The sequence below is a fragment of the Methylobacterium sp. E-046 genome (assembly GCF_022829625.1).
Lineage (GTDB): Bacteria > Pseudomonadota > Alphaproteobacteria > Rhizobiales > Beijerinckiaceae > Methylobacterium > Methylobacterium longum.
In genome coordinates this window covers 1-112,051 of the sequence record NZ_JAKSYP010000252.1, presented here as the reverse complement: position 1 = coordinate 112,051, position 112,051 = coordinate 1, and the positions used below count along the sequence as shown (strand labels likewise).

100 protein-coding genes and 1 pseudogene (1 of these 101 cut by a window edge) are annotated in these 112,051 nt (G+C 72.1%); 51 read left to right on the top strand and 50 right to left on the bottom strand.

Annotated features, from left to right (window positions below):
- A protein-coding gene (locus tag MKK82_RS27755; protein WP_238286172.1) for an acyl-CoA dehydrogenase family protein crosses the window boundary here: on the top strand, nt 1-364 show its 3' end. 833 nt of this gene lie to the left of the window's left edge; 364 of the gene's 1,197 nt are visible here — the last part of the coding sequence; its start codon lies beyond the left edge, outside the window; the stop codon is at nt 362-364.
- A gap of 190 nt (nt 365-554) precedes the next feature.
- The gene (locus MKK82_RS27750; protein ID WP_238286173.1) at nt 555-1,709 is read left to right on the top strand and encodes an acyl-CoA dehydrogenase family protein; all 1,155 of its coding nucleotides are present in this window, start codon (nt 555-557) and stop codon (nt 1,707-1,709) included.
- A 192-nt stretch (nt 1,710-1,901) separates the two neighbouring features.
- Here MKK82_RS27750 and MKK82_RS27745 read toward each other — a convergent pair whose 3' ends face one another.
- The 4 genes from MKK82_RS27745 to MKK82_RS27730 form a co-directional block, all read right to left on the bottom strand.
- Nucleotides 1,902-2,774: a tetratricopeptide repeat protein gene (locus tag MKK82_RS27745; RefSeq protein ID WP_238286174.1), complete on the bottom strand. Its 873-nt coding sequence runs from the start codon at nt 2,772-2,774 to the stop codon at nt 1,902-1,904.
- Between the two features lie 341 nt (nt 2,775-3,115).
- Nucleotides 3,116-4,213, bottom strand: a complete 1,098-nt coding sequence (locus tag MKK82_RS27740) for a 5-(carboxyamino)imidazole ribonucleotide synthase (RefSeq protein ID WP_243987492.1) — start codon at nt 4,211-4,213, stop codon at nt 3,116-3,118.
- A 16-nt stretch (nt 4,214-4,229) separates the two neighbouring features.
- Entirely contained in the window at nt 4,230-4,727 is a 498-nt protein-coding gene (purE, locus tag MKK82_RS27735; RefSeq protein WP_238286176.1) for a 5-(carboxyamino)imidazole ribonucleotide mutase, read from the bottom strand.
- Between the two features lie 78 nt (nt 4,728-4,805).
- Complete coding sequence (locus MKK82_RS27730) at nt 4,806-5,066, bottom strand: YdcH family protein (protein WP_238286177.1); 261 nt, start codon at nt 5,064-5,066, stop codon at nt 4,806-4,808.
- A gap of 131 nt (nt 5,067-5,197) precedes the next feature.
- On the opposite strand from MKK82_RS27730, the gene MKK82_RS27725 reads away from it, so the two are divergent.
- From MKK82_RS27725 to MKK82_RS27710, 4 genes are all read left to right on the top strand, one after another.
- The gene (locus MKK82_RS27725) at nt 5,198-5,380 is read left to right on the top strand and encodes a YdcH family protein (RefSeq protein ID WP_238286178.1); all 183 of its coding nucleotides are present in this window, start codon (nt 5,198-5,200) and stop codon (nt 5,378-5,380) included.
- A gap of 370 nt (nt 5,381-5,750) precedes the next feature.
- The gene (locus tag MKK82_RS27720) at nt 5,751-7,676 is read left to right on the top strand and encodes a propionyl-CoA synthetase (RefSeq protein ID WP_238286180.1); all 1,926 of its coding nucleotides are present in this window, start codon (nt 5,751-5,753) and stop codon (nt 7,674-7,676) included.
- 515 nt (nt 7,677-8,191) lie between these two features.
- On the top strand, nt 8,192-8,611 hold the full coding sequence (locus MKK82_RS27715) for a CopG family transcriptional regulator (protein WP_238286181.1): 420 nt from the start codon (nt 8,192-8,194) through the stop codon (nt 8,609-8,611).
- A gap of 49 nt (nt 8,612-8,660) precedes the next feature.
- On the top strand, nt 8,661-9,929 hold the full coding sequence (locus MKK82_RS27710; protein WP_238286182.1) for an alpha/beta hydrolase family esterase: 1,269 nt from the start codon (nt 8,661-8,663) through the stop codon (nt 9,927-9,929).
- A gap of 47 nt (nt 9,930-9,976) precedes the next feature.
- Here the strand turns inward: MKK82_RS27710 and MKK82_RS27705 are convergent, their stop codons facing one another.
- Nucleotides 9,977-10,444 (bottom strand): hypothetical protein, encoded by a 468-nt coding sequence (locus tag MKK82_RS27705; RefSeq protein ID WP_238286183.1) that lies wholly within the window; start codon nt 10,442-10,444, stop codon nt 9,977-9,979.
- 189 nt (nt 10,445-10,633) lie between these two features.
- On the opposite strand from MKK82_RS27705, the gene MKK82_RS27700 reads away from it, so the two are divergent.
- Complete coding sequence (locus MKK82_RS27700; protein WP_238286184.1) at nt 10,634-11,764, top strand: NADH:flavin oxidoreductase/NADH oxidase; 1,131 nt, start codon at nt 10,634-10,636, stop codon at nt 11,762-11,764.
- Between the two features lie 155 nt (nt 11,765-11,919).
- On the opposite strand, the gene MKK82_RS27695 is transcribed toward MKK82_RS27700, so the two are convergent.
- Entirely contained in the window at nt 11,920-12,690 is a 771-nt protein-coding gene (locus MKK82_RS27695; RefSeq protein WP_238286185.1) for a phosphodiester glycosidase family protein, read from the bottom strand.
- A 200-nt stretch (nt 12,691-12,890) separates the two neighbouring features.
- Between MKK82_RS27695 and MKK82_RS27690 the strand changes: the two genes are divergently transcribed.
- From MKK82_RS27690 to MKK82_RS27680, 3 genes are all read left to right on the top strand, one after another.
- Nucleotides 12,891-13,391, top strand: a complete 501-nt coding sequence (locus tag MKK82_RS27690; protein WP_238286292.1) for a hypothetical protein — start codon at nt 12,891-12,893, stop codon at nt 13,389-13,391.
- A gap of 129 nt (nt 13,392-13,520) precedes the next feature.
- The gene (locus MKK82_RS27685) at nt 13,521-14,825 is read left to right on the top strand and encodes an MFS transporter (RefSeq protein ID WP_238286186.1); all 1,305 of its coding nucleotides are present in this window, start codon (nt 13,521-13,523) and stop codon (nt 14,823-14,825) included.
- A 2-nt stretch (nt 14,826-14,827) separates the two neighbouring features.
- Nucleotides 14,828-15,706 (top strand): amidohydrolase family protein, encoded by an 879-nt coding sequence (locus tag MKK82_RS27680; protein WP_238286188.1) that lies wholly within the window; start codon nt 14,828-14,830, stop codon nt 15,704-15,706.
- Nucleotides 15,707-15,918: 212 nt separating this feature from the next.
- Here the strand turns inward: MKK82_RS27680 and MKK82_RS27675 are convergent, their stop codons facing one another.
- The 5 genes from MKK82_RS27675 to MKK82_RS27655 form a co-directional block, all read right to left on the bottom strand.
- Complete coding sequence (locus MKK82_RS27675) at nt 15,919-16,965, bottom strand: sulfate/molybdate ABC transporter ATP-binding protein (protein ID WP_279603312.1); 1,047 nt, start codon at nt 16,963-16,965, stop codon at nt 15,919-15,921.
- A 7-nt stretch (nt 16,966-16,972) separates the two neighbouring features.
- Nucleotides 16,973-17,854 carry a sulfate ABC transporter permease subunit CysW gene (gene cysW / locus MKK82_RS27670; RefSeq protein ID WP_238286189.1) on the bottom strand — a complete coding sequence of 294 codons (882 nt, stop codon included), beginning with the start codon at nt 17,852-17,854 and terminating at the stop codon, nt 16,973-16,975.
- A complete protein-coding gene (cysT, locus tag MKK82_RS27665; protein ID WP_238286190.1) occupies nt 17,847-18,701 on the bottom strand; it encodes a sulfate ABC transporter permease subunit CysT in 855 nt (284 codons plus the stop codon). Before cysT ends, cysW begins: the two co-directional genes overlap by 8 nt.
- 10 nt (nt 18,702-18,711) lie before the next feature.
- Complete coding sequence (locus MKK82_RS27660) at nt 18,712-19,749, bottom strand: sulfate ABC transporter substrate-binding protein (protein ID WP_238286191.1); 1,038 nt, start codon at nt 19,747-19,749, stop codon at nt 18,712-18,714.
- Between the two features lie 602 nt (nt 19,750-20,351).
- Nucleotides 20,352-20,537, bottom strand: a complete 186-nt coding sequence (locus MKK82_RS27655) for a hypothetical protein (RefSeq protein WP_238286192.1) — start codon at nt 20,535-20,537, stop codon at nt 20,352-20,354.
- A gap of 149 nt (nt 20,538-20,686) precedes the next feature.
- Between MKK82_RS27655 and MKK82_RS27650 the strand changes: the two genes are divergently transcribed.
- The 5 genes from MKK82_RS27650 to fdhE all read left to right on the top strand — a co-directional run bounded on the left by MKK82_RS27650 (nt 20,687) and on the right by fdhE (nt 27,257).
- Complete coding sequence (locus MKK82_RS27650; RefSeq protein ID WP_243987490.1) at nt 20,687-21,028, top strand: hypothetical protein; 342 nt, start codon at nt 20,687-20,689, stop codon at nt 21,026-21,028.
- A gap of 153 nt (nt 21,029-21,181) precedes the next feature.
- Complete coding sequence (gene fdnG, locus MKK82_RS27645; protein ID WP_238286194.1) at nt 21,182-24,262, top strand: formate dehydrogenase-N subunit alpha; 3,081 nt, start codon at nt 21,182-21,184, stop codon at nt 24,260-24,262.
- Nucleotides 24,263-24,277: 15 nt separating this feature from the next.
- On the top strand, nt 24,278-25,210 hold the full coding sequence (gene fdxH / locus MKK82_RS27640) for a formate dehydrogenase subunit beta (RefSeq protein ID WP_238286196.1): 933 nt from the start codon (nt 24,278-24,280) through the stop codon (nt 25,208-25,210).
- A 324-nt stretch (nt 25,211-25,534) separates the two neighbouring features.
- Nucleotides 25,535-26,257 carry a formate dehydrogenase subunit gamma gene (locus tag MKK82_RS27635; protein ID WP_238286197.1) on the top strand — a complete coding sequence of 241 codons (723 nt, stop codon included), beginning with the start codon at nt 25,535-25,537 and terminating at the stop codon, nt 26,255-26,257.
- Nucleotides 26,258-26,261: 4 nt separating this feature from the next.
- Nucleotides 26,262-27,257, top strand: coding sequence for a formate dehydrogenase accessory protein FdhE (gene fdhE, locus MKK82_RS27630; protein ID WP_238286198.1), 996 nt, complete (start codon nt 26,262-26,264; stop codon nt 27,255-27,257).
- Between the two features lie 111 nt (nt 27,258-27,368).
- On the opposite strand, the gene MKK82_RS27625 is transcribed toward fdhE, so the two are convergent.
- The gene (locus MKK82_RS27625) at nt 27,369-27,929 is read right to left on the bottom strand and encodes a cupin domain-containing protein (protein WP_238286199.1); all 561 of its coding nucleotides are present in this window, start codon (nt 27,927-27,929) and stop codon (nt 27,369-27,371) included.
- Between the two features lie 167 nt (nt 27,930-28,096).
- Here MKK82_RS27625 and MKK82_RS27620 point away from each other — a divergent pair, with 167 nt between their 5' ends.
- Together MKK82_RS27620 and MKK82_RS27615 are read left to right on the top strand one after the other, a co-directional pair.
- Nucleotides 28,097-29,431: an aspartate aminotransferase family protein gene (locus tag MKK82_RS27620; protein WP_238286200.1), complete on the top strand. Its 1,335-nt coding sequence runs from the start codon at nt 28,097-28,099 to the stop codon at nt 29,429-29,431.
- A 118-nt stretch (nt 29,432-29,549) separates the two neighbouring features.
- On the top strand, nt 29,550-30,611 hold the full coding sequence (locus MKK82_RS27615; protein ID WP_238286201.1) for an SDR family oxidoreductase: 1,062 nt from the start codon (nt 29,550-29,552) through the stop codon (nt 30,609-30,611).
- 108 nt (nt 30,612-30,719) lie between these two features.
- On the opposite strand, the gene MKK82_RS27610 is transcribed toward MKK82_RS27615, so the two are convergent.
- Nucleotides 30,720-32,012, bottom strand: a complete 1,293-nt coding sequence (locus tag MKK82_RS27610; protein WP_238286202.1) for an ArgE/DapE family deacylase — start codon at nt 32,010-32,012, stop codon at nt 30,720-30,722.
- 104 nt (nt 32,013-32,116) lie between these two features.
- Nucleotides 32,117-33,001 (bottom strand): LysR family transcriptional regulator, encoded by an 885-nt coding sequence (locus MKK82_RS27605; RefSeq protein WP_238286203.1) that lies wholly within the window; start codon nt 32,999-33,001, stop codon nt 32,117-32,119.
- A gap of 117 nt (nt 33,002-33,118) precedes the next feature.
- On the opposite strand from MKK82_RS27605, the gene MKK82_RS27600 reads away from it, so the two are divergent.
- The 8 genes from MKK82_RS27600 to MKK82_RS27565 all read left to right on the top strand — a co-directional run bounded on the left by MKK82_RS27600 (nt 33,119) and on the right by MKK82_RS27565 (nt 39,404).
- On the top strand, nt 33,119-34,102 hold the full coding sequence (locus tag MKK82_RS27600) for an NAD(P)H-dependent flavin oxidoreductase (RefSeq protein ID WP_243987488.1): 984 nt from the start codon (nt 33,119-33,121) through the stop codon (nt 34,100-34,102).
- A gap of 109 nt (nt 34,103-34,211) precedes the next feature.
- A complete protein-coding gene (locus MKK82_RS27595; RefSeq protein WP_243987487.1) occupies nt 34,212-34,850 on the top strand; it encodes a L,D-transpeptidase in 639 nt (212 codons plus the stop codon).
- A 165-nt stretch (nt 34,851-35,015) separates the two neighbouring features.
- Nucleotides 35,016-35,501: an SRPBCC family protein gene (locus MKK82_RS27590; RefSeq protein WP_238286218.1), complete on the top strand. Its 486-nt coding sequence runs from the start codon at nt 35,016-35,018 to the stop codon at nt 35,499-35,501.
- A 230-nt stretch (nt 35,502-35,731) separates the two neighbouring features.
- Nucleotides 35,732-36,046: a hypothetical protein gene (locus MKK82_RS27585; RefSeq protein ID WP_238286294.1), complete on the top strand. Its 315-nt coding sequence runs from the start codon at nt 35,732-35,734 to the stop codon at nt 36,044-36,046.
- A gap of 315 nt (nt 36,047-36,361) precedes the next feature.
- Nucleotides 36,362-37,681: an MFS transporter gene (locus MKK82_RS27580; RefSeq protein WP_238286220.1), complete on the top strand. Its 1,320-nt coding sequence runs from the start codon at nt 36,362-36,364 to the stop codon at nt 37,679-37,681.
- A 62-nt stretch (nt 37,682-37,743) separates the two neighbouring features.
- A complete protein-coding gene (locus MKK82_RS27575; RefSeq protein ID WP_238286222.1) occupies nt 37,744-37,941 on the top strand; it encodes a hypothetical protein in 198 nt (65 codons plus the stop codon).
- 138 nt (nt 37,942-38,079) lie between these two features.
- Complete coding sequence (locus tag MKK82_RS27570; protein ID WP_238286224.1) at nt 38,080-39,126, top strand: cysteine synthase A; 1,047 nt, start codon at nt 38,080-38,082, stop codon at nt 39,124-39,126.
- A gap of 122 nt (nt 39,127-39,248) precedes the next feature.
- Nucleotides 39,249-39,404 (top strand): DUF3309 domain-containing protein, encoded by a 156-nt coding sequence (locus MKK82_RS27565; RefSeq protein ID WP_091716874.1) that lies wholly within the window; start codon nt 39,249-39,251, stop codon nt 39,402-39,404.
- A 320-nt stretch (nt 39,405-39,724) separates the two neighbouring features.
- On the opposite strand, the gene MKK82_RS27560 is transcribed toward MKK82_RS27565, so the two are convergent.
- Nucleotides 39,725-41,263, bottom strand: coding sequence for a serine protease (locus tag MKK82_RS27560; RefSeq protein WP_238286295.1), 1,539 nt, complete (start codon nt 41,261-41,263; stop codon nt 39,725-39,727).
- A gap of 100 nt (nt 41,264-41,363) precedes the next feature.
- Between MKK82_RS27560 and MKK82_RS27555 the strand changes: the two genes are divergently transcribed.
- Entirely contained in the window at nt 41,364-41,642 is a 279-nt protein-coding gene (locus MKK82_RS27555) for a hypothetical protein (protein ID WP_238286225.1), read from the top strand.
- 25 nt (nt 41,643-41,667) lie between these two features.
- Here the strand turns inward: MKK82_RS27555 and MKK82_RS27550 are convergent, their stop codons facing one another.
- Together MKK82_RS27550 and ccrA are read right to left on the bottom strand one after the other, a co-directional pair.
- A complete protein-coding gene (locus MKK82_RS27550) occupies nt 41,668-41,967 on the bottom strand; it encodes an alkylphosphonate utilization protein (protein WP_238286296.1) in 300 nt (99 codons plus the stop codon).
- Between the two features lie 165 nt (nt 41,968-42,132).
- A complete protein-coding gene (gene ccrA, locus MKK82_RS27545) occupies nt 42,133-43,419 on the bottom strand; it encodes a crotonyl-CoA carboxylase/reductase (RefSeq protein WP_238286226.1) in 1,287 nt (428 codons plus the stop codon).
- Nucleotides 43,420-43,873: 454 nt separating this feature from the next.
- Here ccrA and MKK82_RS27540 point away from each other — a divergent pair, with 454 nt between their 5' ends.
- Genes MKK82_RS27540 through MKK82_RS27530 form a run of 3 tightly spaced genes read left to right on the top strand, consistent with a single transcriptional unit; the run spans nt 43,874 to nt 47,923 of the window.
- Entirely contained in the window at nt 43,874-45,916 is a 2,043-nt protein-coding gene (locus MKK82_RS27540; RefSeq protein ID WP_238286227.1) for a protein meaA, read from the top strand.
- Nucleotides 45,917-45,968: 52 nt separating this feature from the next.
- Nucleotides 45,969-47,006, top strand: coding sequence for an MraY family glycosyltransferase (locus tag MKK82_RS27535; protein WP_238286228.1), 1,038 nt, complete (start codon nt 45,969-45,971; stop codon nt 47,004-47,006).
- Nucleotides 47,003-47,923, top strand: a complete 921-nt coding sequence (locus tag MKK82_RS27530; protein WP_238286229.1) for an NAD-dependent epimerase/dehydratase family protein — start codon at nt 47,003-47,005, stop codon at nt 47,921-47,923. Before MKK82_RS27535 ends, MKK82_RS27530 begins: the two co-directional genes overlap by 4 nt.
- 189 nt (nt 47,924-48,112) lie before the next feature.
- Here MKK82_RS27530 and MKK82_RS27525 read toward each other — a convergent pair whose 3' ends face one another.
- The 7 genes from MKK82_RS27525 to MKK82_RS27495 all read right to left on the bottom strand — a co-directional run bounded on the left by MKK82_RS27525 (nt 48,113) and on the right by MKK82_RS27495 (nt 54,149).
- Nucleotides 48,113-50,107, bottom strand: coding sequence for an SDR family NAD(P)-dependent oxidoreductase (locus tag MKK82_RS27525; protein WP_243987486.1), 1,995 nt, complete (start codon nt 50,105-50,107; stop codon nt 48,113-48,115).
- Between the two features lie 113 nt (nt 50,108-50,220).
- Nucleotides 50,221-50,379 (bottom strand): hypothetical protein, encoded by a 159-nt coding sequence (locus MKK82_RS27520; RefSeq protein WP_238286231.1) that lies wholly within the window; start codon nt 50,377-50,379, stop codon nt 50,221-50,223.
- A 106-nt stretch (nt 50,380-50,485) separates the two neighbouring features.
- Entirely contained in the window at nt 50,486-51,337 is an 852-nt protein-coding gene (locus MKK82_RS27515; RefSeq protein WP_238286232.1) for a DUF1206 domain-containing protein, read from the bottom strand.
- 132 nt (nt 51,338-51,469) lie between these two features.
- Nucleotides 51,470-51,811 carry a hypothetical protein gene (locus MKK82_RS27510; RefSeq protein WP_238286234.1) on the bottom strand — a complete coding sequence of 114 codons (342 nt, stop codon included), beginning with the start codon at nt 51,809-51,811 and terminating at the stop codon, nt 51,470-51,472.
- A 47-nt stretch (nt 51,812-51,858) separates the two neighbouring features.
- Complete coding sequence (locus MKK82_RS27505; RefSeq protein ID WP_238286236.1) at nt 51,859-52,356, bottom strand: Uma2 family endonuclease; 498 nt, start codon at nt 52,354-52,356, stop codon at nt 51,859-51,861.
- A 57-nt stretch (nt 52,357-52,413) separates the two neighbouring features.
- Nucleotides 52,414-53,598, bottom strand: a complete 1,185-nt coding sequence (locus tag MKK82_RS27500) for a M23 family metallopeptidase (protein ID WP_238286237.1) — start codon at nt 53,596-53,598, stop codon at nt 52,414-52,416.
- 83 nt (nt 53,599-53,681) lie between these two features.
- Nucleotides 53,682-54,149: a peroxiredoxin gene (locus MKK82_RS27495; protein WP_238286238.1), complete on the bottom strand. Its 468-nt coding sequence runs from the start codon at nt 54,147-54,149 to the stop codon at nt 53,682-53,684.
- A gap of 183 nt (nt 54,150-54,332) precedes the next feature.
- Between MKK82_RS27495 and MKK82_RS27490 the strand changes: the two genes are divergently transcribed.
- The gene (locus MKK82_RS27490; RefSeq protein ID WP_279603310.1) at nt 54,333-57,782 is read left to right on the top strand and encodes an AsmA-like C-terminal region-containing protein; all 3,450 of its coding nucleotides are present in this window, start codon (nt 54,333-54,335) and stop codon (nt 57,780-57,782) included.
- A gap of 229 nt (nt 57,783-58,011) precedes the next feature.
- On the opposite strand, the gene MKK82_RS27485 is transcribed toward MKK82_RS27490, so the two are convergent.
- The 7 genes from MKK82_RS27485 to ileS form a co-directional block, all read right to left on the bottom strand.
- Complete coding sequence (locus MKK82_RS27485; RefSeq protein WP_238286240.1) at nt 58,012-58,785, bottom strand: ferredoxin--NADP reductase; 774 nt, start codon at nt 58,783-58,785, stop codon at nt 58,012-58,014.
- A gap of 309 nt (nt 58,786-59,094) precedes the next feature.
- Nucleotides 59,095-60,045, bottom strand: a complete 951-nt coding sequence (locus MKK82_RS27480; protein WP_238286241.1) for a ring-cleaving dioxygenase — start codon at nt 60,043-60,045, stop codon at nt 59,095-59,097.
- A gap of 405 nt (nt 60,046-60,450) precedes the next feature.
- A complete protein-coding gene (locus tag MKK82_RS27475; protein WP_238286242.1) occupies nt 60,451-61,746 on the bottom strand; it encodes a M16 family metallopeptidase in 1,296 nt (431 codons plus the stop codon).
- Nucleotides 61,747-61,852: 106 nt separating this feature from the next.
- Nucleotides 61,853-63,262 carry a M16 family metallopeptidase gene (locus MKK82_RS27470; RefSeq protein ID WP_238286243.1) on the bottom strand — a complete coding sequence of 470 codons (1,410 nt, stop codon included), beginning with the start codon at nt 63,260-63,262 and terminating at the stop codon, nt 61,853-61,855.
- 157 nt (nt 63,263-63,419) lie between these two features.
- Nucleotides 63,420-64,082 carry a hypothetical protein gene (locus MKK82_RS27465; RefSeq protein WP_238286244.1) on the bottom strand — a complete coding sequence of 221 codons (663 nt, stop codon included), beginning with the start codon at nt 64,080-64,082 and terminating at the stop codon, nt 63,420-63,422.
- Nucleotides 64,083-64,274: 192 nt separating this feature from the next.
- Entirely contained in the window at nt 64,275-64,766 is a 492-nt protein-coding gene (lspA, locus tag MKK82_RS27460; protein ID WP_238286245.1) for a signal peptidase II, read from the bottom strand.
- Nucleotides 64,767-64,980: 214 nt separating this feature from the next.
- Nucleotides 64,981-67,947, bottom strand: a complete 2,967-nt coding sequence (ileS, locus tag MKK82_RS27455) for an isoleucine--tRNA ligase (RefSeq protein ID WP_238286247.1) — start codon at nt 67,945-67,947, stop codon at nt 64,981-64,983.
- Between the two features lie 333 nt (nt 67,948-68,280).
- On the opposite strand from ileS, the gene MKK82_RS27450 reads away from it, so the two are divergent.
- The gene (locus MKK82_RS27450) at nt 68,281-68,550 is read left to right on the top strand and encodes a hypothetical protein (protein ID WP_238286249.1); all 270 of its coding nucleotides are present in this window, start codon (nt 68,281-68,283) and stop codon (nt 68,548-68,550) included.
- A gap of 19 nt (nt 68,551-68,569) precedes the next feature.
- Here MKK82_RS27450 and MKK82_RS27445 read toward each other — a convergent pair whose 3' ends face one another.
- The 4 genes from MKK82_RS27445 to MKK82_RS27430 all read right to left on the bottom strand — a co-directional run bounded on the left by MKK82_RS27445 (nt 68,570) and on the right by MKK82_RS27430 (nt 72,539).
- A complete protein-coding gene (locus MKK82_RS27445; protein ID WP_238286250.1) occupies nt 68,570-69,523 on the bottom strand; it encodes a DMT family transporter in 954 nt (317 codons plus the stop codon).
- A gap of 115 nt (nt 69,524-69,638) precedes the next feature.
- On the bottom strand, nt 69,639-70,025 hold the full coding sequence (locus MKK82_RS27440) for a hypothetical protein (RefSeq protein WP_238286297.1): 387 nt from the start codon (nt 70,023-70,025) through the stop codon (nt 69,639-69,641).
- A 441-nt stretch (nt 70,026-70,466) separates the two neighbouring features.
- Nucleotides 70,467-71,309 carry an NAD(P)-dependent oxidoreductase gene (locus MKK82_RS27435; protein ID WP_238286251.1) on the bottom strand — a complete coding sequence of 281 codons (843 nt, stop codon included), beginning with the start codon at nt 71,307-71,309 and terminating at the stop codon, nt 70,467-70,469.
- 27 nt (nt 71,310-71,336) lie between these two features.
- Nucleotides 71,337-72,539, bottom strand: coding sequence for a pyridoxal phosphate-dependent aminotransferase (locus MKK82_RS27430; protein ID WP_238286252.1), 1,203 nt, complete (start codon nt 72,537-72,539; stop codon nt 71,337-71,339).
- Between the two features lie 189 nt (nt 72,540-72,728).
- Between MKK82_RS27430 and MKK82_RS27425 the strand changes: the two genes are divergently transcribed.
- Both MKK82_RS27425 and MKK82_RS27420 read left to right on the top strand, forming a co-directional pair.
- Nucleotides 72,729-73,751 (top strand): LLM class flavin-dependent oxidoreductase, encoded by a 1,023-nt coding sequence (locus MKK82_RS27425; protein WP_238286253.1) that lies wholly within the window; start codon nt 72,729-72,731, stop codon nt 73,749-73,751.
- 106 nt (nt 73,752-73,857) lie between these two features.
- A complete protein-coding gene (locus tag MKK82_RS27420) occupies nt 73,858-74,889 on the top strand; it encodes a fumarylacetoacetate hydrolase family protein (RefSeq protein ID WP_243987485.1) in 1,032 nt (343 codons plus the stop codon).
- A gap of 119 nt (nt 74,890-75,008) precedes the next feature.
- Here MKK82_RS27420 and cysN read toward each other — a convergent pair whose 3' ends face one another.
- Genes cysN through MKK82_RS27405 form a run of 3 tightly spaced genes read right to left on the bottom strand, consistent with a single transcriptional unit; the run spans nt 75,009 to nt 78,204 of the window.
- Nucleotides 75,009-76,424, bottom strand: coding sequence for a sulfate adenylyltransferase subunit CysN (cysN, locus tag MKK82_RS27415; protein WP_238286255.1), 1,416 nt, complete (start codon nt 76,422-76,424; stop codon nt 75,009-75,011).
- Nucleotides 76,424-77,386 carry a sulfate adenylyltransferase subunit CysD gene (cysD, locus tag MKK82_RS27410; protein ID WP_279603308.1) on the bottom strand — a complete coding sequence of 321 codons (963 nt, stop codon included), beginning with the start codon at nt 77,384-77,386 and terminating at the stop codon, nt 76,424-76,426. Before cysD ends, cysN begins: the two co-directional genes overlap by 1 nt.
- Nucleotides 77,383-78,204 (bottom strand): phosphoadenylyl-sulfate reductase, encoded by an 822-nt coding sequence (locus MKK82_RS27405; RefSeq protein ID WP_238286256.1) that lies wholly within the window; start codon nt 78,202-78,204, stop codon nt 77,383-77,385. The genes cysD and MKK82_RS27405 overlap by 4 nt, the downstream gene beginning before the upstream one ends.
- Nucleotides 78,205-78,471: 267 nt before the next feature.
- Between MKK82_RS27405 and MKK82_RS27400 the strand changes: the two genes are divergently transcribed.
- The 6 genes from MKK82_RS27400 to MKK82_RS27375 all read left to right on the top strand — a co-directional run bounded on the left by MKK82_RS27400 (nt 78,472) and on the right by MKK82_RS27375 (nt 86,722).
- On the top strand, nt 78,472-78,987 hold the full coding sequence (locus tag MKK82_RS27400) for an Lrp/AsnC family transcriptional regulator (protein WP_091716811.1): 516 nt from the start codon (nt 78,472-78,474) through the stop codon (nt 78,985-78,987).
- A gap of 111 nt (nt 78,988-79,098) precedes the next feature.
- A complete protein-coding gene (locus MKK82_RS27395; protein ID WP_238286257.1) occupies nt 79,099-80,880 on the top strand; it encodes a sulfite reductase flavoprotein subunit alpha in 1,782 nt (593 codons plus the stop codon).
- A gap of 165 nt (nt 80,881-81,045) precedes the next feature.
- Nucleotides 81,046-82,893, top strand: coding sequence for an NADPH-dependent assimilatory sulfite reductase hemoprotein subunit (locus MKK82_RS27390; protein ID WP_238286259.1), 1,848 nt, complete (start codon nt 81,046-81,048; stop codon nt 82,891-82,893).
- A 289-nt stretch (nt 82,894-83,182) separates the two neighbouring features.
- Entirely contained in the window at nt 83,183-83,482 is a 300-nt protein-coding gene (locus MKK82_RS27385; RefSeq protein WP_238286260.1) for a hypothetical protein, read from the top strand.
- Entirely contained in the window at nt 83,479-84,117 is a 639-nt protein-coding gene (locus MKK82_RS27380; protein WP_238286261.1) for a TetR/AcrR family transcriptional regulator, read from the top strand. The genes MKK82_RS27385 and MKK82_RS27380 overlap by 4 nt, the downstream gene beginning before the upstream one ends.
- 421 nt (nt 84,118-84,538) lie before the next feature.
- On the top strand, nt 84,539-86,722 hold the full coding sequence (locus MKK82_RS27375; protein ID WP_238286262.1) for a TonB-dependent siderophore receptor: 2,184 nt from the start codon (nt 84,539-84,541) through the stop codon (nt 86,720-86,722).
- A gap of 57 nt (nt 86,723-86,779) precedes the next feature.
- Here the strand turns inward: MKK82_RS27375 and MKK82_RS27370 are convergent, their stop codons facing one another.
- The 5 genes from MKK82_RS27370 to MKK82_RS27350 all read right to left on the bottom strand — a co-directional run bounded on the left by MKK82_RS27370 (nt 86,780) and on the right by MKK82_RS27350 (nt 93,453).
- Nucleotides 86,780-87,991: a PepSY-associated TM helix domain-containing protein gene (locus MKK82_RS27370; protein ID WP_238286263.1), complete on the bottom strand. Its 1,212-nt coding sequence runs from the start codon at nt 87,989-87,991 to the stop codon at nt 86,780-86,782.
- Between the two features lie 483 nt (nt 87,992-88,474).
- Nucleotides 88,475-90,055 (bottom strand): galactarate dehydratase, encoded by a 1,581-nt coding sequence (garD, locus tag MKK82_RS27365; protein ID WP_238286264.1) that lies wholly within the window; start codon nt 90,053-90,055, stop codon nt 88,475-88,477.
- A 26-nt stretch (nt 90,056-90,081) separates the two neighbouring features.
- Nucleotides 90,082-90,846 (bottom strand): HpcH/HpaI aldolase family protein, encoded by a 765-nt coding sequence (locus tag MKK82_RS27360; protein ID WP_238286265.1) that lies wholly within the window; start codon nt 90,844-90,846, stop codon nt 90,082-90,084.
- A gap of 98 nt (nt 90,847-90,944) precedes the next feature.
- The gene (locus MKK82_RS27355) at nt 90,945-91,835 is read right to left on the bottom strand and encodes a LysR family transcriptional regulator (RefSeq protein WP_238286266.1); all 891 of its coding nucleotides are present in this window, start codon (nt 91,833-91,835) and stop codon (nt 90,945-90,947) included.
- A gap of 253 nt (nt 91,836-92,088) precedes the next feature.
- A complete protein-coding gene (locus MKK82_RS27350; protein WP_238286267.1) occupies nt 92,089-93,453 on the bottom strand; it encodes a hypothetical protein in 1,365 nt (454 codons plus the stop codon).
- 722 nt (nt 93,454-94,175) lie between these two features.
- On the opposite strand from MKK82_RS27350, the gene katG reads away from it, so the two are divergent.
- The 7 genes and pseudogenes from katG to MKK82_RS27320 all read left to right on the top strand — a co-directional run bounded on the left by katG (nt 94,176) and on the right by MKK82_RS27320 (nt 100,084).
- Entirely contained in the window at nt 94,176-96,497 is a 2,322-nt protein-coding gene (gene katG / locus MKK82_RS27345; RefSeq protein WP_238286268.1) for a catalase/peroxidase HPI, read from the top strand.
- 367 nt (nt 96,498-96,864) lie between these two features.
- Nucleotides 96,865-97,176: a hypothetical protein gene (locus tag MKK82_RS27340; RefSeq protein ID WP_243987484.1), complete on the top strand. Its 312-nt coding sequence runs from the start codon at nt 96,865-96,867 to the stop codon at nt 97,174-97,176.
- 601 nt (nt 97,177-97,777) lie between these two features.
- Entirely contained in the window at nt 97,778-98,122 is a 345-nt protein-coding gene (locus MKK82_RS27335; protein ID WP_238286270.1) for a hypothetical protein, read from the top strand.
- An 88-nt stretch (nt 98,123-98,210) separates the two neighbouring features.
- Nucleotides 98,211-98,372 (top strand): YqaE/Pmp3 family membrane protein, encoded by a 162-nt coding sequence (locus MKK82_RS27330; protein ID WP_238286271.1) that lies wholly within the window; start codon nt 98,211-98,213, stop codon nt 98,370-98,372.
- A gap of 32 nt (nt 98,373-98,404) precedes the next feature.
- Nucleotides 98,405-98,692: a hypothetical protein gene (locus MKK82_RS27325; protein WP_238286272.1), complete on the top strand. Its 288-nt coding sequence runs from the start codon at nt 98,405-98,407 to the stop codon at nt 98,690-98,692.
- Between the two features lie 98 nt (nt 98,693-98,790).
- Nucleotides 98,791-99,276, top strand: a pseudogene (locus MKK82_RS34485) (protein-L-isoaspartate O-methyltransferase family protein); the annotation flags it as partial.
- Between the two features lie 55 nt (nt 99,277-99,331).
- The gene (locus MKK82_RS27320; RefSeq protein ID WP_243987483.1) at nt 99,332-100,084 is read left to right on the top strand and encodes a hypothetical protein; all 753 of its coding nucleotides are present in this window, start codon (nt 99,332-99,334) and stop codon (nt 100,082-100,084) included.
- 217 nt (nt 100,085-100,301) lie between these two features.
- Here MKK82_RS27320 and MKK82_RS27315 read toward each other — a convergent pair whose 3' ends face one another.
- Nucleotides 100,302-100,997, bottom strand: a complete 696-nt coding sequence (locus MKK82_RS27315; RefSeq protein WP_243987481.1) for a hypothetical protein — start codon at nt 100,995-100,997, stop codon at nt 100,302-100,304.
- 686 nt (nt 100,998-101,683) lie between these two features.
- Entirely contained in the window at nt 101,684-101,974 is a 291-nt protein-coding gene (locus MKK82_RS27310; RefSeq protein WP_238286274.1) for a hypothetical protein, read from the bottom strand.
- A 338-nt stretch (nt 101,975-102,312) separates the two neighbouring features.
- Here MKK82_RS27310 and MKK82_RS27305 point away from each other — a divergent pair, with 338 nt between their 5' ends.
- Nucleotides 102,313-102,576, top strand: coding sequence for a hypothetical protein (locus MKK82_RS27305; protein WP_238286275.1), 264 nt, complete (start codon nt 102,313-102,315; stop codon nt 102,574-102,576).
- Here the strand turns inward: MKK82_RS27305 and MKK82_RS27300 are convergent.
- Nucleotides 102,573-102,800, bottom strand: coding sequence for a hypothetical protein (locus tag MKK82_RS27300; RefSeq protein WP_243987479.1), 228 nt, complete (start codon nt 102,798-102,800; stop codon nt 102,573-102,575). The genes MKK82_RS27305 and MKK82_RS27300 overlap by 4 nt on opposite strands.
- Before the next feature lie 228 nt (nt 102,801-103,028).
- Between MKK82_RS27300 and MKK82_RS27295 the strand changes: the two genes are divergently transcribed.
- Complete coding sequence (locus tag MKK82_RS27295; RefSeq protein WP_243987508.1) at nt 103,029-104,567, top strand: sensor domain-containing diguanylate cyclase; 1,539 nt, start codon at nt 103,029-103,031, stop codon at nt 104,565-104,567.
- 350 nt (nt 104,568-104,917) lie between these two features.
- On the opposite strand, the gene MKK82_RS27290 is transcribed toward MKK82_RS27295, so the two are convergent.
- Nucleotides 104,918-107,614, bottom strand: coding sequence for an ATP-binding protein (locus tag MKK82_RS27290; RefSeq protein WP_238286278.1), 2,697 nt, complete (start codon nt 107,612-107,614; stop codon nt 104,918-104,920).
- A 62-nt stretch (nt 107,615-107,676) separates the two neighbouring features.
- Nucleotides 107,677-108,714 (bottom strand): HD-GYP domain-containing protein, encoded by a 1,038-nt coding sequence (locus MKK82_RS27285; protein WP_243987477.1) that lies wholly within the window; start codon nt 108,712-108,714, stop codon nt 107,677-107,679.
- Between the two features lie 689 nt (nt 108,715-109,403).
- Here MKK82_RS27285 and MKK82_RS27280 point away from each other — a divergent pair.
- Both MKK82_RS27280 and MKK82_RS27275 read left to right on the top strand, forming a co-directional pair.
- Nucleotides 109,404-109,994, top strand: a complete 591-nt coding sequence (locus MKK82_RS27280; RefSeq protein WP_238286281.1) for a TadE/TadG family type IV pilus assembly protein — start codon at nt 109,404-109,406, stop codon at nt 109,992-109,994.
- Nucleotides 109,988-110,575, top strand: a complete 588-nt coding sequence (locus MKK82_RS27275) for a TadE/TadG family type IV pilus assembly protein (RefSeq protein WP_238286282.1) — start codon at nt 109,988-109,990, stop codon at nt 110,573-110,575. The genes MKK82_RS27280 and MKK82_RS27275 overlap by 7 nt, the downstream gene beginning before the upstream one ends.
- Nucleotides 110,576-110,611: 36 nt before the next feature.
- On the opposite strand, the gene MKK82_RS27270 is transcribed toward MKK82_RS27275, so the two are convergent.
- On the bottom strand, nt 110,612-110,944 hold the full coding sequence (locus MKK82_RS27270) for a hypothetical protein (RefSeq protein ID WP_238286283.1): 333 nt from the start codon (nt 110,942-110,944) through the stop codon (nt 110,612-110,614).
- Nucleotides 110,945-111,011: 67 nt separating this feature from the next.
- Between MKK82_RS27270 and MKK82_RS27265 the strand changes: the two genes are divergently transcribed.
- Nucleotides 111,012-111,353, top strand: a complete 342-nt coding sequence (locus tag MKK82_RS27265) for a hypothetical protein (RefSeq protein WP_238286284.1) — start codon at nt 111,012-111,014, stop codon at nt 111,351-111,353.
- Nucleotides 111,354-111,374: 21 nt separating this feature from the next.
- Here the strand turns inward: MKK82_RS27265 and MKK82_RS27260 are convergent, their stop codons facing one another.
- On the bottom strand, nt 111,375-111,692 hold the full coding sequence (locus MKK82_RS27260; RefSeq protein ID WP_238286285.1) for a GCG_CRPN prefix-to-repeats domain-containing protein: 318 nt from the start codon (nt 111,690-111,692) through the stop codon (nt 111,375-111,377).
- Between the last annotated feature and the right edge of the window lie 359 nt (nt 111,693-112,051).

The window sequence follows — 112,051 nt, the reverse complement described above, 5'->3', positions numbered from 1 at the left end:
CCCGGCCTTCCGCGGCCGCGTCGCCGAGGTGGAGGTCGAGCTGAAGGCGCTGGAGATCACCCAGATGCGGGTGGCCGCCAAGCAGGGCCGGGCGGATTCGGTGGAACCGGATCCGGCCTCCTCGCTCCTCAAGATCCGCGGCTCGCAGCTCCAGCAGGCGGCGACGGAACTGCTGGTGGAGCTCGCCGGGCCCTTCGCGCTGGCGGCGCCCGCGCGCGGGGCAGGGGCCAACAACCTGCCCGGGGGCTTCGACTGGGTCGACGCCGCCGCGCCCAGCTACTTCAACAACCGCAAGGTCTCGATCTACGGCGGCTCGAACGAGATCCAGCACAACGTCATCGCCAAGGGCATTCTGGGGTTGTGAGCGACCGCCTCGTCCCGACCACGTCCTCATCCTGAGGTGCTGCGCAGCAGCCTCGACGGAGGGCTCCCGAGACCGCGGCGAGGTCTGAAAGCCTCCTTCGAGGCCTCCGCCGCGCTCCGGCACTCAGGATGAGGGATCTGGTGGGAGGGCCGGTGCCGGGCGCCCCCGACGATATCCGCGAGGGAACACCATGGATTTCGACCTGAACGAGGACCAGTCGCTCCTGCGCGACAGCGTCGAGCGGCTGGCCGCCGACCTCTACCCGTCCCTGGAGAGCCGGCAGGCGCGGCTCAAGGCGCCCCTGGGCTTCCCCGCGGAGGGCTGGGCGGCCTTCGCCGAACTCGGCGTCGCCGGCCTGCCCTTCTCCGAGGAGGAGGGCGGCCTCGGCGGCGGCCCAGTCGAGACCATGCTGGTCATGGAGGCGGTGGGCCGCAACCTCGTGGTCGAGCCGCTTCTAGCGAGCCTCGTACTGGGCTCGACGGCCCTGCGGCTCGGCGGCAGCGCGGCGCAGAAGGCGCGCTTGGTCCCGGACCTCGTCGCCGGCACCCTGCGCCTGACCCTGGCCCACACCGAGCGCCAGTCCCGCTACGACCTCGCGGACGTGGCCACGACGGCCCGGCGCTCGGGCGACGGCTTCGTGCTCAGCGGCGCCAAGAGCGTCGTGCCCAACGCCGACGCGGCCGGCCTGATGGTGGTCTCCGCCCGGGTGTCCGGGGAGCGGCGCGACGCGCACGGCATCGGCCTGTTCCTGGTCCCCGCCGACGCCGCGGGGGTCGCGGTTGAGGCCTACCCAACCCAGGATGGCGGCCGGGCCGCGGAGGTGTCGTTCTCGGACGTGCAGCTCCCCGGCGACGCGGCCCTCGGCGATCCCGAGGGTGGCCTGCCGCTCCTGGAGCGGGTGGTCGAGCACGGGATCGCGGCGCTGGCCGCCGAGGCGGTCGGCTCCATGGACGCGCTCCACAAGCTGACCGTGGAATACCTCAAGACCCGCAAGCAGTTCGGCGTCAGCGTCGGCTCATTCCAGGCGCTGCAGCACCGGGCGGTGGACATGCTGATCCAGCTGGAGCAGGCCCGCTCGATGGCGCTCTACGCCGCCATGATGGTCGATGCGCCGGATGCGCCGGCCCGGGCCGCGGCCCTCTCGGCCGTGAAGGTTCAGATCAACAAGGCCTGCCGCTACGTCGGCCAGGAGGCCGTCCAGCTCCATGGCGGGATCGGCATGACGCTGGAATATATTGGCGCTCACCACTTCAAGCGGCTCGCCATGATCGAGTACCAGCTCGGCGACACGGCCCACCACCTGCGCCGGATCACGCAGGACGATAACGGGCTGCTGGCGGCCTGAGGGGCCGTCCCACCCGCGGACCCCGTCCTGGGGTGCCGGAGCGCGGTGGGGGCCCGCGAAGGGGACCCCGGAGTCAGCGTCGGAGGCAGCCCCGAGGCGGCGTCCGGACAGCGTCGTGATCACCGGCCGCCCCCCTGCGAGGCCCGCTGCCGCGGGCACCTCAGGATGGGCGCGTGGGAGGGGTGGCCGGGCTCAGTTGAACAGCGAGCCCACCCCGCCCTGCACCCGGCCGAGACCGGCGCGGGCGACGGAGTTGTTGGGATCGATTACGGAGGCGCGCTGGTAGTTCTCCAGCGCCTCCTTGCGCTGGCCCGACTTCTCGTAGGCGAGGCCGCGGTACGCCCAGGAGGTCGCGTCCTTGTTGTTGACGTTGAGGGCCGCGTTGTAGTCCTCGATCGCCTTCGAGTACTGGTTCGTGGCGATCAGGCTCTGGCCGCGGGCCGCGTAGGGTGCGGACTTGAAGGGGTCACGGTCGATGGCGGCGTCGAAATCGGCGATCGCCTGGGTGTCCTGGCTCTGCTTCTGCCGCACGAGGCCGCGGGCATGGTAGGCCTCGGCCGATTCCGGCATCAGCCGGATTGCGACGTTGAGGTCGTTCAGCGCCTGATCGAGGTTACCCTGCGCGCGCTCGACATTGGCGCGGCCGATATACGCGGGGCCGTAATTCGGATCGATGCCGATCGCCTTGGTGAAGTCCTGCAGCGCGGGGCCGTCGCGGCCGACCTGGCGGCTGGCGAGCGCCCGGTTGTTGAACGCCGAAGCCGAGTTCGCGTCGATCTGGATCGCCTTGGTGAAATCCGCGATGGCGTCGTTGAATTGGCCGGCGCGGGCATAGGCGGCGCCGCGGGTGTTGTAGGCCGCCGCATCGTTCGGGTTGCGCTGCACGACCTCGGTCAGCGAGGCGATGTTGACGTTGGTGGCGCCGGTGGTGTCCGTCTCAAGCACCGCGTATTGCCGCGGGCCGGCGGCGCTGCCGACGGTCTCGCAGCCGGCCAGGGCCGCGGCCGAGAGCGCCGCCGCGCCGATCAGTGCAGACTTCCGTGCCAGCCCTTTGCGTACGATCATCGCCCCACTCTCCCCGAGGCGCGGCGCGCCCCGCGCCCACCCCGCCCCCGAATTCCAGTCGCCCACTGCGCGCCGGGCACGCCCGATCCGGGGCACCGTCGCTCATCACAGTGAAGGCCGGCTTAAGAAGCGCCGCGTCGTGAGCCAGCCCGTCCCTCGTCCCGGCAGGACGCCGGCGACGGGGCGAATCGACCGGACGCATTCGGCACCGACCAGGGTCCGGTGGAAGCGGCGGGATGTGGCGAAGGTATGGCCCGCCCGCGTCCCGGCGCCGGGTTCAGGCCTCCGACCCCCGCGCAGCAGCGCGGGTGTGTTCTCCGAGCCGCAGAAACGGGACTCGGTCAGACCCCCAGCCGGGTGACGTGCCCCATCTTGCGCCCGGGCCGGGCCTCGCCCTTGCCGTAGAGGTGCAGATGGGCGCCGGGCTCGGCCAGCAGCGCGGGCCAGTCCTCCACCTGAGCGCCGATTAGGTTGCGCATCTCCACCGGCAGGCCTCCGGTCCGGGCCGGGTCGCCCAGTGGCCAGCCGCAGACGGCGCGCACGTGCTGGGCGAACTGCGAGGTCAGCGCCCCCTCGATGGTCCAGTGGCCGGAATTGTGGACCCGGGGCGCGATCTCGTTGACCACGAGGTGCTCCGCCCCGTCCGTGCGCACCAGGAACATCTCGACGGCGAGCACGCCGACATAGTCCAGCGCGTCGGCGATGCGCTTGGCGATATCGAGGGCGGCGCGGCCGGTCTCCGGGCTCAGGCCCGGCGCCGGCACCCGGGTCAACGCCAGGATGTGGTCGCGGTGTTCGTTCTCGCACAGGTCGAAGGCCGCGAAGCTGCCGTCGCGCGCGCGCGCGCCCACCACCGAGACCTCGCGCTCGAAGGGCACGAAGCCCTCCAGGATCAGCGGCGCGCCGCCGAACTCGGCGAACAGCGCGTTGCGGTCGCCCTCTTCCCGCGCGCGCAGGATGCGCTGGCCCTTGCCGTCGTAGCCGAAGCGGCGGGTCTTGAGCACCGCCGGCAGGCCGATCACCTCGATCGCGCGGTCGAGGTCGTCGGGCGTGTCCACCGCCCGGAACGGCGCCGTGGGGATGCCGAGGCCGTTGATGAAGTCCTTCTCCGACAGGCGGTCCTGCGTGGTGGAGAGCGCCCGCGCGTTCGGGTGCAGGGGGGCGTGGCGCGCCAGGATGTCGGCGGTGGCGTGCGGGATGTTCTCGAACTCGTAGGTGACGACGTCGACGCTGCGGGCGAAGGCCGCGAGCGCCTCGGCATCGTCGTAGGCCGCGCAGGTGGTGCGGGCGGCGACGTCGAAGGCGGGGCTGTCCCGATCGGGCGCGTAGACATGCACCTTGAGCCCGTAATTGGCCGCCGCCAGGGCGATCATGCGCCCGAGCTGCCCGCCGCCGACGATGCCGAGGGTGGAGCTGGGGCCGAGGATCCTGTCCGTCACGCGAGAAACTCGTCCGTCACGATGATGCGTCCGACTCCGGCCGCTCGGCCACCGACGCGGTCTGGGCCGCGCGCCACGCATCGAGGCGTGCGGCGAGGTGCGGGTCGGAGAGCGCCAGCACCGACGCGGCGAGCAGCGCCGCGTTCACCGCCCCGGCCCGGCCGATCGCCAGCGTTCCCACCGGAATGCCGGCCGGCATCTGGACGATGGAGAGCAGGCTGTCCTGGCCCGACAGGGCCTTCGACTCCACCGGCACCCCGAAGACCGGCAGCCGGGTCATCGCGGCCGCCATGCCGGGCAGGTGCGCGGCGCCGCCCGCGCCCGCGATCACGACCTTGAGACCGGCCGCGACCGCGCCCTTGGCGAAGGCCACCAGACGGTCGGGCGTGCGGTGGGCCGACACGATCCGCGCGTCGTAGGGCACGCCGAGCGCGTCCAGCGTCTCGGCGGCGTGCCGCATGGTCGCCCAGTCGGACTGGCTGCCCATGATGATCGCGACCGGAGGCGACGCCATCGTTGATCCCGGCAAAAGAGGGCGCTTACAGGCGGTGCGGGCCGGGGGCAAGGCGGGTTCCGGCGGCGTCCACCGGCATCAGGCGATGATGTCGGGGGTGAGCGCGTCCTCGATGTGGAAGATTCGGTCGCGCAGGGTCAGCTTGCGCTTCTTCAGCCGCTGGATCTGCAGCTGGTCGCCGGCGACGCTGTGCTCCAGCGCCTCGATGGCGCTGTCGAGGTCCCGATGTTCCTCGCGCAGACGGGTAAGCTCACCGTGGAGGTCCGCCTGCGCATTCTCGCCCGACTCGTCCGCCATCGTCACCCGCGGGACCAAGGATCGCTCATCGCCGGAGAGCATGCGTCACGCCCTCCCGCGGGACAAGCCGGCCCGACAAGCATTCACCAAGCTTGACCGGAGAAAAGGCTTCAACTGGTGTGGCATCCTGTGTCAGTCTCAGCGTGTCGAAACGATGACAGGAGATACGACTCATGTCGCTGCAGACGCATCTGAGCCAACTCGCCCGGAAGCATGAAGCCCTCGAGCGCGAGATTCAGGACGCGATCCACAGGCCTTCGGCGAACGACCTCCACATCGCCGAACTGAAGCGACGGAAGCTGCTCCTCAAGGACGAGATCAAGCGGCTGCAGGCCGGCAACAACACGCTGCACTGAGCCCTGGCACGACCGCACGGTTGACATAGTCATGAACACGCCGCCGCATCGGAGACCCCGGTGCGGCGGTTTTGCGTTCGCCCCGGGTCGACGGGAACCGCCTTCGCGGCGCGCCACGTGCCGGGTCCCGGATCCGCTTCCCCCACGGCCTGCCCCCGGCGGGACGGTGGCGCCGCGCCCTGAACCGTCCGGACCCCGGCCGGGGGAACGAGCGCGGCACCCTCAGTCCACGCGATCACTCCACGCGATCGCCGCCGCCACGCGGACGCGTTTGAGCGCCCTCGGGCACAAGACCCGTCTCGCCTGCGCGGAGGAATGCGGTAATCTGGCGGTGCCGCCGGAGAGCGGTCCGCGAGGAAACGCCGAGCCGATGACGACCGTCAGCCTTCCGGGCCGCTACCCCGAGACCTACGAGACGGCCCGCCGCGACCCGGAGACCTTCTGGCTCGACGCGGCCCGGGCGATCGACTGGGCGCAGGCCCCGCGGCGCGCCTTCGCGCCGGAGGCCGGTCCCTATGGCCGCTGGTTCCCGGACGGCACGCTGAACGCCTGCCACAACGCGGTCGACCGCCATGCCGACGGGGCGCGGGCCGAGCAGGTCGCGATCCGCTACGATTCGCCCGTCACCGGCACGAAGCGCGCGATCACCTATCGGGAGTTGCGCGACGAGGTGGCGGTGCTGGCAGCCGTGCTGGCCAACCTCGGTGTCGGCCAGGGCGACCGCGTGATCCTCTACATGCCCATGGTGCCCGAGGCCCTGTTCGGCATGCTGGCCTGCGCCCGGCTCGGCGCGGTCCATTCCGTGGTGTTCGGGGGCTTCGCGGCCAACGAACTCGCCGTGCGGATCGAGGATGCGGCCCCGAAGGTGGTGCTCGCCGCCTCCTGCGGCATCGAACCGAACCGCGTGGTCGCCTACAAGCCGCTCCTCGACGCGGCCATCGCCGCCTCGCGCCACAAGCCCGATGCGTGCCTGATCCTGCAGCGCCCGCAAGGCGCCGCGACCCTCGCGCCGGAGCGGGATCGCGACTGGGCCGAGACCGTGGCGGCGACCCGGTCGGCGGGCCGGCGCGCGGCCTGCGTCCCGGTCGCCGCCACCGACCCGCTCTACGTCCTGTACACCTCGGGCACGACGGGCAAGCCGAAGGGCGTGGTCCGGGACACGGGCGGCTACCTCGTCGCCCTCGCGTGGTCGATGCCGAACCTCTACGGCGTGCAGCCGGGTGAGACCTACTTCTGCGCCTCCGACATCGGCTGGGTGGTGGGCCATTCCTACATCGTCTACGCGCCCCTCCTGCACGGCTGCACCACGGTGCTCTACGAGGGCAAGCCGGTGGGCACGCCCGATGCCGGCGCCTTCTGGCGGGTCGCCGCCGAGTACGGGGTGGCGTGCCTGTTCACCGCGCCGACGGCGCTGCGCGCCATCAAGAAGGAGGATTCCGCGGGCGCCCGGATCGCCGATCACGACCTCTCGGCCTTCCGCAGCCTGTTCCTGGCCGGGGAGCGCGCCGATCCCGACTCCGTCGCCTGGGCCGAGCGGGTGCTGGACCGGCCGGTCATCGACCATTGGTGGCAGACCGAGACCGGCTGGCCGATCGCCGGCAACCCCCTGGGACTCGGCGCCCTGCCGGTCAAGCACGGGAGCACCTGCGTGCCGATGCCGGGCTACCGGGTCGAGGTGCTGGACGAGGGCGGCAAGCCGGTCCCGGCCGGAACGATGGGCACCATCGCGATCCGCCTGCCCCTGCCCCCCGGCTGCCTGCCGACCCTCTGGGGTTCGGACGACCGGATGCGGTCGAGCTACCTCGCCACCTTCCCGGGCTACTACGACACCTCGGATGCCGGGGTGATCGACGCGGACGGCTACATCACGGTCCTGGGGCGGACCGACGACATCATCAACGTCGCGGGCCACCGCCTGTCCACGGGCGGCATGGAGGCGGTGCTGGCGAGCCACCCGGACGTGGCCGAATGCGCGGTGATCGGCATCCGCGACGCGCTGAAGGGGGAGGTGCCCTGCGGCTTCGTGGTGCTCAAGGCCGGCGTGGCCCGGCCGGTCGAGGCGATCGAGCGGGAACTCGTCGCCAAGGTGCGCGACGAGATCGGGCCGGTGGCGGCGTTCAAGCTGGCGCTCACCGTGCCGCGGCTGCCCAAGACCCGCTCGGGCAAGATCCTGCGGGCGACGATGAAGCGCATCGCCGACGACGAGCCCTGGACGATGCCGGCGACGATCGACGACGCCGCGGCCCTCGACGAGATCGGCGAGAGCCTCAAGGGTCGGGGCATCGGCGCCGGCTGACGTCCGGTCCGCCGATGCGGGCTCCGGCGACGGGTCTCCGGGGCCCAGGACCACGGCGCCACGCCCCGTTCACAAGAGCCTTCGACGGGTCTTCCTGAAAGGAGAGGCCTCCCCGCGGGCTTAGGTCGAACGTCTCGGCTCCACGAACGGCGAGAGGCTGGATCGCGACCTGAAGACCGGAGTGGCCCACGCGCCACGTGGTGGGTCGGACGGCGGGTTGGATGGCGTGTCCGGCCCCCTGGTTCCGGCGGGCCGCTTCCGGTCCGGGTCTCCCTCGCCGCCGGGCCATGACGGGGGCGCCCCTCACATCGTGTTCGCCCCCTCGGACGCCGGGACGTCCTTCCTGTATCGCCCGTGGCCGCACCGGGTCGAGGGCGCGAAATGCCCGAGCCGGTCCGCCCGGGAGCCGGGTGCGGCCGCGCGATCATCGATCATCCGACGACCGCCCTCTTGCGTCACAACATCCCAATACCATCTTCAGACCATCCAACCGGATGGCCTGGAGCATCTGACCGATGACCGACAACGTCCACGATCTCCGGCCGAAGGTGCCGGACAGCGAAAAGATCACGGTCAATCTCGGCTTCGTCGATCTCGGGCGGGTCGACCTGATGGTTCGCGACGGCTTCTACGCCAACCGGGCCGACTTCATCCGCACGGCGGTACGCAACCAGCTCGACCGTCAGGACGAGGCGGTTCGGCAGTCGGTGGCGCGGCGCCAGCTCCGCCTGGGCCTCTCGCACTATTCGCGGGCCGCGTTGGAGGCGGCCCGGGATGCGGGGACGCCGCTCACCATCCAGGTCCTCGGGCTCGCAACGATCGCTGCCGACGTCACGCCCGAGCTGGCCAGGGCCGCCATCGCCTCCGTGGAGGTGCTGGGCGCCTTCCAGGCCAGTCCCGCCGTGAAGGCGGCGCTCGCCGACCGGACCACCTGACCGCCCGCACGCCCCTCCGCCCGCCCAACGCCGCACAAGGATCGTCCCCATGTTCCGCTTCCCCAAACTCGACCCGTCCAAACTCGACCTCTCCGCGTTCGGGGTGCCGAAATTCGACCCCCGCGCCTTCGAGGCCGCGGCCGCGCGGACGTCCAAGGCCCGCGGGGCAGGGGACCGGGCGGCCCGGATGCAGGACGCGATGGCGCGGTTCCGCCGCGTCCAGGAGGCCGCCGCCGCGCAGTGGGCTGAGGCACGCCGCACCATGATCGACCGGCCCGACGCCGCCGGCCATCACGGGCCGACCCTCGACATGGAGGCGCCGACGGCGGCCGGCGGTGCCTGGACGGCGCCGGACCGGGCCGGTGGCTCGGAGCCGGGTCCGGACCTGTCGGCGATGATGCGCGCGCTGCGGGATCACCTGCCGAAGGCCCCTCCGGCAGGCCGCGGTCCCGCCGTCGACGTCCCGCCCGGCGCGCGGTTCGAGGAGCGCGTGTTCGCCGAGGCCGCCGGAAGCCGGCGCTACAAGGTCTACGTCCCGAGCGGCTACAGCGGTCAGGCCCTCCCGGTCGTCGTGATGCTGCACGGCTGCACCCAGAATCCCGACGATTTCGCCGCCGGGACCCGGATGAACGCGCTCGCCGAGGAACAGACCTTCCTGGTCGCCTATCCGGAGCAGCCGCAATCGGCGAATCTCCAGCGCTGCTGGAACTGGTTCACGGCGGGCGATCAGGTCCGCGAGGGCGGCGAGCCGGCGCTGATCGCCGGCATCGCGCGGGCGGTCGTGGCGGAATTCTCGGCCGATCCCGGTCTGGTCTACGCGGCTGGACTCTCGGCCGGCGGCGCGGCGGCGGCGATCCTGGCCGCCACCTATCCGGACCTGTTCGCCGCCGTCGGCGTCCATTCCGGGCTCGCCTGCGGAGCGGCCCGCGACATGCCGGGCGCCTTCGCGGCCATGAAGGGGCAGGGCGCGGCGCCGGGGCGCAACCGGCGGACGGTACCCACCATCGTGTTCCACGGTGACGGCGACCGGACCGTGCACCCCGTCAACGGCGATCAGGTGGCCGAGCAGGCTGCACCGGCCCCGGGCCTCGCCGAGGCCGTCACCCGCGGCACGAGCCCGGGCGGCACGGCCTACACCCGGACGGTCCGCAGCGACGCGTCAGGTCGACCACTGCTGGAGCAGTGGGTTCTGCACGGGACCGGCCACGCTTGGTCGGGCGGCAGCCCGGAGGGATCCTACACCGATCCCCGCGGCCCGGATGCCAGCCGCGAGATGATCCGGTTCTTCCTGGCACAGGCTCCGGCGCGCGGCGCCTGACCGCGGCGCGTCCGCCGGCGCGGCGGACGCGCCGCGCCGACACCCCGTCAGTCGGCGTCCGGCGCGTCGCCCTCGTCGTCCAGGCCGGCGGAGGCTGTCGGGTCCGGCGCCGTCAGGTCGGCACCCAGGGCCGGACTGGTCGTGACCGACGCGGGCATGCTCCGCGGAGCGGGCTCGGACGGGATCAGCGTCGCGGTGGCCGCGACGAGGCCGGCGAGCGAGCGCAGGTTCTGGGACTGGCGCGGATCGCGGGAGATCAGCGCGGCGTCCCGCTGGAGGCGGAGGTTGCAGGCCGGCGAGGGTAGGCCGCCCTCCGGCGTGCAGGCGTCGTGGCGGGCACAGGCCGCGTCGAGGGCGTCGATGGGCGGCAGCGGGGCGTTGTTGCCCGGTCCGCAATAGTTGCCGTGGATGAGCACCTTGGGCCCGCCGAACGCGGCCGGCTGAGCGTAGGATGGTGCGGCGAGGGCGGCGCACCCCGCGGCCAGGAGGAACGGGGCGGCAAGTCTCTGGAACATGATGGTGATCTCCGGCGAATTCGCCCCCTCAGGCGGTTCGCAGCGGCTACCGCAATGCGGCAACAGCGCGAAAAACGGTGGGTCGCCGCCGCAAGTTCCCGCGCCCCGCCCGCAGGGCTGACCTGCCGCACCACGCTGGCGGTCGCGACGATCCTGCGCCAGATTGGTCTCAGAGCGCCGGAGCCATCCATGACATCGCCGAAGACCGCCCGCCTGTTCGAGCCGCTGACCCTCGATGGTCTCACCCTCGAGAACCGCATCCTGATCGCGCCGATGTGCCAGTATTCGGCCCGGGACGGCGAGGCCACCGACTGGCACATGATGCATCTCGGCCAGCTCGCCATGTCGGGAGCCGGCCTGCTGACCCTGGAGGCCACCGCGGTCTCCCCGGAGGCGCGGATCACCGCCTGGGATCTCGGCCTCTACAACGACGGCTGCGAGCGGGCGCTCGGCCGCGTGCTCGATGCCGTGCGCGAGTACGCACCGGTGCCGATCTGCATCCAGATCGCCCATGCCGGCCGCAAGGCGTCGAGCGAGGCGCCCTGGGCGGGCGGGCACCAGATCCCGCCGGAGCAGGCCTACGGCTGGCGCACGGAGGCGCCCTCGGCGGTGGCGCACGGGGAGGGCGAGGTCCCGCCCCACGCCCTCGACGCCGCCGACCTGAAGCGCGTCCGCGACCAGTTCGTCGCCACCGCCAAGCGCGCCGTGCGCCTCGGGATCGAGGCCGTGGAGCTGCACGGCGCCCACGGCTACCTGCTCCACCAGTTCCTGTCGCCGATCGCCAACAAGCGGACCGATGCTTACGGGGGCAGCCTCGAGAACCGCATGCGCTTCCCGCTGGAGATCTACGACGCGGTGCGCGACGTCGTGCCGGCGGGCAGCCCCGTGTGGCTGCGCGTCTCGGCCACCGACTGGGTCGAGGACGGCTGGGACCTCGACGAGACCGTCGCGCTGGCCCAGGCCCTCAAGCGCGCGGGCTCGCCCGCGCTCCACGTCTCCACGGGCGGCGTCTCGCCCAAGCAGGCGATCACCCTGGGGCCCGGCTATCAGGTGCCCTACGCCGAGCGGATCAAGGCCGAGACCGGGCTGACCACCATCGCGGTCGGGCTGATCACGGAGGCGCAGCAGGCGGAGACGATCCTGCAGGAGGGCAAGGCCGACGCGATCTCCCTGGCCCGCGCGATGCTGTACGATCCGCGCTGGCCCTGGCACGCGGCGGCCGAACTCGGCGCCGCGGTCCGGGCACCCAAGCAGTACTGGCGCTCGCAGCCGCGCGAGTTCAAGGCGCTGTTCAAGGATACGGCGTTCGGCCAGCGGTGAGGGCTGGTTCGGGCGCGTGCGGGGTCCCCGTCCGACGGCGGCGTTCCATGCGCGCCCTCATCCTGACGCGGCGCAGGGCGGCGGACGCCGCCTTGGAGGCGGCTTCGCGCGCATCTCAGGATGAGGCCGGGATCCGGGGCCGGGCCGGCTGAAGCTCAGCGCGGCAGCACCCCGACGAGCGGCCCGAGCGGCCGGCTGATGTCCGAGCGCTTGAGACCCGGCGCGTAGAGGCTCGACACCGAGCCGTCGAGGAACAGGGCGTTGCGGCAGCCGAGATCGTCCCGGAACAGCCGCGCGAAGGCGCCGAAGGTCACCGGGCGCTCGGAGATCGCGAAGATCGCCACGTGCCCGTCCGCCGGCACGCCGACGCCGTTGCGGATCTTCTGGCTCGGCCCATCCGTCGAGATCTTCGGATGGATCTGGCCGTCGATCACCAGCATCGGGCCGGATTGCGTGGCGTAGTCCGGCCGGATTTTCGCCCGCAGGTAGCGGGCGGTGTCGAGCACCCCCGCCGTCTCGCCCTTCACCCAGAAGACGCCGTTGGGCTTGAGGTGGAAGTTGCCGGGCCCGTCGGCGGTCGAGGCGCGCTTCAATTCGCGGCCATCCTCGACGTAGAGGCCCACCGGCGCCTGGTCCTTGTCGTACATGCCGGCATTCATCGCGAAGCTCAGGCGCCCCCCCTGCGTCTCCGCGAGGGTCCCGAGGGAGCCGTAGGGCCGCCCGTCCGCCTGGAGCCAGAACAGCCGCAGCCGCTGCCGCCGCAGATCGACCGCGCAGACCGTGAAGGTCTCGCCCTGCGCCTCGACGGCCCGGCAGGTCTCCGGAGCGGCCGGCGCGGCGGCCGCGCGGCCCGGCAGGGGCGGCGCGAGGAGCGCGAGGAGCGCGAGGAGCGCGATCAACAGGGCGTGAACGGGACGCATCGTCATCACTCGTTTCGTGCTGCGCGGATCCGCCGGGAAGCGGTCGCCGTGCCGCGTCTCCCTCCGGAAAACGGCGATTTTCGTGTCCGAGGCCGTGCCGGGGCTTGCGGGCCGCGTCAGCGGCGGCGCGCCGCGGCGGCAGGCTGGACCGTTTTGGCCGCTGGCGCGTTTTCTATTCAAGAGGGCGGTATTCCACGGAGACGATGATGAAGGGTGCAGTGCTCGGCTCGGCCCTGCTGGCGGCGGGTGCCCTGGTTCTGGCGCCGGCCAGCGCGGACGCGCGCGGCTTCGGCGGCGGCGGCTTCCACGGCGGCGGTTTCCATGGGGGCGGCTTCGGCGGGTTCCGGGGCGGCGGCTTCGGCGGCTTCCGCGGCGGCGGGTTCGGCGGCGGCTTCCGCGGCGCCGGCTTCCGGCCCGGCGGCTTCGGTTACGGCCGCGGCTTCTACGGTCGCGGCTACGGCTACCGCGGCGGTTACGGTTACGGCCTCGGCGGCCTGGGCCTCGGCGTCGGCCTGGGTCTCGCGGCCGGCGGCCTCTACGGCGGCTACGGCTATCCAGGCTACGGTTACGGCTACGGCGGCGGCTACGCCCCCGTCGGCTACGGCTACGGCGCCGATTACGGCTACGGCGGCGGCTGCTACACGGTCCCGCGGGTGCGCTGGACCCCCTACGGCTACCGCCGCGTGTTGGTCGAGCGCTGCTACTGAGCCGCGACGGCGCAACGAAAAGATCGGGACAGGCCGCCTTCGGGCGGCCTTTTCCTTGCCTGCGTTCCCGCAGCGTCCGATAGCACTGTCTAGGACGCTGATACCGGTATCGAACGGCGGGAGACGGCTATGAGTACGGCAACCGGGCAGGGGACCCCTGGTGTGGAGGCGGTCGAGATCCGCGACGCCAGCCTCGCGGCGTTCTACCGCTCCATGACGCCGCCGGAGCGGCACACCTTCTGGGCCTGCGCCGCCGGCTGGTGCCTCGACGGCATGGACTTCATGATCTACCCGCTGGTGATCGGGACGATCATGGCCCTCTGGCACGTGGATTCCGGCACGGCCGGGCTCGCCGCCACGGTGACGCTGCTGGCCTCCGCGCTCGGCGGCTGGCTCGCGGGCTTCATCGCCGACCGCATCGGCCGGGTGCTGACCCTGCAGATCACCATCCTGTGGTTCTCAGTGTTCTCCCTGCTCTGCGCCTTCGTGCAGAATTTCGAGCAGCTCCTCGTCGCGCGGGCGATCCTGGGCCTCGGCTTCGGCGGCGAGTGGGCGGCCGGCGCCGTGCTGATCGGCGAGACCATCCGGGCGGAGTATCGCGGCCGGGCGGTCGGCTCCGTCCAGTCCGGCTGGGCGATCGGCTGGGGGCTCGCGGTCCTGTCGCAGGCGGTGCTGTTCTCGATCCTGCCGCCCGAGACGGCGTGGCGCTGGATGTTCGCGGTGGGCGCGCTCCCGGCCCTGCTGATCTTCTACCTGCGCCGCTACGTCGAGGAGCCGCAGGTCGCCGCCGAGACCCGGGCGCGCGCCGCCGCCACGGGCGACCGGCCGCAGATCTGGGAGATCTTCTCCGGGCCGATCCTGAAGACCACGCTGCTGGCCTCCCTGGCGGCGGCGGGCTGCCAGGGCGGCTACTACGCGATCACCACCTGGGTGCCCCGCTTCCTCACCACCGAGCGCCACCTGTCGATCGTCTCCTCGACCGGCTACCTCGCGGCGCTGATCGTCGGCTCGTTCGCCGGCTACCTCGTGGGCGCCTGGCTCGCCGATCGCCTCGGGCGGCGGCCGCTGTTCCTGATCTTCTCGCTGGGCGCCATCGCGGTGGTCATCGCCTACACGCAGATCCCGCTCTCGAACGGCGTGCTGTGGGTGCTGGGCTTCCCGCTCGGCTTCTTCGCCTCCGGCTATTTCTCCGGGATGGGCGCGTTCCTGACTGAACTGTACCCAACGCGCCTGCGCGGCTCGGGGCAGGGATTCTGCTACAATTTCGGCCGCGGCATCGGCGCCCTGTTCCCCGCCCTGGTCGGCTACCTCGCGGAGCGCGCCGGCCTCGCCTCGGCCATCGCGATCTTCGCGGCCCTCGCCTACGGGATCTTCTTCGTGGCGGCCTTCGCGCTGCCGGAGACCCGCGGCCGGGTCCTGCACGCGGACACCTGATCATGCCCGAGATCCGCGACTGCCCCGCCCCGGACCCACATCCGGGCGGCCCGACCCGCTACGCCGTACCGGCCGGCGCGGTCGACACCCACGCCCACGTGATCGGCCTGCCGCCCGACTACCCGCTGGTGCCGGACCGCAGCTACACGCCCCCGGCGGCCCCGGCCGAGCGCTATCTCGCGATGCTCGACGGGACCGGCATGGCCAACGGCGTGCTGGTCCAGGTCAGCGTCCACGGCACCGACAACCGGCTGATGGTGGAGACCTTGCGCGCCAACCGGCAGCGCCTGCGCGGCATCGCGGTGATCCCGCTGGGCCTGCCCGACGCGGAGCTCGCCGCCCTCAAGGAGGCCGGGGTGGTCGGCCTGCGCCTCAACGTGCTGTTCGGCGGCGGGGTCGGGCTGGATGCGGTCGAGGCCTACGGGGCGCTCGCCCGCGAGATGGGCTGGCACCTCCAGTTCCTGCTCGACGCCCGGGATCTGCCGCCCATCGCCGGCCGCCTCGCGCGGCTGCCGGTGCCGCTGGTCTTCGACCATATGGGCCACATGCCGACCTCCGCGGGCGTCGACCACCCGGGTTTCCAGGCGCTCCTCGGCCTCGTCGCCGACGGCAACTGGGTGAAGCTGTCCGGCGCCTTCCGGGACTCGGTGACCGGACCGCCTTACGCCGACACGATTCCCTTCGCCCGCGCCCTCAACGACGCCGCGCCCGAGCGCTGCCTCTGGGGCTCGGACTGGCCGCACGTGGCCGCCTGGGACGGGCCGCCCCGGACCACGATGCTCCTCGACCTGATGGCCGATTGGGTGCCGGACGCGGACCGGCGCAGGTTGGTCTTCGTCGACAACCCGCGGCGGCTCTACGGATTCGGGGCTGGTGCGTGAAGGCGTACGGGCATGGCGACTGATCGTCCCGACAGGTCGACGAAGTCGGGGATCGATCCCGCCGTCTTTCCGACGCTCCCACGGTGCTCTCGACATCGCAATTCAACTTGCATTTGATCGAGGCCGATTTCCAAGTGAAGCCGCCGCTGCCCCGATTTGGCGGCCGGGGCAGGCCGCAGAGCCGGAAGCGTCTCCTGCACTGCGGACGTGCCTCACCCGAACACGTGGCCGCCGTTGATCCGCAGGCCGACCGGGTGACCCGCGGCGTAGCGGACGCCATCGAAATTTTCCACGGCAAGCACCCGCCCCTCGGCGTCCACCACCTCGATCCGCTGGCGTCCCTGCGTCCGGTAGGAGCTGCGCACGGTGCCGGAGAGATGCGCGGCGTCCGGCTCGGCGAGCTGCAGCTGCCACGGCCGGACGTAGAGCTTGACCGGGCCGATCACCCCGGGCGGCGCCGCCACCGGTGTCTCCCGGCCGCGCACCCGCACCCGGCCGCCCTCGGCGATCGCCTCGACCTCGACGGAATCGCCCAGGAACTTCATCACCGTGGCGGAGGCCGGGTTCTCCTGCACCTCGTCGGGGGTGCCGACCTGCTCCAGCCGGCCCCGGTCGAGGACGGCGACGCGGTCCGACAGCTCCAGAGCCTCGTCCTGGTCGTGGGTCACGAAGATCGTGGTCTGCCCGGTGCGGTCGTGGATCTCCCGCAGCCAGCGGCGCAGGTCCTTGCGCACCTGGGCGTCGAGGGCGCCGAAGGGCTCGTCGAGCAGCAGCACCCGCGGCTCGACGGCGAGCGCCCGGGCGAGTGCCACCCGCTGGCGCTGGCCGCCCGAGAGCTGTGACGGGTAGCGGTCGCCGAAGCCCGAGAGGCGGATCAGGTCGAGCAGGTCGCCGACCCGGCGCTTGACCTCGGCCTTGGCCGGGCGGTCGGCCCGGCGACGCGCGCTCAGCCCGTACGCGATGTTGTCGGCCACGCTCATGTGCTTGAACAGGGCGTAGTGCTGGAACACGAAGCCCACCGCCCGCTCCTGGACGGGCAGGCCGGTGGCGTCGTCGCCGCCGAACAGGATGCGGCCCCGGTCCGGCGCGTCGAGCCCGGCGATGATCCGGAGCAGCGTCGTCTTGCCCGAGCCCGAGGGGCCGAGCAGTCCGATCAGCTCGCCCGCCCGCACGTCGAGGGAGAGATCGTGCAGCACCGCCGCCGTGTCGAAGGTCTTCGAGACGGCCTCGATCCGGATCGCCGTGGAGGGGCGGTCCAAGGGCCCGTCAGTGCGCCCGCCCGCCCGCGAGCTCGCCGGCGAAGCGCCATTCGAGGACGGACTTGAGGACGAGGGTGATGAGGGCAAGGGCAGCGAGGAGCGAAGCGACGGCGAATGCGGCGACGAAGTTGTACTCATTGTAGAGGATCTCCACGTGGAGTGGGATGGTGTTGGTCAGGCCGCGGATGTGGCCCGACACCACCGACACCGCGCCGAACTCGCCCATCGCCCGGGCATTACAGAGGAGCACGCTGTAGAGCAGGCCCCAGCGGATGTTGGGCAGCGTCACCGTCCGGAACGCGTGCAGGCCCGAGGCGCCGAGCGTCAGCGCCGCCTCCTCCTCGGCGGTGCCCTGCTCCTGCATCAGCGGGATCAGTTCGCGGGCCACGAACGGGAAGGTCACGAACACCGTCGCCAGCACGATGCCCGGCAGGGCGAACAGGATCTGGACGCCGTGATCGATGAGCCAGCTGCCGAACAGGCCCTGGGACCCGAACAGCAGCACGTAGATCATCCCGGAAACCACGGGCGAGACCGAGAAGGGCAGGTCGATCAGGGTGATCAGCAGCGACTTGCCGGGGAACTCGAACTTGGCGATCGCCCAGGAGGCCGCGAGGCCGAACACCACGTTGAACGGCACCGCGATCGCCGCCACCGTCAGCGTCAGGCGGATCGCGCTCCAGGCGTCGGGCTCCCGGAAGGCGTCCAGGAACGCGGCGATCCCCTTCGAGAAAGCCTGGGTGAACACCGCGATCAGCGGCAGCACCAGGAACAGCGCCAGGAACGTCACCGCGATCCCGATCAGCACCGCGCGGGTGCCGGCGCCTTCTGAGGCGACCGGGGCTGGCTTGGCGGACGGCACGAAGGCGGGGGAGAAGATCTCAGACATAGCCGAACCGCCGCCGTGACCAGGCCTGGATGAGGTTGATGGCGAGCAGCGTCAGGAACGAGATCCCGAGCATGATCGTGGCGATGGCGGCCGCGCCGCCGTAGTCGAACTCGGAGAGCTTGATCACGATCAGAAGCGGCGCGATCTCCGACACGTAGGGCAGGTTGCCGGCGATGAAGATGATCGAGCCGTACTCGCCGACGCCCCGGGCGAAGGCGAGGGCGAAGCCCGTGAGCACGGCGGGGATCAGCGGCGGCAGCACCACCCTGGTGAGCGTGACGCGGCGCGTCGCCCCGAGGGTGGCGGAGGCCTCCTCGATCTCCCTGTCGATCTCGGCGATCAGCGGCTGCACGGTCCGCACCGCGAAGGGCAGACCGATGAACACCATGGCGATGAAGATGCCCACCGGCGTGTAGGCCGCCTGGATCCCGAGGCGCGCGAGCGGCGCACCCAGCAGCCCGTCCGGGGCGTAGAGCGAGGCCAGCGCGATGCCGGCGACCGCGGTGGGCAACGCGAAGGGCAGGTCGACGGCGGCGTCGACGAGCTTGCGGCCCGGGAAGCGGTAGCGCGTCAGCACCCAGGCCACGAGGAAGCCGAACACGGAGGCGACGAGGGCGGCGACCGCCGAGACGCCGAAGCTGATCCGCAGGGCGCTCGCCACCCGCGGATCGGTGGCGACCTCCCAGATCCCGGAGAGGCCGAGTCCCGAGGCCTTCACCACCAGCCCGGCCAGCGGCAGCAGGACGATCAGGCCGAGGCAGGTCAGCGTGTAGCCGAAGCTGATCCCGAAGCCCGGGATCACGCTCGGACGGCGGAAGGTTCGTCTGGGGCGCGGCGTCTCGACCATGATGTCCGCCTCAGCGGCCGGCCCGGCTCAGACGATCGAACAGCCCGCCGGCGTCGAAGTTCCGCTTCTGGATCTCGTCCCAGGAGCCCTGCAGGTCCTCGATCTTGAACAGCTTGATCTCGGGGAGCTGCGCGAGGTCGGCCTGGGCGGCCGCCTCCCGGCGGATCGGCCGGTAATGGTGCTTGGCGAAGATCGCCTGCGCGCGATCGGTGTAGAGGAAGTCGAGATAGGCCTGCGCGGCCTTCGTCGTCCCCTTGCGCTCGGCATTGACCGCCACGAGGGCCACCGGCGGCTCGGCGTAGATCGAGGTGGGCGGCGAGACGATGTCGAACTTGTCGGCGCCGAATTCCTGGAGCACGAGGTAGGCCTCGTTCTCCCAGGTGGGCAGCACGTCGCCGAGGCCGCGCTGCGCGAAGGTCACCGTCGAGCCGCGGGCGCCGGTGTCGAGCACCGGCACGTTCTTGTAGATCTGGCCCACGAAGGCGTCCGCCTTCTCGGCGTTCTTGTCCTGGTTGTAGGCGTAGCCCCAAGCGGCGAGGAAGTTCCAGCGCCCGCCGGCCGAGGTCTTCGGATTCGGGGTGATCACCTTGACGTCGGGCTTGACCAAGTCGGCCCAGTCCTTGACGCCCTTCGGGTTGCCTTTGCGGACGAGGAACACCACCGTCGACGTGTAGGGCGTCGCGGTGTTGGGCAGCTTGCTGCGCCAGTCCTCCGGGATCTTGCGGGTCAGCCTGGCGATGGCGTCGATGTCCGAGGGGATGCCGAGGGTGACCACGTCGGCATCGACGCCGTCGATCACCGTGCGCGCCTGCGCGCCCGAACCGCCATGCGACGCCCGCACCGTGATCGCCTCGCCGGTCTCGGTCTTCCACGCCTCCGCGAAGGCGGCGTTGATGTCGCGGTAGAGTTCCCGGGTCGGATCGTACGAGACGTTGAGGAGGGCGGTCTGCGCCGCCGCCGGCAGCGTGCCGGTCCACAGGCCGGTACCGGCCAGCAGGGACAGACCGATTGCCCGGGCCACTAGCGCCCGGCTCACAGCGTTCTTCATCACGTCCGATCCCCGTCCCTGGCGGCCGCCACGCAGGGGCAGACCGCCCCCATGACCGTGAAGATCGTTCTTTTTAACGAACAAAGTCAAGGCATGAACTCGCGGACGCCGGATCGTGCGCCGCGACCAAGATTGTCCGTCCCGATCAGAATGCAAGCCATTCCAGGGCGCTAGCTCGCGAGAAGACATGGATCTTCTCCCAGGCCGTTGCGCCATGGAAGAAATTCAGCCTCGCATCGGGTTTTATAGAACGAACGGTCTCATGTGCGCCGGCGCACGCGGTCTGACACGCCACGCGGCATCGCGAAGGCTTGGCGCCGGGGGTCGGCGGCAGCCGACCCGGGCGATGCGGGATGGCGCGGGCCGGGCGCCGCGACCACGCCACCGGAGGGCTGTGGGGCGGGGAGACGCGCTCGTCCGGCAGGACGGTGCCGTCCCGCCTGAACGTGCGGGTCCCGGCACCGGCGGCGATCTTGCGATCCGGGTACGTCTTCAGCACCCCGGAGGGACCGCCCCGAACCCGTTGGAGGCCGGCGCGCTGGATGTCGTGATCGATTGCGCGATGGACGTGGACGTCCGGCGGTCCCAGACCCGCCCCGGGCTCAGCGCTTCGCCTTGGCGAGCTGCGCGAGCAGCGCCTCGAGGCGCTGGGTCGGCGGTGCCTCCAGCGTATCCGCGAAGAGGACGCGCAGGTTCTGGCCGAGATGACGGCGGACCCCGGGCGTCAGGGGCGCGGCGTTCGTGTCCGCTCGGATATCGGCGGGTCGCTCCGGATTCGGCTTCGACATCGTCCGGGTTCTCCGCGCCTGCTGCCCGTCAGAATGCTCAAGCTTGGTTAAGGACCCGTGACCGGGGATGCCTCGCCGCCGCGGACCGGAACTGCCGCCGCGAGGGACACGTTGCCCGGCTGTTCCAACCCGCCGCCCGGAGTCTCGCCGTGTCCCGTCCCCTGTCCCTGTCCGTCCTGGCCCTGCTCGCGGCGACCGCGACCGGCTCGTCGGCGCTGGCGCAGACGAAGCCCGGCGAGATCAAGGGCATCGACGCCATGGGCGACAAGTCCCGCAGCGCCCAGGACGGCTGGAGCCAGGCGCCCGTGCCCCGGGAGCAATCGGCCGCCAAGGACGCGCCCGACCCGGGCGGCCACTCGATCAAGGAGAACGCCGACCGCCCGGTCCCGCCCGCCCAGCCCGGCGGCTCCACAGTTACGGAGCCGCAGGCTCCCCTGGAGCACCGCACGGCGAGCCCCTCGGGTATGAACCCCGCGGTTCCCAGCAAGTAGAAAAAGGCGTTCTCCCCCAGGATGATACCGGGGCGGTAAACGTGCCGAGCCGCGCCCGACACGGGGACTTGCTGTGTCACGCGACCACACTTGCCTGTGGCACGCTTTTTTGGGAGACCCTGGAACTATACCAAATCGCTTTATGGAGCGGAGATGACGGTCCAGGTCTCAAGGCGTGGCCTGCTCAAGGGGGCCGGCGCCGGCCTCGCGGGCGGCTCGCTCGGCGCGCTCGGGTTCGGCGGCCTCGAGCCCGCCATGGCCGCCGCAGTGCGGCCCTTCAAGCTCGCGCAGATGCGCGAGACCCGCAACACGTGCCCGTACTGCTCGGTGGCGTGCGGCGTGATCCTCTACAGCCTGGGCGACCGGTCGAAGAACGCGCGTTCCTCGGTGATGCACATCGAGGGCGATCCCGACCATCCGGTCAACCGCGGCACGCTCTGCCCGAAGGGCTCGGCGCTGCTCGACTTCGTGCATGCCGAGACCCGCACCAAGTACCCGCTCCACCGGGCCCCGGGCGCGACGGAATTCAAGCGCGTCTCGTGGGACTTCGCCCTCGACCGGATCTCGAAGCTCCTCAAGGAGGATCGCGACCGGAACTTCGTGGCCAAGAACGGCGACCTGACGGTCAACCGCTGGACCACGACGGGCTTCCTGGGTGCCTCGGCCACCACCAACGAGACGGCGTGGCTGACCTACAAGACAGTCCGAAGCATGGGGGCCCTGGTCTTCGACAATCAGGCCAGGGTTTGACACGGTCCGTCGGTCGCCAGTTTGGCGCCCTCCTTCGGACGCGGTGCGATGACCAACCTCTGGATGGACATCAAGCACGCGGACGTGATCACCGTGATGGGCGGCAATGCCGCCGAGGCGCACCCCTGCGGCTTCAAGTGGGTCGTCGAGGCGAAGGCCCATAACAACGCCAAGTTGATCGTCGTCGATCCGCGCTTCACCCGCACGGCGTCGGTGGCCGACCTCTACTGCCCGATCCGGCAGGGCTCGGACATCGCGTTCCTGTCGGGCGTGGCCAAGTACCTGCTCGACAACGACAAGCTGCAGCACCGCTACGTCTCCGCCTACACCAACGCCGGGTACGTGGTCCGCGAGGGCTACGACTTCAGCGAGGGGCTGTTCACGGGCTACGACGCGGACAAGCGCGACTACGACAAGACCACCTGGGACTACGAGATCGGCCCCGACGGCTACGCGGTGGTCGACGAGACGATGCAGCACCCCCGCTGCGTCATGCAGCTCCTCAAGAAGCATCTGGCGATCTACACGCCCGAGATGGTCGAGAGGATCTGCGGCTCGCCCAAGGAGACCTTTCTGAAGGTCTGCGAGCTGATGGCGACCACGGCGTCCCCCGAGAAGTCGATGGCCTCCCTCTATGCCCTCGGCTGGACGCACCATTCCAAGGGCTCGCAGAACATCCGCTCGATGTGCATCGTGCAGACGCTGCTGGGCAATATCGGCGTGCTCGGCGGCGGCATGCAGGCCCTGCGCGGCCACTCCAACATCCAGGGGCTGACCGATATCGGGCTGATGAGCAATCTCATCCCCGGCTATCTGAACATCCCGGTGGAGAAGGAGCCCGACTACGCGAGCTACATCGCCAAGCGGCAGTTCAAGCCGCTGCGTCCCGGGCAGACGAGCTACTGGCAGAACTACAACAAGTTCTTCGTCTCGTTCCAGAAGGCGATGTGGGGCGACAAGGCCACCAAGGAGACCGACTGGGCCTACGACTACCTGCCCAAGCTCGACGTGCCGACCTACGACGTGCTGCGCGGGTTCGAGCTCGCCAAGCAGGGCAAGATGACCGGCTACGTCATCCAGGGCTTCAACCCCCTGCTGTCGTTCCCGAACCGGGCCAAGATGACGGAAGCCTTCTCCAAGATGAAATTCATCGTGGTGATGGATCCGCTGAAGACCGAGACGGCCCGGTTCTGGGAAAACCACGGCGAGTACAACGACGTCGATCCGACCCAGATCCAGACCGAGGTGTTCGAGCTGCCGACCACCCTGTTCGTGGAGGAGGAAGGCTCGCTCTCGAACTCCAGCCGCTGGCTGCAGTGGCACTGGCAGGCGCAGGAAGCGCCGGGCGAGTGCCGCTCGGACATCGAGATCATGTCGGAAATCTTCCTCCGCGTGAAGGCGGCCTACAAGAAGGACGGCGGAGCCTTCCCGGACCCGATCGTCAATCTGAAGTGGGATTACGCGATGGCGGAGTCGCCGACGCCGACGGAGCTCGCCCGCGAGCTCAACGGCTACACGGTGGCGCCGACGCCGGACCTCAACGGGACCATCATCCCGGCGGGCAAGCAGGTCGACGGCTTCGCCCAGCTCAAGGACGACGGGACGACCGCCTGTGCGTGCTGGATCTACTCGGGCTGCTACACCGAGAAGGGCAACACCATGGCCCGCCGGGACAATACCGATCCCGGCGACCGCGGCATCGCGCCGAACTGGGCCTTCGCGTGGCCGGCCAACCGCCGCGTGCTCTACAACCGCGCCTCGTGCGACCCCGAGGGGCGTCCGTGGTCGGAGAAGAAGAAGCTCATCGAGTGGAACGGCAAGCAGTGGATCGGCTTCGACGTGCCGGATTACGGCGTGACGGTCGCCCCCGATAAGGGCGTCGGGCCGTTCATCCTGAACCAGGAGGGCGTCGCCCGCCTGTGGACCCGGGGCCTCATGCGCGACGGGCCGTTCCCGACGCACTACGAGCCGTTCGAGTCCCCGGTGGCCAACCTCGCCTTCCCGAAGATCAAGGGCGCGCCCGCGTCCCGCATCTTCAAGGACGATCTGGCCGATCTCGGCGACGCGAAGGACTTCCCCTACGCGGCGACGAGCTACCGCCTGACCGAGCACTTCCACGGCTGGACCAAGCACGCCCGGATCAACGCGATCCTCCAGCCGGAGGCCTTCGTGGAGATCTCGGAGGAGCTCGCCAAGGAGAAGGGCATCACCAAGGGCTCATGGGTCCGCGTCTGGTCGAAGCGCGGATCCCTGAAGGCCAAGGCGGTGGTGACGAAGCGCATCAAGCCGCTGATCTGCGACGGCAAGCCCGTCCACGTCGTCGGCATCCCGCAGCACTGGGGCTTCATGGGCCTGACCAAGAAAGGATGGCACCCGAACTCGCTCACGCCGGTCGTGGGCGACGCCAACACCGAGACGCCGGAGTTCAAGGCCTGGCTCGTGAACATCGAGCCGACCACGCCTCCGTCGGACGCGGTCGCGTAAGGGGGACGCTGAAACATGGCCGACTACAGCTCCCTCGACATCCGCCAGCGCTCCGCCTCCACGGAGACGCCGCCGGAGATCCGCCGCCAGGTGGAGGTCGCCAAGCTCATCGACGTGTCGAAGTGCATCGGCTGCAAGGCCTGCCAGTCGGCCTGCGAGGAGTGGAACGACCTGCGCGACGACATCGGCATCAATCGCGGTGTCTACGACAATCCCCACGACCTCACGCCGAAGTCGTGGACCCTGATGCGGTTCACCGAGTACGAGAACCCGGAGACCAACAACCTCGAATGGCTGATCCGCAAGGACGGCTGCATGCACTGCACCGAGCCGGGCTGCCTGAAGGCCTGCCCGTCGCCCGGCGCCATCGTGCAGTACTCCAACGGCATCGTCGACTTCATCGAGGAGAACTGCATCGGCTGCGGCTATTGCGTGAAGGGCTGCCCCTTCAACATCCCGCGCATCAGCCAGACCGACCACAAGGCGTACAAGTGCACCCTGTGCTCGGACCGGGTGGCGGTGGGGCAGGCTCCGGCCTGCGCCAAGGCCTGCCCGACCGGCTCGATCATGTTCGGCACCAAGCAGGCCATGCTCGACCAGGCCCACGACCGCGTGGACGAATTGAAGTCGCGCGGCTTCGACAAGGCCGGCCTCTACGATCCGGCGGGCGTCGGCGGCACGCACGTCATGTACGTGCTGCACCACGCGGACCAGCCGAGCCTCTATGCGGGCCTGCCGAACGACCCGAAGATCTCGCCGCTGGTGGCCTTCTGGAAGGGCGGCGCCAAGGTGTTCGGTCTCGCCGCGATGGGCTTCGCCGCGGTGGCGGGCTTCTTTCACTATGTGACGGCCGGCCCCAACGAGGTCGTGCCCGAGGAAGAGGAAGAGGCGGTCGAGTACGACGAGGCCAAGCGCCGCGAGTCCGGCGGCGAGGCGCGGCCGCACTGAGGGGGATCCCGGGCCGGCAGGCCGGCCCGGGCGACGCCGCGTACGCCCTCCTCCCTCAGGGGAGGGTGGCTCCCGGACGGGGCGTGAGGCGGGAGCGACGGGACAGGCGACGCTGTGCCCGCCACGCCCGCTCCGCCGCTTTCTGAGGCCGGGACAGACCTCCGGATCCCTGCTGGCGCAGGGGCCTCACTCTCCCATAGGGCGAGGGAGAGCCGCGCGGATCCGGAACCGACAGGGTGGAACCATCGAGGCCACGCCGCCCTACCGTAAGTTTCAAGGCCGATCCGCGCCGCGGCGTCGGCCCCGTCAGGCGAGTGAAGGCCGATGACGAGCCAGAACGATATCCGGGACGGCGATACCCGCCCCCTCCACCACGCCAAATCCGAGGCGCCGGAGGTGCTGTACGTCCCGCGCTACACGGGCGTGCAGCGCGTGAACCACTGGATCACCGCGATCCTGTTCACCCTGCTGACCCTCTCGGGTCTCGCGATGTTCACGCCCTACCTGTTCTCGCTCACCGGCCTGTTCGGCGGCGGGCAGGCGACCCGGGCGGTCCACCCGTGGTTCGGCGTGGCGCTCGCCGTCAGCTTCTTCTTCCTGTTCGTGCGCTTCTGGAAGCTCAACATCCCCAACAAGGACGATCTCGAGTGGTCGATGAAGATCGGCGACGTGGTCACCAACCGCGAGGACCGGCTGCCGGAACTCGGCAAGTACAATGCCGGCCAGAAGGGCGTGTTCTGGGGCCAGACCGCGCTGATCGGCGTGATGTTCGTCACCGGCCTCGTGATCTGGAACACCTATTTCGGCGGGCTGACCTCCATCGAGACCCAGCGCTGGGCGCTGCTCGCCCACTCGCTGGCCGCCGTGATCGCCATCGCCATCATCGTGGTGCACATCTACGCGGGCATCTGGGTGCGCGGCACCGGCCGGGCGATGGTGCGCGGCACGGTCACGGGCGGCTGGGCCTACCGGCATCACCGCAAGTGGTTCCGGCAGATCGCCGGCGGCAAGGCCCGCCATGGCTCTGTGGACAAGCGCGGATCCTGAGGACGTGGCTGGTTTCTTCAAGCGCAGGCCCGCGCAGGGCACGCCGGCCCCTCAGGCCGAGCCCAAGCCCCGCCGTCGGGATTTTAACGAGCTGAAGCCGGATCCCGACAAGATCGGCATCTCGGGCTCGGTGCCGTTCGTGCGCCTGCCCGACCCGACAACGCTGTTCGCCGACCGGGCCGCGCGCCTGTCGGAGGCCGCGCCCGGGCATCCGCTGGAGGCCTACCTGCGCTTCGTCGCCGAAGTCGCCCGCGCCCAGGCCCAGGTGCAGGCGGCGACCCGGGCGACGGGTCAGCCCGCCGCGCTCCCGGACGCCGCCGATCTGGCGCTTCGCAGCGAGCACGGCATGCCGCCCCTGTCGCGGCACAGCCTGGAGGCGGACCGGGGCTTCGACGCCTGCCTGCTGGCGCTCCTCGATGCCCTCGACCTCGCCACGGCGCCCGAGGCCTCGGCCGCGGCGCGCGCGAGCCTGCGGGCGGCGTCCCAGGAGGATCGCCGCGACCTCGCCCTCCAAGTCTTCGAGGGCGCGCTGCCGGTCGACCGGATCGCCGAATGCGTGTTCGTGTCGGCGGCCCTGCAGATCCGCCTCGCCGAGCAGGCCGCGCGCCTGGACACGAAGGTCCTGAAGCCGGTGGCGGACGGCGTCTGCCCGTGCTGCGGCGGCGCGCCGGTGGCGAGCGTCGTGGTGGCGTGGACCCCGGCCGACAAGGCCCGGTATCTCAGCTGCTCGCTCTGCGGCACGTACTGGAACCACGTCCGCATCCGCTGCACCGCCTGCGGCTCCGGCGAAGGCATCAGCTACTACGGCCTCGACGAGATCTCGAAGGACGTCCAAGTGGAGACCTGCACGACCTGCCACAGCTACATCAAGCACCTGCACCAGCACCGGGCTCCGGGCCTCGACCCCGTGGCGGACGACATCGCCACCTACGGGCTCGATCTGAAGATCGCCGAGGAAGGCTTCCGGCGGGCCGGGCTGAACCTGCTGTTCGTGATCTAGCGCCACCGCGGTCCGCCCGGCCGCGGCGCCGGGCGGCCACGCATTCGGCCCGCGTCCCGATCCCGGCGGGGCGGGCGGCATGCCCCCGCGGGATCGGCCGGCCTGCGCCCCTCAGAAGCTCGGCGGCGTGCAGGCGCTCACCACCTCGCAGGGGTTGGGGCCGACGCAGCGGAAGCGGTGCGGGCGACGGCTGTCGAAGCTGTAGGCGTCGCCGGGGCCCAGGATCCGGCGCTCCGCATCCACGGTGACCTCCAGGCGGCCGGAGAGCACGATGCCGCCCTCCTCGCCCTCGTGCGAGAGCGGCACCCGGCCGGTATCGGCGCCGGGCTCGTAGCGCTCCTTGAGGATCTGGAGCTTGCGCCCGAACAGGCTGTCGCCGACCTGACGGTACGAGATCGCCCCCTTGGCGGCCCGCCGGCCGATCTCGGTCAGGTCCTCGGCGGCGAAGAACGCCTTGCGCTCCGGCTCGGGCTCCAGGGCGAAGAACTCGGCCATGCCGATCGGCACCCCGTCGAGGATCCGCTTGAGCGCCCCCACCGACGGGTTCACCCGGTTGCCCTCGATCAGCGAGATCGCCGAGTTGGTCACGCCGGCGCGCTTGGCGAGCGTCCGCTGGGACAGGCCGTGGCGGGCGCGCACGAAGCGCAGGCGCGCCCCGACATCGATGCTCATCCGGACCGGACCCGTTTCAGCTGTTGCGGATCCCGCAACGGTGCCACCCGCGGCCCCATTCCTGCAAGGGGTTGGCGGCGATCAGAAAAGGACTTGTTGCCCGATCCGCGAAGGTGTCCCCTGATCGTGTCGCCCGATCCGCGCCGCCCGCCCCGGAGAGCCGCCCCATGACCGACCATCCGCTCCGCAACACGCCCGCGATGGACGCCTTCTGGATGCCGTTCACGGCCAACCGCCAGTTCAAGGCGGCGCCGCGCATGCTCGTGTCGGCGGAGGGCATGCACTACACCGCCGATGACGGCCGCACGGTCCTCGACGGCACGGCGGGCCTCTGGTGCGTCAATGCCGGGCACGGGCGCCGGGGGATCGGGGCGGCGGTGGAGCGCCAGCTCGCGACCCTCGACTTCGCCCCCACCTTCCAGATGGGCCACCCCATCGCCTTCGAATTCGCCGAGCGCCTCGCCGAGATCGCGCCGGGCGGCCCGGACCAGCGCCTCGACCGGGTGTTCTTCACGAATTCCGGCTCGGAATCGGTCGACACCGCCCTCAAGATCGCGCTCGCCTACCAGCGGGCGATCGGGCAGGGGACCCGCACCCGGCTGATCGGCCGGGAGCGCGGCTATCACGGCGTCGGCTTCGGCGGGCTCTCGGTCGGCGGCATCGTGTCGAACCGGCGGGTCTTCCCGCAGCTCAACGGCACCGACCACCTGCGCCACACCCACGATCCGGCCCGCAACGCCTTCGTGAAGGGCCAGCCCGAGCACGGGATGGAGCTCGCCGAGGACCTGGAGCGGCTGGTGGCGCTCCACGGGGCCGAGACCATCGCGGCCTGCATCGTCGAGCCGGTGGCGGGCTCGACCGGCGTGCTGATCCCGCCGAAGGGCTACCTCGAGCGCCTGCGCGAGATCTGCACGCGGCACGGCATCCTGCTGATCTTCGACGAGGTCATTTCCGGTTTCGGCCGCCTGGGTGCGCCGTTCGCGACCGACTTTTTCGGCGTCGTCCCCGACCTCGTGACCAGCGCCAAGGGCCTGACCAACGGCACGGTGCCGATGGGCGCGGTCTTCGCGAGCCGCGCGGTCCACGACGGGCTGATGCACGGCCCGGACGGGATCGAGCTGTTCCACGGCTACACCTATTCCGGGCACCCGGTCGCCTGCGCGGCCGGCCTCGCGACGCTGGACATCTACCGGGACGAGGGGCTGCTGACCCGCGTCACCGACATCGCCGACGACTGGGCGGCAGCGATGCACGACCTGCGCGGGCGCAAGAACGTCATCGACATCCGCACCATCGGGCTGATCGCCGGCATCGAGCTGGCGCCGCGGCCGGACGCGCCGGGCAAGCGCGCCTACGACGTGTTCGTGGACTGCTTCGAGCGCGGCCTGCTCACGCGGGTGACCGGCGACATCGTCGCCCTGTCACCGCCGCTGATCATCGAGCGCGGCCAGATCGGCGAGATCGTGGACGTCCTCGGCGCGGCGATCGACCGGGTCGCCTGAGCCCCACGCAGGCAAGCCCGGCGCCGCGCGCCCTTGCGGCGGGCGCCCGCCCGCCGCATCTCCCCGGACCCGGCCTCGGGCCGGATCTCGGGGGCGAGGGTTTGCAGCGAGGCTTTCCATGTCGAACACCGCCCTGATCGTCGGCGCCAGCGGGATCGTCGGCAGCGCCACCGCGGCGCTGCTCACCCAGGAGGGCTGGCGGGTCGCGGGCCTCGCGCGGCATCCGGTGGCCCAGGCGGGCGTCGAGCCGGTGGTCGGCGACCTGCAGGATCCGGCCTCCCTGGAGCGGGCGCTGGCCGACCTGGCCCCGTCGCACGTGTTCCTCGCGACCTGGCAGCGGCGCCCCACGGAAGCCGAGATGATCCGCGTCAACCGGGCCATGATCGAGAACGTCCTCGATGCCCTGCGCCCGAAGGGCAGCGTCCGCCACGTCGCCCTGGTGACCGGGCTGAAGCACTATCTCGGGCCGTTCGAGGCCTACGGCAAAGGCACCCTGCCGCAGACGCCGTTCCGCGAGGACCAAGGTCGGCTCGACATCGAGAATTTCTACTACGCCCAGGAGGACGCGGTCTTCGCGGCCGCCGGGCGCGACGGCTTCAGTTGGAGCGTCCATCGCCCCCACACGATCATCGGCAAGGCGGTCGGCAACGCCATGAACATGGGCACGACGCTCGCCTGCTACGCCACCCTGTGCCGGGAGACGGGGCGTCCGTTCGTCTTCCCGGGCTCGGCCGCGCAGTGGAACGGGCTCACCGACATGACCGACGCGCGGCTGCTCGCCCGCCAGCTGCTCTGGGCGTCGACGGAGCCGAAGGCCGCCGACGAGGCGTTCAACGTCGTGAACGGCGACGTCTTCCGCTGGAGCTGGATGTGGGGCCGGATCGCCGACTGGTTCGGGATCGAGGCGGTGCCGTTCGACGGCACGCACCGGCCGCTCGAGCCGCGGATGGCCCAGGACGGGCCGGCTTGGACCGAGATCGCGCAACGGTACGGCCTCGCCGAGCCGAACCTCGAGAAGCTGGCCTCCGCCTGGCACACGGATGCCGATCTCGGCCGGCCGATCGAGGTCGTCACCGACATGAGCAAGAGCCGGCGCCTCGGCTTCACCGCCTACCAGCCCACCGACGACGCCTTCTACGACCTGTTCGGCCAGCTCCGCGCGGACCGGCTCATCCCCTGATCCGAGGCTGTCCGGCAATCGTGCGTCGGTCTCCGCCGGCGGCGACGGGCTTCCGCGCCCGCAGGGGAGAGGGGACCCGCGCCGGCCCCGGCCCCTCGCCTGCCACCGTCACTTGGCCTTGCGCTCGGTCCCGCACCACTCGGCCACGAACAGCGCCATCGTGGTGGTGCAGCGCTTGACCGAGGCGAGGCTCACGCGCTCGTCGAAGCCGTGGATGTTCTGGGAGGTCGGGCCGTAGCAGAGGGCCGGCACCCGGTCGTAGAGGGCGTGCACCCGGGTATCGAGGTAGCCCGCCGTCATGAAGCTCTGCAGCGGTGACCCGATCGCCCGCTCGTGGGCGCGGCCGAGCACCGCCTCGGCCTCGGAGCCTTCCTCCAGTACGTAGCCCTCGGCGAAGAAGCCATTGAACACCACGCGCGGCGGGCTGTTGGCCAGGAACGGATCGCGCCGGGCGAAACCGGAGACGGCGGCCTCGATCTCGGCGGCGGCCTGCGCGGCACTCACGCCCGGGTAGAGCGCGACCCGGCAGTGGATCCGGCACCAGGCCGGCACCGAGGAGGCCCAGTCGCCGCCCTCGATCCGGCCGATGTTCAGGTTGATCGGGTGGTCCTCCCGCTCAAAATGCGGATGCGCGGCCTTCTCGGCGTTCCAGCGGGCCTCGACGTCGCGCAGGGCGCCGATCACCCGGTAGGTCGCGTCGATGGCGTTGGCGCCCGCGCCCATCTCGCGGACGTGGACCGGCACGCCCCGCACCTCCACGGTGAACCACAGCACGCCGGTATTGGCGCGCACGAGCTTCTCGTCCTCGGGCTCCGGGATCAGCACGGCATCGGCCCGGTATCCGCGCAGATGGGTCATCAGGGCGCCGTTGCCGGTGGATTCCTCCTCGACCACGGACTGGACCGTCACGGAGGCCGCCGGCTGGAGGCCGAGGCGGGCCAGGGCGTCGAGGGCGAACAGGTTGGCGGCGTGCCCGGCCTTCATGTCGCCGCCGCCCCGGCCGTACAGCCAGTCGCCCGCGATCACCGGATCGAAGGGCGGATGGGTCCAGAGGTCGAGGGGCCCCGGCGGCACCACGTCGACATGGGCCTGCAGGATCAGGGAGCGCCCGGTCTCGGTGCTCGGCCGGTGGTGGCAGACGACGATCGGCGCATCCGAATGGCGGGCCTCGTCGATCTTCGAGCCCCCCGGATGGGCCGCGATGGCGGCGCGGTCCATGGCGAAGCGCTCGGTGGCGTAGCCGCGGGCGCGGAACTGCTCGAACACGTAATCCTGGCAGGCGTGCTCTTCGCCGCGCAGGGAGGCGAACCGGACCAGCGCCTGCGTGTGGGCGACCTGATCGGCGAACCCCTCCGCCACGGCGGCTTCGATCTCGGCGGCGAGGGCAGGGTCGAGGGCCATGGAAACTCCAAACCGGTTGTGGCCGGAGGAAGCGCCCGGCCTCGGGCGACTGTCAACCGGCGGTTGTCGACGGCATATTCCATGCCGCGGACCGGGACGCCCGGTCACGCCGGAAAGGCTGTCCGGACCTGCTCGGCGAACCGCGCGAAGGCGACGCTCGGCTGTCCGTCGCCGCGATGGACCAGGACGGTTTCGGCGCGTCCGGCCCTGTCGGGCAGCCCGTGGACGGAGACGCGTCCCGCCCGGCGAGCGGGCTCGGCGACGACGCGCGGGATGAGGGTCACGCCCATCCCGGCCGCCACGCAGCCGAGGATGCCGTCCAGGGTGCCGAACTCCATGCGGCGCACGTGCACCAGCCCCCGGTCGGCCAGGAACGCCTCCAGGCGCCTGCGGTACGAGCAGCCGGCGCGGAAGACCAGCACCTTGGCCTCCCGGGCACGGGCCAGCCCGTCGAGCAAGTCCGCGAGCCCGGAGACGGACGGTGGGGCCACCAGGACAAGGTCCTCGGTCAGGACCGGGATCGCGGTGAGTGCGGCCTGCACCACCGGCCCGGCCACGAAGGCGCCCTCGAGGGACCGGTCGAGGACCCGGCCGATCAGCCATTCCGTCGGGCCGGTCTCCAGCTCGATGTCGACCTCCGGATGCCGGCCGGCGAAATCCGCCAGCGGGCCGGGCAGGCGCAGGGCGGCGGTCGTCTCCATGGCGCCGATCCGCAGCGGCCCGCGGGGCTCGCCCTCGGCCAGGACCGCGTGATGCGCCTCGGCCAGCAAGCGCCCGACCTGGATCGCGTAGGGCAGCAGGCGCTCCCCGGCCCGGGTCAGCGTGACTCCGCGGCTGCCGCGATGGAACAATGGCACGCGCATCGCCTGCTCCAGGGCGCGGATCCGGCCGGTCACGTTCGACTGGACCGTGTTGAGCCGCGCCGCCGCCCGGCCCATGCCGCCGGTCTCGGCCACGGCCGCGAAGAACATCAGGTCGGTGCTGTTCATGCCATCTGCTTTCCAGATGACTTCCTTCTGAAGGAATCGTTTTTCACGCGTCAAGCCATTCGCTAAGGCACGGCCGGGCGATGCGGGCACGGCGGCGCGCGCGCGGAGGAGGAAACCATGGCCCTGCGGACACGACTGACCGAGGCGTTCGGCCTCCGGCATCCGATCGTCCTCGCACCCATGGACCCCGCCGCGGGGGGCGCCCTCGCGGCGGCGGTGAGCGCGGCCGGCGGCCTGGGGCTGATCGGCGGCGGCTACGGCGAGCACGACCGGCTCACGCGCGAGTTCGCGGCGGCCGGCAACCAGCGGGTGGGCTGCGGCTTCATCACGTGGTCGATGGCCCGGGACCCCTCGCTCCTCGATGCGGCGCTGGCCCGCGCGCCGGCCGCCTTGATGCTGTCCTTCGCCGATCCGGCCCCCTTCGCGGACCGCATCCACGGCGCCGGCATCGCGCTGATCTGCCAGGTGCACACCCTCGCCCAGGCCCGGCGGGCCCTGGAGGTCGGGGCGACTGCCGTCGTGGCGCAGGGCACGGAGGCCGGCGGCCACGGGCTCACCGCGCGGGGCACCCTGGCCTTCGTGCCGGCCGTGGCCGACCTGATCGCCCGGGAACGGCCCGAGACCCTGCTGCTGGCGGCCGGCGGCATCGCGGACGGGCGCGGGCTCGCCGCCGCCCTGACGCTCGGGGCCGACGGCGCCCTGATGGGCACGCGATTCTGGGCGAGCCGGGAGGCGCTGATCCATCCCGCCGCGAAGCAGCGGGTGCTCGCGGCCACGGGCGACGACACGGTGCGGACGCAGGTCTACGACATCGCCCGGCAGCGGCCCTGGCCGGCCGCCTACACCGGACGGCTCCTGCGCAACGCCTTCATCGAGACCTGGCACGGCCGCGAGGACGACCTGCGCGCCCACGCCGCCGAGCGGGGGCGGGCGGTGACCGAGGCGGACGCGGCGGGCGACTACGATGTGGCCAACGTCACCGTCGGCGAGGCCGTGGGGCTGATCGACGACCTGCCGGAGGCCGGCGCCCTGGTGCGGCGGATCGCCGACGAGGCGGAAGCCTGCCTCCTGCGCAATGCCCGGTTGGTCGCGGCATCGTGACGGCTCTCCGCCCGGCGTGACTACGCATGACCCGGGCCGGCCGGAACCGCGCTGTTGCCAACGGCTTAGCGTGTGGCAAACCGTTGCGGTTTCTCGGTCGGGGTCGTTCATGCGTATCGGTCTGGTCTCGGTCCTGTCGGGGCTCCTTCTCTGGGCTGCGGTCCCGGGCGGCGCGTCGGCGGACGTGCTCGTCAGCGTCGACAAGGGCGCCCAGCGGATGGAGGTCTCGGTGGACGGCCAGCCCCGCTATTCCTGGCCGGTCTCCACGGGCGTCGCGAGCTACGACACCCCGTCCGGCTCCTATCGCCCATTCCGGATGGAGCGCACCCACTTCTCCCGGGAGTGGGACGACGCGCCGATGCCGTTCGCGATGTTCTTCACCAACCAGGGCCACGCGATCCACGGCACCAACCACGTCCGCAGCCTCGGGCGGGCGGCCTCCCACGGCTGCGTGCGGCTGTCGGTGCGGAACGCCGCGACCCTGTTCAACCTCGTGAAGGCCCAGGGCATCGGACGGACGCGGTTCGTCATCGAGGGTGCCGATGCCCCGGTGGAGGAGCGCGGGCAGCGCGGCATCCGCGTCGCCCGGCAGCGCAACCCCTACGCGGCGGACGATCTGCTGGCCGATGGCGACCAGATGGGCCGCCGGTCGCTGCCGGCCTATTACCGGCCCGCCGCCCAACCCGCCTACGCGCCGGCCGCCGGATACGGCTACCCGGCCGGCGCGGACGCGATGGACGGCTGGTAGGCCGGACCACGGCCGCCGGGCCGCGACCGCGTCGTCCGCGTGCGGACGTCACGCTCCGTGGGCCCGGCCCATTGCCGCGGGCGCCATCCCGGCCTAGCTCCCCCGCGGCCTTCAGAGCCTGCGCGGCCCCTGCCGCGACTTGAGACGGACGGAGACACCCCCACGATGCCCATTACTTTCTGCCGGTCCCTTCCCTTCGCAGCCCTGGCGCTCGCCGCCGCCACCGTGCCGGGCTACGCCCTGGAGGTGACGCGCTCGGCCGACATCGCCGCGCCACCGGCCAAGGTCTGGCAGACCATCGGCGAGTTCTGCGGCATCGGCGACTGGCACCCGGCCATCGAGAAATGCGCCCTGTCCGACAAGGACGGCATGAAGGTCCGCACCCTGAGCCTCAAGGGCGGCGGCACCATCAAGGAGGAGCAGGTCTCCCGGGACGACAAGGTGATGAGCTACACCTACACGATCCTGGAGAGCCCGCTGCCGGTCTCCGACTACAAGTCGACCCTCTCGGTCGCCCCGGCGGGCTCCGGATCCAAGGTGACCTGGACCGGGACCTTCAACGCCAAGGGCGCCCCCGACACCGTCGCGACCGACGCGGTTCAAGGCATCTACGATTCCGGCCTGAAGGCGCTCGGCGACAAGGCCAAGTAGTCCCCGTCACGATTTGGCGCGCGCGGCTGAAGCCAGATGGCAGCCGCGCGCGCCAAGTTCCTGCGATGACGAAACGATTTCGCCCGACCGGTTCCTCCCGCGTCCCGCGACGCCCCCAGGGGGCGTGTCGCGCCGACGATTGACGCACTGCCAAGCTCGGCCCAGAACCCTGCCGGCGCAGCACTCCGCGCCCCAACAGGAAGACCGCCGTGACCGCGTCCCGCCTCCCGATGCGCCTCAGCCTCGCCCTTGCCGCCGTGGCGGCACTCGGCGCCTGCCAGCAGCGCGCCGCCCCCGCGGTCGCGGAGCCCTCGCCCATCGTCCCGGCCCCCCTGGTCCTGCCCACGGGCAGCGGGTGCGGCCCCGAGATCGCCCGCACCCGGGCGATCGTGGCCAGCGACGTGGCCACCGGAAACCTCAACAAGCCGGTGGGCGAGCGCTTCGACGCCGACCTCGGGCACGCCGCCGCGGAATGCTCCGCGGGCAAGTCGGGCGAGGCCCTGCACCTCCTGGCCGCCGCCAAGAGCCGCTACGGCTACCGCTGAGCGCGCTGCGACGATCCCGCTCCGGACCGGGGGATCGGCCGCCGTCGCGCAATGAAGCGGTCCGCCCTGCGAGGATGCCCCTCCCGCGCCCCATCCCGAGGCGCGGGCGACGACGCCTCGTGGGAGGCATTCCTCTGGCTGGCCGCCTCGCGCGCGAACCCCACGGGGACGGCGGGGGTCGGGGGCGCCCACCCGTGACCGGCGCGCTGCCGCGTCCCTCCCGGGCATATTCCCGTCGCGGCAGGCGTTGCGGTGCCCCGGCCGAAAGGCGCATGCAGGGCCTCCATCTGAATTCATAATTCCACGCGAGGATCGATGGCCGTCACCACCGCAGCCCCGGCCGCCGGGCCCCGACAGAACCAGTCCGCCCGCGCGGCGCTCGCGGCCTTCGTGGGCACCACGATCGAGTGGTACGATTTCTTCATCTACGGCACCGCGGCGGCCCTGGTGTTCGGGCCGCTCTTCTTCACGGCGGAATCGCCCTACATCGCGACGCTCGCGGCCTTCGGCACCTTCGCGGTGGGCTTCCTGGCCCGGCCGCTCGGCGGCCTGATCTTCGGGCATCTCGGCGACCGGTTCGGGCGCAAGCGCGCCCTGGTGGCGACACTGGTGATGATGGGCATCGCCACCTCGTGCATCGGGCTGCTGCCGACCTATGCCTCCGTCGGGATCTGGGCGCCGGTGATGCTGGTCGTTCTGCGGCTGATCCAGGGGCTGGCGGTCGGCGGCGAATGGGGTGGAGCGGTGCTGATGGCCGCCGAGCACGCGCCGGCCGGTCGCAACACCTTCTTCGCCTCCTTCGCGCAGCTCGGCAGCCCCGCCGGGCAGATCCTGTCGCTGCTGGCCTTCCGGCTCGCGGGGCTCCTCGACAAGGAGAGCTTCCTGACCTGGGGCTGGCGGGTGCCGTTCCTGGTGAGCATCCTGCTACTCTTCGTGGGGTTGGCGATCCGCCTCGGCGTCGCGGAATCGCCGGCCTTCGAGAAGGCCCGCGCGGCGGGCGGACCGCCCGCCGCCCCCGTGCGCGAGGTGCTGACGACCTGCCTCAAGCCGGTGCTGCTGGCGGCGGGCGCCAACACCTTCGCGATCGCCTCGGTCTACCTGTTCAACACCTTCATGATCGCGTTCACCACGCAGTATCTCGGCATCGCGCGGGCGACGATCCTCGACGCCCTGCTGATCGGCGCCGTGGTTCAGCTGGTGATGACCCCGGTGGGCGCCCGGATCGCGGAAGCGATCCGCAACGAGCGGCTGTTCCTGCAGGGGACACTGGTCTGGGCGATGCTCGCCCCGTACCCGCTGTTCTGGCTCGTCGAGACAAAGTCGGTGACGTTCATCGTCCTCGGCCTCGCCCTGAACGTGATCGGCACCGCGACCTTCTACGCGGTGATCGCCGGCTACCTGGCGGGCGCCTTCCCGACCCGGGTGCGCTACACGGCGATCTCCATCGCCTACCAGTTCTGCGGCGCGCTGGCCGGTGGGCTGACGCCGATCATCGGCACCGTGCTGGCCGAGCGCTTCCAGGGCCATTGGTGGCCGATCGCGGTGTTCGGGACGGTCCTGGCGGGCGTGTCCTTCGTCTGCGTGACGCTGATCGGCGGCTACCGCGCGCGGCAGCGTGGCTTCCTGGACGATTGATCGATCGAAAGCCGCGGATTCGGCTAACCGGAGATTCAGGCCGGTGCGCTAGGATCGGCGGCATGGATCCCATCGCGACCACCGCCGTCCAGATGCTGGCGGCGTCCCAGAACCAGCAGATCGGCATCGCCGTGGCCCGGCAGCAGCTCGCGGCCGACAAGGCCGTCGCCGGGCTGGTGGCGGACGGCGCGGCCCAGGCCGCGAGTGCCGGTCCGCCCGCCCCGCCCGGGCAGGGACAGAGCGTCGACCTGCGGGTCTGACCGGCGACCCCGTGGATCGCGCGGGGAGATCGGACGTCGTTCGGGACCGGCGTCAATCGGGATAGGCTTGCGGATCAACCGCACCGCGGTGGAACGTTGTAGCTCGCCAGCGCGGCGGCGTTCTCCTACTTTCCCGCCATGACCGAACCGAATCGCAGCGCCTCCGATGTCCTCTCCGCCATCGGCCACACGCCGCTGATCCGCCTGCGCCGCGCCTCCGAGGAGACCGGCTGCGCCATCTACGGCAAGGCCGAGTTCCTCAATCCCGGCCTGTCGGTGAAGGACCGCGCGGCGCTGTCCATCGTGCAGGACGCGGAGGCGAAGGGCCTGATCCGGCCGGGCGGGACGATCGTGGAAGGCACCGCCGGCAACACCGGCATCGGCCTCGCCCTGGTGGCCTCCGTGCGCGGCTACCGGACGCTGATCGTCATCCCGGTCACCCAGTCCGAGGAGAAGAAGCAGACCCTGCGCCTCGCCGGCGCCCGGCTGGTGGAGGTGCCGGCCGTGCCCTTCGCCAACTCCGACAACTACGTCCACGTGGCCCGCCGTCTCGCGGAGAAGCTCGCCGCCACGGAGCCGGCCGGCGCCTTCTTCGCGGACCAGTTCGACAACGTCGCCAATCGGCAGGCGCACGTGGAGGGCACCGGCCCGGAGATCTGGGACCAGACCGGCGGACGGGTCGACGGCTTCGTCTGCGCGGCCGGCACGGGCGGCACGCTCGCCGGCACCGCCGCGGCCCTGCGCGCCCGGAATCCGGAGGTGCGGATCGCGCTCTCCGATCCCGAGGGCTCGGCCCTCTACGCCCACTACACGAACGGCACCCTCAAGGCGGAGGGCTCGTCCATCACGGAGGGCATCGGCCAGGGTCGCATCACCCGGAACCTCGACGGCTTCACCCCGGATCTGGCCTACCGCATCCCCGACCGCGAGGCCCTCGACATCGTCTTCGGCCTGATGCGGGAGGAGGGGCTGTCGCTGGGCGGCTCGTCGGGGATCAACGTCGCAGGGGCGATCCGGCTGGCGCGGGACCTCGGGCCCGGCCACACGGTGGTGACGATCCTGTGCGACGGGGCGGCGCGCTACGCCTCGAAGCTGTTCAATCCGGCCTTCCTCACGGAGCGGGGCCTGCCGGTCCCGGGCTGGCTCGACGCACCGCAGGACCCGCTGCCGGACTGGCACGCCTGAGGCCCCGGGACGTCATGCGGAAGTTTCCTCACAAAAGCGGAGCTTGGCGTTGAACGGAACGGATTGTCGCAGCGTTTGAACGGTCACGCTCGCACCAGCGCGACCGTCCGGAGAGCCCGACCATGTCCCTCGTCACCATCATCCTCATCATCCTGATCATCCTGGCCTTCGGTGGCGGCGGCTTCCTCGGCGGCGGCGCCTATCGCGGCCCCGGCTTCGGTCTCGGCGGCATCCTGCTCATCGTGCTGATCGTGCTGCTGGTCACCGGCCGGCTCTGACTCCGAGCCCGCCGCCGGGGCCGACACGACTTCGACGGCGGGTGCGGGCGATCAAAGCCCGGAACCGATCCAGATCGCGTCGGGTCCGGGACCGGCCCGGAGCGGGTTTCACTGCAGGACCGCGGGTCCTGCGGGGCGACCCGCCTACCGGGCGAGGATCCGGCCGATGGTGTCGGCCCGCCCCCGCGGGATCCGACGCCACGAGGCCCCGACGGGAGGCGCAACCCGCGCCCTACCCTCCCGAGATGCCGCGCGCGGCGGAAGCCGCGGAGGCCTTCGGGATCCCATCGCGCCCCTTGGGCAAGCCGATGCCCCTGCGCTCAGCGGCAGGTGATCCCCACCACGGCGGGCGCGACCGCGCCGGGTCCGTCTGCCCGGCGTGGGGCCGTCCCGGGGGGACCTGGCCCGGCGAGATTTGGCCCAGCGAGACCTGGCCCAGCGAGATTTGGCCCAGCGACACCTTGGGCATCGAGGAACGCCGCCACGGCCCGCGCCGGCACCAGCGGCAGGCGCGCTGGCGGCACCACCCCGGCGATCCGGCGCGGCGCCGTGGGGTAGCGGGCGACGAGCCCGACGAGGGCACCCGACCGGTCGAGCACCGGCGCGCCGGCGGAGCCCGGCTGGAGTGCGGCGATCACGTCGGTCCCTTGGACCTCACCCGGAGCGGCCTGGATCCCGTCCGCACCGGGCGCGAGGGCGATCACGCCGTCCTCGGGCGGACCGGGCTCCGCGCGGATCGCGGGCCGGAGCGGGGCAGGGGCGCCGGGCGCATCGAGAAGCGCGAGTCCGGCCGGATCGGTGGCGAGCAGCCGCGCGGGCGCCGCGCCGATTCGCGGCAGGGCGCAACCCTCCAGCGCGGCGGCGGCCGTCAGCACGCGGCCGGGCGCCACCGTGAGACCGGCGCCCGCCGGGGCCGCGGCGGCGAGGCTCACCGGAGGAGGCAGCGCGGGGGGTTGAGCCGGCGCGGCCGGCCCTGAGCCGGCGGGATCCGGGAACGGCTCGAAGGCGTTCGCCACGGCGATCACGAGCCGGTCGACCTCCGGAGCCAGGGCGCGGTCGTAGCCGAACAGGAAGCCGCGCACGCCCTGCGGCCCGGCCGCGTAGCGGATGTAGGACAGTCCCGGTCCGGTCTCGGCGGTGACCACCACGATGTCGGGCCGTCGCAGCTTGTAGGTGACCTTGCGGCCGGGAAGCGGCGCGGTGGCCTTCTCGAACAGGGCATCCAGGGTTTCGGTCTCGGGGGGAAAGGCTCGGGATTCCAGGGTGACGCGCCCGTCCTGGCTCTGCCACCGGGTCCCGGCGGGGAGGGCGGTGCGTTTCGCCAGCAGGCGCTCCGGAACGCCCATGACGGCGCCGGTGCCCGGATCGACTGCGACCCGGAAGCGCGCCGCCGTCCGGGCCGCTGCGCCGGCGGCCAGGAGCGCCGCCCGTCCGCGCGGATCGAGGGGATCGGCCGGACCGGACCGGGCTTGATAGGCGCTGAGCGCCTCGAAGGTCCGGCGCCCGAACGTGCCCGACACCACGGCGTTGAAGTCGCCGGTCCAGACCAGAGCCTCCTGAACCGCCTTGCGGTCCGCCTCGGGCAGGGCCTCGAAGGCCGCCTTCGCGCCCTCGAAGGCGAGATCGGCCGGCGCCCCGGCAGCGGGCGGCGGTTTCGGCGCGGCCCGGGGCGGGGCGGCCGGGGGTGGGACGGGGCGGTTTGGAACGGGACGGGGCGGGGCGGGGTGAGGCGGGACGGGGCCGTCCTGGGCGTGGACGACCCCGCTGGCGAGCAGGATCGCGAGGAGGCACACCGCTGCGCGACGACGCGGGGGCCGGGCTCCCGGAACTCCGTTCCGCGACAGCTCACCCGAATCCATGACGGCCCCCACCTGCACGATGCCGATCCTGTCAGAGGCTCCGGCGGCAGGCCAGGCGAAACCGCGTCGTTCGCCATCGCGTCGTGCGTCGGCGGCCGCGATGCGCTACAGGGCGCAACATCCGGCCTCCGGCGGCGGCCGGGTCGCCGTTCCGGCCCTCGCGGGCCACGCGATGCCGCCACGGTTCGACACGGAGCCCGGCATGAGCGACACCAACAACACGTTCAAGAAGGCGCCCAAGCGCAAGCCCACCAAGGGCAAGAGCGTCAGCGTCTCCCCGGAGATGCGTCAGGCCTATGCCGACCTGATCCAAGAGCGTGCGGAAAAGCAGGAGGCCTACGGGCGTCACCTGCCGCAGGAGGAGACGCGGAAGCGTTGAAGCCGCGGGGGCCGGGGAAGCCGAATCAGCGCTTGCGCACGAATTCGGTGCGCAGGACGAGGCCCTTGATGGTGTCGTGCCGGCAGTCGATCTCCTCCGGATCGTCCGTGAGCCGGATCGACCGGATGACCGTGCCCTGCTTCAGGGTCTGATTGGCGCCCTTGACCTTAAGGTCCTTGATCAGTGTGACCGAATCGCCGTCGGCGAGGCTGTTGCCGGCCGCGTCGCGGACCTGCACCACCTCGGGCGCCGCGCCTGCGGTCCCTGGCGGAAGCCATTCACCCGTCGCCTCGTCGTAGACGTAAGCCTCGTCGCCGCCGCTCAAAGCCGTGCCCCCGGTCCGGATCGGGACCCGGTCCTGTCCGGATCCCGCAGGCCCGTCATACACGCGCGTCCCGGCACATCCAACCGGTCGCCGATTCGGCGCGGGACGGCCGGACCCTAGCCGATCGGACCGGCCTCGCGCGCGGGCCGGTCCGGCGACCCGGCCTTACCGCTTCAGCGGTCCGGCCTCGATCACGTCCTCGACGGTCCGCAACCCGGCGCGCGGGGCGTTGACCAGACACGCCATGTTGCCCGGCGGGTGCTGGTTCTTCCACATCTTGGTGTGGGCCTGGGGGATCTTGTCCCAGGGGAAGACCTCGCTCATGCACGGGTCGATCCGCTGATCGAGCACGAACTGGTTCGCCGCCGAGGCCTGCTTCAGGTGGGCGAAGTGCGAGCCCTGGATGCGCTTCTGCCGCATCCAGACGTAGCGGGCGTCGAAGGTGATGTTGAAGCCGGTCGTGCCGGCGCAGAACACCACCATGCCGCCGCGCTTCACCACCAGCGCCGAGACCGGGAAGGTCGCCTCGCCGGGATGCTCGAACACGATGTCGACGTCCTGCTTGCCGGTGATGTCCCAGATCGCCTTGCCGAACTTCCGCGCTTCCTTGGTCCAGGCGTGGAACTCGGGGCTGTTCACCTTCGGGAGCTGCCCCCAGCAGTCGAAGTCCTTGCGGTTGATGACGCCCTTGGCGCCCAGGCTCATCACGTAGTCGCGCTTCGACTCGTCCGAGATCACCGCGATGGCGTTGGCGCCGGAGGCCGCGCAGAGCTGCACGCCGAACACGCCCAGCCCGCCGGAGGCGCCCCAGATCAGCACGTTCTGGCCCGGCTTCACCGTGTGCGGGGCGTGGCCGAACAGCATGCGGTAGGCGGTGGCCAGCGTCAGCGTGTAGCAGGCCGCCTCCTCCCAGGTGAGGTGCTTGGGCCGCGTCATGAGCTGGCGGGACTGCACCCGGCAGAACTGCGCGAAGGAGCCGTCCCCGGTCTCGTAGCCCCAGATGCGCTGCGAGGGCGAGAGCATCGGGTCGCCGCCGTTGCACTCCTCGTCGTCGCCGTCGTCGCGGTTGCAGTGGACGATGACCTCGTCGCCGACCTTCCAGCGCTTCACCTTGGCGCCGACCTTCCAGACGATGCCGGACGCGTCGGAGCCGGCGATGTGGTACTCGCCCTTGTGCACGTCGAAGGGCGAGATCGGCTCGCCGAGCCCGGCCCAGACGCCGTTGTAGTTCACGCCCGCGGCCATGACGTAGACCAGCACCTCGTCGTCGCCGATCTCCCAGACCGGCAGCACCTCGAGCTGGTGGGACTGTTCCGGGGGTCCGTGGCGCTCGCGCCGGATCGCCCAGGCATACATCCTGGCCGGCACGTGACCCAGCGGCGGGATCTCGCCCATCTCGTAGAGGTCCTTGACCTCGGCTTCCTTCGGACCGACCGCAGCGCTCGCCGCCATCTCGCTCTCCTCTTCGTCCCGCGTGATTCTCACGGCCGCGGTTCTCACTCGCGCTATAGCGGCGATGCCGAAGCCCTCCAAGTGGGCCGAAAGTCGAAACCCGCAGGTTTCCGACATGAAAAACCCGTCGGCACAGGGCGGGCGCCCACGTATTCAAATTCGCCTTGCCGGCAGAGCAAGTATTATTACGCGACCACCCTGCGGGCGCCGGCGCCGAGACCTTCCCGGACTTGCCGGAGGGTAGCTGGGTAGACTTTATACCAATGTCCGGCAGGCTGACCCGGGATCGCGCGTCAAATCGGCCTGTCGCGGGGGACAAGTTTTTTAAAGACCGGGCGGGGCCCGCGGGCGTCTCTTGCACTTCCGTCCCGGATGACGCGTGCCCAAGCCTTCGCTACGGTGGCCGGAAGGCCGCGCCCCGCGCGCGGATACAAAGATCACACGGAGGCGAGGAATGGGCGCGAGCGTCGCCGAGACCAAGAGCGACAAGTCGAGCCGCGACAAGCCCTGGATCATCCGCACCTATGCGGGGCACTCCACTGCGGCGGAGTCGAACAAGCTCTATCGGGGCAACCTCGCCAAGGGCCAGACCGGCCTGTCGGTGGCCTTCGACCTGCCGACCCAGACGGGCTACGACCCCGATCACGAGCTGTCGCGCGGCGAGGTCGGCAAGGTCGGCGTCTCGATCGCGCATCTCGGCGACATGCGGGCCCTGTTCCAGGACATCCCGCTCGCGCAGATGAACACCTCGATGACCATCAACGCCACGGCCCCGTGGCTGCTGGCGCTCTACCTCGCGGTGGCCGAGGAGCAGGGCGCGCCGATCGCCGCCCTCCAGGGCACGACCCAGAACGACATCATCAAGGAGTACCTGTCGCGCGGCACCTACGTGTTCCCGCCCGCGCCGTCGCTCCGGCTCACCAAGGACGTGATCCTCTTCACCACGAAGAACGTGCCGAAGTGGAATCCGATGAACGTCTGCTCCTACCACCTGCAGGAGGCGGGGGCGACGCCGGTCCAGGAACTGTCCTACGCGCTGGCCATCGCCATCGCGGTGCTCGACACGGTGCGGGACGATCCCGAATTCGACGCCGAGAGTTTTTCCGACGTGTTCGGACGGATCTCGTTCTTCGTGAATGCGGGGCTGCGGTTCGTCACCGAGATCTGCAAGATGCGCGCCTTCGCGGAGCTCTGGGACGAGATCGCCCAGGAGCGCTACGGCATCGACGACCCGAAGAAGCGCATCTTCCGCTACGGCGTTCAGGTGAACTCGCTGGGGCTCACCGAGCAGCAGCCGGAGAACAACGTCCACCGCATCCTGATCGAGATGCTGGCCGTGACGCTCTCGAAGCGCGCCCGCGCCCGGGCGGTGCAGCTGCCGGCCTGGAACGAGGCGCTGGGCCTGCCGCGCCCCTGGGACCAGCAATGGTCGATGCGCATGCAGCAGATCCTCGCCTTCGAGACCGACCTGCTGGAATACGACGACATCTTCGACGGCAGCCACGTGATCGAGGCCAAGGTCGAGGCGCTGAAGGCGCAGACCCGGGCCGAGCTGGAGCGGATCGGCGGCATCGGCGGCGCGGTCGCGGCCGTCGAGACCGGGGCGCTGAAGCGCGCCCTGGTGGAGTCGAACGCCCGCCGGATCTCGGCCATCGAGGCCGGCGAGCAGATCGTGGTCGGCGTCAACAAGTGGCAGCAGGGCGAGCCCTCGCCGCTCACCGCGGGGGAGGGCGCGATCTTCTCGGTCTCCGAGACCGTGGAGATGGAGGCGCAGAACCGCATCCGCGAATGGCGCGGCCGCCGCGACGAGGGGGCCGTGGGCCGCGCCCTCGACGCCCTGGAGCAGGCGGCGCGCTCGGGCGCCAACATCATGCCGCCCTCGATCGAGGCCGCGAAGGCCGGCGTCACGACGGGCGAGTGGGGCGCGCGCCTGCGCGCGGTCTTCGGCGAGTACCGGGCGCCCACCGGCGTCACCCTGGAGACGGTCTCCTCCGGGGCGGCCGAGGAGGCCAAGCTCCTGATCGCCGATCTCGGCGAGCGGCTCGGCGAGACGCCCAAGCTCGTGGTCGGCAAGCCCGGCCTCGACGGACACTCCAACGGCGCCGAGCAGATCGCGCTGCGCGCCCGGGATGTCGGCTTCGACGTCACCTACGACGGCATCCGCCAGACCCCGGCCGAGATCGTCGCCAAGGCCAAGGAGACCGGCGCCCACGTGGTCGGCCTGTCGATCCTGTCGGGCAGCCACGTGCCGCTGGTGCGCGAGGTCCGGGCCAAGATGCGCGAAGCGGGGCTCGACCACGTCCCGGTCGTGGTCGGCGGCATCATCTCGCCCGAGGACGAGCTGGTCCTCAAGAATATGGGCGTGCGCGCGGTCTACACGCCGAAGGACTACGCCATCGACCAGATCATGGTCGGGCTCGCCAAGGTGATGGAGAGGAACCTGGATCGCCGGGACGGTCACGAGGACCGGCCGCGGGAGGAGGCGCAGGTCTACTGACCGGGGATCGGTCCCCCTCACGGTCGCCCGCGGGATCGCGTAGGACGGCGCCATGCCGTCCGCGCTGCCCACGCTCCTCCTCCTCGCCGTCCCGCTCGCCGCCGCCCTCACGGCCGGCCTGATCCTGCGCCTGCGGCCGCTCCTGCAGCGCTACGCCCTCGCGCGGCCGAACGCCCGGTCCAGCCACACGGTGCCGACGCCGCAGGGCGGGGGGATCGCCGTGGTCACGGCCCTGGTCACGATCTCGGGCCTGTTCATCGCGGCGCCGGAGATCGGAGGCCGGCCGGACTGGATCTGGCTCGCCGGCGGCACCCTCGCGCTGGCGGTCCTGGGCGCCGTGGACGACGTGCGGCCCCTGCCGGCCGCCCTCCGGCTCATCGTGCAGGCGGCGGCGGTGGGCCTGCTGGTCTGGCACCTGGACGGTCGGTTCCTGCCCGCGGTGCCTCTCTGGCTCGAGCGCGGCCTCGCCGTGGTGGCGGGCCTGTGGTTCGTGAACCTGACGAACTTCATGGACGGGCTCGACTGGATGACCGTCGCCGAGATCGTGCCGGTCTCCGGCGCGCTCCTGCTGCTCGGCCTCGCCGGCCCCCTGCCGCCGCTGCCGGCGCTGGTGGCCGCCTGCCTCCTGGGCGCGATGCTCGGCTTCGCGCCGTTCAACCGGCCGGTGGCGGGCCTCTTCCTCGGGGATGTCGGGTCGCTGCCGGCCGGGCTCGTCACGGCGTGGCTGCTCTGTCAGCTGGCCCTGGCGGGGGGCCTGGCGGCGGCGGTGCTGCTGCCGCTCGTCTACCTCGCCGATGCCAGCCTGACGCTCGTCGCGCGCGCCGCCCGGGGCGAGCGGGTCTGGGAGGCGCATCGGGGGCATTATTACCAGCGGGCCACCGACAACGGCCTGAAGGTGCCGGGCGTGGTGGGCCGCGTGTTCGGCACCAACCTCGCGCTGGCGGCGCTCGCCGCCGCGACCTTGCTTTGGCCGTCCTGGCCGGTCACGCTCGCGGCGCTCGCGGCCGGGTTGGCCCTGGTCGCGGCCCTGCTCCGCCGCTTCGCCCGCGCCCCGGCGCCGGCCCCAGCCGAAGGTGCCGCCCACCCGTGACCGGACTCATCGCGCTCACCGGGGCGACCGGGTTCATCGGCCGCCACCTCCTCGCGGATCTCACCGCGCGCGGGTACCGGGTCCGTGTGCTGCTGCGTCGCCCCACGGCCCTGCCCGAGGGGGCGGCGAGCGCGGTGGTCGGCGACCTGACGCGCCCGATCAACATGGCGGCGGCCCTGAGCGGTGTCGACGCGGTGGTGCACTCGGCCGGGCTGGCCCACGCCATGTCGGGAGCCCCGGAGGACGATTACCGGACGCTCAACACCGAGGCGACCCGCCGGCTCGCGGAGGCCGCGGCCCGCGCGCGGGTGCGCCGGTTCGTGTTCCTGTCATCGATCCGCGCCCAGGTCGGGGCGAGCGCGCCGGGCGTGATCGGGGAGGGCGATGCCGCGGCGCCGACCGACGCCTATGGCCGCTCGAAGCTGGAGGCCGAGCGGGCCCTCGCCGAAGCCGGGCTCGACTGGGTCGCGCTGCGCCCGGTGCTGGTCTACGGGCCGGGGGTGAAGGGCAACATGGCCGCGCTCCTGCGCCTCGCCCGCGGTCCCTACCCGCTGCCGCTCGGCGGCCTCGCGGCACGGCGCTCGCTGATCGCCCTGGAGAGCCTGTCGGGCGCCGTCGACGTGGTGCTGCGGGCACCCGAGCCGCTGCGGAGGGCCCTGATCGCCGCCGACCCGGACCCGCTCAGCCTGCCCGAGATGATCGCAGCCCTGCGCCAGGGCCTGGGCCGTGGCCCGGGGCTGGTCCCCGTGCCGGCCGGCATCTTGAAGCTGGCCTGCCGCATGACCGGGCGGGAGGCGCAGTTCGCCCGCATCGCCGAGGGGCTGGTGGCCCGCGCCGAGGGCCTGCCGGCGCTGGGCTGGCGGCCGGCCGGACCGACCCGGGACGGGCTGTCGCGGCTGGCGCGGGACGGCGGATGAACACCTGAGCCAACCGGGCTCTCGCCCATCGGCGCCATCCTGACGGGCCCGCGTCGGCGGGCCTGGAAAAGGGGCCTTCAGGGATCGCGGCGCCGTCCGGCGGCCTCCTCCGGGGCCTCTGCGCCGGGGCTCTTCAGGAGGCGGGGATGGACGGGAGGGAACGCGGCGTCGGCCCCGAAGCCGAACGCGTCAGCCGATCGCCGCCGATGCCGCTCCGGCGAGCGGCGCGTCCGCCGTCACGGTGCCGATCGCCGGCGCCCGCCCGGCCCGCTGGGCATGGCGCTCGCGGAAATGCGGCACCGCCGCCTCGAACACGGCCTCCGCGGCCGCCCGGTCGCCCGCCGCCACGGCGTCGCGCAACCGCGCCACCCAGCCGTCGAGCTGATCCCGGTCCGCGAAGACCGGCCGGGCCGCCATCACGCCGTCGATGCCCGGCAGGGCGACCCGCGGCTCCTCGCGGGCGAACAGGATCTCGTTGAGGCGCTCGCCGGGCCGCGCGCCCGTGTAGGCGATCTCGATCTCCGCACCGGGCTCGAAGCCGGCGAGCCGGACCATCCGCTCGGCGAGCTCCGCGATCCGCACCGGCTGACCCATCTTGAGCACGTACACGGCGGCGCGCTCCGCTTCGGCCCCCCCGCGCGCCTCGCCGTCGGCGTGGGAGGCCGCGGTCAGCACGAGGTCGCAGGCCTCGCGCACGGTCATGAAGTAGCGGACCATGTCGGGGTGGGTGACGGTGACCGGACCGCCCCGGGCGATCTGCGCCTTGAACACCGGGACCACCGAGCCCGCGGACCCCAGCACGTTGCCGAACCGCACGGCGATCAGGCGAGTCGGATGGCCGGGCCGCGCGGATTGCTCCGCGTCGAGGGCCTGGGCGACCATCTCGGCGAAGCGCTTGGTCACGCCGAGCTGCGAGACCGGCTCGATCGCCTTGTCGGTGGAGATCATCACCAGGGCCCGCGCCCCGGCCGCCACCGCGGCCTCGGCGACGTTGATCGAGCCGAAGACGTTGGTCTTGATACCCTCCTGCCAATCCCGCTCCAGGTAGGGCACCTGCTTCAGCGCGGCGGCGTGCAGCACGTAGTCGGGACGGAAGGCCGTAATGACCGCCCGCGTCCGCTCCCGGTCACGGATGTCGGCCAGCACGCCCGTGACCTCGGCCCCGGCGCCCAGGATCGCGGGATGGCTCAGGATGCCGTGGAGCGCCGGCTCGGAGGCTTCGAGCACCAGCACCGCGGCGGCCCCGAAGGCTACGGCCCGGAGGCAAATCTCCGACCCGATCGAGCCGCCGCCGCCGGTCACCACGACCCGGCGGCCGGCGAGGAACGCCTCGAGGTGCGGGCGGTCGATGGCCACGGTGGGCCGGAGCAGCAGGTCCTCGATCTCCAGCGGCGCCAGCTCCGGCCCCTGCACGCCCTCGCCGAGGCCGACGACGCGGGCGAGGGGCAGGCCGAGGCGCCGGGCGCGGGCGATCAGGTCGTCGGGGGCCGCCTCGGGCACGAGGGCGCTCGGGGCCGCCACCAGCCGCCGCACCGGCTCGCCGCGGCCGGCGAGGTCGGCCACCACGCGCTCGAGATCGGGGAAGCCGCCGAGCACCGGCACGCCGCGCATGAACTGGCCGCGCTCGTCGGCGCGGGGCGACAGGATCCCCCGCGGCGCGAGCTTCTTCACGGACCCCGCCTCGATCGCCCGGATCAGCACGTCGATGTCGGCGCCGCGCCCGAGCAGCATGGTCGGGACGGTGGCGGCCCGGGCGCTCGACTGCCGGGAGCGCGTGTCCTTGAGGTAGCGGAACGCCAGACGGGTGCCGCCCAGGAAGAAGATCTGCAGGACCCAGTAGAGCAGGATCGCGATCTTGCCGAAGAAGTAGAAGCCGTACAGGTCGGACGAGACCAGGATCCAGTCGATCACCAGGAGCGCCAGCGCCAGCACGCTGGCGGCGCGGACGATCCCGGCGAGGTCCTGCAGCGAGGCGAAGCGCCACTTGGTCCGGTACAGACGGAAGCGGCCGTAGACCAAGCCGGCGAAGATCAAGAACGGCGGCAGCAGCAGGGGCAGCGCGTGCAGCCGCTCGGCGAGCATGCCGCCCTGGAAGCGGAACAGGAAGGTGAGCACCACGGCGGCGGCGGTCGCCGCGAGGTCGTGGGCCACCATCACCGCGGTCTTGTAGAGGCGCTGCTGCATCGGGTTCCGGATCGGATGCCGCGGGGTATCCGCCGCGGCACCGGCCCTGTCAACGCGCCGCGTCGCCCCCGCGCCGCACGGACGCGCGACCGCCGCGCCGGCGGCCTAACCGGCTACTTGACGAGCGCGCCGGAGAACCCGGTCTTGAAATTCCGCTGGTAAATGCGACCCTTCACCGGGTCGAGCTTGCCGACCATCAGGATCCGGACGCGCTCGTTGAAGTCTTCCGTGGTCACAGTCTGTGCCCGTCCGGTGATCAAAGTTCTGGCCATCGTCGCCTCCGCGTTGTCGCCCAGGGCACAGGATTGCGCGGAGGCTCCCTTTTACTTGGGGCGCGGGCGGCCGATTACAATCGGGACGGGCGACAAACCGGCCCGCTCAGGTCAGCGCCCGCGCCGCCGCGCCGGCCGCATCATCCACGCGGTCGATGTCGGGCGCCTCGATGTGCCGGTAGCGGGCCTGGATCAGCCCGAAGGCCCCGAAGGCGGCGTGGCCCGCCGCCGCGAGCCCGAGCAGGACCCAGCCGTAGGGCTGGGCGCGCAGCAGCGCGAAGGCCTCGGCCAGACCCTTGGCGTCGGACGAGCGCTGGTGCCACGCCGCCGCCACCAGGAAGGCGCCGATGATCAGGAAGGCCAGGCCCCGCGCCGCGTAGCCGAACCGGCCGATCGGGCCGGCCCAGCGCGCGCGGGCCTGCGCGTCGAGGGCCAGCCGATCGGTGACGTCGCCGCGCCACGCCTTGCCGAGGAAGCCGAAGCCGCCGCCGGCGACCGCGAGGCCAACGAGGGCCACGAGCCAGCGGCCAAAGGGCTTGCCGAGGAGCCACGCGGTCCCGTCATGCACGCCGTCGCCGCCGCTCATGCCGAGGCCGAGGCTGAGCGAGGCCGCGCTGACGGCGAGGCCGAGATAGAGTGCGGCGCTGATCAGGTGGGCGCCGCGCACCGCGATGCCCTTGGCCGACGTCCCCCGCCGGTCGGCATCCGTGACGCCCTCGACGAGGCGCCAGAGGGCGAAGCCCAGGAGACCCAGCGCGATCAATCCGACGACGGCGGCGCCGAAGGGGCCGGCCATCACCGCCCGCAGGGCGTCCTTGCTGTCGCCGGCCCGGCCGCCATGCCCGAGGGCGGCCAGCAGGGCGAGCCCCCCGACCACGATGTAGACGACGCCGCGGGCGCCGTAGCCGAGGCGCGCGATGCGCTCGATCGTGTTGCGGCCGCCGGGAAGGGTCATCATCGGCGCGGCCGGGACGACGGGGATCGGGTGTTCGGCAGGGGCGGCATCGGGACGGGCATCCGGTGGAGCGAGACCGGTCAACGCCCGGCGGCGCGCACCCGATCCGTTGCCGGCACAACCTTCGGTTCCACCCTAGAGCGGCGTCCGCTCGGCCCGCCCGGTGAGCGCCACGTAGAAGCCGAGCCCGTCCTGGGACGGGAGGGTCTGCAGGCGCTCGATCAGGCCGCGGCGCTTCGCGTCGAGGAGGAGGCGCCCCGCCGGCTGGAACAGGGTCTCACCACCGCCCTCGGGGGGCGGATCGAGCCGGATCGCCACGGTCTTGCCCTTGGCGAAGCGGCTGCGCTCCAGCATGTCCTTGAGCGAGGCCTCGGCGGTCGCCCGGTTGGTGCCGCGCAGGTCGAGCACGGATTCGGCGTCGGTCACGCCGAGGGAACCGCGCAGCTTGGCCGCGTAGAAATCTTCGAAATGGGGCAAGTCGGTGCCTTGATGCTTCGCCGGTCGATGAGGTGGGGTCCGGGCGCTCAGAAGGCGAGGCCACGGGAGATTTTGCGCACCCGCACGGCGCCGTCGAGCCCGAGGGCCGCGACGCTCCAATCCTGCCCGGCGCGCCGCCGGGCCGCGACCCGCGCCGCCTCGGAATTGGTGCGGCTGAAGTCGAACTGGGGGCCGCCGTCGAGGCTCATGGCCGAGGGCGCCTCGGCGATGCAGAGCGGATCCGTGGCGCAGCCCTCCGGGAGGGGCGGTCCGCACCGCACCACGAGGTCGCGGATGGGCGCGCCATCGTCCACATCGCTGGGGATCGCCGGATCCGGCCTGGCGCGGCAGCCCCGCGGCTCCGCCAGCGGATCGCGCCGTCCCGCGGGGGTCATGACGATGCGCCGGTGCCGCTCCCGCGGCGCCGCCGCGGGCACGGGCACGCCGTCGAGCAGCGTCCGGCGCTCCTCGTCCGGGCGCGGCTCCAGCCCGCGCCTGTATGCGGCGACGCTCCTGCCCGCGTCGCGCTTCACGGCCCATGCCATGGCGGCCTCCGATCGCGACTCGGAGGCTAGCACGGAACGGGAATCCCGGCGACGGCGTCAGTCGCCCGCGCCCTCGGCCGTCAGGACCGTCGCGCCCGCGTCGAGGAACCGCTGCGGGTCCACCGGCTCGCCGTCGATGCGGGTCTCGTAATGCAGGTGCGCGCCGGTGGAGCGCCCCGTCGAACCGACGAAGCCGATCACCTCGCCGGCGGCCACGCGCTGCCCCGGGCGCACCGCGATGCGGGCGAGGTGACCGAACCGGGTGGTCAGGCCGTGGCCGTGGTCGATCTCGACCATGTTACCGTAGCCGCCGGCGAACTCCGCGGCCGCCACGCGGCCGGGCGCGGTGGCCCGGGCGGGCGCGCCGTACTCCGCCTTCAGGTCGAGGCCCGTATGCAGGGCGAGGCCGCGGGTGAACGGGTCGAGGCGCGTGCCGAACGGGCTCGACACGGCCGTGTCGCCGCGGATCGGGCGGTTCACCGGCAGCCGGGCCGCGACGCGGCGCAGGCGCTCGCCGTCGCCGAGCGCCCGGCGGGCCAGGGCGAGGCCGGCCTCGAACCCGGATCCGTCCAGGGTCCGGGGGTCGAGGGCGACCAGCGGGCCACCGAGGCCGGCCGACGGCGCGGGCGCGTCGAAGCGGCCGGGATCGAGGCCGAGGCGGCCGATCAGCGCCCGCAGGCGCCGGACCTCGTCGTCGGCCCGCCCGGCCACGCGGACGAGGTGCTCGCCCTGCGCTGCCTGCAGACCGTCGAGGCGCGCCTCCAGCCGGATGAGCCCCATCTCGGCCTGCCGCGCGCTCTGGCGGGGGAACGGCCGGACGGGGGCGGGCGGGGGCTCGGAATCCTCGGAGGGGCGCAGGAGCAGTCCGTCGGCGTCGCGCCGCGTCAGCGCGCCGGTGGCGACCGGGTCGGGCAGGGCCGGCCGACCGAGCCGGTCTAGGACCGCGGCGCGCCGCTCGAGTTCGGCCTGGCGCTCCAGCGCCGCCGTGACCCGGTCGACCAGGCCGGATTCGGCACCCGCATGCGCGCGGCGGTCGCGATCCAGCAGGTCCTGGAGGGTGCCGATCCGCGCCTCGTAGGCGTCCCGCATCGCGGCCTGCCGGGCCACGAACCCGGCGAGCACGTCGTCGTGGAACACGATCAGGTAGGAGGCCCCGAGGGCCCAGGCGAGGGCGAGGCCCGCAGCCAGCCAGGGCGTGGCCTGACGAGGCCTGAGGCGCGAGAGGATCTGCGAACGGTGCATCGGGACGGCCCCGGGGAAGCCATCATTCAAGCCGCAGTAAGGTTAAGGATCCGTCGAGGGCCGCGACCGGAGCGTGCCCCCCGTCAGGGCAGGGCGCGCGCCGCTGCCAGCACCGCCTCGGCGTGGCCCGGCACCTTCACCTTCGGCCAGACCTTGGCGGTGCGCCCCTCCCGGTCGATGAGCACCGTGGTGCGCTCGACCCCCATGTACTTGCGACCGTACATGCTCTTCTCGATCCAGACACCGTAGGCCTCGAGCACGCCCTTGTCCTCGTCCGAGGCCAGCGGGAAGGTGAGCCCGTACTTGCCGCAGAACTTGTCGTGGCTCTTCACCGGGTCCGGCGAGACGCCGACGACCTTCGCGCCGGCCTCGGCGAAGGCCGGCAGGAGGCCATTGAAGTCCTGCGCCTCGAGGGTGCAGCCGCTCGTGTCGTCCTTCGGGTAGAAGTAGAGCACGACTTTGTGACCCCTGAGCGCGGACAGGGCGACGCGCCCTCCCGCAGAGGCGGGCAGGTCGAAATCGGGGGCGGGGTCACCCTCGGACAGGGACATCGTGCCTTCCTTTCGGCCGATTGATGATGTGCAATCGATCGCGTGCCCGGCATCACGCGGTTGCGCCGCGCACGTCCGAGACAAAACTGGAGTCGCGACCGCTGTAAAGCGCGGGCGCGCTTCGATCCACCGGCCGCGGCGCCTCACCGCATCGCGCGCTGAGCCCCCGGAACAAGGGTCCCGATGGCGGACGAGACAACGTCGGCATGCAGGCCCCGGGGGAGGGCGCGCCGCTGGGGTGGCTTCTGCCTCGTGAGCGCCCTCGCCCTGGTGCTGCTCATCGGCGCCGGGATCGGCGTCGTGGCCCTGCGCCTGTCCAACGGACCGCTGCAGATCGACGCCCTGTCGCGCCGCGTCGCGACCGCGGTGGCCGAGCGCATCGGCCCGGGCTGGAGCATCGGCATCCGTGGCAGCAGCCTGGAGCTCGACCGCGAGAACGCCCTGAGCCTGCGCTTCTCCGGCCTCGACATCCGCAACCCGCAGGGCGCGCTCGTGGTCCGCGCCCCCCTGGCGTTGGTCAGCCTCGACCTGTGGAGCCTCCTGCGCTTCAACCTGCAGCCGCGCTCGATCGAGTTCCGCGAGACGCAGACCACCGCGCTGGTGCACCGGGACGGCTCCATCGCCTTCGCGGCCTCGGAGGCCAACCACCCCGTCGATATCGAGCCGGTCACGCCGCCGAGCGTGGACGGGGTGCGGGGCAGCGTCTCACCGCTCTCGGCCGCGATCGCGTCGATCTTCGGGGTGGTGCTGGATTCGAGCGGCGTCGTCGGCGCCCTCGACCGGGCCCGCGTCACGGACGCGCGCCTGAGGCTGATCGACGAGGACGGGCACGAGCGGGCCGTGTTCTCGCGGGTCAACGGCCTGTTCGGGCGCGATCCGGCGAACGGCTCCCGCAACTTCGAGATACGGCTCGACGGGCCGCACGGCGAGTGGCGCTTCGGCGGCTCCCTGCGCGACGGCGCCGACGGGCAGGAGCGCTCGGGCATCATCACCCTCGACGACCTGCCGGTAACCGACCTGCTGCTGCTCTCGGGCCAGTCGGGCCTGCCGCTGACCACGGACCTGAAGCTCTCGGCCCGCGCCGACGTGAGCCTGGCGGCGGGACGCATCCGGATGATGAGCGCCAAGGTCCACACCGGCGACGGCACGTTCCTGATCGAGGAGAAGGACTTCAACCCCGTCACCGTCGAGAGCCTCGACGCCGCGCTGACCTGGGACGAGGCCGGCCGCGTGATGGCGCTCGACGGCCTGGACTACCGCGGCGCCGGCAACGCCGTGCATCTCACCGGCGCGTGGAGGGGGAGTCCCCCGGACGCGCCCACCGCCTGGACCGCGACGCTGGCGAGCCGCGACGCCATCCTGCGCGGGGCGACCGCGCAGGACGCGCCGGTGAAGATCGATGCCCTGGACGTGCAGCTCTCCGGCCGCGACGGCGGCCTCGCCATCGACGCGCTGAACCTGTCCGCCCCGGGCGTGACGGGGACGATCACCGGCACCATCGGCACCACGGCCGACGAGGGCGGGCTCACCCTCCACATCGTCGGCCATGACGGCGAGGTCCGGACCGGACTTCGCCTCTGGCCCGAGCACATCGCGCCGCCGGCCCGGATCTATCTGGTGGACCAGTTGCGGCGCGGACGCGTCGATTCGGTCGACATCCGGGTGAAGATGTCCGGGACCGTGCTGGCCGCCGCCACCCGGGGCGAGCCGGCGCCCGACGAGTCCGTCCGCATCGACTTCCACGTCTCGGACGCGGCCATCGACGTCACCGGCGACGCGCCGCCGGTGACGAAGGGCAACGTCGTCGGCGTCATCACCGGGCGCTCGACCACGGTGCGCAACGTCACCGCCGAGGTGCACGGGCCGGACGGCCGCGGGCTCGCGATCACGGACGGCAGCTTCGTCATCCCGAAGACCACCCCGGACCGGGTGGTGGCGCAGATCGGCATGCGGCTCTCGGGGGGCGCCGACGGGATGGCCTCCGTGCTCCAGGCGAAGCTGTTCAAGAGCGTGATGAGCGTCGATCTCGACACCGCCACGATCAAGGGCAGCGCCGACCTGCGGGTCGACTTCCCCCTCGACCTCAAGCACATCCCCGACCTGCCGGACCTGCCGGTGACCCTGACGGGCACGCTGGCCGACCTGTCGGTCGACAAGGTGATGGGCAAGGACCGGCTAGAATCCGGTCGGTTCTCCCTGTCGTACGACCGCGGCGCCTTCGGGCTGAAGGGCGACGGTCGCGTCGCGGGCGCGCCCGTCTCGGTGGACCTGCGCCAGCCGAAGGTCGGTCAGCCGGGCGAGGCCGTGGTCAACCTGTCGCTCGACGACGCCGTCCGGGGCCGGAAAGGCCTGCCGACCGCGCCGCAGCTCAGCGGCACGATCCCGGTGCGCGCCGTGGTGCCGATCGGACGGCCGGGGGCGGCCAAGCCGCCGATCCGGGTCGAGGCCGACCTCGCCAGGGCCGGGATCGACGGGTTGCTGCCGGGACTGACGAAGCCCGCCGGCAAGCCGGGGCGTCTCACCTTCACCCTCGTGGACGGCGGCCAGACCCTGGAGCTACGCGATCTCGCCTTCGAGGCGGGGGCGGCATCGGCGCGCGGCACCGTCGCCATCACCCCGGAGGGCGGCCTGGAACGGGCGGATCTCACCGGCGTCAAGCTCTCGCCCGGCGACGACCTGCGGGTCAGCCTCGACCGGACCGGCAGCGGCTACAAGGTCGTGGTCCGGGGCGCGGTGGCGGATGCGCGGCCGTTCCTGAAGTCGCTGGGGGGCCCGGACGCCAAGGGCGGCAAGGACGCCAGGGAGACGAACCCCAAGGACATCGAAGCCGACATCCAGCTGCCGATCGTCACGGGCTTCAACGAGGAGGCGCTCACCAACGCCAACCTGCGCCTGTCGCTGCACGGCAAGACCCTGCGCGCGGCCAACATCACCGGACGCTTCCGCGCCGCGCCGTTCGCCGCCACCGTCACACGCGGCGAGCGCGGCGCGCCGACCCTCGCCGTGGACGCGGCCGATGCCGGCGCGACGCTGCGCTTCGTCGACGTGTACCGGCGGATGTATGGCGGGCGGCTCAACGCTGGCATCGGCCTCAACGACGGCCCGCAAGCCGGCGTCGTGCAGATCCGCGACTTTGCCCTGCGCAACGAGCCGGCCCTGTCGAGCATCATGGCCCAGGGGCCGGAGCCGGCCGACACGGACGCGGCCCGCGGGCGCCGGGTCGCCCCCGGCCGGGCGGCCGGCGACGTCACCTTCGACCGGATGCGGGCCAACTTCGTGCGCAACGGAAGCCGGGTGGATTTCAGCGACGCGGCGATCTCGAACGCCGCCATGGGCTTCACCCTGTCGGGCTGGCTCGATACCGGCCGCGAGCGCACCGACATGAACGGCACCTTCGTGCCGCTCTACGGGCTGAACAACGTCGCCTCGCAGCTGCCGCTCCTGGGACCGCTCCTCGGGGGCGGGCACAACGAGGGCCTGTTCGCGGTGAACTTCCGCGTCGTGGGCAAGCTCGCCGCACCGGACGTGAGCGTGAACCCGCTCTCGGCCATCGCCCCGGGCTTCCTGCGCAAGCTGTTCAGCGCCGGCGGCGGGCCCTTCGCGGACGGGTTGCAGGGGGTGCAGCCGCAATAGGGCGGGCACCGTCACCGCCGCGTATCGATCCGATCACGGGGGATAGGCTCCGGCCGCGCGTTCCGGCCGCTGCAGCGTCCGCCATCGGTCCGCGCCAGGCCAATCGACGGACGGGAGCGCGCGGGGACGGTGGCGATGCGTTTCGCGTCGTGAGGCCGCAGACGGGGCGCGGCATGAAAAACCCGGCGCGGCGGGCCGCGCCGGGCTGAAACCGGATCGCTGAGAACGCCTACTTCTCCACGAAGGCCTTCTCGATCACGTAGTGGCCGGCCTCGCCGTGGTTGCCCTCCTCGTAGCCACGCGAGGACAGGAGTTCCCGGGTGTCGCGGATCATGTCGGGGCTGCCGCAGAGCATGAACCGGTCGTTCTCGATCGACATGTCGGGCAAGCCGATATCCTCGAACAGCTTGCCTGAGACCATCAGGTCGGTGATCCGGCCGCGGTTGCGGAACGGCTCGCGGGTCACGGTCGGGTAGTAGACCAGCTGGTTCGAGATCATCTCGCCCAGGAACTCGTGCTTGGGCAGGGTGTCGGTGATGGTCTCGCCGTAGGCCAGTTCCTGCACCTGCCGGCAGCCATGCACCAGCACGACCTTCTCGAAGCGCTCGTACGCCTCGGGATCCTTGATGATTGACAGGAACGGCGCGAGCCCCGTGCCGGTGCCGAGCAGGTAGAGGTGCCGGCCCGGCAGCAGGTTGTCGAGCACCAGGGTGCCGGTCGGCTTCTTGCCGACGATGATCGGGTCGCCGACCTTGAGGTGCTGGAGCTTGGAGGTCAGCGGCCCGTCCTGGACCTTGATCGAGAAGAACTCGAGTTCCTCCTCGTAATTGGCCGAGACCACCGAGTAGGCGCGCAGCAGCGGCCGGCCTTCGACCTCCAGGCCGATCATGGTGAATTCGCCGTTGCGGAATCGGAACGCCGGGTCCCGCGTGGTGCGGAACGAGAACAGGTTGTCGGTCCAGTGATGGACCGACAGAACGCGCTCCTCGTAGAACTTGCTCATGGACGGATCAGACCTCGAATCCTCTGACGCTCGGCTCACGGCCCCGACCTTCCCGGGGCGCGTGGTTCGGCGGGTCGCCGCCGCCCCGCCCGGGCGGGGATGGATCCTCGGGCGAGACGATCCGCCCGGATCCAGATGATGAACACACGTGCGGTGCTTCTTTCGCAGTTGCAGCACGCCCGTCAAGGCGCGCCGACATCACACCCACGGAAGAAGTGAACGGCCTGGAATCGTTCGAATATTTAGCGCCTCCCCGGACCGTCTGCAGTACCGTCCCGGACATGGGAGGGTTGCCGGAGGCCGCGGTCGTCAGACGCGGCGGTCGGGCCGGAGCGGCTTGAGCCCCGCCTCGATCTCGGCGCGGCGCGGCTCCAGCAAGGGCGGCAGGGCGAGGCCCTCGCCCAGGGACTCCAGGGGCTCGTCCGCGGTGAAGCCCGGCCCGTCGGTGGCGATCTCGAACAGGATGCCGTTCGGCTCGCGGAAGTAGAGGCTGCGGAAATAGTAGCGGTCGACCGGACCGCTGGTCGGCACCCGGGCGGCCATCAGCCGGTCGGCCCAGGCGTCGTAGGCTGCATCCGGAATGCGGAAGGCGACATGATGCACCGCGCCCGCACCCGGCCGGGCCGGCGCGGACGGATCGGCCCGGAGCTGGATCTCCGCGGCCGGACCGCCGGGCCCCATCGCGTAGACCTCCACAGGCCCGTCGCCCGTCTCGAAGGCGCGGTCCCGGCGCATGTCGAGCACCCCGGTGAGCACAGCGGCGGTGCGCGACGGGTCCGGAACCGAGAGCCGGATCGGACCCAGGCCGCGGATCTGGTAGGCGGCCGGCACCGGGGACCCCTCCCAGGGATGCTCCGGGCCGGTCCCGCCATCGTCCACCAGGGCGAGGCGCTGACCTTCCGGATCCTCGAAGTCGAAGGTGAGGCGCCCGTCGCGCAGGGTGGGCTCGGCCTCGACGATCCCGGCCTCGCGCAGGCGCGCGTGCCACCACGCCACCGCGCCTTCGCCCGGCACCCGCAGATGCGTGCGCGTGATGCTGTTCGAGCCCCGCCGCTCCCGGGGCGCCGGCCAGTCGAAGAAGGTGATGTCGGTGCCGGGGCTCGCCAGACCGTCGGCGTAGAACAGGTGGTAGGCCGAGACGTCGTCCTGGTTCACCGTCTTCTTCACGAGGCGCAGCCCCAAGGTGCCGGTGTAGAACGCGACGTTCTCGGCCGCGCGGGCGGTCACCGCGGTGAGATGGTGGATGCCGGTGAGCTGCATATCGGTCCGGGGGTTCGCCTCGTCAGGCCTCAGGTAGGGAGGGGCGTCGGGGTTGCGAGCGACGGACGGCAGGCGCGTCGTCGCGCTTCGGGCCGCGCCGTGACGTTGCACCGGGATGTGGCTTCAGACGCGGCCGAACGGCTGCAGAACGCGCGCCAGGATGCGCAACGGCACGGGCTGCGCCCGCAGGCGGTCCTCGGACAGCACCGCCGCGACCGCCGCATCCGACCCACAGTCGCCGCGCACCCGTGCCGGCGCCGCCGGGACCCGGATCAGCAGCTATCCGGCCTCCCGGGGGAGGGCGCGCAGGCGACCATCACCGCCCCGATCAGGGCCCGGCCTCGCCGGCCGTCGGAACCGAGCGCCGCCCGAGCGGAGCGGCGCTTCGCTCAGGACCCGATTCGCTCAGAGCCCGACCGGTCGGCCGGCGGCAACCACCAGCATCTTGCCATCCGCGAAGGTGCGGGCGGCGGCGCGGCGGATGTCGGCCTGGGTCACGGCCGACACCATCGCGTTGCGGCGGGCGATGTAGTCCATGCCCAGTTCCTCGAAGGCGATCTGCACCAGCTGGTGGGCGATCTTGGTCGAGGTGTCGAAGCCCAGCGCGTAGGAACCGGTCAGGTAATCCTTGGCCTTCTGCAGTTCGTCGTCGTCCGGACCGTCGGAGATCAGCCGGCCGATCTCGTCGCCGATCACCGACAGGGCCTCGCCGACGCGCTCGTTCTTGGTGGCGGTGTAGCCCCAGGTCATCGCGGCCGAGCGGTGGCTGACCAGCGAGGTCCCCACCGAGTACGCGAGGCCACGCTTCTCGCGCACCTCCTGGAACAGCCGGGACGTGAAGGCGCCGCCGCCGAGGATGTGGTTCAGCACGTAGGCCGGGATGAAGTCCGGATCGCGCCAGGGCACGCCGGCCATGCCGAACCGGATCACCGACTGGGGCACGTCGAGGTCGACGACGACGCGCCGGCCGAGATCGTGCACCTCGGTGCGCGGCACCGCCTTCAGCTCCCCGGCCTCCGGCAGGGCCCCGAAGGCGCGGTTCAGGCCCTCGGCGAGCTGCTCGGACCCGATGGCGCCGACGGCCGCCACCTTCACCCGGCCCCGGCCGATGATGCGGGCATGCATCGCCAGCAGGTCGTCCCGGGTGATCGCCGTGACGCTCTCCACGGTGCCGGAGGACGGGCGGGCGTAGGGATGGCCGGCGAAGGCTTCCTTGAAGAAGCGGCGGGAGGCCAGGACCCCCGGATCGTTCTGCTGGTAGCGCAGGCCGGCGATGATCTGGCCGCGAACCCGCTCGATCGCGTCGGGGTCGAGGCGGGGCTTGGCGAGCGCCAGGGCGAGGAGCGCGATGCCCTCGTCGGCATGCTTGACCAGCATCTTCAGGGAGCCGCCGACCGCGTCGGCCCCGGCATGGAACGACAGCTCGATCGCCCGGGCGGCCAGCTGCTCCTGGAACAGGTCGGAGGTGAGGTCGCCCGCCCCCTCGTCCAGCATGCGGGCCAGCATCTGGGCGCAGCCGGCCTTGCCCGCCGGGTCCTGGGCCGCGCCGCCCTCGAAGGTGAAGGCCAGGGCGATCATCGGCACCACCGGCGACTCGACGTGCCACGCCTCGATCCCGGGGGCGGTGGTCACCGGCAGCGCCGTGGTGGGCGAATTGATGGTCTGGGCGGTGGTCTCGACCAGAGTCTCGGTCAAGCTCATGGGAACCTCGTGTCTTCAATCTCGGGCGACGGCGGAGCGTGCCAAGGCTCCCGTTCGGCACGTCCCGGTCCGGCCCGCAGCGGGCCGGACCGGGACGCGACCGGGGCTACTCGGCGGCCATCGCGACCGGGGCGTCGGGATCCTGCGCCTTCGTCAGGTAGCCGGTGACCGAGCGGGCCGGGGTCAGCCAGCGCTCGGCGGCGCTCTTGAGGCGGTCCTGCGACACCGCTTCGATGTCGGTCGGCCAGCGGCGGACCTCCTCGATGGTCTCGCCGATCGCCAGCGCCGAGCCGTAGATCCGGGCCAGCGACGACTGGCTGTCGGACGAGTAGACGGTCTCGGCCACGAGGCGGGTCTTGGCGCGCTCGATCGCCTCGGCGTCCAGGGCCTCCGCAGGGGCGCGGCGCAGAACCCGGTCGACGGCCTCCTCCAGCTTCTCCAGAGGCACGCCCTCGGCGGGCACCGCGTAGACGGAGAAGCGGGTGTCGTCGATCGCCGAGCCCATGTACCAGGCGCCGGCATTCACCGCGAGGCCGGTCTCCATGACCAGCTTGCGGTAGAGGTACGAGGTCGAGCCGCCGCCCAGCACCTCGGCGAGCAGCTCGAGGTCGTGGCAGCCGCCGTCGCGGGCGGTGATGCAGGAGGGGGTCAGGTAGAGCCGCTGCAGGGTCGGCTGCTCGACCTTCGGGTCGGCGACCGCGATGCGGCGGAGCGCCTTCGGCTCCGGCTCCCGCGCCCGCAGGCGCTCGGGCCTCGCGCCTTGCGGCGCGACGCGGCCGTAGGTGTCCTCGGCGAGCCGCCGGACCTCGTCGGGAGTCACGTCGCCGGCCACCACCAGGATGGCGTTCTCGGGGGTGTAGAAGCGCTTGTAATAGGCCAGCGCGTGTTCGCGGTTCAGGCCCTCGATCTCGTGCATCCAGCCGATGATCGGGATCCCGTAGGGATGGTGCACGAACAGGGAGGCCGCCATCGCCTCGGAGAGCTGGGCCGACGGGTCGGTCTCGACGCGCATGCGGCGCTCCTCCAGCACCACGTCGCGCTCGGGCGCCACGACGGCGTCGTCGAGGACGAGACCGCTCATGCGGTCGGCCTCGAACGCCATCATGGTGCCGAGGTGGTCGCGGGCGACCCGCTGGAAATAGGCGGTGTAGTCGTAGCTGGTGAAGGCGTTCTCCTGGCCGCCGAGCCCCGACACCGCCTTGGAGAAGGCACCGACCGGGTGCCGCTCGGTCCCCTTGAACATCAGGTGCTCGAGGAAGTGGGCGATGCCCGACTGGCCGAGCGGATCATCGGCCGAGCCGTTGCGATACCAGATCATGTGGGTGGCGACGGGAGCCCGGTGATCGGGGACGACCACCACGTCGAGGCCGTTGTCGAGGGTGAAGGCCGTCACCTCCGGTCCGCCCGCTTCGGAACGCCCGAACGGCGCGGCCTCGCCCCGACCGGCGCTGCCGCCGAGGGGCGAACCCGGACGCGGCGGGAAGAGGGGGGGCGTCGCCTTCCTGAACAGGTGCATTCCGCTTTCCTTCTGCCGGCCCCAAACACGGCGTCTCACGTCGGGGCGCGCGCGCGGGTCGAGGCCGTCTGATCTCCGGACGGCAGGAGCCGGTCCGGGTCGAAGTTCACATGTTGCCACGCCGAGTCGCCGTTGCAACGGCGACACAGCGACTTCGTTACTGCTGCGCCCGCTGCCGGATATAGGACCCGGGATCGGATTCCTCGCGCTCGCGGCTGGCATTGTTGATCGGGTCGTTCGGCGACGGCCGCGCCAGCTTCTTCGGGGGCTGGCGATATCCGGTCGGCGGATCCGTGAGGATGTCGCGGTTCGGCTCGACGTCGGCGGGCTCGGCGTTCGCGCTCTTGCCCTTGAGCAGGTCGAAGGGGTTGAGCAGGCTGGAGTCGCGATTGTTGTCGCCGGGCTTGCGCTCGGCCTCGGTGGTCAGGCTCGCTCCGGCGCGGCGTCCACCCCGGATCTCGTCTACCGAGAGCGTGGCGTTGTTGTCGTCGTAGCGGCCGCGGGCTTGGTTGCCCGACGGGCGACGGCGCTCGGCGGCGGCGCGCTCACGCTCGGCGATCTCGGGATCCTTCGGCCAAGCGGCGCTGGTGGAGCGGGCCCGCGGCTGGGGCAAAGCCTTGCCGTCGAGCTTGGGCGGCATCACCAGGGGCGCGCGCTCGTGGTAGTCGATCGGATCCTGACGCTTCTCCAGGAGCCCGATGCCCGACAGCGCGTCGCGCATGAACTCGCCGCGCTCCTGCGCCTGCGCGCCGCCTGCGGCCAGCGGGGTCAGCACGACCGCGGCGGAAAGGAGGAGACGAAGCCTGCGATGCCCGGTCATGCTGCCTCACGGGTTCCGGACGGAGCGCCCGGTTCAAGGATCGCCGCGGCGCGGCCTGATCCGACAGGTTCCGGCCTGAAGCCGGTTTCCGGCGATCGTATGGCGCCTTGACCACGCCGCGCCAGGGGCGGGATGCAGGCGCGCCTGTGTGTTGCGCGGATCAGTGGCGCGTCGACGCGTCCCCGCCCCGGCCTACGCGGCGTCCGTCCGCCCCCGCCGCCCGGCCGGGGACAGGCTGTCGAGGATCAGGCCGATCACACCCGCCACGATGGCGGCGTCGGCCACGTTGAACACGTACCAGGACCAGCGGCCCGCATGCAGGTGGACGAAGTCGAACACCGCCCCGTAGGCGGCCCGGTCGATGGCGTTGCCCAGGGCGCCGCCGACGATGAGGCCCAGCGCCACCGCGAGCAGCCGCGAGCCCGCCCGGTGCATCCAGATCCCGAGGCCCAGCGCCGCGGCGAGCGACAGGACCACGAGGAACCAGCGCCCGAATCCGCCTTCCTGCTGGAACAGGCCGTAGGAGACGCCGCGGTTCCAGACGACGACGAGGTCGACGACGGGGGTGAGCCGCCAGGGCTGGGTCAGCACGAGGTCCGTACCGAAGTAGAGGCTGAGCTTGGAGGCTTGGTCGAGGAGGAGCGTGAGGAGGAGGGCCAGGAGGCCGGCGCGGAAGGGGGTCACGGGCGGCGATCCCGGGACCGGCGCCGTCCGTGCGCATCCGCCTCCCCCGCCTGCGGGGGAGCGGGGCGCGGGGCGCGACGGTGCAGGAAAGGGCCGCGGGCGCCACGCGGGCCGCGCCGCACCCGGAAGCCGGGCTCCCCTCTCCCGTCCCTCGCCGACGCGAGGGGCACCCGCCCCCGGAGAGGGGGGCGGGCGGATGCGGTCGCGCGCGCGCTCACGCCGCGCTCGCCTCCGGATGCGCCGCGTCCCACTCGCGCAGGGCCTGGGCGTCGCGGGGGGTCACCTCCGGATAATCCGGATCGCTGCCCACGCTCGGGCTGACCCGCCAGGACCGGGCGCATTTGCGGCCCTCGGCCGGGCGCGGCACCACGGCGACGCCGCGGACCTCGTCGAGGCGGAAGGCGTCGGCCGGTCCCTCGCCCGCGCTCACCGTGATGTCGGAGGTGATGCAGGTGTCGGCGAAGTCGCAGCCCTCGAGCGCCGCGAGCAGCTCGGGATCCGCGACGTAGACCTGCGGGGCCGCCTCCAGGCTCGCGCCGATGCGCTTCGCGGCGCGCTCGATCTCCAGGGCGCCGGTGACGACGCGCCGGACCCGCCGGATCTTGTGCCAGCGCTCCGCGAGGGGGGCATCGAGCCAGTCCGCCGGAGTCTCCGGCAGGGTCTGGAGATGCACCGAGCCGTCCTCGGACGGGTAGCGGTCGAGCCACGCCTCCTCGGCCGTGAAGGCCAGCACCGGGGCAAGCCAGATCGCCGCCCGCCGGAACGCCGCGTCGATCACCTGGAGGGCCGCCCGGCGGCGGACCGAGGAGATCGGATCGCAGTACAGGGCGTCCTTGCGCACGTCGAAGTAGAAGGACGAGAGGTCGCCGGTCATGAAGCCGTTGAGCAGCGCCACCACCCGCTTGGTGTCGAAGGCCGCGTAGGCCTCGCGGATCTCGCCGTCGAGCTCGGCGAGCCGGTGCAGGATCAGCCGCTCCAGCTCCGGCATGTCGCCGTACGCCACGTCGTCGCCCGGGACCCGGTGGGCCAGCGAGCCCAGCATCCAGCGCAGGGAATTGCGCAGCTTCCGGTAGGTCTCCGCGAAGGTCTTGATGATCTCGGGACCGATGCGCAGGTCGTCGGTGTAGTCGGAGGCCGCCACCCAGAGGCGCAGGATGTCGGCACCCGAATCCTTGATGACGCTCTGCGGCGCGACGACGTTGCCCTTCGACTTCGACATCTTCAGGCCCTTGCCGTCGAGGACGAAGCCGTGGGTCAGGACGATGTCGTAGGGGGCACGGCCGCGGGTCCCGGAGGATTCGAGCAGCGAGGATTGGAACCAGCCGCGGTGCTGGTCGGAGCCCTCCAGGTACATGACCCGGTCCTGCCCGCCGTCGCGGACGCGCGTGACGCCGGCCAGCCCCGGGAAGGCCTCCGGATCGTCCAGCACGAAGGCGTGGGTCGAGCCCGAATCGAACCAGACATCGAGGACGTCGGTGACCTTGTCGTAGGCGGCCGGGTCGTGGTCCGGCGCCAGGAAGCGCGCGGCCGCATCGTCGTGGAACCACGCGTCGGCGCCCTCGGCCGCGAAGGCGTCGCGGATGCGGGCGTTGACCCGCGCGTCCTTGAGGATCTCGGCGGTCTCCCGGTGGACGAACACGGTGATCGGCACGCCCCAGGCGCGCTGGCGCGAGACCACCCAGTCCGGCCGGTTGGCGACCATGCCGGTGATGCGATTCTTGCCCTGCGTCGGCACCCACTGGGTGTCGTCAATGCCTTGGAGCGCCACCTCGCGGAGCGTCCGGTTGCCGAGGGAGTCCACCGGCCGGTCCATGGCGATGAACCATTGCGGGGTGTTCCGGAAGATCACCGGCTTCTTGGAGCGCCAGGAATGCGGGTACTGGTGGCGCAGCACCCCACGGGCGATCAGCGCCCCGGCCTCGGTCAGCGCGGCGATGACCGCCTTGTTGGCGTCGCCCTTCTCGCCCTTGGCGGTGAGCACGCGGGTACCGGCGAAGCCCGGGGCGGCCTCCGTGAGCACGCTGTCGGCATCGACCGTGTAGGGGATGGTCGGGTCGATGCCGCGCTCGCGCAGCAGCCGGCCGCTCGCCATCCAGAGCTCGAAATCCTCGCGGCCGTGGCTCGGCGCCGTGTGGACGAAGCCCGTGCCGGATTCGTCGGTGACGTGGTCGCCGTCGAGCATCGGCACGGCGAAGCCGTAGCCGAGCCCGGCCAGGGGGTGGTCGAGGGTGAGGGCAGCGAGCGTCGCCGGACTCACGTCGCCGACACGCTCGAACGCCGCGACCCGGGCCGCCTTGAATACGGTCGCGGCCAGGCTGTCGGCGAGCAGGTAGCTCTGGCCCGGCGTCGCCCAGTTGTCGGCCGGCGCCTCCGTGACCCGATACAGGCCGTAGGCGATCTTCTTCGAGAACGCGACGGCGCGGTTGCCCGGGATCGTCCAGGGGGTGGTCGTCCAGATCACCACCCGGGCCGCCACGAGGTCGCCCGCGGCGCCGGAGCGGATCGGGAAGGCGACGAACACCGTGTCGCTGACGTGCTCCTCGTACTCGACCTCCGCCTCGGCCAGCGCGGTCTTCTCGACCACCGACCACATCACCGGCTTCGAGCCCCGGTAGAGCTGGCCGCTCATCGAGAACTTCATCAGTTCGTCGGCGATCACCGCCTCCGCCGGGAACGCCATGGTGGCGTAGGGATGGTCCCAGTCGCCGGTGACGCCGAGCCGCTTGAACTCCTCGCGCTGCACGTCGAGCCACTGGGCCGCGAAGGTCCGGCACTCCTGCCGGAACTCGATCACCGGCACGTCGTCCTTGTTGCGGCCCTTGGCGCGGTACTGCTCCTCGATCTTCCACTCGATCGGCAGGCCGTGGCAGTCCCAGCCCGGGACGTAGTTGGCGTCGAAGCCGAGGGCGGTCTGCGAGCGGACGACCACGTCCTTGAGGATCTTGTTGAGCGCCGTGCCGATGTGAATGTTGCCGTTGGCGTAGGGCGGGCCGTCGTGGAGCACGAATTTCGGCCGGCCCTGGCCGCGGGCGCGCAGCTTGCCGTAGAGGTCCATGGCCTTCCAGCGCTCGATGAAGAGCGGCTCGCGCACGGGCAGGCCGGCGCGCATCGGGAACGCGGTCTGCGGCAGGAACAGGGACTTGGAATAGTCGCGGGCGGGCGCGGTCTCGGGGGCGGTCATCGGGTCTCGCATCGGCGGTCGGGCCGGCGGCAGGCCGGCGGATTCGGTTCAGGCGGCAGGAGGATCCCGGACCTCCGCGCGGCCGCGCCGAAGCGGGCCCTCAGGCGGAGGCCGGGCCGGTAATTCGGATCGGGCGGCCGGGGCCGCGCAGGGCGCGCGAAGCGTGCATGTCGGGTTCTCTACCAGCCGCCCCGGCCCGAGGCCAGCGGCCGTGCGGATCACGCGCCCGTGACTGCGGATGGGACCAATCGGCGTCTGAACCGTTGAACGACACACCCTCCGCTCGCCGCGGCGGCGCGGAGCCGACCCAGACCGACATCCGGGAGTAGACCCATGAAGAAATTTCTGATCGCGACCCTCGCCCTCGCGCCCATCACCTTCGCGGGTGCCGCCGAGGCCCAGGGCACGGCCCGCGGCGCCCAGCGCGGCGTCGAGGACGGCTCGGCCGCGGCCGGCCCCGTGGGCGGCGTCGTCGGCGGGGCGGTCGGCGCCGCCACCGGCACGGTCGGCGGCGTGCTCGGCACGGATCCCGATCCGGCCCGCCGCGCCCGCGAGAACCGCCGCGAGGAGCGGATGGAGCGTCAGGAGCGGATGGGCCGCTGACGGTATCCGGCCGGTCGCCTCAGGCGGCCGGCCGCCCCTCCCGGCGAATGGTCTCCTGCGCCAGGAGGTACAGGCCCGAGCCGACGACGATCATGGCGCCCGCCACGGTCCAGCGGCTCGGCACGTCGCCGAACAGTAGGAAGCCCAGCGTCACCGACCAGAGCAGCTGGGTGTAGATGAACGGCGCCAGCACGTTGGCCGGCGCCCGGGCATGCGCCATCACCAGAAGCCAGTGGCCCAGCGTGCCGAACAGCGCGACGCCGAGCAGCAGGGCCCAGTGGGTCAGGCTCGCCGGGCTCGCCCAGATCCAGGGCAGGAGCGGGGCCATCAGCGCGAGGCCCGCGAGCCCCGTGTAGAACATGGTCGTGGCGGTCGAGTCGTAGGCCGCGAGCTTGCGCGTGATGATCGCGTAGAAGGCGTAGACCACGACGTTGGCGACGCAGAGCAGGGCGGCCGGGTGCATCCCCCCGAGCCCCGGTCGCACGATCACGAGCACCCCGAGGAAGCCGACGCCGATCGCCGTCAAGCGGGCCCGCGAGGACCACTCGCCGAGCAGCGGCCCGGCCAGCAGCGCCACGGTGAGGGGCGCGGCGAACTGGATCGAGATCGTCTCGGCGAGTTGCAGGTAGCGCAAGGCCAGGAAGTTCAGCGCCGTGGAGGCGAACAGCAGCAGCGAGCGCACGATCTGCAGCGTCAGCCGCCGGCTCCTGACCACGCCCGGCGTGCGGACCGGGTTGATGAACAGCGAGATCATCGCGACGCTGGCGGCGTAGCGCATGAAGGTGGTGACCAGGGGATCGACTCCGGCCCGCGCCAGGGTCTTGGCGCTGGCATCCAGGCTCGCGAAGAACGCGACCGCCCCGCACATCAGGGCGATGCCGACGAGCCGGCGGCGGCCCGCGAGAGCCGTCTCGGCGGCGGCGCAGGCAGGTGCGGGGTCTTCGCTGACGGACGTCGCGACCTGCGTGCTCATGCCTGGCCCATCCCGCTTGAGGCCGGCAGTCGTGCCACGCCCGGCTCCGCCTCGGTATCCGTCGCGGCGCAGGGGGACCATGCAGCCCGCACGGTCGTGCGCGCCGACGGGCGCCTCAGCGCTTGGCCGCCACCTTCTCGACCGGCAGGGCCTTCTCGGCGGAGGCGGTCTTCGTGGTCGCCTTGGCGACCTTCGGCTTCGCCGGTGCCGCCCCCGCGATCAGCGCGGCGAGATGCGACTGGTCGAGCCCCGATGCAGGCGCCGCGGGCGAGCGCGGCCCCGTCGCGGAGGGCGGGACGCTCGCGACGGCGGCGGGGCGCTCCACCTGCCGCTCGGCTTGGCGCGGCTCGATGGAGCCCGTGGCGACCGGATCGGGGATGGCGGCGACCGGCATCGGCGCCGCCGTCGATTCACGCTGGACGCGCAGCGTCCAGTGCGCGGCCGTCGAAAGGGCGGCGACCGCCAGGATCGCCTTGATGCCGCTGGTGAGCAGGGCTCGCATGGTCGTCAGGCCCGAGAGAACGCGGTTACGCGAGACCGGATCCCCGGTCACGGATCATCATCGCCGCGGAGCGTGAACGAAGCCGCAATCGCCCCGCCGGATCCTGTCCCGGAACGGGGCATCCCGACGCTCGCAGCCTCGCCCGACGGGTCGACCGGCCGATGGCGAGGATGGGGGAAATTGATGTGGGCCGTGCGCCGGATTCGCGGTTCCTGTTCCCCGCGCTCCCGACACTCCTGCAGCGACTCGGCCCACTGAGCCTCACAGGAACGGCCCAGAGAACTGGTCCGGACCACCCCGTCACTGCCGACCCCGCTGCCATGCAGGCCCGAGCGGGCTCGCGAAACCTTCAGGCGCATCGGCCGCTGGGGACAGCCCGTGTAGAGGGTGACGGCCGGGCCGGCAACAGAGGCGAGGCCGTTTCGGCGGCGCCCGCGGCGATCAGCGCTCCGCCGCGGCCGCGGCGAAGCGTATCAGAGCGGCGATCTCGGCCGCGCCGGCCTCGCCGGCGAGGCGCCGGTAGAGGTCGGCATAGCCGGCGAAAACCTGCCGCCCGGCCGCGTCGGGCCCGAGGAAGCCGGCGATCTCCTCCATCTCGGGCGCCCAGCGATGGGCCTTCGGCGCCATGTCGGGCAGGCCCGTGGCGAAGCGGGCGAGGAGGGCGGGCTCGTTCTCGGCGAGTTCGGCGCGCAGCGCCTCGCCGGCACCCGCGCGATCGGCGGCGAGGATCATGAGCGCGGCGAGCGCCGTCAGGCCCTTGTTGAGGCCGGCATAGCCCATCTTGAGGCTTGAGGCCGCACCGACGCCCCCGGGACAGACGCGCAGGTCGAGGCCGAGGTCGCGCAGCACCAGCGCCGGGGCGGTCTCGGGACCCGAGACGTAGACGCGCGGTCCTCCGGCGCCGGGCTTCGGCGGCAGGCCCAGGATCGCGCCGTCGAGGAACGGCGTGCCGGTGGCCGCGACGATCCCGGCGATGCGCCCGACCGTCTCCGGGCTGACGGCGTTGGCGTCGATGTAGACCGGCTTCTTCGCGGCAGCCGCGAGGGCGGGCGCGAGGCGGCGGGCGAGCGCCTCCGCGTCGGCGGGGGGCACGATCGAGAGCACGAGGTCGGCGGCGGCGAGGTCGCCGTCCCCGGCATGCGCCATGCCGGCGGCCTCGGCCCGGGCGCGGCTCGCGGCCCCGCGCCCGTCCAGGGAGGTCAGCACGCGCGCGCCGTGGCCGGCGAGCCGGGCCCCGATGGCGCTGCCCATGGCGCCCGGGGCGATCACCGCGATGGTGGGCACGGGACGCCTCCGGGGACGATCGGGCCGCTACCGCAGCGAGCCGCAGAAGCGCTGGATGCGCCGGCAGGCCTCCTCCAGCACCGCGTTTGAGGTCGCGTAGGAGATGCGCAGGTTCGGGCCGAGCCCGAAGGCCGAGCCGTGGACGGCGGCCACGCCCTCGGCCTGAAGCAGCTCCATGACGAAATCCTCGTCGGTCTCGATGGTCTTGCCGGCTTCCGTCTTCTTGCCGATCAGCGCCGCGCAGGACGGGTAGACGTAGAACGCGCCCTCGGGCGTCGGGCAGGTCAGGCCGTTGGTCTGGTTGAGCATCGACACGACGAGGTCGCGCCGGCCGTGGAAGGCCGAACGGAACGTGGCCAGATGGTCCTGCGGGCCGTCGAGGGCGGCGACCGCGGCCCATTGCGCGATCGTGCTCGCCCCCGAGGTCTGCTGGCCCTGGACGAAATCCATCGCCTTGATCAGCTTCTCCGGACCGGCCGCGTAGCCGATGCGCCAGCCGGTCATGGCATAGCCCTTCGAGACGCCGTTCATGGTCAGCGTGCGGTCCACGAGCTGCGGCTCGACCTGGGCCGGGGTGACGAATTCGAAATCGCCGTAGGTCAGGTGCTCGTAGATGTCGTCGGTCAGGATGTGCACGTCCGGGTAGCGGAGCAGCACGTCGGTGAGCGCCTTCATCTCGGCGCGGGAATAAGCGGCCCCGGACGGGTTCGAGGGCGAGTTGAGGACGATCCACTTGGTCTTCGGGGTGAGCACCCGGTCCAGCTCCTCGGGCTGGAGCTTGAAGCCGTTGGCCATGTCGGCGTCGGCGAAGACCGGCGTGCCCCCGCACAGCCCGACCATCTCCGGGTAGGACACCCAGTAGGGACGGGGGATCACCACCTCGTCGCCGGGATTCAGGGTGGCGAGGAAGGCGTTGTACAGCACCTGCTTGCCGCCGGTGCCCACGATGGTCTGCGCGACCTTGTAGTCGAGCCCGTTCTCGCGCTTGAACTTGCGCACGATCGCCTCGCGCAGGGGCACGATGCCGGAGACCGGCGGGTAGCGGGTCTCGTTGCGGTGGATCGCGTCGATCGCCGCCTGCTTGATGTGCTCGGGCGTGTCGAAATCCGGCTCGCCCACCGACAGGCTGATGACGTCGACGCCCGACGCCTTCAGGTCCCGGGCCTTCTGAGTCATCACGATGGTCGCGGACGGCTTCACCCGCGAGAGGACGTCGGCGAGGAGAGCCATGGCGTGCGATGCTCCGGATTCTCGAGGTCAGGCGCCGCCTCTTCGCGGCGCGGCGGACCCTAGGCCCGGGACGCTGAGCCGGCAAGGCGGTGCGCGGCACGGAGTGGGGCGGCGCCCCGGGCGCGCAGCGCAGATCTCCCCCGCGCCGGCGCCCTCGCTTTGCAGGCGCGTCGATACCAGATCTCGCTGATGATTCCGCTCTCCGTTCTCGACCTCTCCTTCGTCGGCGCCGATTCGACCCCGGCCCAGGCGCTGCACGACACCCTGGCACTCGCCCGCCACGTCGACGGCCTCGGCTACCGGCGCTACTGGCTCGCCGAGCACCACGCCCTGCCCAACGTGGCGAGCCCGGCCCCCGAGATCATGATCGGCCAGATCGCCGCCGCAACCCGCAACCTCCGGGTCGGCTCGGGCGGGATCATGCTGCCGAACCACGCGCCGCTGATGGTGGCGGAGCGCTTCCGGGTGCTGGAGGCCCTGTTCCCCGGCCGGATCGACCTCGGACTCGGGCGCGCGCCCGGCACGGACGGCGTCACCGCGCGGGCGCTGCGCCGCCGGGAGGCGCCGGGGGCGGGGGGCGACGACTTCCTCGACCGCCTGCAGGAGCTGCTGTTCTGGGACGGCGGTTTCCCGGAGGGGCATCCGTTCGCGCGGATCGAGGCGAGCCCCGCGGGCGTGCCGCTGCCGCCGATCTTCCTGCTCGGCTCCTCCGATTACAGCGCCCGTCTCGCGGGCGAGATCGGCTGCGGCTTCGGCTTCGCGCAGCACTTCTCCGGCATGCCGGCCGAGGCGCCGATGCTCGACTACCGGAATCTCTTCCGGCCGACCCGGCTCGGCAGCAAGCCCCACGCGATCCTGGCGGTCGCGGCGATCTGTGCCGCCACGGATGCCGAGGCCGAGCGGCTGGCATCCAGCGCGCGCCTCGCGACCCTGCGGCGGGAGCGGGGCGAGTACCGGCCGCTGCCGAGCCTCGCCGAGGCGCTCGCCTACCCGTATGCCGACGGGGAGCGCCTGCAGATCGAGCGCGGCCGCGACCGCCTGCACGTGGGCGGCCCCGAGACTCTCCGGGCCCGGCTCGCCGACATGGTCGCGCGCACCCAGGCCGACGAGCTGATGATCGTCTCGGCCATCCCCGATCAGGCCGCCCGGCACGAATCCTACGCGCTGCTGGCGCAGGCCTGGGGGCTCGGCGCCACCTCACAGGCGGCCTGACCCGTCACACGCCGCCCCCGGCAGGCCCTGACGACGCGGCCAGGGTCCGTGCAGGCTCCCCCCGGATCGCGCCCGCGCCAGACGGGCCGGCCGGAGGAGAGGCAGCATGGGCAACCGACGCGAATTCCTGACCGCTACGGCCGCGGGCCTCGCCGCGGCGGCAACGCCCGTCCGGGCGGCCGACGAGCGGACGACGGCGCCCGGGCCCGGCAAGCCGGGCGCGCCCGCGCCCTTCGGCATGCCCCGGGACATGACCCTCATCAACATGCGCCGCGGCGACGGCTACACCTTGGGCGTGAAGATGAAGGATGGCGTGCTCGACGTCGCGGCCGCCGGCAGCGGGCTCGGGATGCCAGCCCCGACCGACATGGACGACCTGCTCCAGAACGGGCGCGGCCCGGCGCTGCGGGCGCTGATCGACGCGGTCGAGGCCGCCCCCGACGGGCGCTTCCTGCTGGCGGAGCCGGGCATCGCCTACGGGCCGGTGGTCACGCGGCCCGAGAAGATCATCATGATGGGCTTCAACTACCGCCACCACGCGGAGGAGACCGGCACGCCGATCCCCAAGGACCCGCCGCTGTTCAACAAGTACAACAACGCCCTGAACCACCACGGGGGCACGATCACGCTGCCGACCCAGGCCGCGCGGGAATTCGATTACGAGACCGAGCTGGTGATGGTGTTCGGCCGGGAATGCCGGAACGTCTCCGAGGCGGACGCCCTCGACTACGTGGCCGGCTACTGCACGGGCAACGATTTCAGCGCCCGGGATCTTCAGACTCTGACCTCGCAGTTCATGATCGGCAAGACCTCCGACGGGTTCGCCCCGCTCGGTCCCTACCTCGTCACTTCCGACCGGGTGAAGGACCCGAATGACCTGACGCTCAAGACTCTGGTGAACGGCCAGGTGCGGCAGGACTGGAACACCAGCGACATGATCTTCAATTGCCGCCAGCTGATCAGCTTCGCGTCGAAGGTCATGACGATCAAGTCGGGCGACATCTTCTACACCGGCACGCCGCAGGGCGTGATCTTCGGGGAGAAGATCCCGCGCCAGGATCGGGCGTGGCTGAAGCCGGGCGACGAAGTGGTCTCGGAACTCGAAGGGCTCGGGGCGCTGCGCTTCAAGCTGGTCTGATCGGGCGCGGTGCCGAGACGGCTCGCCGCGTCGTCGCGAGCGCAGCGACGCCATCCGGATCGTGGGCGGATCCCCCTCCCGTGCAGGAGGGGGCCGTTCGTTGTGCGCGCCTCTCGGCCTCAGCGCCCGAACAGCCGGCCGAGGCGGGCGAGGAGACCGCCTCCGTCGGCGGCCTTCGCCGCGCCGGGCATCGCCGCGCCGGGCGTCGCCGCCGTCGCCTTCGGGGCCTGGACCAGCCCGAGGGCCGCCGTGTCGGTGGTCTCGCGGTCGATCAGGATCAGGCTGCCGGTCTCGCGGTTCTCCGCGTAGGCGTCGACCGCCACCGGCCGGTCGAGGCGCAGGGACACGTCGGCGATGTCGTTGGCCGACAGGCGCTCGGCCGGGCCGGGCTTGCCGGTCTCGGGGTCGATGCGCGAGACGATCCGCTCCACGGTCGCGGTGACCGTGGCGGTGCCGATCTTGGCGAACAGGCTGGCCCCCGGGCTCAGATCGGTCTCGGCCGCCCAGAACAGGCGGGCGTCCAGGGTCTCGGTGACCCGCATCGGCGCGTCGGTGGCGACGATCACCTGCCCGCGGGATGCGTCGATCTGGTCGGCCAGCACCAGGGTCACCGACTCATCCTCGCCGGCCTCGGGCAGGTCGCCGTCGGCGGTGTGGATCCGCGCCACCGTGGAGGTCCGACCCGAGGGCTGGACCGTCACCGAATCGCCCGGGCGCACCCGGCCGCTGGCGATCCGGCCGCTGTAGCCGCGGAACTCGGAATTCGGACGGTTGACCCACTGCACCGCCATGCGGAACGGCGCGTTCAGCGCCTCCGCGTGGACCGGGACGGTCTCCAGATAGGTCAGCAGCGGGCCGCCCGTGTACCAGGGCGCCGCGACACCCGCGTCCACGACGTTGTCCCCGTTCTTGGCCGAGAGCGGGATCGCCTTGACCTCGGAGAACTTGAGATCCCGGGCAAAGTCCGAGAAACCCGCCACGATGCCGTCGAAGGTGCCCTGCGCCCATCCGGCGAGGTCCATCTTGTTCACCGCCAGCACCACCCGGCGGATCCCGAGATTGGAGACCAGCAGCGCGTGGCGCCGGGTCTGGCGGGTCAGGCCCTGGCGGGCATCGACCAGGATCACCGCCACGTCCGCCGTCGAGGCGCCGGTGGCCATGTTGCGGGTGTACTGCTCGTGGCCGGGCGTGTCGGCCACGATGAAGGAGCGCTTGTCGGTGGAGAAGAACCGGTAGGCGACGTCGATGGTGATGCCCTGCTCGCGCTCGGCCTGGAGACCGTCCACCAGCAGCGCGAGATCCACCTCCTGCCCCTGCGTCCCGTGCTTGCGGGAATCCCGCTGGAGCGCCGAGATCTGGTCGTCGAAGATCTGCTTGGTGTCGTGCAGGAGCCGCCCGATCAGGGTCGACTTGCCGTCATCCACCGAGCCGCAGGCGATGAAGCGCAGCACCGCCTTGCTGCGGTGGGCGGTGAGGAAGGCCGCGTAGCCGGAGGCGCGGTCGGTGAAGGCGGTGGGAGCCTGGTGGACGGTCATTAGAAGTAGCCCTCCTGCTTCTTGCGCTCCATGGCGCCGGCCCCGTCCTTGTCGATCACCCGGCCCTGCCGCTCCGAGGTGCGGGCGGCCAGCGTCTCGCCGATAATCTCGGGCAGCGTTGCGGCGTCGCTCTCCACCGCGCCGGTCAGCGGGTAGCAGCCGAGGGTGCGGAAGCGGACGAGGCGCTGCTGCGGGGTCTCGCCGGGTGCGAGGGGCAGCCGCGCGTCGTCGACCATGATGAGCTGGCCGTCGCGCTCGACGACGGGCCGCTCCTTGGCGAAGTAGAGCGGCACGATCGGAATGTTTTCCTGCTCGATGTAGAGCCAGATATCGAGCTCGGTCCAGTTCGACAGCGGGAAGACCCGCAGGGACTCGCCGCGCTTCTTCCGGAGATTGTAGAGGTGCCAGGGCTCGGCGCGCTGGCGCTTCGGGTCCCAGCGGTGCTGCGCGGTGCGCAGGGAGATGATCCGCTCCTTGGCGCGGCTCGCCTCCTCGTCGCGGCGGGCGCCCCCGAAGGCGGCGTCGAACTTGTGCCGGTCCAGCGCCTGCCGCAGGGCCTGCGTTTTCATCACGTCGGTGTGGACCTCGGAGCCGTGGCTCACCGGCCCGACCCCGCGGGCGAGCCCGTCCGGGTTGGTGTGGATCAGGAGGTCGAGGCCGAGTTCCTTCGCGCGGGCGTCGCGGAAGGCGATCATCTCGCGGAACTTCCAGGTCGTGTCGACGTGGAGCAGCGGGAACGGCAGGCGCCCGGGCGCGAAGGCCTTCAGGGCGAGGTGCAGCAGCACCGAGGAATCCTTGCCGATCGAGTAGAGCATCACCGGATTCTCGGTCTCGGCGACCGTCTCCCGGAAGATGTGGATGCTCTCGGCCTCCAGCCGCTTGAGGTGGCTGAGGCGGTCGGCGGCGGTCTGTGCGCGCATCGTGGCGCTCGGCGGCACGGCGGCGGCGAGGGCGGCGCTCATCGGGCGAACTCCGGCTGGCGGGTCTGAGGCGGGGTGGTCTCGAAGGCGGCGGGCTCCTGGCCCGGCTGCACCGACGCGAGGGGGCGTCCGACGTGCAGGCCGCACTCCTTCTTGTCTTCCTGCTCCCACCACCAGCGGCCGGCCCGCTCCGGCTCGCCGAGCTTCACCGCGCGGGTGCAGGGGGCGCAGCCGATCGACGGGAAGCCGCGGTCGTGGAGCACGTTGTAGGGGACGAAGTTGTCGCGCACGAAGGCGTCGATCCGCGCCCGCGACCAGTCGGCCAGCGGGTTCAGCTTGATCAGGCCGCGGCCGGCGTCGAACTCGGCGAGCGGCGTCTCGGCCCGGTTGGCGGACTGGCCGGCCCGCAGCCCGGTGAGCCAGCCGCTCGCGCCGTCGAGGGCGCGGCCCAGCGGCTCGACCTTGCGGAAGCCGCAGCAGGCCTGCCGGGCCGCCACCGAGCGCCGGAAGCCGTTGATGCCCGCGTCGCGCACGAACTCCTCCGCGGCCGCACGCTCAGGCGCGTAGGCGGCGATGCGGATGCCGTAGGCCGATTCGGTCTCGGCCCAGGTGTCGTAGGTCTCGGCGAAGAGGCGGCCGGTATCGAGGGTGACGATCGCGACGCGGCCCCCGGCGAGCCCCTTGGCGAGACCCGCCATGACCAGCGCGTGGGTGAGCGCCTGATCCTCGACGCCCAGGCTCGTGGTGAAGACGAGCCGGCCGGGGATCTCGGCGGCGATCAGGTGGAGGCGGCCTGGGAGGTCGAGCCCGGACAGCCGCTCCGCGAGGGCTTCAGCTGTCTGTCGGTCCGGACGGGTCATCGCGACATGTCTCGGGATTGGCGTGATGGAAAGGGCACGGCCTGCGCGGCACCCTGTTGTCGAACCGTCGAAATGTTCGCTATACCGAACGAAGTCAAGGCGCTTCGACGGGCGAGTCGACCCAGGACCGGGACCGGACGTGCGGTTGCACACGGCGGACGGCGAGGGCAGACGGCCTGTAGAATAAAAAATTCTTCTCACTTTTGTCGTACGCCATTCTTATCGCCCCCGCGCCGACCCGCACGGGGGAAGCCAACGGAGACAGCTTTGGACGCGATCGATCTGAAGATTCTCGCCCTGCTGCAGACCGACGCGACGCTCTCCATCGCGGCGATCGGCGAGCGGGTCGGCCTGTCGCAAACCCCCTGCTGGAAGCGCATCCAGAAGCTGGAGGCCGACGGCGTGATCGACCGGCGGGTCGCGGTGCTCGATCCGGTCAAGCTCGGCCTCGGGTTGACCGTGTTCGTCTCCATCGAGACAGCGGATCACTCGCAGGAATGGCTGCAGCGCTTTGCCGCGACAGTCTCGGCGATGCCGGAGGTCTTGGAGTTCTACCGGATGGCGGGCGACGTGGATTATATGCTGCGGGTCGTCGTCGCCGACATGCAGGCGTATGACAGCTTCTACAAGCACCTCATCGCGGTTCTGCCCCTGAAGAACGTCACGTCGCGGTTCGCCATGGAGAAGGTGAAGTCCACCACCGCCCTGCCGCTGCCGGCGCCGCCCAAGAACGGGCGGCACCTGCCGGGCACGGGTCCGGTCCTCGCCGTGGTAGGGGAATAATATTCCTTTCTTTCGCAGCGCAACGAATGCGATGTCCTAATCTCCGCCCGTTCTGCAAAAAGAACGTTTCTCGATTGACACCGGCCGCGTAGGCCACGACATGGTCTCCTGATGTCACGCCAGAACCTCCTTCCGCGCACCGCCCCGTTCGGGGACGGCGAGCGCGCCAGCCTCGACGCCGTGCTGGGGGCCGCGAGCCCCACGCAGCGCGCCTGGCTCGCGGGCTTCCTCGCCGGGCTCGACGCCGCGGGCGGCCAGCCGGCCGCCGTGCCGGCCGCCCCGCCCAAGGCCGCCGCGCCGCTGACGGTGATCTACGCCAGCGAATCGGGGAATTCCGAGGCCCTCGCTGGCAGCGTCGCCAAGCTGGCCCGCAAGCAGGGCTTCAAGCCGAAGGTCGTGGACTTCTCCGATCTCGACATCTCGACCCTGCCCAAGGCCGGCAAGCTCGTCGCCATCGCGGCCACCTGGGGCGAGGGCGAGCCGCCGGCCCGGGCCGTGCGGGCCTACGGCGAGCTGATGGGGGAGGGTGCCCCGCGCCTCGACGGCGTCGAGTTCGCGGTCCTGTCGCTCGGCGACACGTCCTACGCGGAGTTCTGCGCCATCGGTAAGGCGCTGGACGCGCGCTTCGAGGCGCTGGGCGCCAAGCGCGCCGCCGAGCGGGCCGACCTCGACCTCGATTTCGAGAAGCCCGCCGCCGACTGGATCAAGGCGACGCTGAAGGCCCTGGCCCCGGCGGAGGCCACCGACAACGTCGTGGCGGTCGACTTCGCCCGCGCCGGTGCCGGCGAGGACGACGAGGCCGAGCCGAGCCGCGAGCCCCTGGTGGTCGAGGTCGTGGAGCACGTGAACCTCAACTCGTCGCGCTCCGACAAGGAGACGATCCACCTGGCGCTGGCCTTCGAGGACGGCGCGCCGGCCTACGAGCCTGGCGATTCGCTGGAGATCTACCCCGAGAACGATCCGCAGCTCGTGGACGAGATCCTGAAGGCCGCGGGGCTGTCGGACGACGAGGCCCTGCGCAAGGCGCTCCTCGCCGAGCGGGATATTACCACGCTCTCGGCCGCCACCATCGAGCGCTTCGTGAAGGCCACCGGCCACGCTGAGGCGCAGACCCTGATCGACAGCGGCGAGGCCAAGGCCTGGATCGAGGGGCGGCACCTGATCGACCTGATCCAGACCTATCCGGCCGCGCTGACCGCCGAACATCTCGCCACCATCACCCGGCCGCTGCCGCCGCGGGCCTACTCGATCGCCTCCTCGCGCAAGGAGGTGGGCGACGAGGTCCACCTCGCCATCGTGGCCGTGCGGTACGAGACCCACGGCCGCGCCCGCTCGGGGGTGGCCTCGGTCCACGTCGCCGACCGGATCCGGGACGGCGCCAAGCTGCGGGTGCGGCTGAAGCCGAACCGCCACTTCCGCCTGCCGCAGGATCCGGCCACCGACATCATCATGGTCGGGCCGGGCACCGGCGTCGCGCCGTTCCGGGCTTTCGTGCAGGAGCGCCGGGCGATCGAGGCGGAGGGCTCCAAGACCGGGCGGTCGTGGCTGTTCTTCGGCGACCGCCACTTCACCCACGACTTCCTGTACCAGCTCGAGTGGCAGGACGCCCTGGAGGACCGGTCCCTCACCAGGATCGACGTGGCCTTCTCGCGGGATCAGCCGGAGAAGGTCTACGTGCAGGACCGGATCACCCAGCACGCGGCGGAACTGGTCTCCTGGCTCGACGCAGGCGCCCACTTCTACGTCTGCGGCGATGCCAAGAACATGGCCAAGGACGTGCGCGCCGCGGTGGTGAAGGCCTACGAGACCACCAAGAACCTGAGCGCCGCCGACGCGGAGGCGCAGGTCGCGGCGCTGGAGCGCAGCCATCGTTACCAGCAGGACGTTTACTAGGGATCGCACGGCCCGCTCCGGCGCGGAGCGGGCCAGCCCCGGCGGGGCGCGGGAGGTGGCCGCGGAGGCGGTCTCCCGGGACATCGAGTTTCACGCTCTGGCCTGGGCTGCGGGGATCCGCGGCCGGGCAGAGGCCTACGCAGTCGACGATATTGGATTCGTTCCATGGACGACCACAGCCCCCGCGACGCCGCCGAGACCCCGGCCCCCGGCGCCGCCACCCCGGCCAAGCGCATCTACGAGACCCCGCCTGCGGAGCGGCCGATCACCGAGGCCGAGGCCGCCCGCGCGGCCCAGCTCGCCGCCAACGAGCACATCAAGATCGCCAGCGGCTACCTCCGCGGCACGCTGGCCGACGGCCTCCTCAAGCACGCCACCGGGGCGATCTCGGAGGATGACGGGCAGCTCGTGAAGTTCCACGGGATGTACCTGCAGGACGACCGGGACCTGCGCCCCGAGCGCACCAAGAAGAAGCTCGACAAGGCCTACAGCTTCATGATCCGCCTGCGCATCGCCGGCGGCGTGATCACGCCGAAGCAGTGGCTGATCCTCGACGACATCGCCCGGACCTACGCGGGCGGGGCGCTGCGCGCGACCACGCGCCAGACCTTCCAGTACCACGGTGTGATCAAGTCGAACCTGAAGCGCACGATGGCCGCCATCGACGGCGCGCTCCTCGACACGATCGCAGCCTGCGGCGACGTCAACCGCAACGTCATGGCGGCGACGAACCCGGCGCAAGCGGGCGCCCACAGGGCCGCCTACCAGCTGGCCAAGGACATCTCCGACTCGCTGCTGCCGAAGACCAGCGCGTGGCGCGAGATCTGGCTCGACGGCGAGCGCGTGGTCGGCGGCGAGGACGCGGCCGAAGTCGAGCCGGTCTACGGCCGGACCTACCTGCCGCGGAAGTTCAAGACCGTGGTGGCGGTGCCGCCCTCCAACGAGGTCGACATCTTCGCCCACGATCTCGGCTTCATCGCGATCCTCGACGAGAAGAACCAGGTCACCGGTTGGAACGTCACGGTCGGCGGCGGCATGGGCATGACCCACGGCGAGCCCGACACCTTCCCGCGCACCGCGGACGTGATGGGCTTCGTGGAGCCCGAGGACGCCATCAAGGTCGCCGAGGCCGTGATGACGGTCCAGCGTGACTGGGGCAACCGCAAGAACCGCAAGAACGCCCGGCTCAAGTACACGATCGAGCGCTACGGGCTGGACGCCTTCCGCGCCGAGGTGGAGGCGCGCGTCGGCAAGAAGCTCGGCGCACCCAAGCCCTACGTGTTCACCGGCAACGGCGACCGCTACGGCTGGGTCGAGGGCGACGACGGCCGCCATCACCTGACGCTGTACGTGCCGTCGGGCCGGATCAAGGACATCGACGGCGGCCCGCAATTCCTCTCGGGGCTGCGCCGCATCGCCGAGGTGCACCAGGGCGATTTCCGCCTCACCGGCAATCAGAACGTGATCGTCGCCAACGTCCCGGCGGAGAAGCGGGCCGAGATCGACGCGCTCGTCGACGAGTACGGCCTGACCCGGGGCGCCGGTGCGCTCCGGCGCAATTCGATGGCCTGCGTGGCCCTGCCGACCTGCGGCCTCGCGCTGGCCGAGAGCGAGCGCTACCTGCCCGACCTGATGAGCGAGCTGGAGGAGAGCCTCGCGTCCCACGGGCTCGCCGAGGAGGAGATCACGATCCGCTCCACCGGCTGCCCGAACGGCTGCGCCCGACCGTTCATCGCCGAGATCGGCCTCGTGGGCCGCGGCCCGGAGCGCTACCACCTCTATCTCGGCGCCGCCTTCGACGGCTCGCGCCTGAACAAGCTCTACCGGGAGGACGTGGCCGCCTCCGAGATCCGCGGCACCCTCGACCCGCTGTTTGCCGACTACGCCAAGGGCCGGCAGCCGGGCGAGCATTTCGGCGACTACCTGATCCGGGCCGGCCACGTGGCCCGGACCACCAACGGCCCGGACTTCCACGACCGCACCGGGGCCCTCAAGCCGGCCGTGCTCGGCTGACGGCGCGCCGCGCGCATCCGGGGCAGGCCGCCCGGATGCGCTCCGGCCGGGCGATGCGGCGGCGGGGCGAGAGGGGGCCGGGATCGGACCCACCCCGGTCCTCCCGCCCGCCTCGTCCCGCGCAGACGGCACCGGCACCCCTTTGAAGCGGCGCCTTCGAACCGGCCAGGGTCACGCCCGCGCCTGTCCCCGTGCTCGACGGCCGGCGGGATCCCGCCGTCGTGGCGACTTTCCGGCATCCAGTGGGAATGAACGTTCATTACAAGGAGAAGGCAAGCAGGAGCGCACGATGGCTCTCACGTTCGAAGGCCGCTGGTCCGATCTGGACTCCGATCGTTTCGGCGCCCGTGGCCCGGGTGTCCTCGCCCTCGCCCGCGCGGTCTGCACACCCGCCAACCTGACCTTCGGCGCCGTTCTGGCCCTGGCTTGGTTGGCGCTGATCGGCTGGACCGGGGCCGGTCCGGACGGCTGGCAGGCGCGGATCTGCGCGGATCTGCATCAGGGGCCGCAATCCTGCGCGGTCTCCATCCCGGCCAAGGATCAGAGCCGGATCGTGCCGGTCGCCCTCGCGGCCCAGCCCGGGCGGTGAGCGTCGAGGCCGCCGGAGCGGCGCCCCCCCGCGGCAATCCCGCCACCCGGCGCGAACACATCCTCGACGCCGCCGAGGCCTGCTTCACCCGCAACGGCTTCCACCGCACCACCATGCAGGATCTCGCCCGCGAGGCGGCGATGAGTCCCGGCAATTTCTATCGCTACTTCGAATCCAAGGAGGCCCTGGTCCTCGGGCTCGTGGAGCGCGAGCGCGAGCGCGGCACCCGTCTGGTGGCCGAGATGGAGGTCAGCGGCGACCGACGCGGCGCGCTGCTGGAGATCATTGCCCGCTACTTCGTGTCGATCAGCCGCGAGGCCGCGACCCTGCGGGTGGAGATCTGGTCGGAATCCACCCGCAACGCGGCCATCGCCGCCATGACGGCGCGGACGGAGGCCGAGACCCGGGACTGGTTCACGGCAACCTTCGCGGCGCTGTCCAGCGCCCCGGACTTCGATCCGGCCGCGCTCTACGCGGTTCTCGGGCCGCTGATGCGGGGAATCGTCGTCGGCCGCGCCGCGCTGCCGGATTACGACGTGGCCGCGGCCGTGGCGCAGCTCCACGCGCTGCTGGAGGCGGGGCTCGACGGCCGCCTGCCGCGGGCCGGGGCCGCCGGGCCGCCGGCGGGCCCCTGATCTTATCCCGATCTCATTCCCGATCGCGGGCCAGTCACGGCCCCCGCTAGGCCGACCGGCCCGCGCCCCCCTCGCGCGGGCCGGTCGGCCGTGTGCCGCGTGGCGGCGTGCCCGGTCAGGCCCCGGCAGGGTGAGCGCGACGCGATTCGCCCGAACCAGACCGTTCTGGCCGTCGCGCCGGGCCGCGTCGGTGGGGTTGTCTAGGCGTCGGCCACATACACGCCCAGGCAGTCACTTTTGAACAAGTTCAAATCTTTCGACGACATCCCCGTGACGCTTTAGCCACATGGATGGCCATTTTGGCAGAGAGACCACGGTTTCCGTCGTCCCGCCGCCCATCCTGCATTGAACCGCTCGGGATGAACGCTTCTAGGAAAAGGCCATCGCCACGATGCGAACCTCCTGAGAACGATTTTAACCTATGAGCTCGGACCGGATCGACACGATCGATCACAAGGCAAACGCGCAGGATGACTGGACCGTCCGCGCCGTCGGGCTCGCCACGACGCTGCTGATCCTGCTTCCCGCCCCGGTCGGCGCGCAAGCCGGACCGGCGACCGATGAGATCGCTCTCTCCGAACTGAGCGTCACCGGGACGGGGCCCGCGGTGGAGCGGGCAGGCGGGCCGGTGATCGGCTATCGCGCCACGCGCTCGGCCACCGCGACCCGCACCGACACGGCCCTGCGGGATACGCCGCAAGCGGTGCAGGTGGTGCCGCGCGACGTGCTGGTCGATCAGCAGGACATTCGCCTGAGCGACGCGCTGCAGAACGTCAGCAGCGTCCAGCCCGGGGGCACGATCCAGGGCCGGAGCGACACCTTCATAATCCGCGGCTTCAGGACCCAGACCTACGCCATCGACGGCGTGCTGCTGAACCAAGCCGGCAACTTCTCCGCGGTCACCCGGGATCTGGCCGACGTGGAGCGGATCGAGGTGCTGAAGGGGCCGGCCTCGGTCCTGTACGGGCGCGGCGATCCCGGAGGCCTGATCAACATCGTCACCCGGCAGCCCACCCGGGCGCCGTCCGGCGACATCAACCTGCAGGCCGGCAGCTTCGGCTTCCGGCGGGTGCAGGGCTCGGTGTCGGGCGCGATCGAGGGCGTGGAGGGCCTGGCGGCGCGCCTCAGCTTCGCCGGGCAATCGGACCCGACCTTCCGCAACTTCGGCGGGCGGGACAATTCCCGCACCTTCGTGGCCCCGGCCTTCGCGTGGACCCCGGCGCCGGACACGCGCGTCACGTTCCTCGGCGAGTTCACCCGGGTCGACAACCAGTACGACGAGGGCCTCGTCGCCCGGAACGGCCGCGTGCCCCTCGACAACGTCGCGCGCTACTACGGGGCGCCGTTCTCCCGCTACAACGGCGACGCGAGCTTCGGCCTGCTCAAGGTCGAGCACGACCTCAACGCCAACATCACCCTGCGCGAGGTGCTCAACGCGCAATGGGGCGGGTTCAACGCGCTGGCGAGCCGCGCCACCGGCCTCACCGACGGCAACACGACGGTGACCCGCCGCGAGACCGGCGTCTACTCGACCTACGCCTCCGTCGACAGTCAGACCGAGATCGTGGCCAAGTTCGACCTGCTGGGCTTCCGGCACACGGTGCTGGCCGGCGTCGAGTACACCAACGGCTACCGCCGCGCCTACACGACGCAGAGCGCCACCTACCCGTCGGTGAACTTCCTCGCCCCGCTCCCCGGCCCCACGATCGTCGGACTGCAGTTCCAGTCCGACCTCAAGCAGAAGAACGCGCTGGCCGGCCTGTACGCGCAGGACCAGATCGATCTCGGCCTCGGCCTGCAACTGCTCGTCGGCGTCCGCTACGACACGGGCACGCAGTATTATTTCAGCCGCGTCCCGACCTCGCGCACGATCCCGCCCGACCAGGAACTGTCCGGGACCTCGCCCCGCGTCGGCCTCATCTACCGGCCCGCGGAGCCGCTGACGCTCTATGCGAGCTACGCGACCTCGTTCAAGCCGCAGACCGACAACGTCTACAACGCCGGCAATCCGCGTCCCGAGACCGGCGAACTCTACGAGATCGGCAGCCGGCTCGACCTGAACCCGGACCTGACCCTGTCGACGGCGGCCTTCCGCATCATCCGCAACAACGTCGCGGCCGCCGACCCGGTCAATACGGGCTTCTCGGTGATCACCGGGCAGCAGCGCTCCGAGGGCGTAGAGGCCGACCTCGCCGGCCAGGTCCTGCCGGGATGGAAGGTCATCGGGGGCATCAGCGTCCTTGATGCCCGGATCACGCGGGACACCACCTTCGCGGTGGGCAACCGGCTGGTCGGCGCGCCGGCCTTCAGCGGCAGCATCTGGTCGACCTACCAGTTTCAGGAGGGCGTCCTGCTCGGCTGGACCGTCGGGGCCGGGATCACCTATGTCGGGCGCCGCGCCGGCGACCTGAACAGCAGCTATGCGGTGGGCGGCTACGCCCGACTGGACGCGGCCGTGTTCTACGACTTCGGCGAGCACGCCCGGTTCTCGATCAACGCGCGGAACCTGACCGACCGGCGCTACATCGAGCAGCCGTTCAACCCGTTCAACAACCTCCCGGGCGCACCGCTCTCGGTGCTGGCGACGATCACCGCCCGGCTCTAAGTCGCGGGACCTGCGGCGACCGCAGGTTCCGGCCGGGGGCTTCGAGCGGACGCTGTCTCAGGGGTTCGCGGCGCGAACGGCCGCCGCCGATGGCGCGGGCTCGATCGCCCCGCGGCGGGCGTCAGCCCGGCGGCGCAGGAGGTAGAGCGTCAGCCCGGTGGCCGCGAAGCCCGGCATGGCCAGCGCCGCGAGGCAGAACAGCAGGGCGAAGGGGTCGCCGAAGAATCGGCCGCGATGCACCTCCAGGATGTTCTCCACGAGGCGCCGCCCGAGCGGCAGGTCGGCGGCGTGCTCGGCCGAGACCAGCACGCCCGTGGCGGCGTGGTAGCGCGCCTCGTTGCGGGCGCTCGGCGCGTCGACGCCCCGTGGCAGCCAGCGGATGCGGATCGAGACCGCCTCGGCCTCCGGCACGCTCAGGATCGCGGAGACCGCCTCGCGCCCCTCCGCCGCCCGGAAGGCGGCCCAGGCGCGGTCGAGGGGCGGCGGCTCCAGCGGCGCGGTGGCTTCGGCCGGCCGGCCGTGGACCGCCGTGCGGCCGGGCGTACGGACGGGCTTCGCCGCGTCGCCGCCCGCGAGAAGCGCCGTGGCGCCGTCCTTGAACCACGGGTAGGACCAAGTCAGGCCGGTGAGCGCGATGACGAGGTAGACCGGCGTGAGCCACGTCCCCGCCACCGCGTGGAGCGACCACCACCGCGCGCGGCCGGGACGCGACAGGCTCGGTCTCAGCCAGATCCGCCAGCGGTGGATCCTGGGCCAGCGCAGGTAGAGGCCGGTCGCCAGGAAGGCCAGGAGTGCCCACAGGCAGGCGCCCGTGATCGTGCGGCCCCAGCCCTTGGACCCGCCCGGGATGAGCAGCCAGCGGTGCAGGTCCCGCACCGTCGCGAACGCCGCCTCGAGCCGCACCGGCCCCAGCACCGCGCCGTCATGGGGGTCGGCATAGACCGAGGGAGGCCGCAGGCGGGTCTCCGGATCGCGGGCGAAGCGGACGTGGACGCTGGCGGCGGGATCCTCCGACAGGGTCAGCGCGTCGACCCGGCGCCCGCCCACCTGCGCGTCGATCCGGGCGATCAGGGCGGAGGGGGAGAGAACCGGCCGGTCGCCGGCCGTCACCGCCAGCCGGTCGCGGTTGGCGAAGGCGGTGATTGCCTCCTCGTAGCTCATCAGCGCCCCGGTCAGGCCCATCAGCGCGAGGACGAGGCCGGCGGTGAGGCCCAGCGCCCAGTGCAGGCGGAAGAGCATCGTCCGGGGGGAGGGAATCGGCAGCATCATGGCGGTCGGCGGCTGCCTAGCAGAGTCCGGCCGAGGTGACGATGCCGCGGGACGCATGCCCCGGGGCGGTCGCGGGGCGGGACTCATCCGGACGGCGCGCAGGCCGCGAGGCCGGTCCCGGATCGGACAGCGGCTCGAACGGACGGCCTCCCCGTCATCCGGGGTCCGCGCGGCCGAGCCCGGGACCGGTGCCGCCGGCGCGCCAGGTCTTCGCACCGATGGCGGTCCCGAATCGCCAACGCCGGGCGCGCTCGCGGCGTCCCGGGATGGGGCGCGGAATGGGCGCGCGGGCAACCTCACGCCCCATGTCGGGCCGGCGCCTTGGCCGCCATCCGCGCGGGCGAAGCGACGCCATCCGCGCGGGTGCCGCGACGCCATCCGGCCGGCGCCGCGCCGACCGGCCTCGCGCGGCCCCGGGTCCCTTCGCTGCGCCCCGCGCCGAAGGAGGGGCGGTCCGGCCGAGGGCTCCCCCGGAAAGCCGTCTCAGGTGATCGGCGCCGGGTTGAACAGCGTCAGGTCGTTGAACAGCCCCCACTGGTCGGACCAGGGGCGCTTGCGCCCGCTCGCCACGTCGAGGATCAGGTGGAACAGCTCCCAGCCGACCTCCTCGATCGTGGCCGCGCCGGTGGCGATGCGGCCTGCGTCGAGGTCGATCAGGTCGGACCAGCGCTCGGCGAGCTCCGTGCGGGTGGCGACCTTGATCACCGGGGCCTGGCTGAGGCCGTAGGGCGTGCCGCGGCCGGTGGAGAACACCTGCAGGGTGATCCCCGAGGCGAGCTGGAGCGTGCCGCAGACGAAGTCGCTCGCCGGTGTCGCGGCGAAGATCAGGCCCTTCTCCCGCACGCGCTCGCCCGGGGCGAGAACCCCGGAGATCGCGCTCGTGCCCGACTTGGCGACCGAGCCCAGGGCCTTCTCGACGATGTTGTTGAGGCCGCCCTTCTTGTTGCCCGGCGAGGGATTGGCGCGGCGGTCGGCCTCGCCCTTGGCGAGATAGGCGTCGTACCACGCCATCTCGCGGATCAGCGCCTGGGCGACCTCGGGGCTCTTCGCCCGGGGGGTGAGGAGGTGGATCGCGTCGCGGACCTCCGTGACTTCCGAGAACATCACGGTGGCGCCGCAGCGGACCAGCAGGTCGGCCGCGAAGCCGAGGGCCGGGTTGGCGGTCACCCCTGAGAAGGCGTCGCTGCCGCCGCATTGCAGGCCGACCACCAGGTCGGAGGCCGGGCAGGTCTCGCGGGTCCGGCGGTTCAGCACCTCCAGGCGGGCCTCCGCCATCGCCAGGATGCTGTCGATCATGGCGGCGAAGCCGCGGTGGCGCTCGTCCTGGAGCCGCACCACCCCGTCGCCGGCCGCCCCGTTGTCGGGGAGCAGCCGCTCCGAGACGAGCTTCTCGCAGCCGAGGCCGACGACCATGACCTCGCCGCCGAAGTTGGGGTTCTGCGCGAGGCTCTGGAGTGTCCGGATCGGCACCACCGCCTCGGGGGCATTGATGGCGACGCCGCAGCCATAGGCGTGGGTCAGGCCGACCACGTCGTCGACGTTGGGGTAGCGCGGCAGCAGCTCCTGCTTGATCCGCCGGATCGCCACGTCGAGGGTACCGGCGACGCATTGCACGCTGATCGAGATCGCCAGGATGTTCTTGGTGCCCACCGACCCGTCCGGGTTGCGGTAGCCCGCGAAGGTGAAGCCCTCCAGCGGGGGCAGGGGGGCCGGCACGCGCGTGGCCAGCTCCAGGGCGTCGAGGGCGGGGGCGACCGGCGTCGCGACGCGGGATTCCTCCACCCAGGCGCCCCGCGGGATCGCCTGCGTGGCGATGCCCACCACCTCGCCGTAGCGGCGCACCGCCCCGCCCTCCGCGATGTCGCTGAGCGCGACCTTGTGGCCCTGCGGCACGAACTCGACGAGCTCCAGCCCGTCCGGGAACACCGTGCCGGCCGGCAGCCCGAAGGCGTTGACCACGATCGCGACGTTGTCGTCCGCGCTCAGGCGGATCGTGCGCGGCAGGTCACCGGCCCCCGCGCCGGCCGGGTGCGCGCGGGTCGGGGCTTCGATCTCGGCCTGCATCGTGGACTCCCTGATAGCGACCGCGCTCAGGCGCGGAAGCGGGCGGCGAGGGCCTCGGCGTTGCGGGCGAGCAAGCCCGCGTCCGAACCCACGGCGGTGAAATGGGTGCCGGCCGCGATGTAGCGGCGCGCCAGCTCCTCGCTCGGCGTCAGGATGCCGGCATGCTTGCCGGCCTTGCCGATCCGGGCGACCGCCTCCTCGATGGTGCGCACCACCTCCGGGTGGCCCTGCTGGCCGACATAGCCGAGGCTGGTGGAGAGGTCGCCGGGTCCGATGAAGACGCCGTCCACCCCCTCCACGGCGGCGATCGCGTCCAGGTTGTCGAGGGCGCGGCGCGACTCGACCTGCACCGCCACGAAGATCTCGGCCTCGCAGCGGGTGTGATAGTCCTTGATCCGGCCGAACCGGGCGGCGCGGGGCGCCTGCGAGAAGCCGCGGATGCCGCGGGGCGCGTAGCGCGTCGCCGCGACCACCCGGGCGGCCTGCTCGGCGTCGTCGATGTTGGGGATCATCAGCGACTGCGCGCCGGCGTCGAGGATGCGCTTGATCGTGATGGGGTCGTCGCTCGGCACCCGGACCATCGGGTGGGTGTCGCCCTCCATCATCGCCTGGAGCTGGGCGTAGATGTCGCGGAGGTCGTTGGCCGAGTGCTCCATGTCGAGGAGCAGCCAGTCGAACCCGGCGCCCGCGACGATCTCGGTGGAGATCGGGCTGGCGAGGCTGCACCACAGGCCGACCTGCTGACGGCCCTCGCGGAGCGCCGCCTTGAAGCGATTGGTCAGGCTGTCCATCGCGATCCTCCCTGGATTGTTATCCAACCTATAGGTGCAGTGTTCCGTCCCGGGGTCAAAGCCAAAGCGTGGATTGATCGATACCGCTCCGGCATCGGTCAGGCCGGCGGCATCGCCTGGAGGATCGCGATCAGCTGCGCGAGCAGCGGCTCGTCCGCGTCCCGCCGCCATGCGAGGATCAGCTCGGCCGGGCGCGGGACGGGCAGGGCCAGGGGGCGGAACACGACGCCGTCGAGGCGCAGGCGCTCGGCCGCCGCCGGGACGAGGGCGACCCCGAGGGCGCTGCGGACCAGGGCGAGGATCGAGTGGATCTGCGTCAGCTGCTGCACGATCCGCGGCTGGATCTCGGCCTCGGCGAGGAGGCCCTGGACGAGGTCGTGGAAGTAGCGGGCCTCGTTCGGCGCGTAGGCGATGAGGTCCTCGCCGGCGAGGTCGCGGGGCGCGAGGGCGTCGCGCGCGACCAGGGGGTTCCCGGCCGGCAGCGCGACCACGAGCGGCTCGGCCAGCGCCCGGACGGCGACGAGGTCGGGATGCGTCACGGGGGGGCGCACCAGCGCGGCGTCGATCCGGCCGGCGAGCAGTTCCTCGACCTGATCCTTGGTCACCATCTCGCGCAGCGCCAGGGTCACGTCGGGCAGCGTCCGCCGGAGGGCCGTCACGAGCCGGGGCAGGAAATCGTAGGCCGAGGCCGCCGTGAAGCCGAGCTTGAGCACGCCCGCGCGCCCGGCGGCCACCTGACGGGTCGTGTGCGTCGCCGCCTCGGCGAGCCGCAGGATGCGCTGGGCCTCGGGCAGGAAGCTGCGCCCGGCCGCGGTCAGACGGACCGAGCGGCTGGTCCGTTCGAGGAGTTGCACGGCGAGGACGCGCTCCAGAACCTGGATCTGCCGCGACAGGGGCGGCTGCGTCATGTTCAGCCGGGCGGCGGCGCGGCCGAAATGGAGTTCCTCGGCCACCGCGGCGAAGCACCGGAGCTGGCTGAAGTCGAACATGGACGCTCCCTCTGCGCGCGGCGCGGCCGGGGCGCATGAGGCACCGGCGCCCGGCGCGCCCCGGCAGCCCTCTCAGAACCTGTCCGACGCCGCGATTTCAATGGCACGCCGCGGGATGTGGCGAAGATCCGGCGCCTTCCTCATCGCGGAACTCCGCCAGGACCCGGATCATCCCGGAGGCGGCGAGAGCCGCGGGCCCCCGATGCCCGACCCGCGGTAGGCGCCAGGACGCGTCGGGCCCCGCCAGGACGCGTCAGGCCGCCAGTTCCAGGACCGTCAGGCGATCGGAAATCTCGATCGCGCCGGCCCCGCGCTCGAGGACCACCGGCTCGGTGCGGACCCCGCCCTCGTCGTCGAAGCGGTGCAGGGTGACGGCGTTGCGTCCGTCGGCGCCCTCCAGCCGGAGACGGCGGGTGACCGGCGGCCGCGTCGTCCGCGTGGCCGGGTCCCAGCCGGGGACGCCGAGCCACAGCGGCAGCAGAACCGCGCCGTCGCCGCGTCGGAAGGCGGCGGCCTGAACATCCCGATGATCGCCGACCGTCGCGAGCTGGAGGAGGCGGGGCCGCTCCCGCGCCGGCACCCCGGCCGGTCCGCGCGGGCCCGAGAAGAGGGCGATGAGCCGCTTGACGGCCCGGTACGCCGCCGTCGGAGCGCCCTCGTGGGTCAGCAGCCCGAACGCGGATTCGGGGTCGGCGGGGCCGCGTCCGAAGCTGGACCGGAGCTCGTAGAGGTAGGTCCGTCGCATGCCCGCGAGATACGCGAACAGGAGCAGGCGCGGCGTGTAGCGGGCGCGGATCTCTTCCGAGACCGGCAGATGGGCCGACGCGGTCGCGAGCGCCGTGTGGTAGCCCGTCTCCGTGATGATGCTCTCGACCGTGCCGCAGACCGGGACCATCGCCTCGCGGAACCCGCTCAGGCGACCCGGACCACCGGTCTCGGGATGCTCCATGCCGGGATAGGGGTGGAGGTTGGACCGGTCCACGAACCCCGCCAGCGGCCTCGCCAGGGCGATGTTGCCCTGCACGTAGCTGGGCGAGGCGACCGCGATCGCCGAACCGGGCAGATCCCGGCGGATCGTCTCGTGAAGGTCGCGCTGGTGCCGCCACGACAGGGTGGGGTTGCGCACCGGGTCGGCGAGGAGGGCGGGCTCGTTGCCGCCCTCGACGATGTCAATGGCCCCCCCGCACAACTCGTGGATCCGCGGCAGCGCCGAGGGCGGCGTCGTGACGTACTGATCGCTCGGATCGTTGCACACCACCGAGAAGCGGCAGCCCATCCGCGTCAGCGCCCGCATGCGCTGGTAGAGGACATCGGTCACGCCCGGCGCCGGGCTGTAGACACCCTGCCGGATCTGCGTGACCGCGAGATCCTCGATCGCCCCGAGGATCGAACTCTCGAAGTACCGGTCGTACACGGTGCCCTTCTGGGCCAGATGGACATTGACGCCGATGCGGCCGACGAAATCGGCGGCCTGCCAGGGCGCGGGTCCGTGCAGGCGGCGCTCCTCCTCGCGCGTTGACGAGGGGCTGGCGGACAGACGGGCCGACAGGCCGGCCGCCGTCGCGGCGGCCGTGACGGCGAGTCCCCGCAGGATCAGACGGCGATCACACCGCGTCATGCCTGCGGCCGCCCCGGGCGATCAGATGGGCCCTGCGCTCCCCGGACCGACTTCCGGGACGGCCCGCCGCCGAAGATTTCGGAGGGCGGCGCCCCGGCCGGCGCCGCGGCCGCCGGCGTCGTGCCGTCCCGGCCGACCTCGCTTCGCCGGTGATGACGGAGGCGGTCACAGACCGAATGCTTCACCCGGAGGCCCCGTTGAACGTCGTGTCGGACTGGTCGGACGACCCGCGCCGGGGGGTCGACCAGCATGCGGCGGGCCAAGCCGGGACGGCCCCATCCGTTTCAGAGCGGGACATCGCCGGTCTTGCCCGGCCCGCAGCCGGCCCGTGCCGAGCGACCGGGCCGGGGTGACGGCCCCGCGGTCGATCACAGTCGCGCGAGAGCCGGGCGGATCGCGGATGCCGCCGCGAGGCCGCCGCCAGGCCGCCGCCAGGCCGCTTCCCCGCGGCCTCGCCCTCGCGGCGGGGCCGCCTGCGGCGCCCCGGGGCGGGTCGCGCGGCGGCGGCGCCGGCCACGGCCACGCCTGCGGCAAAAGCGGCAGCCTCTTGATTCCGATGCTCGCCGCCAGATGTCGCGGACGGCTTCGGGCCCGGCGGGAAGTGCTCCCGAAGGTGAGAGGCCGCCCGCACCGTCCCGCCGTCGCCGACGGCCGGTGTAGGCTAAGAGGCCGGCGGCGCCCTCGGCCGGGCGACATCGGTTTCACGTGCAGGGGGGACTTCGATGAACGAGATGACGATCGACAAGACCGACACGACCACTTTCGAGATGAAGGGCCAGTGCCCGTTCGGCGGTGACCGGATCGGCGGCGCCCTGGGAGCCCGGCCGGCGCTGGAGAACTGGTATCCCCACCGGCTGCGGGTCGAACTCCTCCACCAGAACGGGCTCGCGGCCGATCCCCTCGGGCCGGAGTTCGACTACGCCGCCGCGTTCAACGCGATCGATCTCGACGCCCTCAAGCGCGACATCAAGCAGTTCCTGACCACGTCGGTGGCGTGGTGGCCGTCCGACTACGGCAATTACGGTCCGCAGATGATCCGCATGGCCTGGCACTCGGCCGGCACCTACCGCATCGCCGACGGGCGCGGGGGGGCCGGAACCGGCATGCAGCGCTTCGCGCCGATCTCGAGTTGGTGGGACAACGGCAACACCGACAAGTCGCGCCGCCTCCTGCAGCCGATCAAGCACAAGTACGGCAACGCCCTGTCGTGGGCCGACCTCATGGTGCTGACCGGCAATTGCGCCCTGGAGATCATGGGCCTGCCGACCTACGGCTTCGCCGGCGGGCGGCTCGACGCCTGGGAGGCGGACAACGCCACCTACTGGGGTCCCGAAGTGGTCGACATGGGGACGGTGTCGAGCTTCGACGACATGGTGAACCGCGACAAGCGCTGGCGCGGCCAGAACGGCGACGCCGACTACGACCTGGAGAACCCGCTCGCGGCGTCCCACCAGTCGCTCATCTACGTCAATCCGGAGGGCCCCTACGCCAACGGCGATCCGCAGGGTTCGGCGCACGACATCCGGGTCACCTTCACCCGCATGGCGATGAACGACGAGGAGACGGTGGCGCTGATCGCGGGCGGCCACGCCTTCGGCAAGAGCCACGGCATGGTGCCCGCCAAGGAGATCGGCCCGCCCCCCGAGATGGCGCCGATGGAGGCGATGGGGCTGGGCTGGCACAACCCGAAGGGGGCCGGCGCCGGCAAGGACACGATGACCAACGGCATCGAGGGCAGCTGGACGCCCGACCCGACCCGGTGGGACAACGCCTATCTGGAGAACCTCTTCAGGTTCGAGTGGGAGCAGACCAAGAGCCCGGCCGGCGCCCTGCAATGGACGCCCAAGGACGCGAACGCGCCGCGGACGCCCGACGCCCACGTGGCGGGCCAGACGCACCCGCTGATGATGATGACCTCCGACATCGCCCTCAAGGTCGATCCGGCGTACCGCAAGGTCTGCGAGAAGTTCCTCGACGACTTCGACGCCTTCACGCAGGCCTTCTCCAAGGCGTGGTACAAGCTCACCCACCGCGACATGGGGCCGAAGCACCGCTACCTCGGTCCGGAGGTGACGATCGAGGACGGTCTCCTGTGGCAGGACCCGCTGCCCGACGCCGCCCATCGGCCGGTCGGCGACGCGGAGATCGCCGCGCTGAAGCAGGCGATCACGGCGACCGGGCTGTCGGTCTCCGACCTCGCCTTCACGGCCTTCTCGGCGGCCTCGACCTACCGCGACAGCGACAAGCGCGGCGGCGCCAACGGCGGCCGCCTCGCGCTGGCGCCCCAGAAGGACTGGGCCGTCAACCGCCGCGCCGCGCCGGTCATCGCGGCCCTGCGCGGCGTGATGGCCACGTTCAACGACGGGCGCAGCGACGGGATGCGGGTCTCGCTCGCCGACCTGATCGTCCTCGGCGGCTGCGTCGCCGTGGAGAAGGCCGCGGCGGATGCCGGGGTGGCGGTCACGGTGCCGTTCACGCCGGGCCGCGTCGACACCACCCAGGCACTGACCGACATCGAGATGTTCGAGTGGCTGAAGCCGGTGGTGGACGGTTTCCGCAACTACGTCGATGACGGGTTCGGACGGATGACCCGCAGCGTCTCGCCGGAGGCGCTGTTCCTCGACAAGGCCAACCTGATGACGCTGACCGCCCCGGAATGGGCGGTCCTGACCGGGGGCCTGCGCGCCCTGAACGCCAACCACGATGGCTCGAACCGGGGGGTCTTCACCGACCGCGTCGGGGTGCTGACGACGGATTTCTTCCGCACGCTCACCGACATCGACCTCGTCTGGGAGAAGGCCGACGCGGAAGCGATGACCTTCGTCCTCAAGGACCGCGCCAGCGGACAGGCGCGGTTCGAGGCCACGCGCAGCGACCTCGTCTTCGGGTCGAACGCGCAGTTGCGGTCCATCGCCGACGCCTACGCGGGCAGCGACGGCCACGGGCGCTTCGTGGCCGATTTCGTCCGGGTCTGGGACAAGGTCATGATGCTGGACCGCTTCGACGTGAAGGGTCACCGGCGCTCCGCGCCCATGGCGGCCTGACGCGCCCATGGCGGCCCGACCGGCGGCCCGACCGGCGGCCTGACTGCCGGCGCGGACCACCGGCCCGTCCCGGGGGCAGCCGGCGATCCCGTCCGCGGACCGAGCCCGGCCGCCGCCTCCCGGTGACGAGGCGGTGGCCGGCGCGTGACCGGCCTCCGCGGCCCGCGGAACCCCGCGGGCCGCGGCCTGTTCGGGGCGCCTGAGCCGGGCGGCCCGACCCTCCACCTCGCCGCCACATCATTCCGACGCCGACGCATTCCGACCCGGCGTACGACGGGCATCGCCGTCGCGGGGCGGGTTCGGGCAGCGGCCACCAATGGCCATCTCGCGCGTTGTCGGCGCGATCCGATCCCGCCAGGAGCGCCCGATGCTCATCCGGTCCGCACTGCTCGTCCTCGCCCTCACGTCGAGCGCGCAGGCCGCCGCCTTCGACGACCTCAAAGGGTACCTCGCGTCCTGTCTGCGGTTCGAGATGGGCGGCGGCGACGCGCAACGGGGCCTGCCCCTGTCGTCTAAGGTCCGCTACGCGCTGGACCGCTGCGCGGACGACGTCGCGCGCCTGGAACGGGCGGATGGACGCCGCCTGCGCGGTGACGGCGGCATCAGCCCCTCGACCAAGGCGGTGATCCAGAGCGTCGTCGGCCGCAGCGGCAGCGGCATCGCCAACGTCCGGTATTGAGTCTCCTCCCGGGAGGCCCGTGCGGGGGGACAAGTCGCCCGATACGTTCCCGGGGTCATGCGGGCGCGCTGAGGAAGCGCGCGCCGTCCTTCGCGCCGTCCATCTTCGACAGCGAAACCCGGCCCGGCCGTTGCCGCGGCGAGGGCCGCCGCGACGGGGACGGGTTCCGGCAGCCTCCGGCGGACGCGGCGCGCTCAGCCGCGGTGGGGACGAGCGTGCCGCGGCGGCCTGTGGGCTGAGCGGATCGTGTGGGCCGAGGCCACCGCGCGCCCGCGCGCGGGCGATGTCGGCCAGGCCGATCGGCCGGGGCGCCTCCTCGCGCGTGAACGGCATGCGCGCATGGATGTCGCCGTAATAGTCAGAGCCATCCATCCCGAAGCCGCCGGCCGCGACGGGGCCGTCCCCGAGCGGTTCCCCGGCGAGGGCGGCCGTGGCGGCGCACGCGAGGCAGAGGGCGGCGAAGATCGGGCGCATCACCGGACCCGGGCCTCGGGGAACCGGGCCCGATCTTGCGGACTCGGCGCATCCTGTCTCTGATGAACGACCGGGTCCGGCCGGCGAAGCACTTCGGCTCAAGACCGACGTTCTGGAGGAGAGGCTCATGACACGATTTCTCGTCCTGTACTGCGTGCCCTCGGCCGTCATCGAAGGGTGGAAGCGGACGGCCCCGGAGACGCGGGGTCCGGCCGAGGCCAAGATGAAAGCCGCGTGGGACGACTGGATGCAGGCCCATGCCGGAACGGTCAACGGTACGGAGGCGGGCGGCCGCACCAAGCGCGTCGCGTCGGACGGGATCTCGGACATCAAGAACGACGTCATGCTGTATGCGTTCGCCGAGGCGGAGTCGCACGACGCGGCCGCGCAGATGTTCGCCGACCACCCGCACCTGCAGATTCCCCAGGCATCGATCCAGGTGATGGAGGTGCGGGCGATGACCGGACCGTGAGGCGGCCCCGTCGCACGGCCCGGCGCGGCGGCCGGAACTTCTCCGACAGGCGCGTGTTCGTCCGCGACGACAAGGAGGCCCGGCCGTCATGATCATGATCATCATCTGCTTTCTCGCGCCATGGCTCGCCATGTTCCTGCGCGGGAAAGTGATCCAGGGGATCCTCTGCATCCTCCTCCACCTGACGCTGATCGGCTGGATCCCGGCGACGATCTGGGCTCTCATCGTCACGCGGCGGGAAACCGCCTGACGCGCCCCGTCACGGGAACCGGAGCCAGCTTCATGCGGACACGTCGTCGAACCGGCCTCGGACCCGCCGCGTGGCTCGGCTTGGGGACCGACCTCGCGATGCTCGGCGTCGAGGCCCAGATGGTCATCGGCGAACGGATCGCGATGCTGATGGTCGGCGGTCCCAAGGCACGCCGGGAGGCGGAGCGGATGGTGTCCGAGAAGATCCGCGCGGCCGGCAACGCGGCGGTCACGCTCGCCCTGGGCGGCACGCCCCGCAAGGTCGTGCGCGGCTACCGGAGGAAGGTCCGGGCGAACCACCGGCGGCTCAGCAAGGCCTGACCGGGGGATACCGCGCCGGGGCGCCGGGCGCGACGCGCAGTGCCCCTCTCCGGCACGGCCCGCCGATCGCGGGCGCGGGCGCGGGGAGATCGGCCTGAATGGCGGGTGGCGGGCGAGGCACGGTGACCGGCTCGGGCAACCTCGACAGGGCGGCCGCGCCGCACCGCGAGGCGTTCCTCCGGCATCTCGACGAGGCCTTCCGCCGCTACGGCTACGCGGAGGGACTGCCGGAGCGGCTGCGCGCGGCGGTGCGGGCGACGCCGCGCCACCGCTTCGTGCATCGCTTCCGTGCCGGAGCGGACGGACCGCTGCAGGATTTCGATGCCGACCCGGTCGGCCTGCTGCCCCTGGTCTATCGCGGCCAACCGCTGACCCCTGTCGACGGCGCCGGCGCGCCGCTGCCCTCGACCAACTCCGAGGCGGCCTACATGCTCTGGCTCGTGGCGCGCCTCGGCGTCGAGCCGGGCCAGCGCGTCCTGGAGATCGGCTGCGGCTCCGGCTGGCTGCTCGCCGTCATGGCCCACCTCGCCGGACCGGGGGGCCGGACGACCGGCGTCGAGATCATCCCGGACCTCGCGGACCAGCCCCGGGCCGACCTAGCCGGCCTCGGATGCGCCGACGCCGCGGTGCTCACGGGGGATGCCGCGCGCGCCGATCCCGGGCGGTCCGTTCGACCGGGTGATCGTCACGGCCGCCACCTGGGACATCCCGGCCGCGCTGTTCGATTGCGTGGCCGCCGGCGGCCGTCTCCTCGTCCCCCTGCGCCTGCCCCGGGACGAGGGCTGCGAGGTGACGCTGCTGCGCCGCGCGGGCCCCGGCTTCAGCGCGCTCTGGAGCGTTCCCGGTTTCTTCGTGCCCCTGGTCGGCGCGGGCCAGAGCGCGGAGATCGCGCGCCTCAGCCGCGAGGCCCTGCCGCTCCGGGATGGTACGGGGATCGCGCCGAGCCTGTCCTGCCCGCTCTGGTTCGGCGGCCTCGCCCCGGCCCAGCCCGCGGCCGCCGCGCAGGCGTTCCGACGCTACCTGGCCCTGACGGAGCCGAGCTTCGCGGTCTTCGAGCCCGCCGCCAGCCCGGCACCGCCACGATGGGTCAGCGATTTCGGTCTCGTGGACCGGGACGGGGGCTCGGCCGCCATCGTGGGCGCCGGGCGCCTGACCGGATACGGCACCCCGGCCGCGGCGAGGCGGCTCGCACGGGCCTATCGCGGGTGGTGCGACCTGGGGATGCCGGGTCCTTCGGCCTTCGCGCTCGACATCCTTCCGGCGGCGGCGGTCGCGGCCTCCCCGACCGCCCTGACGGAGTTGCGCGGCCACACTGCGCTCGTGCGGACCTTGGACCCGCAGGCCGGTGCGTTGCGCGGCCTCCTGGACGGCGGCTCCGGTCGGCGCGCCTGATCGGACGTATGGCGGCGAGGCCTCGGCGCGACAGCGCCTCCGGCCGGGCCTGTCCGGTCACGCACGCCCCATCCTGAGGCGTCCGCGCCGGAGGGCCTCGCGGAGGCCGCCGGCCCGCCGCCCGATCCGCGGCCGCAGGCGCTTGCCGCAGGCGCTTGCCCCAAGGCCGGCGATCACGGTCGCGGAACCCGTTCGGGGGTGCGCGACCGGGGGTCCATCACCGCTGCGGCATGCGCCGGATCGAATCCACGTTCTCGGGCGAGAGATTCGCCTCGAGGGTGCCGTGCGGGCGGCTCTCGGGCCGCTTGGCCTCGGCAACGGGCTTCGTCTCAGGCGCGGCCTTGTGGCCGACCGACCCTGTGGTCAGCGGCAGGGTGCGGACCGGCCAATCCTCCACCTTCAGGGCCCGGGCCGGCTTCTGGTCGCCGCAGCCGTCGCAGACCGAGACCAGCCAGGATTGCCAGAGGCCGTTGGTCTTCTCCTCCACCGACTCCGCCCGCTCGCGATGGGCGGATGCCAGGGCGACGGTGTCGAGGTCGGATTGCTGCCGCGGTGCAGCCAGCGCCTCCGGCGCGTCGGGCCGGGCGGCGCGTCCCTCCGCCGTGCCGGTGGGCCGAATCCGCAGCGACAGGGGATCGGCCGTCGCGGGCTCGGTCCCACACCCCACGCAGACCCGGGGCGCGATCGCGTCGTCCGAGACCTGACGCGGCGTCAAGCGCTCGATCGGCTTGACCGAGGCCGGGCTCGCCTCGCGGCTCGGCGGCTTCGTCTGCCCGACGGCGGTGGTGTTGGGTACCCTCTCGGTCGCGAGCGCTCCTCCGGCCGGCGCGGCCTGCTCCGGCTGGGCCAGCGCGGCGGTCACCGGGAGCGAAGACAGCATTGAAGCGGCAAGCAGCATTCTCAGCGTTGTCATGGTTTCCTCCATGACAACACAATCGCCTATATCTGATCGGGTTCAGTATTTGCATACAGTAAAAGGGCAGGGGCTGCGCGCGCGAACCTCGCGGGGGCGGACGCCGTCGCGACCTGAGCCGTCCTCAGCCGCTCCCGCTTCGGGCGATGGAGGGCTCGGTTCAGCCTCCGCCGCTGCTTCCTCCCGCCCCGGGGCCCCCGAGATTGCCGTCCTTGTTGGGCGTGTTCCAGTAGATGATCCCGCCGTCCCGGGACCGCAGCGTCGGGGCCGGCGACCGCGGGACCGCCACGGATGGCGCCTCGGCCCGTCCCCGCGGCGGCACCCTGTGGCCTCGACCGGGCTGCGCGACGGCATCGAGGCTTCCCGGGCCCGCGAGCGCGGCCGCGAACCACCCGACCAGCACGGCTCTCATGGTCCCTCGGCGTCCTGCAGAGCGCCCCCTGGAGCAGGATAGTCGCCGCGGTGGCCGTGTCGAGGCCGCGGGCCAATCCCGGCGCCGGCCGGGCCTGGGCGAGATGCCGGAAGGACGCGCGCCAGCGGGGCGCCGCGAAGCGGTGGAGCGGCGGGCGGAAGCCCTCGAACAGGCGCCGCGATCTCAGGTTCGGAGTCCGGCCCACGAGGGGGATCACGCCACGGCCGAGGACGCTACGGCGACGTGGCCTCCCCGGCCCGAAGGCTCCGCCCGTTCACGCGGCCAGCGCCGGGTGCCCGCTCCGACCGTTCGCCTGATCCATGATCGCGCTGATCCGCTCGCCCACCGCGAGTGCGATCGCCTCGGAGGCCTCTCCCTCCAGGCGCTGCCGGCAGATCCGGGTGAGAACGTCGGTCACCCGCTGTTCCATCACGTCGAGGATCGCCGCGGCCGCCTGGGGCTGCGCACCGCGCAGCACGGCCGCGAGGTCGCAATAGGCGTCGTGCAGAAGCCGGAGCGTCAAGCGCTCGACAGCTTGCTCGTCCTCCTCCGTCAATGCACGCATGGGCAACTCTCCGGCTGGCCGCGGCAAGCTTCGCGCGAAGGCGTTAACAAGACGTAAAGCACGGGACGGGACCGCAGGGACCGGCTAACCACAACCCTGCGCATCCGATCCCCACCGCGGCGCCCGACAGGAGCGGGCCCGGCTTGCCTGCGGCGGCCGATTGCCTCCGGCGGCTTGCCGATTGCCTCCGGCGGCTTGCCGATGCGCGGCCCGGACCGCGCCGGGAAGACGGACGGCCGACGGAACTCCATCGCTGACGGAACTCGACCGCTGAAGGAACTTGGCAGGTCCTCCGGGTGTCTGACGGGAAGACTCCTTCACCCCGCGCGAGAACCGCCATGCGCCGCCTCATCCTCGCCAGCCTCTGCCTGTCCACGGCCGTGGCGTCCCCCGTGCTTGCGCAGGTGCAGCAGACCGATCCCAACGCCGCGAACCGATCGATGGAATCGAGCGGTCAGCTCCGCGCCCTGCGACAGGAGCAGACGACCCGGAGCGACACGCTGCGGATGGACATCCAGCGAAACCAGGCCGCGACGCCCGCGCCGAACACCGGCCCGAACACGATCGGGCCGACCGGCGGCACCGGCGTGGTGGGCCGCTAGACGTCCGGCAGGCGTCGCCCCCGCACCACCACCCGGGGCCAGCGCTCGAAACCGCTGGGCATCAGGACGGCGATCTGGTCCGGCACTGCGGCCTCGCCCAGCAGGCTCTTGAGCGAGGCGCGGCAGGCGGCCTCGAGCTCGGCCCGGGTCCGCGCGCCCGAGGTCTTGATGTCGGCGATCAGCAGCGCCGCGATCTCGTGGGCGAAGGCATCACGGTTCGACATGGCGGACTCCCGCTCTCGGTCTGAGCAACATAGTCTCACACGAGCGTTTTGAGTATCAGTACAGAATTGGGTATCCACATGCCGATAATGGATACTTGGTCCTGCGCCCGCCGCGCGGAGGCCGGGCCCTGCGCGGGAGCGCCGCGGCCGGGCCGCGTCGAAAGCGCCGGTTAAGGCCGCGCCTGCAAAGCTGGCGTCTCGGACGGACAGCTTCGCGTGGATGTGACGATGGTCTCGTGGCGGCGCTTCGGGTCAGGACTCCGATCGGCCCGCACCGGGATCGCGCTCGGCGTCCTGGCTCCGATCGGCATGCTGGCGGTCTCCGGGCTGATGCTGCTCGACCTGCGTCGGGATGCCTGGGACAAGGCCGAGCAGACCTCCAGGAACCTCCTGCAGGTTCTGGAGCGCGACATCGCCCGCAACATCGAGATGTACGATCTCTCGATCCGGGGGACGGTCGACAACCTGAGGGCGCCGGGCCTCGCCGAGGCCGAAGCCCCCTTGCGCCAGCTCATCCTGTTCGATCGCGCGGCGACCGCCCGCGACATGGGCGTGATGCTCGTGATGAACGAGCACGGTGCCGTCCTCGCCGACCTCGACGCCGTTCCGCCGCGCAGCGGCAACTACGCCGACCGCGCCTACTTCCAGGTGCACAAGGCGCGCACCGGGCTGGGCCTCTACGTCGGAGCCCCGATCCTCTCGCGCCTGACGGGCGAGCCGATGCTTCCGTTCAGCCGCCGGATCGACAAGCCGGACGGCAGCTTCGGCGGCGTGGTCCTGGGCACCGTGAAACTGTCGTACTTCGCCCACCTGTTCGGCGAGATCGACCTCGGCCACGGCGGCGCGATCAACCTCTACCTGAACGACGGCACCCGCCTGATGCGCTACCCCGCCGAGGAGGCGGATATCGGGGCCAACATCGCGCAGGCCCCGACCTTCAGGCGGTTCCTGCGGGAGGGGCGCGGCAGCTTCGTCGGCACCTCCGTGCGCGACGGGGTCGAGCGCTACTACACCTTCACGCGGATCGGGACCTCTCCGCTGATCCTGAACGTCGCCCTCGCCACGACGGCGGTGGAGGCGGAATGGCGGGCGCGGGCGATCGTCATCGGCAGCATCCTGCTGGTGCTCTGCGGTCTCACGATCGCGCTCTCGCTCCTGTTCGGGCGCGAGTTGCGCCGCCGGGAGGCGATGCGGGCCGAACTGGCCGCGCTGTCGCGCACGGATGCCCTGACCGGTTTGGCGAACCGCCGCTGCTTCGAGGACAGGTTCGCCCGGGCCCTGGAGACGGCCCGCCACGGCGCCCAGCCGCTGTCGCTGCTGATCGTCGATGCGGACCATTTCAAGCGCTACAACGACCGCTACGGGCATCCGGTGGGCGACGCGGTGCTGCAGGGCCTGGCCCGCAGCCTGGCGGCGAGCGTCCACCGTCCCGAGGATCTCGTCAGCCGCATCGGCGGCGAGGAGTTCGCCCTGCTCCTGCCGGATACCGACGAGGCCGGCGCCCAGCGCGTTGCCGACAAGGTCCACGCCGAGGTGTCGACTCTGGCGGTTCCGTCGGCGGGAATCGGGGCGGGAGCCGTGACCGTGAGCATCGGGCTCGCCAGCCTCAGGCCGGGCGGCGGACGCGGCGCCGCGCCGGACCTGTACCGTCTGGCCGATGCCGCGCTCTACGAGGCCAAGAGCGGCGGCCGCAATCAGACCCGCAGCGCCACCGTGCCGGCGGCCGCATCCCCGCGCGGCACCCTGCAACTGGTGGGCGCCTCCTGATCGGATCGGGCAGGACCGCCGGCGGACGCCGCCCGCCGCCCGCCGCCGGAGCGATGGTCCGACGTCGCGCGGGGAGAAGGCGACCCGCGCCCGCGTCCGCGCGGGGCGCGATGGCCACCCATCGTCGAAGGCGTGGTCTCCCGGGCGGTCTCTCGGGTTGTCTTCCGGGTGGCGCAACGCGCCGCCGCTGCGGAGAGAGAAAACGGACCGCGCCGTCGCGGCGTCGGGCCGGGATGTCCGGATCCGCCGGCCCGCGCGGGTGCGGGACCCGCGCGTGACCCCGAGACCCTTGGGCCGGACCCGGCGCGCGAGGTCCCGGCGCGCGAGGTCCCGGCCGCCCCGGCCGCGCGCTAGGCCGCCCTGTGGATCCGCGTCCGCCCGTCGAGTTCGCGGATCGTCGCGGCGAGCAGCGCCTCCAGGCCATCGCAGGCGGATTGCGGCTCCGCACACCTTGCGTCCCGTGCGGCCAGCTCGATGGCGCGCAGCCGCTCGACCAGGGCGCGGGCACCGATGTTCGCGCTCATGGATTTGAGGCTGTGGGCGGCCTGGGCGATGCCCGGCTGGTCCGACGAACCGAGGACCGCCCTCAGGACCGCCAGCGCCGTTGGGGCCTGCTGACGGTACAGGTCGACGATGCGGTCCAGGAAGGCGCTGTCCCCGAGGCCGAGGAGACCGTCCAGGACCTCGCCGTCGAGGAGATCGCCGCGGGGCCCGTCGGCGGGCACGGGCACGGGCGCGGGGGCGCCCGGCGCCAGGTCCGGCCGGGCCGGGGCGTGGGCCCGCAGGAGCCCGACGAGCTGCGTCAGCGTGAAGGGCTTGCCCAGCGTGCCGTCCATGCCGGAGGCCGACGCGGCCTCGGCGGCGTCGGCGAGGACGTGGGCGGTCAGGGCGATGATCGGGGTGCGGCGGCCGGAGCCCGCCTCGCGCTGCCGGATGGTCCGGGCCGCGGCGAAGCCGTCGAGCACCGGCATGCTGCCGTCCATCAGGATCAGGTCGAAACGCCGCGCCGCGGCGGCTTCCACGGCGGCGGCCCCGTCCGCCACCGCCACCACGTCGGTGACGCCGCAGCGCGCCAGGGCCTCCAGGGCGACCTCGCGATTGACCGCGCTGTCGTCGGCGACGAGGACGCGCGTCCCCGGGAAGCGCGGGAGCGGCTCGGCCGGGACCGCCCGCGCGGCCGGCAGCGCGGCCGGCACCGCGAAGGCGCCGCCCTCGGCCAGAGCCGTGAGCACCGGCTGCCACTCGCCCTGGGTGACCGGCCAGCGCAGGACTTCGTCGGCGAGTCCCGCCCGGAGCGCCGCGTCGGCGGCGGTGTCACCCTGGCCGCCGACGACGAGGACGCGGTCCGCACCCTCCGGCCTGCGGCCGGCCGCCATCAGGGCGGCGACGTCGAGGATCCAGTGGGCGGGCGCCCGGCCGGCGGAATCCACCGGCTCGAACCCGGCCCCGCGCAGGCCGGCCGCGAGGGCGTCCCGGGTGGCCGGGCCCGCGGCACGCAGGACGACCCGGGCCGGCACCGCGGGGCGGCGCATGACCGGGCGGGCGGGCTCGGCGACCGCGACCGGGATCCGCGCCGAGAAGGTCGAGCCGACGCCCACGCGGCTCGCCACCGCGACGGTGCCGCCCATCGCGGCGACGATCCGCTGGGCGATCGACAGGCCGAGACCGGTCCCGCCGAAGCGCCGGGTCGTGGACTGGTCGGCCTGCGAGAAGGCCGAGAAGATCGTGGCCAGCTTGTCCTGCGGGATGCCGATCCCGGTATCGGTGACGGCGATGACCAGGCACCCGTCCCCGGCGTCGATCGCCATCCGCACGGAGACGTGCCCGGCCTCGGTGAACTTCAGCGCGTTCGACACGAAGTTGCTCACCACCTGCCCGAGGCGGACCGGATCGCCGAGGATCGCCCGCGGCACGTCCGGCGCGATCTCGGCCGCGAGGTCGAGACCGGCCGCCCGGGCCCGCTCGGCGAACAGCGTCACCGCCGTGTCGGCGATCTCGGCGGGGCTCACGGGCACGTGCTCGAGGTCGAGCTTGCCAGCCTCGACCTTGGCCAGGTCGAGGATGTCGTTGATGATCGCCATCAGCGACTTGCCGGAGCGGGCGATCACCTCGGCGTAGCGGCGCTGGCGCGCCGGCAGGTCGGAGCTCGCCAGCAGTTCCGCCATCACGAGGACGCCGTTCATCGGCGTCCGGATCTCGTGGCTCATCGTGGCGATGAATGTCGACTTGGCGGCGTTGGCGGACTCGGCGGCCTGCTTGGCCTCGTTCAGGTCCGCCGTCCGGGCGCGGACCTCCGCCTCGAGCTGGGCGCTGTGGGCGGCGAGGCGGTGATCGCGCTCGTTCACGGCGGAGAGCAGCTCGTTGAAGGTGCGGGCCAGCGCGCCGACCTCGTCGTCGCTCAAGACGGGCGCGCGCTGCGCGTAGTCGTGGCGCAGGCGGATCGCGTCCATGGTGCGGGCGAGCGCCGTCAGCGGGCGCGTGACGCTGCGCTGGAGGTACAGCGAGACGCCGATGCCGATGGCGACGGCGAGCAGCGCCGCCAGCGCCGCGTTCCGCCCCGCCGCCCAGACGTGGTCGAGGATGTCGTCGGTCTCGCCGATCAGGACGACGCGGCCGACCGTATGCCCGTTCTCCCTGATCGGCGCGGTCACCCGCAGGGTGCGGGTGGCGAGTATCCGCAGGAGGGACAGGTCCGCGCCGTCCTGGGCCGCGTCCTGGGTCAGGCGCAGGCCGAGTCCCTGCTCCGCGAGGACGGACCCGTCGGACCGCTCGATCGCTCCGTAGACGATGGACGGGACCTGGCCGATCGCCCGCAGGGACGCATCCGCCGCATCGGCGTCGTTCTCGGCGGTCGCCCGGCCGCCCCCGTGGGCGAAGACCTGGGCGACGGCCTTGAGTGCGATCTGCTTGTCGGCGGCGTAGCGGGCGACCTCGCGCCAGACCGACAGGGCGGCCGCCAGGATCAGCGCGGCCGTGACGGCGCCGGTGACGGCCAGGGCCAGCCGGCCGGCCAGGGAGCGTTTCGGCCTGAGCCACGCGCGTTGCACGGTTCGCTCCTGTGTGGGCCCGGGCGAGCTCGATGGAGGGGAGGGCGATCGGAATGGTCGGATCAGGCGGCGGCCTTGATCCAGGTCTGCTCCACCTCGTCCCAGCCGGCCAGGAAGGCCTCGACGCAGCGCGGGTCGAAATGCAGCCCGGCCTGATCCGCCACGAAGCCGCGGGCGCGGTCGAGGGGCCAGGCCGTCTTGTAGGGTCGCTCCGTCACCAGGGCATCGAACACGTCGGCCACCGCCACGATGCGCCCGGAGAGCGGGATCGCCTCGCCCCTCAGGCCCCGCGGATAGCCCGCGCCGTCCCAGCGCTCGTGGTGGCTCGCGGCGATCTCGGCGGCGAGCCGCACGACCTCCGAGGTGCTGCCCTCCAGGATCCGGCGGCCGCGCTCGGCGTGCTTCTGCATCTCGGCGCGCTCGTCCGCGGAGAGGGGCCCCCGCTTCAGCAGGATCGAGTCGGGAACGCCGATTTTCCCGACATCGTGCATCGTGGAGGCCAGTTTCAGGCTCCGGACCTCCGGCGTGGCGAAGCCGAGATTGCACGCGATGACGCCCACATATCCGGCCACCCGGGCGATGTGGTCGCCGGTATCGGAGTCGCGGTGCTCGGCGGCGCGCATCAGCAGGGCGATGATCTCGTGCTCCCGCGCCTCGATCAGCGCGACCGCCGCCGCGACCTCGTGGGCGAGCCACGCGGTCCTGTCCTGCTCCTGCCGGTGGGCCGCGCTGATCTTCATCAGGTTGGTGACGCGCGCCTGGATCTCGACGGGATCGCAGGGCTTGCCGAGGAAGTCGGTGGCGCCCGCGCGCAGGGCCTGGTGGCGCAGGCTGCGCTGGTCGAGGCTCGTCACCATGACGATCGGCACGTGCGCGAAGCCGGGCACCGCCCGCGCCGCCGCGATGACGTCGAGGCCGGTCATCCCGGGCATGTCGTAGTCGGTGACGACGATCCCGATCCGGTCGACGTTCGCCTGCAGGAAGGCCAGCGCCGCCACCGGGCTCGTGAAGGCGACGGGCTCGCACTCGGCCACGGGCTTGAGCGCCTGCATCATCAGCAGGTTGTTCATCTCGGAATCGTCGAGGATCAGCGCGAGCACCGTGTCACTCCCAGGCGACGCATCGTCGGCGAAGGTTGTCGGGCGTCGGGAGCCCTGGGGGCGTCCGGCCGACGAGGACGGCCGCCGCGCGGACCGCGACCCGGAGGCCCGGGCACCGTCGCCGCCGCGCTGCCGGACCGGTCCGGCAGGGCGCGCGGGGCGTTCCGGCGCGTGCACCAGGGGTGTCGGATGATCGCATCCTCCAGGACGGCGGCCCGGCGCGCGCTGCTGACGCGCCGCCGATCCGAAGGATGACATCGGGCTCCTAAAGAATTCGTCGCACCGGGCCAATTTCGGCATCCGTGTTGCGCGAGGTCCTACTCTTCCGACCCGGGACAGGTCGAAGATGGTAAATACAGTCGCGCCGAGGCTAGAACGCCCTGTTTCCTATCCTAGGTTGTTTCTAATCCAGCAACACTCGTGCCGGCGATAGGCGGCCGGCCCGCGAAACAGCCTGGACGGCCCCGTGACCGTCGTCGAAGCGCGTTCCACTACTGGGCGGCCTGAACACTTTCGAAAGGGGACACCGCTAACGTCGTCGGAGATCGTGCCCACGCGGCGATGGGGCGGCGCACGACGTGCAGAGTTCATGCGCGATGACCGGTATCCTGAGGTGTCTGGCGTCATTCGTTACCGGTCCCCCATCGTCGGTCCCGGCCTCGAGATCCCGCGCGCCTACGGCTGAGCGGATGCGATCCGGGGACGCCGCGCCGACGCGCCGCGCGGGCGCCGGACCCGTCGGCCGCGCCCGGCGCCTGGCTCGCCACCGGGGCGGCGCGTCGGCGGTGGAGTTCGCGCTCCTGGCGGCCCCGTTCCTGGCCCTGCTCGGCGTGGTGGCGGAAACCGGCCTCGTCGCCCTGGAGCAGCAGACCCTGGACATCGCCCTCGACCGCGGCGTCCGCCAGCTTCGGACGGGGGTCTTCCAGGACGGTGCCGACGGCAGCGATCCGGGCCAGCGCTTCCGCAAGATCGTCTGCAGCGGACCCTCGGTCCTGTTCCCCTGCACGGACCTGCGCCTCGACGTCTCGCGGGCGGCATCGTTCTCGAGTTCGCAGCCCGCGGAACCGTTCGACCGGACCAAGAAGACCTGGACGGCCGGGTTCGGCATGCGCTTCGACTGCCCGCAGGGCGGCGACACGGTCACGGTGCGGGCCGCCGTACCGGTGGTGCGCCTGTTCCAGATGCTGGATTTCACCGGCCGGATCATGTCCGACAAGTCGCAGATGCTGATCGCGACCGAGATCTTCCAGGCCGAGGAATACGAGCCGAAGCCGTGTTGAACGGGATACCCCGCGCCGGCCTGATCGCCTTCGCGGGCAGCCGGAGCGGGGTCAGCGCCGTCGAGTTCAGCCTGGTCGCGCCGCTCCTGATCCTGCTGTTCATGGGGTCGATCGAGCTGCCCCGCGCCTACATGATCGGCAAGAGGCTCGACAACGCCACGGCCACCATGGCCGATCTCGTCTCCCGCGGGACCTACACGGACCTGTCGCCGGTCTTCGCCGCCTTGGGCGCGATCGCCAACCCGTACGACGTGACCCGCGCCAGCGTCGTCCTGACGGCGGCAGGCACGTACCAGACCGGCTCCGCGGCCACGACCCAGGTCTGCTCCAGCGCGGAATCCAACGGGCAGGCCCGCGCCACCGGCTCCACGCTCGGCCCCCCGCCGGCAGGCCTCGACCGGGGCGGAGACCGGTTCGTGATGACGGAGGTCACGATGCCCTACCGGCCGGTCTTCCCGCTGTTCCCGGGCCTCGTCCGATACACCTACAGGTACAAGAAGACCTGGCCGGTGCGCAGCGGGCAGGTCCACAACGGTCAGAGCGAGGTGGTGCTGCCGGGGGGCGCCCCCTGCCCGAAGTGACCCGACCCGGCGCCGGGGACGATCCGCCCCGCGCCGTCAGATCGTCTCGTAGGCGAACAGGACCGCGATCAGCGTCAGGCTGACCAGCCCGAGGACGAAGCAGATGTCGGCGCAGCGCTCCAGCCGGACCATGCGGTCGCTCCCGGCCTCCAGGCGGATCGACAGGTAGGAGGCGATCGCGCCCACCAGGAACAGGATGGCCGTGAGGGCGGCGGCCTCGTCGACATGGCTGGGACCGACCTGCCCCTCGGCGATCTTCACGAGGCCGATCAGGGTGGTGCAGACACCGACCATCGTCCCCGCACTCGGCAGGATGTGGCGCGACAGCGCCTCCCCGCCGGATTCGCGGACCTTCCGCCTTTCGGCCATGCGCACCTCCTAAGGCTTACGTGCCGGCCGATCCTGACCCATCCGGCCGCGTCCGAGGAGGCCCGTCTTGAAGCGCCCGCTGACCACCAGCTTCTCCGCGCCGCCGAACCCGGAGCCGCCGGCCGCGCCCGAGCGACCGTCCGTGCCGTCCTGGCGCGAGGTCGCCCCGATCGTGGCGGCCCTCGTCACCATCCTGGAGGCGATCGAGTCCGGGCCGAAGGCGGGGCCCGCCATGCGGGCGCACCGCTCGTCCCTGCGCCGTCAGGGCGAGGCGGCGGCGGCGCTGGGCGGGGCCGACGCCCTGGAGACCGCCCTGCAGCAGGTCGCGGACGCGGACCCCGCCCGCGCCGCGCTCCGCCTCGACCTCGTCCGGGATGCCTGGACGGGGCTGCCCGGACAGCCCGGCTGACGCCGGGCCGCCCGCGGCGCTTCACCAGCCGCCGTGGAACCGGCGGGGGCCGTCGTAGCCGTAGCCGCCGGGGCCGCGCGCGTCGCCGCCGTATCCGTCGTAGTTCGGCCGGCCGCCGTAGGGTCCGCGCGGGCCGCCGTAGCCCCAGCCGCGGTCGTTGGGCCGGCAATGCCCCCAGGGGTTCGGATGGAACCCGGGCCCGCACCCGCCGGCGACGCGCTCGATCGGCATCGCGCCGGAGGGCGGTCCGTAGCCGAACGGCGCGGCGTTCGCCGCCGTGGCGCCGGAGAGACCTGCCGCGAGCAGTGCGGCCATGCCGATCAACCTGGAGCGCCTCATCACACGATCTCCTCGAGCCACGGTCCGAACCCGTCGGACCGGATGACAGGAGGATGCGCCGCCGCCCGTGAACCGGATCCGGACGGGCCGTTCATCGCGCCGCCGGGTTCCCGGACCCGGGCCTGCCGGCTGGCGCCGCCGGGCAGCGGGCGTCGCGGGCGGCGGCGCGCCGTCCGTGCCGGCGATCAATCGCGGATCCGGTCGGGATCTTCGCGCGTCGCCCTCAGTGCCTGTATCGTTCGGCGAGCGCCATGAGCGCCTGGGCGAGTTCGGTGAGGTTGGCCGAGGCCGCCTCGACCTGGCGCGTGCCGGCCGCCGTCTGCTGGCTGGCCTGCCGGATGTTCTGCAAGGCGCCCATC

What these genes read in the sequence shown, in the direction of transcription:
- MKK82_RS27750 (WP_238286173.1), top strand. Translation starts at nt 555, where the DNA reads ATGGATTTCGACCTGAACGAGGACCAGTCGCTCCTGCGCGACAGCGTC.
- MKK82_RS27745 (WP_238286174.1), bottom strand. Translation starts at nt 2,774, where the DNA reads ATGATCGTACGCAAAGGGCTGGCACGGAAGTCTGCACTGATCGGCGCG.
- purE (WP_238286176.1), bottom strand. Translation starts at nt 4,727, where the DNA reads ATGGCGTCGCCTCCGGTCGCGATCATCATGGGCAGCCAGTCCGACTGG.
- MKK82_RS27730 (WP_238286177.1), bottom strand. Translation starts at nt 5,066, where the DNA reads ATGCTCTCCGGCGATGAGCGATCCTTGGTCCCGCGGGTGACGATGGCG.
- MKK82_RS27725 (WP_238286178.1), top strand. Translation starts at nt 5,198, where the DNA reads ATGTCGCTGCAGACGCATCTGAGCCAACTCGCCCGGAAGCATGAAGCC.
- MKK82_RS27720 (WP_238286180.1), top strand. Translation starts at nt 5,751, where the DNA reads ATGACGACCGTCAGCCTTCCGGGCCGCTACCCCGAGACCTACGAGACG.
- MKK82_RS27715 (WP_238286181.1), top strand. Translation starts at nt 8,192, where the DNA reads ATGACCGACAACGTCCACGATCTCCGGCCGAAGGTGCCGGACAGCGAA.
- MKK82_RS27710 (WP_238286182.1), top strand. Translation starts at nt 8,661, where the DNA reads ATGTTCCGCTTCCCCAAACTCGACCCGTCCAAACTCGACCTCTCCGCG.
- MKK82_RS27705 (WP_238286183.1), bottom strand. Translation starts at nt 10,444, where the DNA reads ATGTTCCAGAGACTTGCCGCCCCGTTCCTCCTGGCCGCGGGGTGCGCC.
- MKK82_RS27700 (WP_238286184.1), top strand. Translation starts at nt 10,634, where the DNA reads ATGACATCGCCGAAGACCGCCCGCCTGTTCGAGCCGCTGACCCTCGAT.
- MKK82_RS27695 (WP_238286185.1), bottom strand. Translation starts at nt 12,690, where the DNA reads ATGACGATGCGTCCCGTTCACGCCCTGTTGATCGCGCTCCTCGCGCTC.
- MKK82_RS27690 (WP_238286292.1), top strand. Translation starts at nt 12,891, where the DNA reads ATGAAGGGTGCAGTGCTCGGCTCGGCCCTGCTGGCGGCGGGTGCCCTG.
- MKK82_RS27685 (WP_238286186.1), top strand. Translation starts at nt 13,521, where the DNA reads ATGAGTACGGCAACCGGGCAGGGGACCCCTGGTGTGGAGGCGGTCGAG.
- MKK82_RS27680 (WP_238286188.1), top strand. Translation starts at nt 14,828, where the DNA reads ATGCCCGAGATCCGCGACTGCCCCGCCCCGGACCCACATCCGGGCGGC.
- cysW (WP_238286189.1), bottom strand. Translation starts at nt 17,854, where the DNA reads ATGTCTGAGATCTTCTCCCCCGCCTTCGTGCCGTCCGCCAAGCCAGCC.
- cysT (WP_238286190.1), bottom strand. Translation starts at nt 18,701, where the DNA reads ATGGTCGAGACGCCGCGCCCCAGACGAACCTTCCGCCGTCCGAGCGTG.
- MKK82_RS27660 (WP_238286191.1), bottom strand. Translation starts at nt 19,749, where the DNA reads ATGAAGAACGCTGTGAGCCGGGCGCTAGTGGCCCGGGCAATCGGTCTG.
- MKK82_RS27655 (WP_238286192.1), bottom strand. Translation starts at nt 20,537, where the DNA reads ATGTCGAAGCCGAATCCGGAGCGACCCGCCGATATCCGAGCGGACACG.
- fdxH (WP_238286196.1), top strand. Translation starts at nt 24,278, where the DNA reads ATGGCCGACTACAGCTCCCTCGACATCCGCCAGCGCTCCGCCTCCACG.
- MKK82_RS27635 (WP_238286197.1), top strand. Translation starts at nt 25,535, where the DNA reads ATGACGAGCCAGAACGATATCCGGGACGGCGATACCCGCCCCCTCCAC.
- MKK82_RS27625 (WP_238286199.1), bottom strand. Translation starts at nt 27,929, where the DNA reads ATGAGCATCGATGTCGGGGCGCGCCTGCGCTTCGTGCGCGCCCGCCAC.
- MKK82_RS27620 (WP_238286200.1), top strand. Translation starts at nt 28,097, where the DNA reads ATGACCGACCATCCGCTCCGCAACACGCCCGCGATGGACGCCTTCTGG.
- MKK82_RS27615 (WP_238286201.1), top strand. Translation starts at nt 29,550, where the DNA reads ATGTCGAACACCGCCCTGATCGTCGGCGCCAGCGGGATCGTCGGCAGC.
- MKK82_RS27610 (WP_238286202.1), bottom strand. Translation starts at nt 32,012, where the DNA reads ATGGCCCTCGACCCTGCCCTCGCCGCCGAGATCGAAGCCGCCGTGGCG.
- MKK82_RS27605 (WP_238286203.1), bottom strand. Translation starts at nt 33,001, where the DNA reads ATGAACAGCACCGACCTGATGTTCTTCGCGGCCGTGGCCGAGACCGGC.
- MKK82_RS27600 (WP_243987488.1), top strand. Translation starts at nt 33,119, where the DNA reads ATGGCCCTGCGGACACGACTGACCGAGGCGTTCGGCCTCCGGCATCCG.
- MKK82_RS27595 (WP_243987487.1), top strand. Translation starts at nt 34,212, where the DNA reads ATGCGTATCGGTCTGGTCTCGGTCCTGTCGGGGCTCCTTCTCTGGGCT.
- MKK82_RS27590 (WP_238286218.1), top strand. Translation starts at nt 35,016, where the DNA reads ATGCCCATTACTTTCTGCCGGTCCCTTCCCTTCGCAGCCCTGGCGCTC.
- MKK82_RS27585 (WP_238286294.1), top strand. Translation starts at nt 35,732, where the DNA reads ATGCGCCTCAGCCTCGCCCTTGCCGCCGTGGCGGCACTCGGCGCCTGC.
- MKK82_RS27580 (WP_238286220.1), top strand. Translation starts at nt 36,362, where the DNA reads ATGGCCGTCACCACCGCAGCCCCGGCCGCCGGGCCCCGACAGAACCAG.
- MKK82_RS27575 (WP_238286222.1), top strand. Translation starts at nt 37,744, where the DNA reads ATGGATCCCATCGCGACCACCGCCGTCCAGATGCTGGCGGCGTCCCAG.
- MKK82_RS27570 (WP_238286224.1), top strand. Translation starts at nt 38,080, where the DNA reads ATGACCGAACCGAATCGCAGCGCCTCCGATGTCCTCTCCGCCATCGGC.
- MKK82_RS27565 (WP_091716874.1), top strand. Translation starts at nt 39,249, where the DNA reads ATGTCCCTCGTCACCATCATCCTCATCATCCTGATCATCCTGGCCTTC.
- MKK82_RS27560 (WP_238286295.1), bottom strand. Translation starts at nt 41,263, where the DNA reads ATGGATTCGGGTGAGCTGTCGCGGAACGGAGTTCCGGGAGCCCGGCCC.
- MKK82_RS27555 (WP_238286225.1), top strand. Translation starts at nt 41,364, where the DNA reads ATGCGCTACAGGGCGCAACATCCGGCCTCCGGCGGCGGCCGGGTCGCC.
- ccrA (WP_238286226.1), bottom strand. Translation starts at nt 43,419, where the DNA reads ATGGCGGCGAGCGCTGCGGTCGGTCCGAAGGAAGCCGAGGTCAAGGAC.
- MKK82_RS27540 (WP_238286227.1), top strand. Translation starts at nt 43,874, where the DNA reads ATGGGCGCGAGCGTCGCCGAGACCAAGAGCGACAAGTCGAGCCGCGAC.
- MKK82_RS27535 (WP_238286228.1), top strand. Translation starts at nt 45,969, where the DNA reads ATGCCGTCCGCGCTGCCCACGCTCCTCCTCCTCGCCGTCCCGCTCGCC.
- MKK82_RS27525 (WP_243987486.1), bottom strand. Translation starts at nt 50,107, where the DNA reads ATGCAGCAGCGCCTCTACAAGACCGCGGTGATGGTGGCCCACGACCTC.
- MKK82_RS27520 (WP_238286231.1), bottom strand. Translation starts at nt 50,379, where the DNA reads ATGGCCAGAACTTTGATCACCGGACGGGCACAGACTGTGACCACGGAA.
- MKK82_RS27515 (WP_238286232.1), bottom strand. Translation starts at nt 51,337, where the DNA reads ATGATGACCCTTCCCGGCGGCCGCAACACGATCGAGCGCATCGCGCGC.
- MKK82_RS27505 (WP_238286236.1), bottom strand. Translation starts at nt 52,356, where the DNA reads ATGGCATGGGCCGTGAAGCGCGACGCGGGCAGGAGCGTCGCCGCATAC.
- MKK82_RS27500 (WP_238286237.1), bottom strand. Translation starts at nt 53,598, where the DNA reads ATGCACCGTTCGCAGATCCTCTCGCGCCTCAGGCCTCGTCAGGCCACG.
- MKK82_RS27495 (WP_238286238.1), bottom strand. Translation starts at nt 54,149, where the DNA reads ATGTCCCTGTCCGAGGGTGACCCCGCCCCCGATTTCGACCTGCCCGCC.
- MKK82_RS27490 (WP_279603310.1), top strand. Translation starts at nt 54,333, where the DNA reads ATGGCGGACGAGACAACGTCGGCATGCAGGCCCCGGGGGAGGGCGCGC.
- MKK82_RS27485 (WP_238286240.1), bottom strand. Translation starts at nt 58,785, where the DNA reads ATGAGCAAGTTCTACGAGGAGCGCGTTCTGTCGGTCCATCACTGGACC.
- MKK82_RS27480 (WP_238286241.1), bottom strand. Translation starts at nt 60,045, where the DNA reads ATGCAGCTCACCGGCATCCACCATCTCACCGCGGTGACCGCCCGCGCG.
- MKK82_RS27475 (WP_238286242.1), bottom strand. Translation starts at nt 61,746, where the DNA reads ATGAGCTTGACCGAGACTCTGGTCGAGACCACCGCCCAGACCATCAAT.
- MKK82_RS27470 (WP_238286243.1), bottom strand. Translation starts at nt 63,262, where the DNA reads ATGCACCTGTTCAGGAAGGCGACGCCCCCCCTCTTCCCGCCGCGTCCG.
- MKK82_RS27465 (WP_238286244.1), bottom strand. Translation starts at nt 64,082, where the DNA reads ATGACCGGGCATCGCAGGCTTCGTCTCCTCCTTTCCGCCGCGGTCGTG.
- ileS (WP_238286247.1), bottom strand. Translation starts at nt 67,947, where the DNA reads ATGACCGCCCCCGAGACCGCGCCCGCCCGCGACTATTCCAAGTCCCTG.
- MKK82_RS27450 (WP_238286249.1), top strand. Translation starts at nt 68,281, where the DNA reads ATGAAGAAATTTCTGATCGCGACCCTCGCCCTCGCGCCCATCACCTTC.
- MKK82_RS27445 (WP_238286250.1), bottom strand. Translation starts at nt 69,523, where the DNA reads ATGAGCACGCAGGTCGCGACGTCCGTCAGCGAAGACCCCGCACCTGCC.
- MKK82_RS27440 (WP_238286297.1), bottom strand. Translation starts at nt 70,025, where the DNA reads ATGCGAGCCCTGCTCACCAGCGGCATCAAGGCGATCCTGGCGGTCGCC.
- MKK82_RS27430 (WP_238286252.1), bottom strand. Translation starts at nt 72,539, where the DNA reads ATGGCTCTCCTCGCCGACGTCCTCTCGCGGGTGAAGCCGTCCGCGACC.
- MKK82_RS27425 (WP_238286253.1), top strand. Translation starts at nt 72,729, where the DNA reads ATGATTCCGCTCTCCGTTCTCGACCTCTCCTTCGTCGGCGCCGATTCG.
- MKK82_RS27420 (WP_243987485.1), top strand. Translation starts at nt 73,858, where the DNA reads ATGGGCAACCGACGCGAATTCCTGACCGCTACGGCCGCGGGCCTCGCC.
- cysN (WP_238286255.1), bottom strand. Translation starts at nt 76,424, where the DNA reads ATGACCGTCCACCAGGCTCCCACCGCCTTCACCGACCGCGCCTCCGGC.
- cysD (WP_279603308.1), bottom strand. Translation starts at nt 77,386, where the DNA reads ATGAGCGCCGCCCTCGCCGCCGCCGTGCCGCCGAGCGCCACGATGCGC.
- MKK82_RS27405 (WP_238286256.1), bottom strand. Translation starts at nt 78,204, where the DNA reads ATGACCCGTCCGGACCGACAGACAGCTGAAGCCCTCGCGGAGCGGCTG.
- MKK82_RS27395 (WP_238286257.1), top strand. Translation starts at nt 79,099, where the DNA reads ATGTCACGCCAGAACCTCCTTCCGCGCACCGCCCCGTTCGGGGACGGC.
- MKK82_RS27390 (WP_238286259.1), top strand. Translation starts at nt 81,046, where the DNA reads ATGGACGACCACAGCCCCCGCGACGCCGCCGAGACCCCGGCCCCCGGC.
- MKK82_RS27385 (WP_238286260.1), top strand. Translation starts at nt 83,183, where the DNA reads ATGGCTCTCACGTTCGAAGGCCGCTGGTCCGATCTGGACTCCGATCGT.
- MKK82_RS27375 (WP_238286262.1), top strand. Translation starts at nt 84,539, where the DNA reads ATGAGCTCGGACCGGATCGACACGATCGATCACAAGGCAAACGCGCAG.
- MKK82_RS27370 (WP_238286263.1), bottom strand. Translation starts at nt 87,991, where the DNA reads ATGATGCTGCCGATTCCCTCCCCCCGGACGATGCTCTTCCGCCTGCAC.
- garD (WP_238286264.1), bottom strand. Translation starts at nt 90,055, where the DNA reads ATGCAGGCCGAGATCGAAGCCCCGACCCGCGCGCACCCGGCCGGCGCG.
- MKK82_RS27360 (WP_238286265.1), bottom strand. Translation starts at nt 90,846, where the DNA reads ATGGACAGCCTGACCAATCGCTTCAAGGCGGCGCTCCGCGAGGGCCGT.
- MKK82_RS27355 (WP_238286266.1), bottom strand. Translation starts at nt 91,835, where the DNA reads ATGTTCGACTTCAGCCAGCTCCGGTGCTTCGCCGCGGTGGCCGAGGAA.
- MKK82_RS27350 (WP_238286267.1), bottom strand. Translation starts at nt 93,453, where the DNA reads ATGACGCGGTGTGATCGCCGTCTGATCCTGCGGGGACTCGCCGTCACG.
- katG (WP_238286268.1), top strand. Translation starts at nt 94,176, where the DNA reads ATGAACGAGATGACGATCGACAAGACCGACACGACCACTTTCGAGATG.
- MKK82_RS27340 (WP_243987484.1), top strand. Translation starts at nt 96,865, where the DNA reads ATGCTCATCCGGTCCGCACTGCTCGTCCTCGCCCTCACGTCGAGCGCG.
- MKK82_RS27335 (WP_238286270.1), top strand. Translation starts at nt 97,778, where the DNA reads ATGACACGATTTCTCGTCCTGTACTGCGTGCCCTCGGCCGTCATCGAA.
- MKK82_RS27330 (WP_238286271.1), top strand. Translation starts at nt 98,211, where the DNA reads ATGATCATGATCATCATCTGCTTTCTCGCGCCATGGCTCGCCATGTTC.
- MKK82_RS27325 (WP_238286272.1), top strand. Translation starts at nt 98,405, where the DNA reads ATGCGGACACGTCGTCGAACCGGCCTCGGACCCGCCGCGTGGCTCGGC.
- MKK82_RS27320 (WP_243987483.1), top strand. Translation starts at nt 99,332, where the DNA reads ATGCCGCGCGCGCCGATCCCGGGCGGTCCGTTCGACCGGGTGATCGTC.
- MKK82_RS27315 (WP_243987481.1), bottom strand. Translation starts at nt 100,997, where the DNA reads ATGACAACGCTGAGAATGCTGCTTGCCGCTTCAATGCTGTCTTCGCTC.
- MKK82_RS27310 (WP_238286274.1), bottom strand. Translation starts at nt 101,974, where the DNA reads ATGCGTGCATTGACGGAGGAGGACGAGCAAGCTGTCGAGCGCTTGACG.
- MKK82_RS27305 (WP_238286275.1), top strand. Translation starts at nt 102,313, where the DNA reads ATGCGCCGCCTCATCCTCGCCAGCCTCTGCCTGTCCACGGCCGTGGCG.
- MKK82_RS27300 (WP_243987479.1), bottom strand. Translation starts at nt 102,800, where the DNA reads ATGTCGAACCGTGATGCCTTCGCCCACGAGATCGCGGCGCTGCTGATC.
- MKK82_RS27295 (WP_243987508.1), top strand. Translation starts at nt 103,029, where the DNA reads ATGGTCTCGTGGCGGCGCTTCGGGTCAGGACTCCGATCGGCCCGCACC.
- MKK82_RS27280 (WP_238286281.1), top strand. Translation starts at nt 109,404, where the DNA reads ATGCGATCCGGGGACGCCGCGCCGACGCGCCGCGCGGGCGCCGGACCC.
- MKK82_RS27270 (WP_238286283.1), bottom strand. Translation starts at nt 110,944, where the DNA reads ATGGCCGAAAGGCGGAAGGTCCGCGAATCCGGCGGGGAGGCGCTGTCG.
- MKK82_RS27260 (WP_238286285.1), bottom strand. Translation starts at nt 111,692, where the DNA reads ATGAGGCGCTCCAGGTTGATCGGCATGGCCGCACTGCTCGCGGCAGGT.